Origin of the sequence: Streptomyces sp. NPDC005898, assembly GCF_040629635.1 — a bacterium.
Lineage (GTDB): Bacteria > Actinomycetota > Actinomycetes > Streptomycetales > Streptomycetaceae > Streptomyces.
Window position 1 is genome coordinate 285,232 of sequence record NZ_JBEXWC010000001.1, and the last position, 113,998, is coordinate 399,229.

The 113,998-nt window shown below is 71.8% G+C and carries 96 protein-coding genes, 1 tRNA gene and 2 pseudogenes (2 of these 99 running past the window's edge); 30 read left to right on the forward strand and 69 right to left on the reverse strand.

Going from position 1 to position 113,998, the window contains the following annotated elements; all coding sequences use genetic code 11:
- Window positions 1-92, forward strand: partial view of a trehalose-6-phosphate synthase gene (locus tag ABZ385_RS01040; protein WP_358908956.1) — the final stretch only. It extends 1,417 nt beyond the left edge of the window; the window shows 92 of its 1,509 coding nt (coding positions 1,418-1,509); the start codon falls outside the window, past its left edge; its stop codon occupies window positions 90-92.
- Here the strand turns inward: ABZ385_RS01040 and ABZ385_RS01045 are convergent.
- A complete protein-coding gene (locus tag ABZ385_RS01045) occupies window positions 35-4,219 on the reverse strand; it encodes a caspase family protein (protein ID WP_358577577.1) in 4,185 nt (1,394 codons plus the stop codon). The two genes, ABZ385_RS01040 and ABZ385_RS01045, sit on opposite strands and share 58 nt — an antisense overlap.
- A 200-nt stretch (window positions 4,220-4,419) precedes the next feature.
- Here ABZ385_RS01045 and ABZ385_RS01050 point away from each other — a divergent pair, with 200 nt between their 5' ends.
- Window positions 4,420-5,250, forward strand: a complete 831-nt coding sequence (locus ABZ385_RS01050; protein WP_358908958.1) for an NAD(P)-dependent oxidoreductase — start codon at window positions 4,420-4,422, stop codon at window positions 5,248-5,250.
- A 25-nt stretch (window positions 5,251-5,275) separates the two neighbouring features.
- Here the strand turns inward: ABZ385_RS01050 and ABZ385_RS01055 are convergent, their stop codons facing one another.
- Window positions 5,276-6,133 carry an NAD(P)-dependent oxidoreductase gene (locus ABZ385_RS01055; protein WP_358577573.1) on the reverse strand — a complete coding sequence of 286 codons (858 nt, stop codon included), beginning with the start codon at window positions 6,131-6,133 and terminating at the stop codon, window positions 5,276-5,278.
- 129 nt (window positions 6,134-6,262) lie between these two features.
- On the opposite strand from ABZ385_RS01055, the gene ABZ385_RS01060 reads away from it, so the two are divergent.
- Window positions 6,263-7,177 carry an antibiotic ABC transporter ATP-binding protein gene (locus ABZ385_RS01060; protein WP_358908960.1) on the forward strand — a complete coding sequence of 305 codons (915 nt, stop codon included), beginning with the start codon at window positions 6,263-6,265 and terminating at the stop codon, window positions 7,175-7,177.
- Window positions 7,178-7,251: 74 nt separating this feature from the next.
- On the opposite strand, the gene ABZ385_RS01065 is transcribed toward ABZ385_RS01060, so the two are convergent.
- The 4 genes from ABZ385_RS01065 to ABZ385_RS01080 form a co-directional block, all read right to left on the reverse strand.
- Entirely contained in the window at window positions 7,252-8,529 is a 1,278-nt protein-coding gene (locus tag ABZ385_RS01065; protein ID WP_358577569.1) for a hypothetical protein, read from the reverse strand.
- 207 nt (window positions 8,530-8,736) lie between these two features.
- On the reverse strand, window positions 8,737-9,399 hold the full coding sequence (locus ABZ385_RS01070) for a HEPN domain-containing protein (RefSeq protein ID WP_358577567.1): 663 nt from the start codon (window positions 9,397-9,399) through the stop codon (window positions 8,737-8,739).
- A gap of 223 nt (window positions 9,400-9,622) precedes the next feature.
- The gene (locus ABZ385_RS01075) at window positions 9,623-12,397 is read right to left on the reverse strand and encodes a tetratricopeptide repeat protein (protein WP_358908962.1); all 2,775 of its coding nucleotides are present in this window, start codon (window positions 12,395-12,397) and stop codon (window positions 9,623-9,625) included.
- A 527-nt stretch (window positions 12,398-12,924) separates the two neighbouring features.
- Window positions 12,925-12,998, reverse strand: a tRNA-Pro gene (locus ABZ385_RS01080).
- 154 nt (window positions 12,999-13,152) lie between these two features.
- On the opposite strand from ABZ385_RS01080, the gene ABZ385_RS01085 reads away from it, so the two are divergent.
- Window positions 13,153-13,869, forward strand: a complete 717-nt coding sequence (locus tag ABZ385_RS01085) for a transketolase (RefSeq protein ID WP_358696597.1) — start codon at window positions 13,153-13,155, stop codon at window positions 13,867-13,869.
- Window positions 13,870-13,953: 84 nt separating this feature from the next.
- On the forward strand, window positions 13,954-14,877 hold the full coding sequence (locus ABZ385_RS01090; protein ID WP_358908964.1) for a transketolase: 924 nt from the start codon (window positions 13,954-13,956) through the stop codon (window positions 14,875-14,877).
- A 36-nt stretch (window positions 14,878-14,913) separates the two neighbouring features.
- Here the strand turns inward: ABZ385_RS01090 and ABZ385_RS01095 are convergent, their stop codons facing one another.
- The 4 genes from ABZ385_RS01095 to ABZ385_RS01110 all read right to left on the reverse strand — a co-directional run bounded on the left by ABZ385_RS01095 (window position 14,914) and on the right by ABZ385_RS01110 (window position 17,531).
- Window positions 14,914-15,333: an MmcQ/YjbR family DNA-binding protein gene (locus tag ABZ385_RS01095; protein WP_358908966.1), complete on the reverse strand. Its 420-nt coding sequence runs from the start codon at window positions 15,331-15,333 to the stop codon at window positions 14,914-14,916.
- A gap of 79 nt (window positions 15,334-15,412) precedes the next feature.
- Window positions 15,413-15,937, reverse strand: a complete 525-nt coding sequence (locus tag ABZ385_RS01100; RefSeq protein WP_358908968.1) for a GNAT family N-acetyltransferase — start codon at window positions 15,935-15,937, stop codon at window positions 15,413-15,415.
- 14 nt (window positions 15,938-15,951) lie between these two features.
- Window positions 15,952-16,536 (reverse strand): XRE family transcriptional regulator, encoded by a 585-nt coding sequence (locus ABZ385_RS01105; protein WP_358696589.1) that lies wholly within the window; start codon window positions 16,534-16,536, stop codon window positions 15,952-15,954.
- Window positions 16,537-16,631: 95 nt separating this feature from the next.
- Window positions 16,632-17,531 carry a LysR family transcriptional regulator gene (locus ABZ385_RS01110; RefSeq protein ID WP_358908970.1) on the reverse strand — a complete coding sequence of 300 codons (900 nt, stop codon included), beginning with the start codon at window positions 17,529-17,531 and terminating at the stop codon, window positions 16,632-16,634.
- Window positions 17,532-17,798: 267 nt separating this feature from the next.
- On the opposite strand from ABZ385_RS01110, the pseudogene ABZ385_RS01115 reads away from it, so the two are divergent.
- Window positions 17,799-18,164: pseudogene (locus ABZ385_RS01115) on the forward strand (phosphotransferase); the annotation flags it as partial.
- A gap of 8 nt (window positions 18,165-18,172) precedes the next feature.
- Here ABZ385_RS01115 and ABZ385_RS01120 read toward each other — a convergent pair.
- Both ABZ385_RS01120 and tdh read right to left on the reverse strand, forming a co-directional pair.
- Window positions 18,173-19,369, reverse strand: a complete 1,197-nt coding sequence (locus tag ABZ385_RS01120) for a glycine C-acetyltransferase (protein ID WP_358577546.1) — start codon at window positions 19,367-19,369, stop codon at window positions 18,173-18,175.
- 32 nt (window positions 19,370-19,401) lie between these two features.
- The gene (gene tdh, locus ABZ385_RS01125) at window positions 19,402-20,430 is read right to left on the reverse strand and encodes an L-threonine 3-dehydrogenase (RefSeq protein ID WP_358696608.1); all 1,029 of its coding nucleotides are present in this window, start codon (window positions 20,428-20,430) and stop codon (window positions 19,402-19,404) included.
- Between the two features lie 440 nt (window positions 20,431-20,870).
- Between tdh and ABZ385_RS01130 the strand changes: the two genes are divergently transcribed.
- Window positions 20,871-23,363 carry a polysaccharide lyase 8 family protein gene (locus ABZ385_RS01130; protein ID WP_358908971.1) on the forward strand — a complete coding sequence of 831 codons (2,493 nt, stop codon included), beginning with the start codon at window positions 20,871-20,873 and terminating at the stop codon, window positions 23,361-23,363.
- Window positions 23,364-25,244, forward strand: coding sequence for a DUF2264 domain-containing protein (locus ABZ385_RS01135; protein ID WP_358908973.1), 1,881 nt, complete (start codon window positions 23,364-23,366; stop codon window positions 25,242-25,244).
- 6 nt (window positions 25,245-25,250) lie between these two features.
- Here the strand turns inward: ABZ385_RS01135 and ABZ385_RS01140 are convergent, their stop codons facing one another.
- From ABZ385_RS01140 to ABZ385_RS01175, 8 genes are all read right to left on the reverse strand, one after another.
- Window positions 25,251-25,778: a GAF domain-containing protein gene (locus tag ABZ385_RS01140; RefSeq protein ID WP_358908975.1), complete on the reverse strand. Its 528-nt coding sequence runs from the start codon at window positions 25,776-25,778 to the stop codon at window positions 25,251-25,253.
- On the reverse strand, window positions 25,775-26,386 hold the full coding sequence (locus ABZ385_RS01145; protein ID WP_358577536.1) for an ATP/GTP-binding protein: 612 nt from the start codon (window positions 26,384-26,386) through the stop codon (window positions 25,775-25,777). The genes ABZ385_RS01140 and ABZ385_RS01145 overlap by 4 nt, the downstream gene beginning before the upstream one ends.
- Window positions 26,364-26,735, reverse strand: coding sequence for a DUF742 domain-containing protein (locus tag ABZ385_RS01150; protein ID WP_358577533.1), 372 nt, complete (start codon window positions 26,733-26,735; stop codon window positions 26,364-26,366). The genes ABZ385_RS01145 and ABZ385_RS01150 overlap by 23 nt, the downstream gene beginning before the upstream one ends.
- A 2-nt stretch (window positions 26,736-26,737) precedes the next feature.
- Window positions 26,738-27,172: a roadblock/LC7 domain-containing protein gene (locus ABZ385_RS01155; RefSeq protein ID WP_358577531.1), complete on the reverse strand. Its 435-nt coding sequence runs from the start codon at window positions 27,170-27,172 to the stop codon at window positions 26,738-26,740.
- Window positions 27,173-27,243: 71 nt separating this feature from the next.
- Window positions 27,244-29,214, reverse strand: coding sequence for an ATP-binding protein (locus ABZ385_RS01160; protein WP_358908977.1), 1,971 nt, complete (start codon window positions 29,212-29,214; stop codon window positions 27,244-27,246).
- Between the two features lie 311 nt (window positions 29,215-29,525).
- Window positions 29,526-31,727: an NACHT domain-containing protein gene (locus ABZ385_RS01165; protein ID WP_358908979.1), complete on the reverse strand. Its 2,202-nt coding sequence runs from the start codon at window positions 31,725-31,727 to the stop codon at window positions 29,526-29,528.
- Between the two features lie 106 nt (window positions 31,728-31,833).
- Entirely contained in the window at window positions 31,834-32,283 is a 450-nt protein-coding gene (locus ABZ385_RS01170; RefSeq protein WP_358577525.1) for a DUF4383 domain-containing protein, read from the reverse strand.
- Between the two features lie 54 nt (window positions 32,284-32,337).
- On the reverse strand, window positions 32,338-32,505 hold the full coding sequence (locus ABZ385_RS01175; protein WP_358577523.1) for a hypothetical protein: 168 nt from the start codon (window positions 32,503-32,505) through the stop codon (window positions 32,338-32,340).
- 94 nt (window positions 32,506-32,599) lie between these two features.
- On the opposite strand from ABZ385_RS01175, the gene ABZ385_RS01180 reads away from it, so the two are divergent.
- Window positions 32,600-33,283: a cbb3-type cytochrome c oxidase subunit I gene (locus ABZ385_RS01180; protein WP_358908981.1), complete on the forward strand. Its 684-nt coding sequence runs from the start codon at window positions 32,600-32,602 to the stop codon at window positions 33,281-33,283.
- A gap of 159 nt (window positions 33,284-33,442) precedes the next feature.
- Here ABZ385_RS01180 and ABZ385_RS01185 read toward each other — a convergent pair whose 3' ends face one another.
- A complete protein-coding gene (locus ABZ385_RS01185; RefSeq protein WP_358908983.1) occupies window positions 33,443-33,670 on the reverse strand; it encodes a DUF5133 domain-containing protein in 228 nt (75 codons plus the stop codon).
- Between the two features lie 623 nt (window positions 33,671-34,293).
- Complete coding sequence (locus tag ABZ385_RS01190; RefSeq protein ID WP_358908985.1) at window positions 34,294-35,484, reverse strand: MBL fold metallo-hydrolase; 1,191 nt, start codon at window positions 35,482-35,484, stop codon at window positions 34,294-34,296.
- 201 nt (window positions 35,485-35,685) lie between these two features.
- Here ABZ385_RS01190 and ABZ385_RS01195 point away from each other — a divergent pair, with 201 nt between their 5' ends.
- The gene (locus ABZ385_RS01195; RefSeq protein ID WP_358908987.1) at window positions 35,686-36,282 is read left to right on the forward strand and encodes a carboxymuconolactone decarboxylase family protein; all 597 of its coding nucleotides are present in this window, start codon (window positions 35,686-35,688) and stop codon (window positions 36,280-36,282) included.
- A gap of 127 nt (window positions 36,283-36,409) precedes the next feature.
- Entirely contained in the window at window positions 36,410-36,982 is a 573-nt protein-coding gene (locus ABZ385_RS01200) for a TetR/AcrR family transcriptional regulator (RefSeq protein ID WP_358909297.1), read from the forward strand.
- Between the two features lie 192 nt (window positions 36,983-37,174).
- On the opposite strand, the gene ABZ385_RS01205 is transcribed toward ABZ385_RS01200, so the two are convergent.
- On the reverse strand, window positions 37,175-37,981 hold the full coding sequence (locus tag ABZ385_RS01205; protein ID WP_358908989.1) for an SGNH/GDSL hydrolase family protein: 807 nt from the start codon (window positions 37,979-37,981) through the stop codon (window positions 37,175-37,177).
- A 385-nt stretch (window positions 37,982-38,366) separates the two neighbouring features.
- Here ABZ385_RS01205 and ABZ385_RS01210 point away from each other — a divergent pair, with 385 nt between their 5' ends.
- Window positions 38,367-39,188 (forward strand): tyrosine-protein phosphatase, encoded by an 822-nt coding sequence (locus ABZ385_RS01210; protein WP_358577511.1) that lies wholly within the window; start codon window positions 38,367-38,369, stop codon window positions 39,186-39,188.
- Window positions 39,189-39,199: 11 nt separating this feature from the next.
- On the opposite strand, the gene ABZ385_RS01215 is transcribed toward ABZ385_RS01210, so the two are convergent.
- The 18 genes from ABZ385_RS01215 to ABZ385_RS01300 all read right to left on the reverse strand — a co-directional run bounded on the left by ABZ385_RS01215 (window position 39,200) and on the right by ABZ385_RS01300 (window position 59,139).
- Window positions 39,200-39,316 carry a DUF6126 family protein gene (locus tag ABZ385_RS01215; protein ID WP_358577691.1) on the reverse strand — a complete coding sequence of 39 codons (117 nt, stop codon included), beginning with the start codon at window positions 39,314-39,316 and terminating at the stop codon, window positions 39,200-39,202.
- Window positions 39,317-39,369: 53 nt separating this feature from the next.
- Window positions 39,370-40,014 (reverse strand): XRE family transcriptional regulator, encoded by a 645-nt coding sequence (locus ABZ385_RS01220; RefSeq protein WP_358908991.1) that lies wholly within the window; start codon window positions 40,012-40,014, stop codon window positions 39,370-39,372.
- A gap of 74 nt (window positions 40,015-40,088) precedes the next feature.
- Window positions 40,089-41,510 (reverse strand): aspartate aminotransferase family protein, encoded by a 1,422-nt coding sequence (locus ABZ385_RS01225; RefSeq protein ID WP_358908993.1) that lies wholly within the window; start codon window positions 41,508-41,510, stop codon window positions 40,089-40,091.
- Window positions 41,507-43,417, reverse strand: a complete 1,911-nt coding sequence (gene dxs / locus ABZ385_RS01230) for a 1-deoxy-D-xylulose-5-phosphate synthase (RefSeq protein WP_358908995.1) — start codon at window positions 43,415-43,417, stop codon at window positions 41,507-41,509. The genes ABZ385_RS01225 and dxs overlap by 4 nt, the downstream gene beginning before the upstream one ends.
- Window positions 43,418-43,443: 26 nt before the next feature.
- Window positions 43,444-44,466: an adenosyl-hopene transferase HpnH gene (gene hpnH / locus ABZ385_RS01235; RefSeq protein ID WP_358577501.1), complete on the reverse strand. Its 1,023-nt coding sequence runs from the start codon at window positions 44,464-44,466 to the stop codon at window positions 43,444-43,446.
- Window positions 44,467-44,471: 5 nt separating this feature from the next.
- The gene (locus ABZ385_RS01240; protein WP_358908997.1) at window positions 44,472-45,125 is read right to left on the reverse strand and encodes a 1-hydroxy-2-methyl-2-butenyl 4-diphosphate reductase; all 654 of its coding nucleotides are present in this window, start codon (window positions 45,123-45,125) and stop codon (window positions 44,472-44,474) included.
- Window positions 45,125-47,128, reverse strand: coding sequence for a squalene--hopene cyclase (gene shc, locus ABZ385_RS01245; protein WP_358908999.1), 2,004 nt, complete (start codon window positions 47,126-47,128; stop codon window positions 45,125-45,127). The genes ABZ385_RS01240 and shc overlap by 1 nt, the downstream gene beginning before the upstream one ends.
- Window positions 47,129-47,227: 99 nt before the next feature.
- On the reverse strand, window positions 47,228-48,358 hold the full coding sequence (locus ABZ385_RS01250) for a polyprenyl synthetase family protein (RefSeq protein WP_358577494.1): 1,131 nt from the start codon (window positions 48,356-48,358) through the stop codon (window positions 47,228-47,230).
- Complete coding sequence (hpnE, locus tag ABZ385_RS01255; protein WP_358577689.1) at window positions 48,355-49,764, reverse strand: hydroxysqualene dehydroxylase HpnE; 1,410 nt, start codon at window positions 49,762-49,764, stop codon at window positions 48,355-48,357. The genes ABZ385_RS01250 and hpnE overlap by 4 nt, the downstream gene beginning before the upstream one ends.
- Window positions 49,765-49,879: 115 nt before the next feature.
- Window positions 49,880-50,830, reverse strand: a complete 951-nt coding sequence (hpnD, locus tag ABZ385_RS01260) for a presqualene diphosphate synthase HpnD (RefSeq protein ID WP_358577492.1) — start codon at window positions 50,828-50,830, stop codon at window positions 49,880-49,882.
- Window positions 50,827-51,723 carry a squalene synthase HpnC gene (gene hpnC, locus ABZ385_RS01265; RefSeq protein WP_358577489.1) on the reverse strand — a complete coding sequence of 299 codons (897 nt, stop codon included), beginning with the start codon at window positions 51,721-51,723 and terminating at the stop codon, window positions 50,827-50,829. Before hpnC ends, hpnD begins: the two co-directional genes overlap by 4 nt.
- A 347-nt stretch (window positions 51,724-52,070) precedes the next feature.
- Window positions 52,071-52,880 (reverse strand): ABC transporter ATP-binding protein, encoded by an 810-nt coding sequence (locus ABZ385_RS01270; protein WP_358577487.1) that lies wholly within the window; start codon window positions 52,878-52,880, stop codon window positions 52,071-52,073.
- Window positions 52,873-53,811 (reverse strand): ABC transporter permease, encoded by a 939-nt coding sequence (locus ABZ385_RS01275; protein WP_358577485.1) that lies wholly within the window; start codon window positions 53,809-53,811, stop codon window positions 52,873-52,875. Before ABZ385_RS01275 ends, ABZ385_RS01270 begins: the two co-directional genes overlap by 8 nt.
- Before the next feature lie 95 nt (window positions 53,812-53,906).
- Entirely contained in the window at window positions 53,907-54,779 is an 873-nt protein-coding gene (locus ABZ385_RS01280; protein WP_358577687.1) for a glycosyltransferase, read from the reverse strand.
- Between the two features lie 17 nt (window positions 54,780-54,796).
- Entirely contained in the window at window positions 54,797-55,576 is a 780-nt protein-coding gene (locus tag ABZ385_RS01285; RefSeq protein ID WP_358577482.1) for a CDP-alcohol phosphatidyltransferase family protein, read from the reverse strand.
- Complete coding sequence (locus tag ABZ385_RS01290; RefSeq protein ID WP_358577480.1) at window positions 55,554-56,618, reverse strand: iron-containing alcohol dehydrogenase family protein; 1,065 nt, start codon at window positions 56,616-56,618, stop codon at window positions 55,554-55,556. The genes ABZ385_RS01285 and ABZ385_RS01290 overlap by 23 nt, the downstream gene beginning before the upstream one ends.
- Window positions 56,606-57,343, reverse strand: coding sequence for a phosphocholine cytidylyltransferase family protein (locus ABZ385_RS01295; protein WP_358577478.1), 738 nt, complete (start codon window positions 57,341-57,343; stop codon window positions 56,606-56,608). Before ABZ385_RS01295 ends, ABZ385_RS01290 begins: the two co-directional genes overlap by 13 nt.
- The gene (locus tag ABZ385_RS01300; RefSeq protein ID WP_358909299.1) at window positions 57,340-59,139 is read right to left on the reverse strand and encodes a DUF5941 domain-containing protein; all 1,800 of its coding nucleotides are present in this window, start codon (window positions 59,137-59,139) and stop codon (window positions 57,340-57,342) included. The genes ABZ385_RS01295 and ABZ385_RS01300 overlap by 4 nt, the downstream gene beginning before the upstream one ends.
- Before the next feature lie 290 nt (window positions 59,140-59,429).
- Between ABZ385_RS01300 and galE the strand changes: the two genes are divergently transcribed.
- The 3 genes from galE to idi all read left to right on the forward strand — a co-directional run bounded on the left by galE (window position 59,430) and on the right by idi (window position 62,276).
- Entirely contained in the window at window positions 59,430-60,413 is a 984-nt protein-coding gene (galE, locus tag ABZ385_RS01305; RefSeq protein WP_358587108.1) for a UDP-glucose 4-epimerase GalE, read from the forward strand.
- Between the two features lie 179 nt (window positions 60,414-60,592).
- Window positions 60,593-61,531 carry a cation diffusion facilitator family transporter gene (locus ABZ385_RS01310; protein ID WP_358909001.1) on the forward strand — a complete coding sequence of 313 codons (939 nt, stop codon included), beginning with the start codon at window positions 60,593-60,595 and terminating at the stop codon, window positions 61,529-61,531.
- 145 nt (window positions 61,532-61,676) lie between these two features.
- A complete protein-coding gene (idi, locus tag ABZ385_RS01315; protein WP_358587104.1) occupies window positions 61,677-62,276 on the forward strand; it encodes an isopentenyl-diphosphate Delta-isomerase in 600 nt (199 codons plus the stop codon).
- A gap of 44 nt (window positions 62,277-62,320) precedes the next feature.
- Here idi and ABZ385_RS01320 read toward each other — a convergent pair whose 3' ends face one another.
- The gene (locus ABZ385_RS01320; RefSeq protein WP_358587111.1) at window positions 62,321-62,800 is read right to left on the reverse strand and encodes an ATP-binding protein; all 480 of its coding nucleotides are present in this window, start codon (window positions 62,798-62,800) and stop codon (window positions 62,321-62,323) included.
- Between the two features lie 129 nt (window positions 62,801-62,929).
- Window positions 62,930-63,571 (reverse strand): DUF308 domain-containing protein, encoded by a 642-nt coding sequence (locus ABZ385_RS01325; protein WP_358587102.1) that lies wholly within the window; start codon window positions 63,569-63,571, stop codon window positions 62,930-62,932.
- A 71-nt stretch (window positions 63,572-63,642) separates the two neighbouring features.
- Between ABZ385_RS01325 and ABZ385_RS01330 the strand changes: the two genes are divergently transcribed.
- The 3 genes from ABZ385_RS01330 to ABZ385_RS01340 all read left to right on the forward strand — a co-directional run bounded on the left by ABZ385_RS01330 (window position 63,643) and on the right by ABZ385_RS01340 (window position 67,942).
- Entirely contained in the window at window positions 63,643-64,395 is a 753-nt protein-coding gene (locus ABZ385_RS01330) for an enoyl-CoA hydratase/isomerase family protein (RefSeq protein WP_358587100.1), read from the forward strand.
- Window positions 64,396-64,498: 103 nt separating this feature from the next.
- Window positions 64,499-65,389: a hypothetical protein gene (locus tag ABZ385_RS01335; protein WP_358909003.1), complete on the forward strand. Its 891-nt coding sequence runs from the start codon at window positions 64,499-64,501 to the stop codon at window positions 65,387-65,389.
- A 135-nt stretch (window positions 65,390-65,524) separates the two neighbouring features.
- The gene (locus ABZ385_RS01340; protein WP_358909004.1) at window positions 65,525-67,942 is read left to right on the forward strand and encodes a Tex family protein; all 2,418 of its coding nucleotides are present in this window, start codon (window positions 65,525-65,527) and stop codon (window positions 67,940-67,942) included.
- Between the two features lie 22 nt (window positions 67,943-67,964).
- On the opposite strand, the gene ABZ385_RS01345 is transcribed toward ABZ385_RS01340, so the two are convergent.
- The 4 genes from ABZ385_RS01345 to ABZ385_RS01360 form a co-directional block, all read right to left on the reverse strand.
- On the reverse strand, window positions 67,965-69,623 hold the full coding sequence (locus tag ABZ385_RS01345) for an ABC-F family ATP-binding cassette domain-containing protein (protein WP_358587094.1): 1,659 nt from the start codon (window positions 69,621-69,623) through the stop codon (window positions 67,965-67,967).
- Between the two features lie 321 nt (window positions 69,624-69,944).
- On the reverse strand, window positions 69,945-71,621 hold the full coding sequence (locus ABZ385_RS01350) for a BCCT family transporter (RefSeq protein WP_358587110.1): 1,677 nt from the start codon (window positions 71,619-71,621) through the stop codon (window positions 69,945-69,947).
- A gap of 135 nt (window positions 71,622-71,756) precedes the next feature.
- Window positions 71,757-73,037: a M14 family metallocarboxypeptidase gene (locus tag ABZ385_RS01355; RefSeq protein ID WP_358909006.1), complete on the reverse strand. Its 1,281-nt coding sequence runs from the start codon at window positions 73,035-73,037 to the stop codon at window positions 71,757-71,759.
- The gene (locus ABZ385_RS01360; RefSeq protein WP_358909008.1) at window positions 73,034-75,025 is read right to left on the reverse strand and encodes a Xaa-Pro dipeptidyl-peptidase; all 1,992 of its coding nucleotides are present in this window, start codon (window positions 75,023-75,025) and stop codon (window positions 73,034-73,036) included. Before ABZ385_RS01360 ends, ABZ385_RS01355 begins: the two co-directional genes overlap by 4 nt.
- 202 nt (window positions 75,026-75,227) lie before the next feature.
- On the opposite strand from ABZ385_RS01360, the gene ABZ385_RS01365 reads away from it, so the two are divergent.
- Window positions 75,228-76,748, forward strand: a complete 1,521-nt coding sequence (locus tag ABZ385_RS01365; protein ID WP_358909010.1) for a M1 family metallopeptidase — start codon at window positions 75,228-75,230, stop codon at window positions 76,746-76,748.
- Between the two features lie 72 nt (window positions 76,749-76,820).
- On the opposite strand, the gene ABZ385_RS01370 is transcribed toward ABZ385_RS01365, so the two are convergent.
- The 3 genes from ABZ385_RS01370 to ABZ385_RS01380 form a co-directional block, all read right to left on the reverse strand.
- Window positions 76,821-77,636: an alpha/beta fold hydrolase gene (locus tag ABZ385_RS01370; RefSeq protein ID WP_358909011.1), complete on the reverse strand. Its 816-nt coding sequence runs from the start codon at window positions 77,634-77,636 to the stop codon at window positions 76,821-76,823.
- 165 nt (window positions 77,637-77,801) lie between these two features.
- A complete protein-coding gene (locus ABZ385_RS01375) occupies window positions 77,802-79,280 on the reverse strand; it encodes an amino acid permease (protein WP_358587083.1) in 1,479 nt (492 codons plus the stop codon).
- A 161-nt stretch (window positions 79,281-79,441) separates the two neighbouring features.
- On the reverse strand, window positions 79,442-81,247 hold the full coding sequence (locus ABZ385_RS01380; protein ID WP_358909013.1) for an AMP-dependent synthetase/ligase: 1,806 nt from the start codon (window positions 81,245-81,247) through the stop codon (window positions 79,442-79,444).
- Window positions 81,248-81,432: 185 nt separating this feature from the next.
- Here ABZ385_RS01380 and ABZ385_RS01385 point away from each other — a divergent pair, with 185 nt between their 5' ends.
- Window positions 81,433-82,185, forward strand: a complete 753-nt coding sequence (locus ABZ385_RS01385; RefSeq protein WP_358698143.1) for a MerR family transcriptional regulator — start codon at window positions 81,433-81,435, stop codon at window positions 82,183-82,185.
- Window positions 82,186-82,225: 40 nt separating this feature from the next.
- On the opposite strand, the gene ABZ385_RS01390 is transcribed toward ABZ385_RS01385, so the two are convergent.
- The 4 genes from ABZ385_RS01390 to ABZ385_RS01405 form a co-directional block, all read right to left on the reverse strand.
- Complete coding sequence (locus ABZ385_RS01390) at window positions 82,226-84,397, reverse strand: 3-hydroxyacyl-CoA dehydrogenase NAD-binding domain-containing protein (protein WP_358909015.1); 2,172 nt, start codon at window positions 84,395-84,397, stop codon at window positions 82,226-82,228.
- Window positions 84,398-84,562: 165 nt separating this feature from the next.
- Entirely contained in the window at window positions 84,563-85,777 is a 1,215-nt protein-coding gene (locus ABZ385_RS01395) for an acetyl-CoA C-acetyltransferase (RefSeq protein ID WP_358909016.1), read from the reverse strand.
- Between the two features lie 36 nt (window positions 85,778-85,813).
- Complete coding sequence (locus tag ABZ385_RS01400; RefSeq protein ID WP_358590109.1) at window positions 85,814-86,956, reverse strand: acyl-CoA dehydrogenase family protein; 1,143 nt, start codon at window positions 86,954-86,956, stop codon at window positions 85,814-85,816.
- 61 nt (window positions 86,957-87,017) lie between these two features.
- Window positions 87,018-88,157, reverse strand: a complete 1,140-nt coding sequence (locus tag ABZ385_RS01405) for a CaiB/BaiF CoA-transferase family protein (protein ID WP_358909018.1) — start codon at window positions 88,155-88,157, stop codon at window positions 87,018-87,020.
- A 195-nt stretch (window positions 88,158-88,352) separates the two neighbouring features.
- On the opposite strand from ABZ385_RS01405, the gene ABZ385_RS01410 reads away from it, so the two are divergent.
- Window positions 88,353-89,600 (forward strand): saccharopine dehydrogenase NADP-binding domain-containing protein, encoded by a 1,248-nt coding sequence (locus ABZ385_RS01410; protein WP_358909020.1) that lies wholly within the window; start codon window positions 88,353-88,355, stop codon window positions 89,598-89,600.
- A 36-nt stretch (window positions 89,601-89,636) separates the two neighbouring features.
- On the opposite strand, the gene ABZ385_RS01415 is transcribed toward ABZ385_RS01410, so the two are convergent.
- Window positions 89,637-90,212: a CGNR zinc finger domain-containing protein gene (locus tag ABZ385_RS01415; protein ID WP_358909022.1), complete on the reverse strand. Its 576-nt coding sequence runs from the start codon at window positions 90,210-90,212 to the stop codon at window positions 89,637-89,639.
- Between the two features lie 103 nt (window positions 90,213-90,315).
- Between ABZ385_RS01415 and ABZ385_RS01420 the strand changes: the two genes are divergently transcribed.
- Window positions 90,316-91,491, forward strand: a complete 1,176-nt coding sequence (locus ABZ385_RS01420; protein WP_358909024.1) for an epoxide hydrolase — start codon at window positions 90,316-90,318, stop codon at window positions 91,489-91,491.
- On the opposite strand, the gene ABZ385_RS01425 is transcribed toward ABZ385_RS01420, so the two are convergent.
- The 5 genes from ABZ385_RS01425 to ABZ385_RS01445 all read right to left on the reverse strand — a co-directional run bounded on the left by ABZ385_RS01425 (window position 91,488) and on the right by ABZ385_RS01445 (window position 96,290).
- Window positions 91,488-91,946 (reverse strand): hypothetical protein, encoded by a 459-nt coding sequence (locus tag ABZ385_RS01425; protein WP_358589545.1) that lies wholly within the window; start codon window positions 91,944-91,946, stop codon window positions 91,488-91,490. The two genes, ABZ385_RS01420 and ABZ385_RS01425, sit on opposite strands and share 4 nt — an antisense overlap.
- 299 nt (window positions 91,947-92,245) lie before the next feature.
- Window positions 92,246-92,647, reverse strand: a complete 402-nt coding sequence (locus tag ABZ385_RS01430; RefSeq protein ID WP_358909025.1) for a hypothetical protein — start codon at window positions 92,645-92,647, stop codon at window positions 92,246-92,248.
- 215 nt (window positions 92,648-92,862) lie between these two features.
- Window positions 92,863-93,765, reverse strand: a complete 903-nt coding sequence (locus ABZ385_RS01435; RefSeq protein ID WP_358909027.1) for a GNAT family N-acetyltransferase — start codon at window positions 93,763-93,765, stop codon at window positions 92,863-92,865.
- Window positions 93,766-94,065: 300 nt separating this feature from the next.
- A complete protein-coding gene (locus tag ABZ385_RS01440; RefSeq protein ID WP_358589550.1) occupies window positions 94,066-95,520 on the reverse strand; it encodes a glyceraldehyde-3-phosphate dehydrogenase in 1,455 nt (484 codons plus the stop codon).
- Window positions 95,521-95,600: 80 nt separating this feature from the next.
- Complete coding sequence (locus ABZ385_RS01445; RefSeq protein WP_358589552.1) at window positions 95,601-96,290, reverse strand: endonuclease V; 690 nt, start codon at window positions 96,288-96,290, stop codon at window positions 95,601-95,603.
- A 122-nt stretch (window positions 96,291-96,412) separates the two neighbouring features.
- On the opposite strand from ABZ385_RS01445, the gene ABZ385_RS01450 reads away from it, so the two are divergent.
- Window positions 96,413-96,712: a YciI family protein gene (locus ABZ385_RS01450; protein ID WP_358589555.1), complete on the forward strand. Its 300-nt coding sequence runs from the start codon at window positions 96,413-96,415 to the stop codon at window positions 96,710-96,712.
- Window positions 96,713-96,750: 38 nt separating this feature from the next.
- Here ABZ385_RS01450 and ABZ385_RS01455 read toward each other — a convergent pair whose 3' ends face one another.
- Window positions 96,751-97,857, reverse strand: a complete 1,107-nt coding sequence (locus ABZ385_RS01455; protein WP_358909029.1) for an oxidoreductase — start codon at window positions 97,855-97,857, stop codon at window positions 96,751-96,753.
- Between the two features lie 213 nt (window positions 97,858-98,070).
- On the opposite strand from ABZ385_RS01455, the gene ABZ385_RS01460 reads away from it, so the two are divergent.
- A complete protein-coding gene (locus tag ABZ385_RS01460) occupies window positions 98,071-98,487 on the forward strand; it encodes an SsgA family sporulation/cell division regulator (protein WP_358584906.1) in 417 nt (138 codons plus the stop codon).
- Window positions 98,488-98,566: 79 nt separating this feature from the next.
- Here the strand turns inward: ABZ385_RS01460 and ABZ385_RS01465 are convergent, their stop codons facing one another.
- The 3 genes and pseudogenes from ABZ385_RS01465 to ABZ385_RS01475 form a co-directional block, all read right to left on the reverse strand.
- A complete protein-coding gene (locus ABZ385_RS01465) occupies window positions 98,567-99,400 on the reverse strand; it encodes an isocitrate lyase/phosphoenolpyruvate mutase family protein (RefSeq protein WP_358584908.1) in 834 nt (277 codons plus the stop codon).
- An 82-nt stretch (window positions 99,401-99,482) separates the two neighbouring features.
- Window positions 99,483-100,337, reverse strand: a complete 855-nt coding sequence (gene nadE / locus ABZ385_RS01470) for an ammonia-dependent NAD(+) synthetase (protein ID WP_358584910.1) — start codon at window positions 100,335-100,337, stop codon at window positions 99,483-99,485.
- A gap of 61 nt (window positions 100,338-100,398) precedes the next feature.
- A pseudogene (locus tag ABZ385_RS01475) lies at window positions 100,399-100,560 on the reverse strand (SMP-30/gluconolactonase/LRE family protein); the annotation flags it as partial.
- 401 nt (window positions 100,561-100,961) lie between these two features.
- Between ABZ385_RS01475 and ABZ385_RS01480 the strand changes: the two are divergent.
- The 4 genes from ABZ385_RS01480 to ABZ385_RS01495 all read left to right on the forward strand — a co-directional run bounded on the left by ABZ385_RS01480 (window position 100,962) and on the right by ABZ385_RS01495 (window position 106,908).
- Window positions 100,962-102,605, forward strand: a complete 1,644-nt coding sequence (locus ABZ385_RS01480; protein ID WP_358909031.1) for an ATP-binding cassette domain-containing protein — start codon at window positions 100,962-100,964, stop codon at window positions 102,603-102,605.
- A 10-nt stretch (window positions 102,606-102,615) separates the two neighbouring features.
- Window positions 102,616-104,964: an excinuclease ABC subunit UvrA gene (locus ABZ385_RS01485; protein WP_358909033.1), complete on the forward strand. Its 2,349-nt coding sequence runs from the start codon at window positions 102,616-102,618 to the stop codon at window positions 104,962-104,964.
- A gap of 36 nt (window positions 104,965-105,000) precedes the next feature.
- Window positions 105,001-105,777 carry a dimethylargininase gene (gene ddaH / locus ABZ385_RS01490; RefSeq protein WP_358909035.1) on the forward strand — a complete coding sequence of 259 codons (777 nt, stop codon included), beginning with the start codon at window positions 105,001-105,003 and terminating at the stop codon, window positions 105,775-105,777.
- Window positions 105,778-105,936: 159 nt separating this feature from the next.
- The gene (locus ABZ385_RS01495) at window positions 105,937-106,908 is read left to right on the forward strand and encodes an acyl-ACP desaturase (RefSeq protein WP_358698244.1); all 972 of its coding nucleotides are present in this window, start codon (window positions 105,937-105,939) and stop codon (window positions 106,906-106,908) included.
- A gap of 39 nt (window positions 106,909-106,947) precedes the next feature.
- Here ABZ385_RS01495 and ABZ385_RS01500 read toward each other — a convergent pair whose 3' ends face one another.
- Together ABZ385_RS01500 and ABZ385_RS01505 are read right to left on the reverse strand one after the other, a co-directional pair.
- Window positions 106,948-107,214: a WhiB family transcriptional regulator gene (locus tag ABZ385_RS01500; protein ID WP_358584919.1), complete on the reverse strand. Its 267-nt coding sequence runs from the start codon at window positions 107,212-107,214 to the stop codon at window positions 106,948-106,950.
- Window positions 107,215-107,310: 96 nt separating this feature from the next.
- Window positions 107,311-108,108 carry a VOC family protein gene (locus tag ABZ385_RS01505; protein WP_358700028.1) on the reverse strand — a complete coding sequence of 266 codons (798 nt, stop codon included), beginning with the start codon at window positions 108,106-108,108 and terminating at the stop codon, window positions 107,311-107,313.
- A 288-nt stretch (window positions 108,109-108,396) separates the two neighbouring features.
- On the opposite strand from ABZ385_RS01505, the gene ABZ385_RS01510 reads away from it, so the two are divergent.
- Window positions 108,397-109,638 carry a glycoside hydrolase family 64 protein gene (locus ABZ385_RS01510; protein WP_358909037.1) on the forward strand — a complete coding sequence of 414 codons (1,242 nt, stop codon included), beginning with the start codon at window positions 108,397-108,399 and terminating at the stop codon, window positions 109,636-109,638.
- 57 nt (window positions 109,639-109,695) lie between these two features.
- On the opposite strand, the gene ABZ385_RS01515 is transcribed toward ABZ385_RS01510, so the two are convergent.
- The 3 genes from ABZ385_RS01515 to ligD form a co-directional block, all read right to left on the reverse strand.
- The gene (locus tag ABZ385_RS01515) at window positions 109,696-110,727 is read right to left on the reverse strand and encodes a LacI family DNA-binding transcriptional regulator (protein WP_358584922.1); all 1,032 of its coding nucleotides are present in this window, start codon (window positions 110,725-110,727) and stop codon (window positions 109,696-109,698) included.
- A gap of 123 nt (window positions 110,728-110,850) precedes the next feature.
- Entirely contained in the window at window positions 110,851-112,011 is a 1,161-nt protein-coding gene (locus ABZ385_RS01520; RefSeq protein WP_358584924.1) for a serine hydrolase domain-containing protein, read from the reverse strand.
- Between the two features lie 118 nt (window positions 112,012-112,129).
- Complete coding sequence (gene ligD / locus ABZ385_RS01525; RefSeq protein ID WP_358584926.1) at window positions 112,130-113,170, reverse strand: non-homologous end-joining DNA ligase; 1,041 nt, start codon at window positions 113,168-113,170, stop codon at window positions 112,130-112,132.
- 73 nt (window positions 113,171-113,243) lie between these two features.
- Here ligD and ABZ385_RS01530 point away from each other — a divergent pair, with 73 nt between their 5' ends.
- Window positions 113,244-113,998, forward strand: partial view of an ATP-dependent DNA ligase gene (locus ABZ385_RS01530; RefSeq protein ID WP_358909039.1) — the 5' portion only. The gene runs 316 nt beyond the window's last position; 755 of the gene's 1,071 nt are visible here — the first part of the coding sequence; the start codon lies at window positions 113,244-113,246; the stop codon falls past the right edge of the window.

The window sequence follows — 113,998 nt, forward strand, 5'->3', positions numbered from 1 at the left end:
GCGGTGATCCGGTCCACTGGCTCGCGCGGCAGGTTCAGGAGCTGGAGCGGGTGACGGCCACACCTCCGGCAGGCGTGCCGTCGCCGCGGTAGTCGAAGACGCAGACCTCCCGGCCCGTCCCGATGACCAGCCGGTTGTCGGGTGCCGCCGCCAGGGACCAGCCCGGCGCGGTCAGCACGAAGCCCTCCTGGCGCTGACGGGTGTGCAGATCCCAGAACCGTACGACGCGGTCGTCCCCGACCGTCACCACGACCGTCCGGTTCCGCAGCCGCATACAGGCGATGGCGTTGGTCCCGGCCCCCGCGTCGCTGAGGCGCACCGGCCGCTTGCGGCCCTTCAGGTCCCACACGAACACCCCGCCGTCGTCGTCGACGCTGACCACGACCGGGCGCCCGTCCAGCGTGCCGCAGTCCAGGGCCCGCACCCAGCCCGTGTGACCGGTGAAAACAGCGGAGGCCCGGCCTGTCTCCAGGTCCCACAGCCGGATCGATCCGTCGAACGACCCGGTCAACGCGACCGGCCGGCCGTCCAAGGACGTGCACGCCACCGTGTTGATCCCGCCGGTGTGGCCGGTCAGGATGTCCCGTTCGGCAAGGGTGCGCAGGTCCCAGACCCGCAGCGTGCAGTCGTCGCTGGCGCTGACCGCCACGGGCTTGCCCCTGATCTGCGTGCAGGCCACGGAGCTGACCCAGTCGGTGTGCCCGGTCAGCACCGCGCGCTGTCGCCGGCTCGTCAGGTCCCACACCCTGACGGTCCCGTCGCTGGCCCCGCTGACGATCACGGGTGAGTCGTCGAGCCGGACGCAGGCCACCGCCCGGACGAACCCGGTGTGCCCCTCGATGACCGCGCGTCGGCGGCCGGACTCGATGTCCCAGGTGCGCACGGTCCGGTCGTCGCCACCGCTGACGGCGAGGACGTGACCGTCCGCGGTCACGGTGCCGACCGCGTTGACCCCGCCCGCGTGCCCCACCACATCGGCCTGGGTCTCCACCCGGGGGTCCCAGACGCAGATGGTGCCGTCGCTGGCACCGGTGACCACCGCGGTGCGCCCCTCGACCTCCACACCCGCCACGGCCCGCACCCAGTGGGTGTGCCCGATCAGCACGCTCAGCTCCACCTCCCGGCGCAGGTCCCAGATGTGGGCGTGGCCGCTGTCCGTGCCGCACACCACCACGCTCCGCCCGTCGAGCGTCATGCACGCCACCGCTCTGACCCAGCCCATGTCCCCGGAGAACAAGCACTTCTGCTCCAGGCTCCGCACGTCCCACACGCGTACGGTGCGGTCGTCGCCGCCGCTGATCAGCACGGGCACCCCGTCCAGCTCCGCGAACGCCACGGTGTTCACCTCACCGGAGTGCCCCTTCAGTTCCACCCGCCCCACCTGGCGGCGCGCCGCGCGGCCGGACTCCAGGTCCTCGGTCCCGGGCACGTCCCACAGCCGTACGCTGCCGTCGCTGCCGCCGCTGGCGACCCTCGGCCTGCCGTCGATCTCCGCGCAGGCGAGAGCCCGCACGGCCCCCGTGTGGCCGACCAGGAGCTGCTGCTCCCGCCCGCTCGCGAGGTCCCAGAGGCGGATGGTGCGGTCGTCGCCGCCGCTCACCAGCGTCAGGCCGCCACCGACGACGATGCCCGTCACGACACCCACCCGGCCCACGTGTCCGCTCAGCAGCGTGCGGGCGCTCTCGCTCCGCAGGTTCCACACCCGGACCGTGCCGTCGCTGCTGGCGCTGATCCCGAGCGGTTCGTCCTCGAACCGCAGGTGGGTCACGCAGTTCACCTCCGCCATGTGGCCGCGCAGCATGCCGTGGAGGTTGCCGTTGCTCAGGTTCCACAGCCGCAGCAGGCCGTCCGTGCCGGCCGTGACGACATGGGGCCGGCCGTCGAGTTCGAAGCAGTCTGCGCTCTTGACGCCGTGGGAGTGGTCGCCGAAGGACATCTGCAGCGCCGGATTGACCTGGGAACCGGTGGCCCACCGGACCTGCCAGGGCAGGCTCGCGCTCAGCTGCGCCGCCAGTTCCCGGGCCTGGTGGCTCGCGGCGTCGAAGGCGAGGATCTGCCGGCGGGTCAGGGGGTCGCACTGGCGGTGCAGCCTGAGCGAGGCACGGTAGACCGAGCGCACCGTGCGCGCCTGCTCGGTGCCGACCCGGCGCAGCGCCGGTGCCAGCGTCACCGGATCGGCGTGCACCAGGAACTCCGGGTCGCCCAGCAGCTCGTCCAGGGTGCCGGCGATCGCCGCGTGGCTGGCGACATGGCTGCGGATGTAGGGGTGGGCGTTGGTCCAGGCGCGGCGCGCGCCCGACTCGGGCACCTGGTCGAGCAGGGTCGTGGTGATCCGGCGGTGGGCCTCGGTGTCGCGGCGGGAGTCCCGCAGGAACTCCGCGAGTGTCTCGTGGTACAGCCGGAACACCGATCGATCGCCCACGCGCACCTCGACGATGTAGGCGCCGGCATGTCCCAGGAGCCAGTTGATGTCCTCGTCGGAGCAGCGCACGCCGGCCAGCACCGAGGCGAGCGGCGCCCACAGGTTGTCCCAGGGCAGGCCCTGTCCTTCGGCGTAGGCGAGCGGGGTGAGCAGCCGCCGCACCCGCCACTCGTTGGCGCCGAAGCGGGAGAGGTAGGCGGCGAAGACGTCCTTCACCTCGTTGGGGAGTCGGCGGTGCCAGTCGGCCTCGGCGGTGTCGACCTGTACCTGACGGTTGATCAACGCGCGCGCCGTCATGTTGGCGACGAGGAAGGACTGCCCGGCCCGGGCCGCGACGCCGCCCGCCACCGCGGCGGCCAGGGCGGTGTCGTCCCGGTAGGGGGAGGGACTGTCGGGGTCGTCCTCGGCCCGCAGCAGGGCCGTCACGTAGTCGGCCACGTCCTCGATGCCCGTGTACGCCGGCTGGTCCAGGTCGATGATCTCGACGGCGGTCCCCAGGGCCTCGATCGGGCCGCGCCGGGTGCCGACGATGAGCCGGACCTGCGCCATGGTGGACATCGGCCGCAGCAGGGCCCGCGCGATCAGGGTCGCCTCGGCCTGGTCCCCCACGGTGCCCGCCTCGTCCAAGGCGTCGAGGAGCACCGTGAACTGCGCGGACCGCTCCAGCAGGAAGCCGAGCAGGTCGTCCGGGGTGGCGGCCACGCAGCCCGCGGCCCGGCCCAGTTCGGCCACCACGTCGTCGAGGGTGCGGCGGCGCAGGTGGAGGTGGGTGGTGACGCACCCGGTCGGCGGAACGGTCCCGGGGGGCGTCCGCGCGTCGGGCGCCGACTTGTCCGAGAGGTGCAGGAGCCGCCCGAGCAGGGCGGACTTGCCCGAGCCCGGTCCGCCGGTGACGATGCGCGCGCGGCGGTCGTGGGAAGGGCGGGACAGCCAGCGGGCCAGCGCGGTGAGGGCGGCGACGCGGCCGGTGAAGTACGAGCCCACCTCGCCGACGTACTCCACGCCGCGGGCGCGGAGGTCGAAGTGGGTGGAGCGCTCGCGCCGCATCCTGGTGAGCGTCTCGACGTCCAACTCCTGGCCGAAGAGGCCGGGTACGAAGTTGCGGTTGGGGAAGAACGGCGGCACCCCGGCCGTGTCCACGGAGGTGCAGCTCGCGTGCTGGTACGGGTGGTGTTCGCGGAAGTGGTCGTTGATCCGCTCGGTGATCTCCGACAGGTCGATGTACTGCTGGTGGGCGCCTGCCCTCGGCTCGGCCAGTGTGCGGGCCAGCGCCCCGGTCAGGACGCCTTCGTCGGCCTCGTCCCGGGCGCGGGCGCCGGCCAGCAGCCACAGGTTGCCCGCTTCCGTCGTGCGCCGGGCCGCCAACTGGTTGGCCACCATGGCGATGTCGGTCGTTCCCGCCCCGGCGTAGCACGTGTCGAGGACGATGAGCACGCGAGCCCGGACCACGTCGTCGGCGAACAGCAGGGCCAGGTCGTCCGTTCTGACGGCGGTGGACACCAGGCGGTTCTCGACGCTGTCCGAGCAGAGCAGGTAGTGGCGTCCGCCGCCGGCGCGCACGCCGTGACCGGCGTAGTAGAGCACGATGATGTCGTCCGGCCGGCGGTCCGCCGAGCCCAGCCAGTCCTCCAGGCCGGACACCAGTTCCTTGGCGGTCGGATTCCGGCTGCGGTCCCGGAGCACCCGCTCGTAGCCGAAGGAGGCGAACAGACTCGCGACGAGTTCCACGTCACCGTCGACCCCCGGCAGGTCTTCGATCCCCTGGGCCGCATAAGTGCCGGTCCCGGCAGCGATCACGAATCGGCGGGGATTCCCGCAGTCGGCTCCCATTGGCTCGTTCGAGATCATTCGACCGCTTCCGCCCCCTCGGAACCTTGTCTCCGGTCGTACGATACGCCCCATGCAGGTGAATCGATAGCATTTCACCGCCTACGGGAAGAGACTGGGGCCCGGAGTCGGCACTGACGAGTGGGGCGTGGATGGGCGACGCGGTTGCGATGAAGACACCTTTGCCGTTCACCGAGGGCCGCCTCAAGGTGGTCGTCACGGGGGCGGCCGGGCGTATCGGCAGCGGATTCGCGGAATTCGCCGCCGATCGGTTCGAACTGCTCCTGCTGGACCGGCCCGGGACCGACCTCTCGGGACTCGCCGCGTACGGGCGTACGGCCCATTGCGACCTCGCGGACCTCCCCCGCCTCACCGAACTGTGCCGGGGCGCCGACTGCGTACTGCATCTCGCGGCGGATTCCAATACCGCAGCCGAGTGGGACAGCCTCCTCACCGCGAACATCGTGGGCACGTACCACCTGTTCACGGCCAGCAAGGCGGCTGGTTGCCCGAGGGTCGTCTTCGCCTCCTCGGTGCACGCCGTCTCCGGTTACGCGCCCGGCCGCCAGGTCGCGCCGGACGCGCCGGTGAACCCGGGGAATCTGTACGGGGTCTCCAAATGCTTCGGCGAGGCATTGGGACGCTATATGGCGGAGCGCCACGGAATGACGGTCGTGGCGGTACGGATCGGCGCCTTCCAGAATCCCGAGGCCGCGCGGGCCGCGGATTCCGAATGGATGATCGGAACGTTTGTCGCGGACCAGGATCTCCACTCTCTCCTGGAACGCGCCATCCGGGTCGAGGGAATTCGCTTCGGAATCTTCCACGCGGTCAGCGACAACTGGTTCAAGCGCCTGGACATCACCGCGACCCGCGAACTGCTGGGCTTCGAGCCCGCCTACGACTTCATGCGGCTCTCGCCGGCCTTCAAGGAGCTCTTCACCGATCTGCCTCACGGCCGTACCCCTTCCGGGACGGAGAGCGGCGCCAATCCGGACTGAGCGGGAAGGGGTGCGCGGCCCGGACTCAACCGGCGTACGCGTCCCGCCAGGAGCGAGCGGGACGCCGGCCGAGCAGCTCACGTGCTTTCGCGGAACACTGCAGCGACTCGAAGGCCCCCAACGGCCTGGTGGTGAGCTTGGCCCCCTCGCCGAGAGTTTCGAGCAGCTCGGCGGTGGGCCGGTCCGACAGAGTGTCGGGAGCCGCGATCATCAGGGCCGTCGCGCCCTCGACATCCGCCGTCAGCGCGAGCCGGCAGCTCATCGCGACGTCGTCGAGGTCCACGTAGCTCCACAGGTTCCACCGGCCGCGCTCGGGCCGGGCCCAGTACTCGGGCAGTGCCGCGTAGTCCGTCCGGTCCATGACGACCGAGAAGCGGAGTGCCACCAGGGTCATCGCATGGCAGTGGGCGAAGTGGTGCGCGAGGCCCTCACCGGTCGCCTTCGACAGGGCGTAGCTGGTCTCCGGGCGGACGGGGTGGTCCTCGTCCAGGGGCAGGTGGACGGGGCCGCCGATCCGGAAGGGCGGCCCGAGCACGGTCTCGCTGGAGGCCCACACCACGCGCTTGACGCCGTGCACCGCTGCCGCCTGGAACACGTTGTACGTGGAGGTCGTGTTCGCCGTGAAGGTCGCCCCCTCGGCCAGGTCGGAGTGCAGGGTGTGCGAGTCGGGCACGCCCGTGGCGGCGAGGTGGACCACCGCGTCCACGCCGTCCAGGGCGTCGACGGCCTGCCAGAGCTCGCGCAGATCCGCACGCCGGTAGCCGGGCTCCTGCGCCCGCATCGGCGCGACGTCGACCGGGACGGTTTCATGTCCGTGCGCGGCCAGCTCCGCCCCCACGGCCCGCCCGATCCGGCCCAGTCCCCCGGTCACCGCGACTCGCATGGCAACTCCCTTGTCAGCACCGGCATCTGACGTACCGCCACCCCGGCTGTGCGAGTGGCGGGGGGACTATAGTCGTTGTGCCGACCACCCCGGAAGGTGGCCGCTCCGGTGCCCGTCCGAGGAGGTCCCATGGCGCGGATCGTGGTGGTACACGGGATCGCCCAGCAGTTCAAGGGCCCCCGAACGCTCCACGCCGCGGTCGCGCCCGCCCTGCGCGACGGCGTGACGGCGGCTCTCGGCCCGGCCGGACCGGCGCTCGACGACCACGACATCGAATGCGCCTTCTACGGCGACGCTTTCGTCCGGCCCGGGACCCGGGCGACGGCGATTCCGGCGTACGACGAGACGGACGTGGAGGGCGACTACGAGGCGGAGCTGCTCCTGGAGTGGTGGCTGGCGGCGGCGCGGGCGTACCCGCAGGTGCGGGGCCCGGACGAGAAGTCCCGCGGCGTGGTCGGATACGCGGCGACCCGCCCCCTCACGCGCCCGCTGGTACGCCGCGCCCTCGACGCGCTGACGCACGCGCCCTACTTCGCGCGGGTCGCGGAACCGCTGCTCATCTTCGGGCTGAAGCAGGTCCGCCGGTACTTCGACGAGCCCGAGCTGCGGGAGCGGGTGCGGGCGGCGGTGGCCCGCGCCATCACGGCGGACACCCGGGTGCTGGTGGCGCACTCGCTGGGCAGCGTGGCGGCGTACGAGCTGTTGTGCGACGAGGCGTTGCGGAAGGCGCACCCCGAGTGGCGGATCTCCACGCTGATCACCCTCGGCTCGCCGCTCGGACTGCGCGGCCTGATCTTCGACCGCCTGTCGCCGGCTCCTCACCACGGCACAGGCGTCTGGCCCCCCGGAATCGAACGCTGGACGAACATCGCCGACGAGGGCGACATCGTCGCCCTCGTCAAGCAACTCGCCCCCCGCTTCGGCACGCAGGTCCAGGACCACGAGGTCCACAACGGCGTCGAGATGCACTCCGTGAGCCGCTACCTCACGGCCTCCACCACGGGCAGGGCCATCGCGGGAGCACTCACCGAAACCACTTCCTGACGCGGTCCAGAGCGCGGCCCGCATCAGGAAGTAGTCGGCGTCAGGAAGTGGTCCGCGACAGAGGGTGTGGGCCGTCAGACTCCGATCAGCTCGTAGGTACCCGTGCCGTCCTGCCGGCCGTTGGAGTACTGGCGCAGGAACTCCCCGTCGGCGTACCGGTCGTGGCCCATCATGGAGCCGGTGTGCTTGTTCTGCAGACCGACCTTCGAGCTGCCCGGCACGTCGCGGTAGACGTAGAACCGCTGGAGGTCGTCCTCCGCGCAGGGGACCGTCATCACGACCGCCCGGTCGATGGCCGCGTTCTGCGCGGGGATGCTCGCGCACCCGCCGTTGCCCCAGTTCCACAGGGACGCCTCGAGGACCCCGTCGCGCTCCGTCACGTTGCACAGGCGCCAGTGGTCCAGGTGGCCGCTGAAGATCGTCGAGGGCCGCAGCCGGACACCGTCGTCCGCCCGGAGCGGTGCGCCCCAGGACAGGGACTTGCCGGGTACGGCGATCTTGAAGGTGCCGCCCACGCAGTCCAGGGCGGCCCGCGCGCCGCGTCCGGCGGCCTTGGGCTGTTCGGCGGGCGTGCCGCCGGTGAGGGCCGGGCGCTGGACGAGACGGTCCCGCTTCTGCTTCGCCGTCGGCGCCACGGCGCCCGCCGGGCGCTCGGCCTTCGCGGCGGCCGAGCCGCAGTCGAGAAGGCCTTGCGCCTTGGCCATGATGCTGCCCGCGGGCACGCTGTCCTGGCAGCGCACGGCGCCTTCCTCGAGGGTGGTGAAGGTGGTGAAGCTGCCGCCGCCGGTCCCCTCGAACCACGTCAACGCCCAGCTTCCGTCGCCCTGTTGGACGCGGTTGCAGTTGAGGCTTCCGTACGTGCTGGTGACTTTCTTGGTGCCCTTGTAGACGCCGTAGTAGCCGGGCTTGCTGAAGTTCCACGTGACGGCGTTCGACACGGTGCTGGTGGAGGAGGAGTCGACCTTCACGCTCAGCCCCAGGCTCGCGCCGACCTTGCCGAGGGTCTCGACGGCGAAACCGCCCTCGGCGTTGCCGTTGAGGCCGACGGAGACGGAGATGGTCGTCTGGGTGCTGGTGGTGACGGTCTGGTTGCCGGTGGTGCCCTCGGTGACGTACCAGCCCTTGAAGTGGGTGATCGTCGGGGACACTTCGGTGGTCTTGATGTACGGGTGGCGGGTGCCGAGGTCGGCGGCCGTGCAGCTGTCGCCGGGCTGGGACGCGGTCGTGCCGGTGGGCGCGGCGGCAGCCGGTGAGGCGGCGAGGCTCATGGCGGTGACCGCGATGGCGGCCGCCGTGGCGGTCACCGCCGTAATTGATCTGCCTAACCGGCTGACGGGTCCTGTGGAACGCATCGTTGCCTGCTTCCCCCTGGTCGGGTGTGTCCGGTCGGGGGTGAATGTAGCGGCCACGGGGGGTGGTGGCGTGAGGGCCGAACTGGCCACGAACGATCACGGAGGGGCTTGTTCCGCCCCCGGGGTCACCGCACCGTGCGGCTGTCATAGCCACCGCTTGCGTGGCGCCGGCCGCAGTCTCACGAGACAGCCGCTCCCGCCCTGCGACTACGTCCAGAGAGGAACGCCGGTCGCCGTCTGCAGTTCTGCTCCGACGTAGGTTTCGGTCGTGTCGACCAGCCGCTGAATGTGAGCGTAGTAGGTCTCGACCTTGGGCTTGGTGGGTGCCGTCAGTGAAGAGCCGCGATGAGCGATATCTCCTCGGAGGGTGACCAGGGCGTCGAGCTTCTTCTCAGCCTTGGCTGGGCTCATTCCGGGCCAGGACCAATGATCCGGGACGTCCTCAATCCCTATGGCGTCGCCAAAGAGCATCTTGATGTTCCAGGTCTTCGGCGTATTCAGTCGCTGATTCCGCTCGGCCTGCAGGTTGGCCAGTCGTGTGCGGAGCAGCGTACGCCAGCCGCCGTCCGCAAGAGCCCAAGCAGCAAGCTGGTTCTTGGGGTCAAGCTCCTTGGACACCCGCTTGCGGAGCGGCTCGGGAAGTGCCTGCGCGTCTACCCCGTGTGTAACCAGGTGTTCCAGTCCCTCCGCAGCGAGGTCCTCGCAAAACGCCTCCCAGAAAGCAGAGAGCAGGACGATCGATGCCTTGTGGAGGGCGTCGACTTGCCACTTGCGGCCCGGCCCCTGGGGAGTGATGTCGGCGTGGATTTCGAGTAGACGGTCGATGTCCTTGCGGTTCGCGTCGAAGGCCAGGCGTGCCTTGCTGGGCATTGGGCTCCTCTGGAAGGTCGGGTTGAACAGGAGGTTAGCGGCGATGGCGGGGACAGCGTGAGCGGACGGGAGTGACAGTGGTACCTCGTCGTTGAGTTGCGGCATCTACGCAGCCTCCGGCGCCCCGGCAACCGCTCGCCCGGCGAAACCCCGGACCACCGTCACGCCCGCACGTTCCCCGTGACATACGGACCTGCGCCGTCCCACCGCCTCGAAGTGCGCCCTAGCTCACTCCCTGTCTGCGCAAACGGTCGGCCTCGGCGGTCCGCCCCTGCTCGGCGAGCAGGCCGGCGAGCACGTCCAGGACCTGTGTACCGCCTCCCATGGCGAGGTTCCGGCGCCACAGTTCTTCGATCTCGGCGATGCGGCCCGTCCGTGCGAGCAACTTCGTCAGGTGGTGACCGGCGTACCAGCGCGTGGCCGAGTCGCCGTGGTCCGCCAGGCGGCGCCAGATCGCCTCACTCTCGTCGGTGTTCCGGTGCGTTTCCAGGAAGGTGACGAGTTCCTCGTTCACCGCCAGATTGCCGGCTGCCGCGATCCTCCGCAGCAGCGCCTCCGCCTCGTCGATCCGCCCGCTCTCCACCAGGAGTTGGACGAGGCGACTACGGGAAGACCAGGCACTCTCGCCTCCGTTCAGAGCCGAGCGGAGCAGTACAGCCTCGGCCTCGTCCGAGCGCCCCTGCTTCAGCAGGAGACTGACCAGCCAGCCGGTGCCCTTGTCGTAGGTCGTGGAGACCTCTTCGAGGAGGCGCTCCTCCTCGGCGTCCTTGCCGTGCCGACCCAGCAGGAGGGACAGCGTCAGCAGGGTGTCGGGGTCGCCCTTGAGGGCGCTGGGGAGGAGCAGCTCGACCGCCTCGTCGACACGGCCCTGCTGTTCGAGCACCGTGGCCAGTCCCGAGGCCGATCCATGTTCCCCGGCACGGACTCCGGCGCGCCACAGTTCCTCCGCCTCGGCCGGCCGGCCCTGCCGCAGGAGGAGGTCGCTCAGCATCTCGCGCCCACTGGACGAGGTCTCGTCCCCGTCTCCGTGCCGGACGCTCTGGCGCCACACCCACTCGGCCTCGGCCGCCCGCCCCTCACTCTCCAGGCGTCTGGCCAGGATGCTGCGGGCGTAACGGTGACCGGCCATCGCGGACCTCCACAGCACCTCCTCCGCCTCCGCGGCGCGTTCGCCGATGTCGAGCATCATGACCAGCTGGTTGCGGCAGCCGAGGTCGCCGGCCCGGGCGCCTTCGCGCAGCGCCTGGTGGGCCTGGTCGCGCATCCGGTGGCTCTGCAGGAACTCGATGAACGGGAACCACTCGTGGTGGCCCGCGGCGACGGCCTGCCGCCAGGTGGTGAGAGCCTCGGCTGTCCTGCCGTGTCTGTCCAGGAAGGAAGCCAGGCTGCTGACCACGCTCATGTCTCCCCGTGCGAGGCCGTCGCGGAACACGCGTTCGGCTTCGGCCGGTCGGCCGCGCTGGTCGAGGAAGTTGCCCAGCCGGACGAGCTCCAGGTCGTCGCCGGCGGCGGCCGCCGCCCGCCGGACCCGCTCCTCGTCCTCGATCCTGCCCTGTCGCGCCATCAGATCGATGAGTGACGACCGGGCCTGCGGCATGTCTCCGGCCGCCGCGCGATAGATCTGCTCGGCCTGCCGGAAGAGGCCGCGGTCTTCCGCGGCCCGTCCCGTGCGCCACAGGTCCGCGCCGGTGAGGTGGTCGGCGTACGCCTGCCACACGCTGTCGGCGGGCACGCTCGCGCGCCGTGTCGCGGCACCGTGCTGCAAGAGGTAGTCGGCCACGGTGTATCCGGCGACCGTGCCCATCTCCCGTCCTGGGAGCGGGTTGAGGACCGAAGTCGCGCCATGCAGCTCCCTGGTCGCGTAAGCCGTGGCTCGCGCGAACCAGTCCTGCGGGGCCCTGGCGATCTCGGAGGGGGTGAGATACGCCGGGACCGCCGCCGTCAGCAAGGCGGTCGGCACGCCGCCCTCGACTCCGAGCCGACGTGCATCGACAGCTGCGGTGATGAGGGCACGGGCGTAGGGGTCGGACGCCTGTTCCCAGCGCAGCACCAGATGAGGGGCTGCGGCGAGGACCTGGGTCATGCCGTAGTCGGCCAAGGTCAGGGCGACGCGGATGCGCGGATCGTCCCGCGCCGCGGCGTCCGCCAGCTCCCGCTCCGCCGGAGTCAGCCGGTCCGCGAGGTCGATGACCTCCGCCTGCTTGAGCACTTCACGCTCGCGCCGGAACAGATCGTCCTCGCCTGCCCCCGGCTTCGCGGTGAACCGGAAGTAGTGGTCGGGCCAGAGCGTGCCGACCAGCACTGTCTCGGCCTCACCCGCCAGCAGGGCACGGATCGTCGCGGGTGTCAGCCCATCGCTGAGGTAGTTCTGGAACTCGTCGAGCCACACCACGGTTCGGGGAGCGGGCGCGGCCGCCAAGGCGGCCAGGGCGGTGGCGTCGGGCGGCTGGACGAGCCACCAGTCGGCCCGCTCTGCCCGGACCGCCTCCCACGCGCTGCGCGTCTTGCCCACGGACGACCCACCGACCAGCAGGACGAACCGTCCGGCGGCCAGCGCGGCCCGCAGGCGGGCGTCGATGTCGCGCGGCACGTAGACCGGGAGTTCGTCCGCCGCGGTCGCCGGACCGGTCACCTGGATCGCCGCGTGAACGCCGAGCGCGCGGGGCCGGGCGTCCCGTACCCGCAGAGCCCCGGAGGGCCGTCGGACCGGCACGGACCCGACCCGGCTCCACGCGGCCAGCCACCCCGAGACTTCCGTGGACGGCACTTCGCACACGGCGAGGAAGGTCAACAGCTTGTCGCGCGACGGCATCCGGCGACCGGTAACGATCTCACCGATCGTGCTCCTGGCCAGGGGCTCCCAGGCCGGTCCGCCGGGCTTCGGCCGCAACTTCCCGGCTGCCGCCGCCATGCGCTCGTACGACAGGCCCCTCTGCCGACGGAGCGCGTCGAGGCACGCCGCGAAGCCGGCGGGCCCGTCCGCCCGATCCGTGTCCACTCCCCCCACCGCGCCCCCTCACACGGCCGCCCGTACCGACCACTCAACATACGGACCGGGACCTGTCACCGTCACCGATTCCAAGGTTTCTCGGTCTGCCTCCGGCTTCCTCCGACTCCCGCCGAGACCGTGGCCGGAGGGCGCGCCCGCCCGCTGCACTGAAGCCACGCCACCGAACACGGGAGGAATCATGAGCGACTGGCTGGTCATCGTTCAGGCCGCAGGTAGTCTCTTCACTTTCGCCGCCACCCTGGTCGACTTCTTCGCGGCGCTGCACGGTCGCCGCAGTGATGTCGACCAGTGACCGGACAGGCGCTCACCCTCACGCCACCGTCAGCTGCTCGGCATGAGCATCTTCGGGATCGGGCCGCGAGGGCTTGCCCTTCCCGACGGCACGAACTGGATCTGGACCGTCCGGCGCCGTCCAGGTGCACGTCCTGCGCAAGATCGTCGGGCTGATCCCGAAAACGATCAAGGGGCCGTTTCAGATTGCTCTGAAGCGGCCCCTCATCTGCGACTCTCACGAGTCGGGACGACAGGATTTGAACCTGCGACCCCTTGACCCCCAGTCAAGTGCGCTACCAAGCTGCGCCACGTCCCGTTGCCCGTGTGACCTGGGGTTTCCCCCTGGCCGAACGCGCAGGAAAACAATACCGCACTCTCACTGGTGATCGCTCACCCCTTTCCGGGGGACGGCTTTCCGGCGGACGGTGATCCTTGACCTCAAGCGAGGTTGAGGTTGCACGCTTCCTCGCATGGTGACGAACACGACCACGACGACGCCCCCGGCACGCGCCTACGGATACGCCGATCTGCCCCACCTCATGGCGCTGATGACGGGCGACGAGAAGCACGGGCCCGCCGCGACATCGACGCTCGACGCCCTGTGGGTGCTCTACGACCGTGTGCTCCGCGTCACGCCGGAGCGGGCGGACGACCCCGGGCGGGACCGGTTCCTGCTGTCGAAGGGGCACGGGCCCATGGCCTACTACGCCGTCCTCGCCGCCAAGGGCTTCCTGCCCGTCGCGTGGCTGGAGGGCTTCGGCTCGTACGACTCCCCGCTCGGGCACCACCCCGACCGGCTGCTGGTGCCCGGCGCCGAGATCGGCAGCGGCTCGCTGGGGCACGGGCTGCCCGTCGCCGTGGGGACGGCGCTCGGGCTCAGGGCCCAGGGGCGCACCGGCCCCGCCGTGTGGACGCTCGTCGGTGACGCCGAGATGGACGAGGGCAGCAACCACGAGGCCATCGCCTTCGCGGGCCCGGCACGGCTCGACCGACTGCACGTCCTCGTGATCGACAACGCCTCCGCCAGCCACGCGCGGCCCGGCGGGCTCCAGGCCCGCTTCGAGGCCGCGGGGTGGTCCGCCGAGACGGTCGACGGGCGCGACCACGACGCCCTGTACGCGGCCTTCACCGCACCCCACCCGGGGCGGCCGCGCGTGGTCGTCGCCCGGGTCGAGCCCAAGGAGTAGGCGGTCGAGCCCCCGCACGACCCCCGGCAAGCGTGAGCCGCACCGCCCCTCCCCCTCCGTACATCTGGAAAGGAACGTTCCGCCATGGACACCATGCGTGACCGATTCGCCCCTGTCGTCTCCCGGCTGCTGGACGAGGATCTCCGCGTCGCCGTCGTCCTCGCCGAGATCGGCAAGGACGCCTTCGCGGAGACGATGCGCGAGCACCCCGACCGGGTGATCAACGTCGGCATCCGGGAGCAGCTGCTCGTGGGCGCGGGCGCGGGGCTCGCGCTCGCCGGGATGCGGCCCGTCGTGCACACCTTCGCCGCCTTCCTCGTGGAGCGGCCCTTCGAGCAGCTCAAACTCGATTTCGGGCACCAGGGCCTCGGAGGCGTCCTGGTGAGCGCCGGCGCGTCCTTCGACTGGCCCGCCGGCGGCTTCACGCACATGTCGCCCGGCGACGTGGCGCTGCTCGACACCCTCGCCGACTGGACCGTGCACGTGCCGGGCCACCCCGACGAGGCGGAGACGCTTCTGCGGCACGCCGTCGCGGCGGGCGACGACAAGGTGTACGTACGCCTGTCGGTGCAGTCCACCTCCCGGGCGCTGCCCGTGGACGGCGAACGTTTCCTCACCGTGCGCGAGGGGCGCGCGGGCGTGGTGATCGCCGTCGGGCCGCTGCTCGACCAGGTCCTCGCGGCGACGGAAGGGCTCGACGTGACCGTGTTGTACGCGACGACCGTGCGGCCCTTCGACGGGCGAGCGCTGCGCAGGGCCGTGGGAGGCGCGGAGGCGGCCGACGTGGTGATCGTCGAGCCGTACCTCGCCGGGACCTCGACCGGCGCCGCGAACGACGCGCTCGCCGATGTCCCGCACCGCGTGCTCGGTCTGGGCGTGGCCCGCCGTGAGCTGCGCCGCTACGGGCAGATCGAGGAGCATCTGGCCGCCCACGGCCTGGACGCGGGGTCGCTGCGCGAGCGGATCGGCGGCTTCCTGGGCGAGCGTGCCCGCGTACGTACGCCGTAGGGCCCGCGCCTCTCAGCTGCTGCGGGGTTGGTGCCCCTATGCCCTGGGGATGTCCTCGGGCATGTCCTCGGGTATGTCTTCGGGGGTGAGGACCCCCAACTCGGGGTGTTCCTCCAGGAGTCGGGGCGGCGCGGCCTGGCGCCAGGAGTCCGCCAGGATGTCGGTCAGCTCCTGGGCGTCAAGGGCCGCCAGGCGCACCCGCACCCATGCCGAGGACGCCTCGTGCGCGGCGACCCAGAACTTGTCGGGCTCGGCGAGGACCAGTTCGTCCCGCTCGATCTTCGGGCACCGCACCGCGATGGACGTCTCGTCGTCCGGGACCGTCAGGAACATCTTTCCGGCGACACGGAACGTGGGCATGCTCCAGGCGATCTTCTCCACCGTCTCCGGCAGGGCGAGGGCGATGCGGCGCACGTCGTCGGAGGTGACGCGGGCCCGGGATCTGGACTTCGACATGCCGGAACCGTAACCAACGCCACTGACAGTCGCCCGGGCCCGCCCCGGCGTGGCCGGGGTCTCGTGCGGGCCCGTTCGTTCAGGGGGCCGGGTTCTCGCCGAGGCGCTTGTAGAACAGGGTCGTCGCCCGGAGGGTGCCGGCCGGGTCCGTCGCGTAGTCGGGGATGGTCCCGGCCGAGGTCCAACCGGCCTTCACGTAGAGGGTTTCGGCGGGGCTGCCGGTCTCGGTGTCCAGGACCAGGAGGGTCACCCCCGCCCGCGCCGCCGCGTCCTCGGCGGCGGACAGCAGGGCGCGGGCGAGGCCTTGGCCCCGCGCGGACGGGTGAACCATCAGCTTGGCGATCTCGGCGCGGTGGCGGCCGTTGGGCTTGTCGGTGAACGCGACGGAGACCGTTCCGACGACCCGCTCGGCGTCGTGCGCGGCCCAGACGGCGAGGCGCCCCTCCTCGATCGCGGGAGCCAGCCCGCGCCACCACGCGGCCGCGCTCGCGCGGTCCAGGTCCGCGAGGAAACCGAGCGAGGCACCGCCCCGCACGGTGTCGGCCAAGAGGCGGCCCAGATCGTCCGCGCACTCCAGGAGCCGGGCGGCGTCGAGGCGCGCCAAGGACGTGGCGACGGTTATGACTTCACCACCACGAGGGCGTACCGCACCGCCTGCTCCCCCAGGCAGCGGAAGCGCGACGCGCCCCACAGCCGGTAGCGCAGGCAGTCACCGGTACCCAGGACGTGCGGTTCCCCTTGGACCGTCACTTCCAGGGACCCTTCCAGGACCCAGATGTGCTGCTCGAGACCGGGCACGGGCGGCCGGTCGTACGCGATGTCGGCGCCCGGCTGCAATCGGCCCTCGACCAGTTCGCCGCGCATCCCGATGTGCGGCGGCGAGACCTGCCAGCGCATGAACCCCGCGTCGTCGTCGGACCAGACGGCCTGGTCGACGGCGCGCACCAGCTGTGCGGGCTCTGCCTCCACCTCGCTCAGGAGCTGGGACATGGTCCGTTCGTAGACGGCGCAGAGGCGGTTCAGGAGGGCCGCGGTGGGGCTGATCTCCGCACGCTCGGCCCGGGAGAGGGTGGAGCGGCTGATGCCGCTCAGCTCGGCCAGCTCGCCCAGGGACCAGCCGCGTTCGGCGCGCAGCTCGGACAGTCGGGCGGCCAGGCGCGCGTCGACTCCTTCGTGTTCCATATTCGGCACGCTATCCCGCATGTGGGACCGGAACAAGGGTGATCTCGCTCTCCGAACCGCCGCCGTCCGCTCTACGGACCGCCGCCATCCGCACACCGGACCACCGTCGCCGGCTCTCAGCCCGCCGCCTCCCCGAGGGCCGTCAGGATCGGGCGGATGAGCGGGTGTCCCTCCGCCCCGCACCGCACCGCCGCGAACACCCGGCGGGTGGGCGCCGCGCCCTCCACCGGGCGGACCACGACACCCGAGACGTCCATGCCCCGCAGCGCCGAACGCGGTACGAGGGCCACGCCTGCGCCGGCCGACGCGAGCGCCACGACCGCGCGGAAGTCGTCCGACCAGTGCTCCGGCGTCGGCTGGAAACCGGCCTGCTCGCAGGCGAGGACGACCACGTCGTGGCACGGGTTGCCCGCGAAGGGGCCGATCCAGGCGTCCTTGGCCAGTTCGGCCAGCGGTACCCGTGCGGCGCCGGCCAGCCGGTGGCCGAGCGGGAGCACCGCGTCGAAGGGCTCCGCGTAGAGCGGGACCCGGGTCAGCCGGGGGTCGTCCGCCCCCGGCGCGCCCCGGTACTCGACGGCCACCGCGACATCGACCTGCCGGTCGAGGACCATCGGCAGGCTCGCGTCGCCCTCCGCGTCCTGGACCCGGACCCTGATGCCGGGCGCGGAGATGGCGAGGCGGGCCAGGGCGGGGGCGACGACCAGGCCGATGCCGGTGGCGAAGGAGGCGACGGTGACGGTGCCCGCCTCGCCGGAGCTGTACGCGGCCAGCTCGGCCTCGGCCCGCTCCAGCTGGGCCAGCACCGCGTTGGTGTGCGCCAGCAGGATCTCGCCGGCGGCCGTCAACCGTACGCCGCGCGCCGAGCGGTCGACCAGGCGGTGTCCCGTCTCCTGCTCCAGGGCGGTGAGCTGCTGGGAGACGGCGGACGGGGTGAGGTACAGGGCGGCCGCGGCGGCCGTGACCGTACGGTGGTCGGCCACCGCACGCAGGATGTGCAGCCGCCGTGCTTCGATCATGCGGCGATTCTCCCAAATCGGGAGCCCCCACCGCACCATCGGTCTCGCCGGGTGCCTGGCGGGACGCCCACGGGACGCCCTAAAGGGGCACGCGCTGTCACGCCGTACGGGCCCCCGTAGTCCCGGGATCTTCGGAAAACCGTTCGACAGGCGGGCCCTCGACGCACTGAGATGGCACCCCGACCACCGCCCACCGCACGGAGCGGACCGCCCAGGCCGACCGGGCTGACCGGGCCGACCGGGCCGACCGGGCCGACCGGGCCGACAGCAATCGCCGAGGTCGACGGGGTGTTCGACGCCGAGGCGATGACCGCGCTGTGGGACGCCGCCCTGGGCGTGCCCGGCTGGGACCGCCCCGCGGTCTGGTTCCACGGCGACTTTCACACCGGCAATCTGCTGACCGTCGGGGGCCGCCTCAGCGCGGTCATCGACTTCGGCGAACTCGGTTTCGGCGATCCGGCGTGCGACCTGACCATCGCCTTCACCCTGCTGTCCGCCGAGAGCCGGGCCGCCTTCCGGGCCGCGCTCGGCGTGGACGGCGCCACCTGGACCCGGGGCCGCGGCTGGGCGCTGGCCACCGGCCTGAACGCCTACACCTCGTACGCCGCGGTCGACGCGCGGGTCGCCGCGCGTGGGATCCGTCAGGCCCCGGCCCGCTCCCCCAGCTCCGCGCGCGCCGCCACGAACGCGTCCACCGCCCGGTTCACGTCCTGCGTGGAGTGCGCCGCCGAGAGCTGGACGCGGATGCGGGCCGCGCCCTGCGGAACCACCGGGTACGAGAAGCCGATCACGTACACGCCGCGCTCCAGGAGCAGCTCGGCCATGCGTCCCGCGACGGCCGCGTCCCCGATCATGACCGGGGCGATGGCGTGGTCGCCGGGCAGGATGTCGAAGCCCTCCTCGGTCATCCGCGAGCGGAACAGGGCGGTGTTGGCGGCGAGGCGCTCGCGCAGGTCGCCCGCCGTCTCCAGCAGGTCGAGGACCTTCAGGGAGGCCGCCGCGATCACCGGCGCCAGCGTGTTGGAGAAGAGGTACGGGCGCGAGCGCTGGCGCAGCAGCGCGACGATCTCGGCGCGGGCGGCGACGTAACCGCCGGAGGCGCCGCCGAGGGCCTTGCCCAGCGTGCCGGTGATGATGTCGACGCGGTCCATGACGCCGTGCAGCTCGGGGGTGCCGCGGCCGCCGGGGCCGACGAAGCCGACGGCGTGCGAGTCGTCCACCATGACCATCGCGTCGTACCGGTCGGCGAGGTCGCAGATCTCCGCGAGTGGGGCGACGTAGCCGTCCATGGAGAAGACGCCGTCGGTGACGATCAGCCGGCGGCGCGCCCCGGACGCCTCCTTGAGCTGCTGCTCCAGGTCGGCGAGGTCACGGTTCGCGTACCGGAAGCGGCGCGCCTTGGACAGGCGGATGCCGTCGATGATCGAGGCGTGGTTGAGCGCGTCGGAGATGACGGCGTCCTCGGGGCCGAGCAGGGTCTCGAAGACACCGCCGTTGGCGTCGAAGCAGGAGGAGTACAGGATCGTGTCCTCCTGGCCGAGGAAGGCGGACAGCCGCGCCTCCAGCTCCTTGTGGACCTCCTGCGTGCCGCAGATGAAGCGGACGGAGGCCATGCCGTAGCCCCAGCGGTCGAGGGCCTCGTGGGCGGCGGCCACGACCTCGGGGTGGTCGGCGAGGCCGAGGTAGTTGTTGGCGCAGAAGTTCAGGACCTCGCCCCCCGAGCTGACGGCGACCGTCGCGGACTGCGGGGTGCTGATGACCCGCTCGGGCTTGTGCAGCCCGGCGGCCCGGATCTCGTCGAGCGTGGCCTGGAGGTCTTCGCGTACGGAGTCGAACATGCGTGTATTCCTTCGGGGTGGGCCGGGGAGGGTCAGGAGGTCCAGTCGAGGATGACCTTGCCGCCGCGGCCGCTCGCCGCGTCGTCGAAGGCGGCCTCGAAGTCGCGGTGGCCGTAGCGGCCCGTGATGACGGGGGCCAGGTCGAGGCCGCCTTCGAGCAGTACGGACATCGCGTACCAGGTCTCGAACATCTCGCGGCCGTAGATGCCCTTGATGGTGATCATCGAGGTGACGATCCGCGCCCAGTCGACGGCGAACTCCTCCGACGGCAGGCCGAGCATCGCGATCTTGCCGCCGTGGGTCATGTTGGCGACCATGTCGCGCATCGCGCGCGGGTTGCCGGACATCTCCAGGCCGACGTCGAAGCCCTCGCGCAGCCCGAGCGCGCGCTGGCCGTCGGTGATCGTGGCCTCCGCCACGTTCAGGGCGAGGCTGACGCCGACCTTGCGGGCCAGTTCCAGGCGCTCCTCGCTGACGTCGGTGATCACGACGTTGCGGGCGCCGGCGTGGCGGGCGACCGCGGCCGCCATGAGGCCGATCGGCCCGGCCCCGGTGATCAGCACGTCCTCGCCGACCAGCGGGAAGGACAGGGCGGTGTGCACGGCGTTGCCGAAGGGGTCGAAGATCGCGGCCACATCGAGGTCGACGGGCACGCGGTGCACCCAGACGTTGCCGGCGGGCAGCGCGACGTACTCCGCGAAGGCGCCGTCCCGGCCGACGCCGAGGCCGACGGTGGCGCGGCACAGGTGACGCCGCCCGGCCAGGCAGTTGCGGCACTTGCCGCAGACCAGGTGTCCCTCGCCGCTGACCAGGTCGCCGACCTCGACGTCGGCGACATCGCGGCCGGTCTCCACGACCTCGCCGACGAACTCGTGCCCGACGACCAGGGGTGCGGTGATCGTCTGCCGCGCCCAGCCGTCCCAGGCCCGGATGTGCAGATCGGTGCCGCAGATCCCGGTGCGGAGCACCTTGATGAGGACGTCGCCGTGGCCGATGACCGGCTCCGGCACGTCCATCAGCCGGAGACCCGGCTCCGCTTTCTCCTTGACCAGCGCCTTCAACGCCACGGCTCCTGTCGTACATCGATGTTTCCCCCGACGGCACAGGAATCTTCCGTACCGGGGCGCCCGGGTCCATCGAGGATTTCTTAAGCGGCGCCGCAGGTTTCCTTCAGACCTGTGGGTCAGCGGGTCCGGTCACGCTCGAAACAGGCGGTCGGCTCGGTGTCCAGGGCGGGCACCTGTCGGCCGCGACCCGACGGGCTCATTTCTGGCCCCCGACGGCACCGCAGTAATCGCTTACAGGCTGAGTGAGACCGCCGCTTCCCCACAACACCCCGCCGCTCCATGGCTTCTGGGCAGAAAGGAACACAGAAAGACGCCGGACCCCTTGCGCCTCATAGCAACCGCTTACATGCTGTCGCGCAATCGCCGTCGCCCCCTGTGTCCCCCGCGCCCTTGACGCCCCTCCGCCCCGACACCTCCGGCCTCCGGGAGTCCGCATGCCCCTGCCCCTCTCCGGCCCCACCGGGCCCAGCCGTCGCACCCTGCTCGCGGCCGGGGCGGCGTCCGCCGTCGCGCCGTCGGCCGTGAGCGCCACGGCGTGGGCCGCCGACCGCGAAAGCGCCTACGACGCCCTCCTCGAACGCGCCGCGACCCAGCTCACCGGCGGCGCGTTCGACGCCGGCGATCCCGACTTCGCCGCGGCGCTCAAGGCCCTGGGCACCCAAGCGGCGACCTGGTGGCGGCAGTTGGACCGCTCGGCGGGCAGGACCGCGCTGTGGCCGGACCTCTCCCCCGCGTCGGAGCCCGGCAACTTCGGCCAGAGCCACACCCGTCTGCGCACCCTCGCCACGGCCTGGGCCACCCCCGGCACGTCCCTCAGCGCCCCGCCCGGCACCGCGTCCGGGGCCGGCACGGGCGCGGACGTCGCCGGGACGCTCCTCGACGCACTGCGTTTCCTGCACGCCACCGGCTACCACCCGGGCCGCCCGGAGACCGGCAACTGGTGGTTCTGGGAGATCGGGGCGCCGGGCGCCCTGATGGACACCTGCGTCCTGCTGCGCGAGCGGATGCCGGCGCAGGACCTGGCCGCCTACACGGCGACGGTCGCGCGGTTCTGCCCGGACCCCGACCGCCGCACCAGCACGCCCTCGCTCCCGGAGACCGGCGCCAACCGCGCCGACAAGGCCGTGATCGTGGCCCTGCGCGGTCTGCTCGCCCGGGACCCGGCCACGGTGGCGCTCGCGCGCGACGGCCTGTCCGACGTCCGGGACGGCGGCCGGAACAGCCTCTTCAGATACGTCACTTCGGGCGACGGCTTCTACGAGGACGGCTCGTTCGTCCAGCACGGCTCCGTCGCGTACACCGGCACGTACGGCAGTGTCCTGCTCGGCGCCGCCGGCCGGCTGATCGCGCTGCTCGCGGGCTCCGCGTGGGCGGTCGAGGACCCGCGTACGTCGGTGCTGTACGACGCGGTGGACCGGACGTTCGCACCGGTGATCTTCGACGGGCTGATGATGGACGCCCTACGCGGCCGTGCGGTGTCGCGGGAGAAGGCGCGGGACCACCACGACGGCGCGGCGGCCGTCTCCCACATCCTCCAACTGGCCACGGGCGCCCCCGAGACCTGTGCGCGGCGCTGGCGCTCGCTGGCCAAGGGGTGGATCCGCCGCAACACCACCACCCCCTATGCGGGGCTGGTCGGCATCCCCGCGCTGGCGCGCGCCAAGGCCGTCCTGGACGACCCGTCGATTCCCGCCGCCGAACGGCTCACCGGCCACCATGTGTTCGCCGACATGGACCGGGTGGTGCACCGGCGGCCGGCCTGGGCCCTGACGCTGTCGCTCTCCTCCCGGCGGATCGCCGCGTACGAGGCGGGCAACGGCGAGAACCTCCACGGCTGGTACACCGGCGACGGCATGACCTACCTGTACCACGGCGACGATCTCGGGCAGTTCGGTGACGGCTTCTGGGCGACCGTGGACCCGTACCGCCTGCCGGGCACGACCGTGGACACCCGCGCCCGCGCCGACATCGGCTCCGGAGCGGGCACCGGCACCTACCGCCCGAAGAACGCCGTGGCGGGCGGCGCGGCCCTGGACGGCCGCTACGGCGCCGCCGCCATGGAGCTGCTCGCCGACGGCAGCACCCTGCGCGCCCGCAAGGCGTGGTTCTGCCTGGACAATGTGGTCCTCGCGCTCGGCGCGGGCATCAGCGCGAGCGACGGCCGCACGATCGAGACGGTCGTCGAGAACCGCCGCCTCCACGGACAAAGCGACGAACTCCCCGCGCCCGGGACCGACGGGCCCACCGGGGCCCTGGCCGTGGACGGCCGCCCGCAGCCCGGCCACCCGGGCTGGTCCGCGCGGCTGGACGACGCGCGGTGGGCGCACCTGGCGGGCACCGGCGGCTACGTCTTCCCGGACTTCCCCGGCCGGGCCGACGCCCTCGGCCTGCGCGCGCTGCGCGAAGAACGCACCGGCAGATGGCGCGACATCAACACGGGGGCGGACACGGCGGGCGGCACGACGCCGCTCACACGGCGCTATCTCACGCTCTGGCTCGACCACGGTACCTCCCCCTCCGACGCCTCGTACGCCTACGTCCTGCTGCCCGGCGCGAGCCCCGCCGCGACCGAGGCCTGGGGGCGGGCCCGCCCGGTGCGGATCGTCGCCAACGACACGACCGCCCAGGCCGTCGAGGCACCCCGCGCCGGCCTGCTCGCCGCGCACTTCTGGCGGCCGGGCCGCGCCGCCGGGCTCGTCTCGTCCGGGCCGGGCACGGTCCTCGTCCGGCGCGGCGCGCAGAGCACGTCGGTGGCCGTCGCCGATCCTGGCCGCACGGAGACGACCCTCAGCGTGGAACTGCCCTTTCCCGTACGGAAGGTGCTCCGCGCGGACGACACCGTGACCCTCACCCCGGGGCGGCTCCCTGTCGTCACCGTCCGGGTCGGCGGCTCCCGGGGCCGCACGCACACCACGGAGGTCGTCTGAATGGCCGCGCCGCGCGGCTGGCTGCCGCCCGCCGACCGTGTCCTGTCCCCGCTGACCGGCTGGACGAGAGCGCACTGGGAGGCGCTCGCCGACCGGCAGTTGGAGGCGCTGGTGCCCTACGCGACGCCGGGCTTCGCGCAGTACCGCCTGCCGGGGCGCCAGAGCTGGTCGGGGGCGGTGTCGGACGGCCTCGAAGGCTACGCGCGCCCATTCCTGCTGGCCTCCTTCCGGATCGCCGGGGCGGGCGGCGAGGTGGACCCCCGTCTGACAGAACGCTACGCGCGGGGTCTGACAACGGGCACCGACCGGGCCGGCGCCGAGGCATGGCCGCAACTCACCGACCGCTCCCAGCAGATGGTCGAGGCCGCCGCCATCGCGATCGGACTGCACGAGACCCGCCCCTGGATCTGGGACAGGCTCGACGCCCGGGTCCAGGAGCGGGTCGTCGAGTGGTTCTCCGGGTTCATCGGGGCGAAGACCTGGGACAACAACTGGCGTCTCTTCCAGGTGGTGACCGAGCAGTTCCTCGCCTCGGTCGGCGCGCCCCACAGCCGGTCGGACATCGAGGGCGGGCTGGACCGCATCGAGGACTGGTACCGCGGCGACGGCTGGTACAGCGACGGCGACGGGCGCAACTTCGACCACTACATCGGCTGGGCCATGCACCTGTACCCGCTGCTGTGGGCCCGGATGGCCGGCGAGGACGACGGTGGCCGCGGCGCGCTCTACCGCGAGCGCCTCGCCCGGTTCCTCACCGTCCACCCGCACTTCTTCGGCGCCGACGGCGCCCCCGTCCATCAGGGCCGCTCCCTGACCTACCGCTTCGCGGCGGCCGTGCCCGTCTGGATGGGCGCCCTCGCGCGCTGCACGCCCCTGGCGCCCGGCCTGACCCGGCGGCTCGCCTCCGGCGCGGTGCGGCACTTCGTGAAGCGCGGCGTCCCCGACGAGCGGGGGCTGCTGCCGCTCGGCTGGTACGGCACGTTCCCGCCCGCCACCCAGCCCTACTCGGGCCCGGCGTCACCGTACTGGTCGAGCAAGGCCTTCCTCGGTCTGCTGCTGCCCGCCGACCACCCGGTGTGGACGGAGCGCGAACTGCCGCTCCCCGTCGAGGAGTGCGACCAGTACACGGCGCTCCCCCGGCCGGGCTGGCTCCTGCACGGCACCCGGCACGACGGCATCGTGCGGCTGATCAACCACGGCAGCGACCACAACCCCCTGGCGGGCCCCGCCCAGGACGACCCGCACTACGCCAAGTTCGGCTACTCCACGGCGAGCGCCCCCGAGACCGCCCCGCGCGCGTGGGAGCGCCGCGTCGACGGTCACCTCGCCCTGCTCGCCCCGGACGGCACGCCCTCGCGGCGCCTGCGCATCCACCCCTTGCGCTGCGCGGGACGGCTCGCCGCCTCCCACCACGACGCCCGCCCTCCGGGCCACGACGGCACGTTCCCCGTCGTGACGACGAGCGCTCTGCACGGCCCGTGGGAGATCCGCGCGCACCGGCTGCGGGCCCCGGCGGGCGCGACGGTCCGCGAGGGCGGCTACGCGGTCGCGGACGCGGCACGCCCGCACGCCGAATCCGGCCCCGGCTGGGCCCTCACCCGCACGGCGACGGGCCTCACCAGCGCCCTGGTGGCCCTGCACGGCTGGCAGGAGGAGACGGGCGTCGCCCGCGAGGTCGCGGCCAACGCCTACGGGCCGCACTCCGCGACGCCCTTCCTGACCTTCCCGGACCATCCGGGCGGGCACAGCGTCCATGTCACGCTGGTCGTCCTCGCACGGGACACGGTCGACGCGCGGGCACTGCGCGAGGGCGTCACCTGTGCCGTGGACGAGGACGGCGTACGGGTCCGGTTCCCCGACGGGACGGAGCTGGAGCTGTGAGCGGGGTCAGATGAAGCCGTCCTCCCGCCGGTGGATCTGCTCCACCAGTTCCGCCGCCATCGCCTTGATCGTGTCGAGCCCCGCCCGCCCCCAGCGGCGCGGTTCGACGTCGACCACACAGACCGTGCCGAGCACGATGCCCGTGCGGTCGACGAGGGGCGCGCCCAGGTAGGAGCGGATGCCGGTCTCGTCCACCACGGGGTTGCCCGCGAACCGCGGGAAGTCGCGGACGTCCTCCAGGACGAGGGCCTTGCGGCGCACCACCACGTGCGGGCAGTACCCGTGGTCGCGGGCCATGTAGCGGCCCACGGAGCTGCCCGGCGGGTGCAGGCCGGCGAAGAACTGGCGGTGCTCGTCGATGAAGTTGACCATCGCGTACGGTGCGCCGGTCAGCTCCGCGAGGCGGCCCGCGAAGTGGTCGAAGGCCGGCTCGACGCGGTCCCCGATGCCCAGTCCGCGCAGCCGCCGCACGCGCGCCGGGGCCTCCTTGTCGACGGGGGTGAGCAGCAGGTGGCCGGCCGGGTCGTACCTCACGTGTGGGCTCCGTAACTGGGCTCCGGCGCGTGGTTGAGGAGGTGTTTGACGAGGATGAGGAGCGTCTGGATGCCCGAGCTGGAGATCCGCGCGTCACAGCGGACGACGGGCACCCGCGGGTCGAGGTCGAGGGCGGACCGCACCTCCTCGGGCTCGTAGCGGTGGGCGCCGTCGAATTCGTTGATCGCGACGATGAAGCCCATGCCGCGCTGCTCGAAGAAGTCCACGGCCGCGAAGCAGTCCTCCAGGCGGCGGGTGTCCACGAGCACCACCGCGCCGAGGGCGCCCTCGGACAGTTCGTCCCACATGAACCAGAACCGCTCCTGGCCGGGCGTGCCGAACAGGTACAGCACGTGTTCGGGGTCGAGCGTGATGCGTCCGAAGTCCATGGCGACGGTCGTCGTGGTCTTGTTCTCCACGCCCGACAGGTCGTCGGTGGCCTCGCTGACCGTGGTGAGCAGTTCCTCCGTGCTCAGCGGAGCGATCTCGCTGACCGCGCCCACGAAGGTCGTCTTGCCCACCCCGAAACCGCCGGCCACCAGGATTTTCAGCGCGGTGGGAAAGGGGTCGGAGGTGGGGAAGGGGTCAGAGCTGTCGTCGTAATCCATCGAGCACTGCCTCCAACAGGGACCGGTCGGTCGGGTTGTGGTAGAAGTCCGGGGCCTTCGTGGTGAGGGCCCCGGAGTCGAGGAGATCGCAGAGGATCACTTTGGCCACGGCGGCGGGCAGCTTCAGCTGCGCCGCGATCTCGGCTACGGACGTCGGGGTGCCGCACAGGCCGAGGGCCGCGGAGTGCTCGGGCCCGAGGTAGCCGAGGGGGGTCGCCCCGGTGGCCATCACCTGGGAGAGCAGGTCGAGTTGGGTGGTCGGTCTGGTCCGTCCGTCGCTGACGGTGTAGGGACGCACGAGCCGTCCGGCGGCGTCGTCGAGCCAGGGCCCGTCGTGCGGGGCCGCCACGCTCAGCGCCTCATCGACGCGGGTTCCCCGGCGGGCTGCCGGGGCGCGGTGATCAGGTACGGGCGCACGCTCTTGACCAGCATCGCCATCTCGTAGCCGAGGATGGCGGCGTCCGCCTCGCGGCCCGCGAGGACGGCGAGACAGGTGCCGGAGCCGGCGGTGGAGACGAACAGGAGGGTGGAGTCCAGTTCCACGACGACCTGGCGGACGTCCCCGCCGTCGCCGAAGCGGATGCCGGCGCTGCGCCCCAGCGAGTAGAGGCCCGAGGCGAGGGCCGCCATGTGGTCGGCGCTGTCCGGGTCGAGGCCGTGCACCGACTTCACGAGGCCGTCGGAGGAGAGCAGGACGGCACTGCGGGTGTGCGGCACGCGCTGCACGAGGCCGCTCATCAGCCAGTCGAGATCGGATACATGGCCGGTCGGCGCATCGCTCGCCATGGTGGATCGACTCCTTGGGGTACGACGTACGAGGGTCAGCGGGTGCGGGGACGGTGGGGGGTGGCGGGGCGTCATGGTGTGGGCCGACCGCCTTGCTCGCGCCCGTCCCCGAGGAGGCCGCCGCCGCGTGGGGTGGGGTCGCGCGCGTCCTGCGCCTGGGCCAGGCCGATGCCGCGCTGGAACGCGGCCATGAGTCCGGGGTCGTGGCCGACGAGGTGCTCGCTGTCGGGGCGCGGCGCCGGGGCGTCCCGCAGTTGGGGGGCGAGGTGTTCCTGCGCCCGGCGCTTGGGGAGCTGGGGCCGGTCGACGCGGTCCGGCGCCGCGCCGCCCAGGGGCGTGAGCGGTGCCGCCGCGTGCTCGGCGGCGGCCTGCCGGTCCTCGGGCCGGATGCCGGGGACGGCGTCGGCGGGCGTCGGCCGGTCCTGGCGGGCGCCGCGCACGGGCAGGGGCGCGGGTACGAGGCCCTTTGCGCGGGCGGCACCCCCTACGCCGCCGCCCTGTCCTGGCCGTCCGTCTCCTACGGGGGGCACGTCTTGTACGGGGGGCACGTCTTGTACGGAGGGCACGTCCTGTACCGGCGATACACCTTGTACAGAAAGCACGTCTTGTACGGCTGCTACACCCGATACACCCTGAACTCCTTGTGTTCCGTGTACTTCTTGTACTCCTTGTAGGCCTGGAAGGGCCGACGCCGTCGGTGCCACGGCCGACCCGATCGGCGCGGTCGGCACATCGTGTTGTACGGGCGATACGTTCCGCCCGTCGCCCGAGGCGCCCCGCGCCGCTTCCTCGGCGGCCGGACGGCGGTGCACGTCGGCGACGGGCTCCGCCTGCGGCTCGGCGCCCAACAGGACCTGGGGCAGGATCAGTACGGCCTGCACACCGCCGTAGATGTTGCTCTGGAGGCGGACCGCGACGCCGTGCCTGCGGGCGAGGGCGGAGACGACGAAGAGGCCGATCCGCCCGTCCTGGAGCAGGCTCGCGACATTCACCTGGTCGGGGTCGGCGAGCAGGCGGTTCATCTTGTCCTGCTCGGCGAGGGGCATCCCGAGGCCCCGGTCCTCGACCTCGACGGCGAGCCCGGCGGTCACGAGATTGGCGCGCAGCAGGACTTGGGTGTGCGGGGCGGAGAACACGGTGGCGTTCTCGACGAGTTCCGCGAGCAGGTGGATGACGTCGGCGACGGCGTGCCCGCGCAGGGTGCCGTCGATGGGCGGCACCAGTTTGACGCGGGAGTACTGCTCGACCTCGGCGATGGCGGAGCGCATCACCTCCGTCATCGAGACGGGGTTGCTCCACTGGCGGCGCGACACGGCGCCGCCGAGCACGGCGAGGTTCTCCGCGTGCCTGCGGATGCGGGTCGCCAGGTGGTCCACATGGAAGAGGCCCTTGAGCAGTTCGGGGTCCTCCACCTCGTTCTCCAGCTCGTCGAGCAGGGAGATCTCGCGGTGCACCAGCGACTGCAGGCGCCGGGCGAGGTTGACGAAGACCTCGACCTTCTGCTCGCTGCCCGCGTGCCCGGAGAGCTGCGCGGCCTGCACGACGGCGTCGACGGCGACGCCCTGGGCGCGGGACAGCTCGTCCGCGAGCTGGTCGAACTCGTCCCCGCCGGGCCGGGGTCCGGACGGTGTGCCGCGCGCGGGCGGCTGATCGCCTCGGCGCAGCTGTTCCACGACGCCGCGCAGCTCGGACTGCCCGCGCGCGGCGGTGCGCCGCAGGGCGCCGAGCCGGTCATGCACGGACCTGGCGGCGCGGTCGGCCGCCACGGCGGCGATCACGATGCCGGTGAGGCCGACGAGGACCGCGGCGGTGAGCACCGCGAACAGGGCGGGCCCGGGCCGGGCGCCGGTGGACCTCAGGGTGAACAGCACGGCCGCGCAGGCGCTCAGCCCGACGGCGACGGCGGGCAGCACGGCGATCCGCAGGAGCTGGGGCCGTATGTGCGTCTCGGGCAGGGCCAGGGCGGCCCGGCTGCCGGGCCTGCCGTGCCGTCCGCCCTCACGGCGGTCTGCGCGGGCGGCCGGTGCGCGTAGGTGCGACATCTGCGTCCTCGGTACGTTGCGACGGGGCTTCGGCGGGTGGTCCGACTCCTCGTGGGTGCGGCATGTTTTCGGCAGCGCCGTGCCGGCCGGCAGGTCGCGATGGCATGCCTGCTCTCGTGATCGCTGCGTCGCCCGACGGCCACTCACGGTAGTCGGCGCGGCATCACGTGCGGTGGGCAGTTGACAAAGTCTGCGGGGGTGCGTCCCGCTCTGGTATGACGTCTCGTACAGGCGTCTGATTCACGCCGTACGCACGTTTCCGCCACAACTGCTCAGGCTGTCGACATCGAGCTTTTCGAACGTCGAAACGCTCATGAGCGGGGTGGTGGCACGGGGTGGGTGGCGAGGTGGTCCTGAAGTTCACGATGGCGGAACTGCCATGCCGTCCCGGACACGCGCAGGATGCCCAGTTCATAGCAGACGTCGAGGAAGCGCCCCAACCGCCACGGTAGCTTCCTGCGTATGTGCAGGAGGAGCGCGAAATACCGCAGGGCTGCCGAGCCGCCTGCGACAGGGAGACCAAAAATGAACGCCCCGATCATCAACCCGAAAAAGGACACCGTCAAAAAGGGAAGATCCCCAAAGCTGACTCCGTAAAGGGTGTTGAACGCGAGCAGACTTACGAGCCCGGAAAGGAATGTGGCCGCGACCGCTGTCACGGGTCCGAACACGATCGCAGCCGTGAGGTCCATGCGGATGAGGCGATGGGGAAGGACTCCCGCTTGCTCCTGTTTACTCATGAGCCCGCGTGCGAGACCGGCCGCGAGCCCTGTCGCGAGCCCGAACGCCAGGCCGACCACGAGGCTGTCCTGGAGCAGCCATGGGTCACTGGCCTCATTCGTCGCATAGAAGAAGCCGAAAATACTATAGAACAGGCCGAAGAAAACCAGGAACCCGATCGAGAAACCGACCGTGGAACCCAATGTAAGAGCGCGTCGGCCGGCCGGGGTACGAAGGCGACCAAAGTCGATCCGCCATGGCTTCGGCCATGCTGAACGGTAGAGCACCGCAAAACAGAGGAGGAACGCCCATGGCACTACCAACTCGAAAGAGTCACCCGCTACCAGAAGTCCGGCAAGACTGACCAGCAGGAGTGGCGCCGTCACGGCCAGAACACGTTCGGTCCACCGTGTCCGATGCTTCCCGCCCAAGGGCCACAGTTCGTGGAGGACCAGGTCGGTGCTGCTCAGCGCACGCCCTGCGACGCATCGGGGTGGGCCGTCTTGCGGGCCGCTGTTGTCATTGAGGTAACGGGCGAGGAAGGCCAAGTTGCGCCAGACGGTGTCGGCGGTGTGCGTGCCCGATGGCCGGGGGATGCCGTCCGATTCACGGTGGCGTGTGGCCACCGCAGCACCGATGTAGTGGTCCAGGAGGTACTCGTAAAGATGCCCGCCGGGGGCCAGCACGAGCAGATCGCCGGGATCACGCAGGTATCTCCCATCGACGGTGCGCTCCTCGAAGACAGTGGCGACGAGAGTCAGGCGCCAGGGTGTGTCCAGTACCTCGGCCAGCAGAGTGTGTGCCGGTTGAACGGTGCCGACCGGACCCGCCGTCACTGCGTCCAGGGCGGAGAGAATTGGCTGCCAGCGGGCTCGACCCCGCTCCGTGCCGGCCACGCGTTGCGACAAGTATCGATGGGCGCGGGAAGCGTCGACGCGGGCCACGGCAACGTGTGCCACGATCCGGGGCTCTGTTCCTGCTTCCACCAGGGCCTGATAGTGGGCGTGCCGACAGGTCACGACGACCGGACAGTGTTCGCCACCGTGCTCGAACCGTTCGATGCGGCGGAGGAAGGCGGCGGCGCGTGAGGTGTAGCCGGGGGCTGTGCCCGGGTCCATTTCGTCCAGACCGTCGATGACCGGCAGAACGAGGTTGGCGTCCACCAGACGGGCGGCTTCGCGGCGGGGAAGACGATAAATATCGGTCAGGTGTGTCCGCAGCCAGTCCCGTATGCCGCTGCCGGGCCAGGAGGCCGCGGTCAGTCGTACCGGCACCGGCTCCTGCGGGGAGCGTTCCTTGGCCAAGCCCAGTATCAAGGACAGGGCGAGCACGGTTTTTCCGGTTCCCGCGTCACCGCCCATCCGCCCGTCCCGGCCCTCGGACGGTGTACCGGTGAAAACCATCCGCCCGGGCCGCAGGCTGCGGTAGTACTCGGCGATCCCCTCCAGCGTTCCGTCGGCGCGCGAACTGCTCATCCCTGTGGCCGTGACCGTGAAAGCGAGGTCGATCCGCCCGTCCGGCGCGGCAGGCCCACTGCCCAGCAACTGCCGGTACTGCACGCCCTCCACCCGCGCCACCAGTCCGGCGAGTTCGTCCGCGATCACCGAGGCCGTGCGCTGGTTGTGCAGGGCCTGGATTCCCGCCCACGCTCCCCATCCCCCGAGGACCACACCCACCAGGCTGGGCAGGAGAGCCAGGACCCCTGCCGGGTCGGGCTTCTCCCCCTTCGTCTGCGGCAGCGTGTCCACCGTCCACCACAGGCCGACCAAGCACACCCCAACGCTGAACACCACTGCCGAGACTCCCCCGGCACGCCTTCGATGCACCATGAGCACATCATGGCTCAAGGGACCATCACGAGACCCTGCATCACCGGTACTGAAGGCCGCCGCCCGGTACCTACCTGGCCGCGGCGCTACGACGGGTGAGCAGCGCGCCCAGTGCGATCATTCCGATGCCGAGGACGAAGTGCAGCCAGTCGTCGGCGTTGTTGAGCGGTACGAAGTTGGCGCTGCTGTGGTGGTCGATGAGTAGGCCGTAGAGCCACAGCACCAGATAGACGGCTCCTCCGGCCAGCAGGAATGTCCGGGCTCCGGAGACGGTCCGGGCCAGAGCCAGACCCGCGACGCCGAAGGCCAGGTGCACCAGGTTGTGCAGGATGGAGACCTGGAAAACGCCCAGCAATTCCGCGCCCGAGTCGTGGGACGCGAACTTCATGGTGTCGTAATCCGTGGTGATTCCCGGAATGAAGCCCAGCACTCCTACCAGCAGGAACACCGCTCCGACGAGCAGGGCCGCCTGCTGGACCGGGCTACGGGAACCCCGTGTGGCGCGTGTACGTGCGGTCATGACGGTGACCTTCCTTCTCAACAGCCTTCGCGACCGGCGCCCACTGACGAGCTATCAGTTCCCTTCCACGGACTCGCGGTCTTCCTCGTCCGTGTCTTCGCCTTCCGCCTGTGAGGGAGTGGTACGGGGCGGCTCAGGGGCGTCGGACGTCGGCTGCTCGCCATTCGACGCGGTGTCCTGCTCTCGCTCGCCCTCGGCCTGTGACGGTGTCTGCTCGCTCATGTTGCCTCCGTGCCGGATGTGTCGGTGTCAGGCCCGTGCAGGTACCCCGTCCCGGCCCCTTCACCCTCCAAAAGCACAGCACCGATCGGGCTCGATGGCGACCGGAGCGGGGATCACCGCAAGAAACTGCGGAAGCGGAACACGTTCGTCTCGCCACCCTCCTCGTCCTCAGCAGCTTCCTCACGCCACAGGGCGTCGCCGACTTCGGCTGACGGCCTACACGCCGCTGAGCGGCGGTGAGCGCACCCCGTACATCGGGGGCGATCTGTGGATCATGGGCCTGGCTCTGGCCGGGTTCGGCACCATCCTCGGCGCGGTCGACTTCATCACCACGATCATCTGCATGCGCGCGCCGGGCATGACCATGTTCCGGATGCCGATCTTCACCTGGAACGTGCTGCTCACGTCGGTCCTGGTGCCGCTCGCCTTCCCCGTCCTGGCGGCGGCGCTGCTCGTCCTGGAGGCCGACCGGCGTTTCGACGCACTGGTGTCAACCCGGAGAACAACGGGGCCATTCTCTGGCGGCACGTGTTCTGGTTCTTCGGGCACCCCGAGGCCCCGCAAACCGATCTTCGGATACATGGGACTCGTCGGCGCCACCATCGCGATCACCGGCCTGTCCGTGACGGTATGGGCGCACCACATGTTCGCGACCGGCGCGGCACTGCTGCCGTTCTTCGCGTTCATGACCTATCTGATCGCCGTACCCACCGGCGTGAAGTTCTTCCCCGTGTTACCGCGTCGCCGGCACCACCCCGGTCATGCACGCCAGGCGTAAGGGAAGCACCCGAAGGGCACAGCCGAGCGGGGAAGTCCTCGATGGCCCGGTACTGCCAGGGCGCCCCGGGCAACGCCCGCAGGGGTCGACGCACGGGGTGGGAGCGAGCTCATCCGCCCACCGACATGGGCCCCTCGGCAGGCTGGCCGCATGCCGCGTTCAGGCAGTCAGGAGCGAGTCGTCCTCCACGCGAGCGCCCGGCAGGCTGTGGCGGGCCGCGACAAGGGCCGCCTCGATGTCGCGCGTACCGGTCGATACACACAGGGTGTAGGCGACGTCCTCCATGCGCTGGCGCGCCTCGGCGCTGCCGTCTTCGGCGTGCAGGGCCCGCAGGGTCTCGTACTGCTCGACCAGATCCTTCAGCACTACCGGGTGCGCCATCAGCATGGGAAGCTCTCCTTCACCGGATCCAGGTGGGTACTACATCCATCGTTTGCCCCACGCCTGGACCGCCATGCCGACATATTTTCGGTCATCATCGGAGGGCGCAGCGCGGTCGGTGGACAGGGCTTGTCGGCGCCGATGGTCACCGCTTCGCCCCGTGCGAGTCGCCCTCCCCCGCCCGGCAGGTGGCCGAATCCATACGGGCAGCGGCCCAGGACTGCACGATGATCTCGCGGTCGGTGCGCTGCGGCGATGTGGTGCGTCGTCGGCACGCCTTGGCGGGATTCAGCTCATCGAGCTGCCGGTGAGTTGATGGATTCCTCCCGGCAGCTGCCATCGCAGAGTCGGCGCATTCCGGGAGGCGTGACGGGAACCTGGGCCCGTGAAGTCGTACTGCACAACTCCGGGCACCTCCGGCCCGGCCGGTCCGGCCACCGGGCCGCTGTAGAGGGTGATCGGCTCCCTTGACGCGTTGAAGGCGTACACCGGTGACAGGGATGTCTCAGTGTTGAGATCGCTTGATGCGGCAGACATGCGCCGCACCGCAGACGCTGCCACCGACACCGGCCGAGCCGGAGGACGCTTCAGCGTCCCGACCATCTCGCCGAGCTCGTCCCCGACCGACGTCACCGCTCGCCCGCGAGGTCGAGATCACCCCTGCTCGTCTCGGCCGCACCCTGAGCACCTCGGGGACCGCGCCAGGGACGGGCGATCGGGCCGGACACCGCCCGCCACCACGCCTCCCCCGGCAAGTTCCCCGTCGGCTCGAACGGCTCACCCGGCTGCGGGAACGCCACCGCCTGGCCGGCCTCCTCGGCCGCGTCCCTCGTCCACTCCCCCGGCTCCGCCCACGCGTGCAGCGCCAGGTTGAACGTGCCCCAGTGGATCGGCAGCATCACGCCGCTCGCCCGGCCGCCCTGGAGATCCAGGTGGGTCCGCATGCCCTCTTCGGGGGTCATGTGGATGTCCGGCCAGAAATCGGAGTAGGCACCGATCTGGATCATCGTGACGTCGAACGGCCCGTGCTCGGCGCCGATCTCGCGGAAGCCCGGGAAGTAACCGGTGTCCCCGCTGTGGAAGACGCGGTGCTCGGGCCCGGCGACCACCCAGGACGCCCACAGCGTGTGCTGCTGGTTGCGCAGGCCCCTGCCGCAGAAGTGCCGCGCCGGCGTCGCCGTCAGGGTCAGCCCCGCGACCTGCGTCGACTCCTGCCAGTCCAGCTCGCGGAGCCGGTCGGCGGGGACGCCCCAGCGCTCCAGGTGGGCGCCGACGCCGAGCGGCACCACGAACACCGTGCCGGTACCGGCCAGCGCCTTGATGGTGGGCATGTCCAGATGGTCGTAGTGGTCGTGCGAGATGACCACGGCGTCGACCGGCCCGAGGGCCGCGAGCGGCACCGGCACGGGGTGCAGCCGCTTGGGCCCGGCGAAGGAGAACGGCGAGCACCGCTGGCCCCACACCGGGTCGAAGAGCACGCGCCGCCCGTCGAGCTCGGCGAGGACGCTGGAATGCCCCATCCAGGTGATGCGCAGTCCGTCGGCCGGCGGCTTCGCGAGGTCCGCGAGGGTCGTGGCGTGCACGGGGATCGTCCCGGCGGGGCCCCGGCGCGCGCGCTCCTCCTTGCGGAAGTAGACCTTCGCGAATTCCTTCCTCGAACCCGAGGGCCTGATGCGCGCCCCCACGGGGTTGCGGAAGGACCCGTCGGCCACGGAGAAGTTCGGCGACCTGCGGATCCGCGCCAGCCGCGCGCCCGCCGGATCCGTGCCGAAGGCGGGGGTCCGCAGGGTGCGGAGCCCGGGAATCAGGGACCGGGACACGGGACCTCCAGAAAGGGGGGACTGGCCTCCCATTATGTCCACCGACCGTGATGCCACATTCCGCAGGGCCGACGTGCGGCACCCGGCGGCCGCGATGTCACATTCCGCGGGCCGTGATCCGTCCTGTCAGTACTCCGGTGAACGGCACCGGAGGACGACGTCCGGCGAGCACCGCCGGCGGACGACATCGGAGGTGGCCCCATGGCCCGCATCTCGCTCACCCCGCGCCGCACCCTCTTCTTCCGCCTCATGGAGTGGTACTCCGAGCGCACCTACGGCAAGGTCCTCGACCCCGGCAGGGCCCTGGCCCACCACCCGCGCGCACTGTGGACCTACCTCCGCTTCGAGCAGGGCGTGGCCAAGTGGAACAAGCTGGACGCCGGCCTCAAGGAGCTCGCCGTACTGGCGTCGGCCGCCTCGATCGGCTGCGCGTGGTGCATGGACTTCGGCTACTGGGAATCGCACCGGCGGGGCATGGCCCCCCGGAAGCTGCGGGACGTCCCGGCCTGGCGGGACAGTGAGGCGTACACCCCGCTGGAGCGCGACGTCATGGAGTACGCGGAGGCGATGACCGCGAACCCGCCGACCGTCGGGGACGAACTCGCCGAGCGCCTGCGCACCCGCCTCGGTGAGCCCGCCTTCGTCGAACTGACCGCCATGATCGCCGTGGAGAACTACCGCTCCCGCTTCAACTCCGCCCTCGGCCTGACCAGCCAGGGCTTCCAGGACTCCTGCGACCTGCGGGACCAGCGGGACCTGCGGGACTTGCGGGACCAGCCGGACACGGCGGCCCGGTGAGGCCGCGGCCGGGCGCCGCGCGCGCCGCTCGGCGCCGGCCGGCTCCTTCGGGGGGCGTACGCCGGGCGTGGGTAGGGTGCTCGGCGTGAAAGGCGTGCGGTTGAAGGTGTCGGAGCGGCGGGCGGAGATGCTGGCCGCCACCGTCGAGCAGATCGAGGCGCGGGGCGTGGCCGCCGTGCGGATCGCCGATGTCGCGGCGGCCCTCGGGGTGAGCAACGCGCTGGTGCTCTACCACTTCTCGTCCAAGGAGAAGCTCGTCGCCGCCGCCTTCGAGCACGCCGCCCGGCGCGATCTGATCCGGCTCCGCAAGCTCCTGGGCCGCCGCACGTCGGCGGTCCGCCGGCTGCGCGCGGCCGTACGGTGGTACGCGCCGACCGGGCAGGCCAAGGGCTGGCGGCTGTGGATCGAGGGCTGGTCGGCGGCCCTGCGCGAGCCGACGCTACGCGCGGTGACCGGCGAGCTGGACCGGCAGTGGAAGGCGGCGCTGGCCGAGGTCATCGCGGAGGGCGCCGCCCGGGGCGAGTTCCGGTGCGCGGACCCCATGGGAGCGGCGCTGCGCCTCACCGCCCTCCTCGACGGGCTCGCCGTGCAGATGACGGCCTACGAGGGGGCGGTCCCCCGCGCCCGGGCCCGCGGCTGGGCGGACGAGGCACTCGCCCGCGAACTGGGCTTGAACCGCGAGGAATTGACCGCCGCGTAGCCCGACACCAACTCTGGCGCCCACCTCGCGGGGCGCCGGGGCGCGGGGCGCCGCGCAACCGGCGCCCGCGCCCGCCGCGACATAACGCCGGGCGCCGGCGACAGCAGAGCGCCGAGCCAGAGCGCCAGGCCGACGAGGCGCCAATTCCCGGAACGGTCGGCGTGTGCGCCGCAGAAACCCGGCGGCGGGGCGTTACAGCGGCAGCAGGTCCGGGCGCTTGGCCAGTACGCGGTCGCCCGAACTCTCGCCCCGGATGCGTCGGCCGATCCACGGCACCAGGTACTCCCGCGCCCAGTGCACGTCGTCGCGCCGCAGATCCAGCGTGCCGCGCGGCGGCAGCGGCGGCCACGCCTGGTCGGGGTCCGCGGGCACCTCCAGGCCGAGGACCTGGCCGGCGCGCAGGGCCACGCGCGTGTGCCCCTCGGCCGAGAGGTGCAGCCGGTCGCCGTCCCACGCGCGACGGTCCTGGACGGTCTTGAGGGACCACAGGTCGAGCACGGGGCAGCCGTAGCGGTCCGCGATCGCCCGGACATGCATGTTGTACGTGGCGATCTTGCCGCGCAGATGCTTGAGGACCGCGACGCCACGCGTGTCGAACCCGGTGGTCACCATGACCGTGCCGACGGCGGACGTCAGGTCGGCGACGGCCCGCTCGAAGCGCTCCGCCAGCTCGTCGGGGTCGGCGCCGGGGCGGATGATGTCGTTGCCGCCCGCGCAGAAGGACACGAGGTCGGGGGCCAGCTCCTTGGCCCGCGGCACCTGGTCGGCGACGATCTGGTCGAGCAGCTTGCCGCGCACGGCGAGGTTGGCATAGCGGAAGGTGTGCTCGGGTACCCGGTCGGCCAGCAGGACGGCGAGGCGGTCGGCCCACCCGACGAACGTACCGTCGGGGCCCGGGTCACCCACGCCTTCGGTGAAGCTGTCGCCGACCGCTGCGTAGGAGCTGAATACACCGTTGTTGATGGGGTGATTGATGAAGGTTGTCGACTCTGCGCTCACGGAGTCATATCTTTCACCTCCCTAAGTGTCCTACGCCACCGTAGGGAGGGGTTGACGGAGGGTGAGATAACCCACCGGTCAAGATTCATTCAAAGGCGGAATAAGCACCACTCCCCCTCGACGGTCCTGACGCCGCCCCCGTCGCACGCGTAGCGCCTGCTCCCCCGCCGCACCCGGCGCAGCGGGCACACGCCGGCGTTCCTCGGACCCCGAGGCGGCGCGTCCGGACCCCGCGCAAGTACGCCCGCCGACGCGCGTCTTCGTCGGCCGGCGGCCCCTCGGGCAACCGTCCGCACAGGGGGTGATCGGCCAGGAGACGGTGTCGTATCGTCGAAGGCGCATCCACCGGCGAGCCGCGCCGGCAGCCGAGCCCCGAGGAGAGCCCGTGACGCAGCAGGTCCCGCCGCCAGAGCTGTCAGAGCCCGAGCTGTCGGAGCCCCAGCTCGCCGGAGTGCGCAACTTCCGCGACGTCGGCGGACTGCCCACCGCGGACGGCCGCCGCGTCCGCCCCGGAGTGCTCTTCCGCAGCGGCCACCTGGCGCACGCCACCGAGGCCGACGCCGTGTTCCTCGGCTCGCTGGGCCTGCACACGATCTTCGACTTCCGCAACGCCGCCGACCAGCGCCTCGAAGGCCCGGACATCGCCCTTCCCGGCGTGCGGAACGTGAACCTGCCGCTGACCGACCCGGCCGACGGCGCCGAGTTCTGGAAGATGGTCCGCGACGGCGACCTCGACCAGCTGCGCTCGATCCTGTCCGACGGGAAGGGTGCCGAGCGGATGTCGGCCTCGTACCGCACGATCATCAAGGACCGCACGGCCGAGCACAGCCGGGTGCTGCACGCGCTCGCCGAAGACAGCGTGCCCGCGCTGATGCACTGCGCCGCGGGCAAGGACCGCGCGGGTCTGTCGATAGCCGTGACGCTGCTGGCCGTCGGCGTCGAGCGCGACGCCATCGAGGCGGACTACCTGGAGTCGAACGCGGCCCACCGCCGCTACAAGGTGCGCCGCACCAGCGACTCCCCGAACGCGATGTCGCCCGAGGTCATGGAGCTGCTCAACCCGCTCTTCGACGCCCGCGCCGAGTATCTGGCGGCGGCCTTCGAGACGATCGAGCAGACCTGGGGCGGCACCGACGCCTACCTCTCCGAGGGCCTCGGGGTGAGCGCCGGGACCCGCGAGCGGCTGCGCGAGCGCCTTCTCGACTGAGGCGGCCCGCGCTACTGGTTCTGGGCGCCCAGCTCGAACAGCAGATAGACGAAGGCCGCGAAGATGTGGCCGACCGCCACATAGATGATCAGCCGGATCCAGAGCGCCCGCGGGAACTTCTCCTCCATCGTGTTCTCTGCGGGCCGCTCCGGTCGGGCGGGTCCCTGCGGCTCGGGTTCGGTCATGTCGGTTCTCCCTGGGTGGGGCCGCCGAGGCACAGCGCGGTGGCGGGGCTCTGCAACAAGGTGTGGACGAAGAGGAGGTCGGCGCCGCTTCTGTCGGCGGCCGCGATCCGGTGCGGGGTCAGCGAGTCGAAGTGCGCGCTGTCGCCCGGCGCGAGGGTGTGCGCGGCGTCGCCGAGGCGCAGCCGCAGCCGCCCCTTGAGGACGTGCAACCACTCCTCCCCGGGGTGGACGCGCACGATGTCGCCCTGCGCCCCGTACGGCACGTGCACGCGCAGGGCCTGCATGCCGCGGCCCGGGGCGCCCGCCGGCCAGTACGTCCAGCCGCCCGCCGCGGTGGGCTCCATGTCCGCGGCGCGGACGACCGCGTCCCGGTCGGCGACCGTCTCGCCGAGCAGCTCGGAGACCGTCGTACCGTAGACGCGTGCGAGCGCGAGCAGCATCGGCAGCGAGGGCTGGCGCTGTCCGGTCTCCAGGCGGGACAGGTGAGCGGGCGAGAGCCCGGCGGTGCGGGCGGCGGCCTCCAGGGTGAGGGAGGCCCGGCGGCGCAGCTCGCGCAGCTGGGGCGCGACGGCGGGCAGCGGGTCTGCGGTCGCCGCCTCGGGCGGCTCGGGCGGCGGCTCGTCGGCCTCGGCGGGGCTCATACGCCGATTCAGCCAGAAGCTTGCCCCTGAGGCAACTTTCTTGCCTCAGGGGCAAAAAGCCGCCCGCCGGGGGTTCAGCGGTGGGTGACCGCCTGCTTCACCAGCGTCCTGCCGAAGTCCCACATCAGTCCGCCCCCGCTGTGCGCCTCGTCCATGACGGCGGTGAAGGCCGTGACGAAGCGCTCGACCTCGCGCTCCCCCACCGTCAGCGGCGGGATCAGCTTGATGACCTCCAGGTGGTCGCCGGAGACCTGGGTGAGGATGCGGTGCTTCTGCAGCAGCGGTACGACGACCATCTGCGCGAAGAGGCCCTTGCGGGCCGCCTGGAGCATCGACCAACGCCCGCGCAGCTTCAGTGACTTGGGCCGCCCGAACTCGATGCCGACCATCAGGCCGCGGCCGCGCACCTCGCTCAGCAGCTCGTAGCGGTCCACGAGCGCGGCGAGCCGGGACTTGAGCAGCTCACCCGTCACCCGGGCGTTCTCGACGATCTTCTCGTCGTCCATGACGGCGAGGACGGCGAGGCCCGCCGCCATGGCCTGCGCGTTGGAGCCGAAGCTCGCGGAGTGGACGAGGACCCGGTCCATGGACGAGTAGACCTTCTTGAAGATCCAGTCCTTGCCGAGGGTGGCGCCGACCGGCACATAGCCGCCGGACAGCGCCTTGGCGACGCAGACCAGGTCCGGCTCGACACCCGGCTCGTGCTGGTAGGCGTAGAAGTCGCCGGTCCTGCCGAGCCCGGTCTGCACCTCGTCGGCGATCAGCAGCGCCTTGTGGCGGTGCAGCAGCTCCTGGGCGGCTCGCAGATAGCCGGGCGGCGTCTCGTGCACGCCCTTGCCCTGGATCGGCTCCACGATGAGCCCGGCGACGTCCCCCTTCCGCAACTCCGCGGCGAGGGCGTCGAGGTCGCCGAGCGGCACGGCTGTGTCGGGCAGCAGCGGCGCGAAGCCGTCCCGGAAGCCGCTCTCGCCGTTGACGGAGAGCGACCCGGTGGTCAGCCCGTGGAAGGCGTGCGCGCAGTAGAGGATCCTCGGCCTGCCCGTCGCGTACCGGGCGAACTTCAGCGCGGTCTCCACGGCCTCCGTGCCGCTGTTGCCGAAGAACACCCGGTCCAGGTGCGGGCTGTACGACAGCAGGCGCTCGGCGAGCAGGCCGGGCAGCGGCTGGCAGTCGAAGCGGGTGAGGTCGGCGAGGGAGGCGTCCAGGACGTCGTGCAGGGCCTTGCGGACGACGGGGTGGTGCCGGCCGAGGCCCATCACGCCGAAGCCCGCCAGCATGTCGAGGTAGTCGTCGCCCTGCGCGTCCCAGAAGTACGCGCCCTCGCCCCGCTCGTAGACCTTGTCGAAGCCGATGGTGCGCAGCATGCGCGGCAGTTGGTGGTTGAGGTGCCGGGCGTGCAGTTCGTACCGCTCGGCGCCCCGCTCGGCGAGGAGCCGGCCGAGGTCGAACTCCTTGGCCCCGCCGGGCCCCGCGCCGGGGTCGAGGTCCTTGGTCATGCGCTGTGCTCCTTGCCCGAACCCTGTTCGCCCGCGCCGTCCTTGGCCGCGAGCGTGGCGCTGATCCGGCCCGCGATCTCGACGGGCGTCAGACCGATGTCCGCGAGAACCTCACCGCGTTTGGCGTGCTCCAGGAACTGCTCGGGGATGCCGAACCTCCGTACCGGTACGTCGACTTCGGCGTCCCCGAGCGCGAGCGCGACGGCGGAGCCGACACCGGCGGCGCGGCTGTTGTCCTCGACGACGGCGACGACGCGGTGCCGCGCGGCGAGCCCGGGCAGTGCGGCGTCGACCGGTTTCACCCAGCGCGGGTCCACGACGGTGCAGCGCAGGCCGCGCGCCCGGAGCAGTTCGGCGGCCCGCAGACACACGGGTGCCATCACCCCGACCGCGACGAACAGGACGTCGGGGTCCGCTTCCCGGTGGAGCACGTCCATGCCGCCGATCCGGTCCAAAGCGGGGATCGCGGGGCCCACCGACTCCTTGGGGAAGCGGATGAGCGTCGGTGCGTCGTCGACCGCGACGGCCTCCCGCAGCTGCGCCCGCAGCTGGTCGGCGTCGCGTGGCGCGGCGATCCGCAGGCCGGGCACGACCTGGAGGATGGACAGGTCCCACATGCCGTTGTGCGAGGCGCCGTCCACGCCGGTGACCCCGGCGCGGTCGAGGACGAACGTCACTGCGCAGCGGTGCAGCGCGACGTCCATGAGGAGTTGGTCGAAGGCGCGGTTGAGGAAGGTGGCGTAGACGGCGACGACGGGGTGGAGGCCGCCGGTGGCCAGTCCCGCGGCCGAGACGACGGCGTGCTGTTCGGCGATGCCGACGTCCCAGACCCGGTCGGGGTGGGCGGCGGCGAACGCGGTCAGGCCGACCGGCCCCAGCATGGCGGCGGTGACGGCGACGACGTCCTCGCGCTCGGAGCCGATGCGGACGATCTCGTCGCCGAACACCGATGTCCACGTCGGCCCGCCGGCGGGCGTCAGGGGTTCGCAGGTGAGCGGGTCCATGACGCCGACGGTGTGGAAGCGCTCGGCCTCGTCGGCCAGCGCGGGTGCGCAGCCGCGCCCCTTCTCGGTGAGGCAGTGGACGAGGACGGGGCCGTGGAAGCGCTTCGCGCGGCGGAGCGCCGATTCGACGGCCCCCGTGTCGTGCCCGTCGATCGGCCCGACGTACTTGAGCCCGAGGTCCTCGAACATGCCCTGCGGCGCGAAGGCGTCCTTGAAGCCCTTCTTGGCGCCGTGCAGGGACCCGTAGAGCGGCTGTCCGACGACGGGGGTGCGCTGGAGCACGTCCTTGCCCCAGGCGAGGAACCGTTCGTAGCCGTCCGTGGTGCGCAGGGTCGCCAGGTGGTCGGCGAGGCCTCCGATGGTCGGGGCGTAGGAGCGTTCGTTGTCGTTGACGACGATGATCAGGGGCCGGTCCTTGGCGGCGGCGATGTTGTTCAGCGCCTCCCAGGCCATGCCGCCGGTGAGCGCGCCGTCGCCGATGACGGCGACCACATGGCCCTCCTCTCCGCGTGCCTGGCGTGCCTTGGCGAGCCCGTCGGCCCAGCCGAGCGCGGTCGAGGCGTGGCTGTTCTCGACGATGTCGTGCTCGGACTCCTCGCGGGAGGGGTAGCCGGAGAGGCCGCCCTTGGAGCGCAGTTTGGAGAAGTCCTGCCGCCCGGTGAGCAGCTTGTGGACGTAGCTCTGGTGGCCGGTGTCCCACACGATGCGGTCGACGGGCGAGTCGAAGACCCGGTGGAGGGCGAGGGAGAGTTCCACCACCCCCAGGTTGGGCCCGAGGTGACCGCCCGTCCTGGCGACGGCCTGCACCAGGAACCGGCGGATCTCCTCGGACAGTTCACCGAGTTCGGGCTCGGTCAGCGCCTTCAGCTCGCGCGGCCCCCGGATGGTTTCGAGAAGGGTCATGCTCGGGCCCCCTTGGTGGTTGTCCGTCAGCCGCGGCTTCCGGCGACTGTCTCGCGGGCGGCGCGCAGGGACTCCTTGAGGGAGCCCATGGTGGCCAGGACGGCGGTGGGTTCGTAGCCGCAGTGGGCCATGCAGTTGGCGCAGCGCGGGTCCTTGCCCCGGCCGTACTTGCTCCAGTCGGTCTCCTCGATGAGCTGGCGGTACGTGGGGACGTAGCCGTCACTCATCAGGTAGCAGGGGCGCTGCCAGCCGAAGAGCGAGTAGTTGGGGATCGCCCAGGCGGTGCAGGGGAAGTCCGCCTTGCCCTCCAGGAAGTCCAGGAAGAGCGGGGAGTGGTTCAGCCGCCAGCGCCGCCGGTTGCCGCCGGCGAAGGCCTTCTTGAACAGCTCGCGGGTCTGCTCGACGCCGAGGAAGTGCTCTTGGTCAGGCGCCTTCTCATAGGCGTAGGCGGGCGACAGCATCATTTCGTCGACCTTGAGGTCGTCGTTGAGGAAGTTCAGGACCTCGATGATGGTCTGCGGGGTGTCCGTGTTGAAGAACGTCGAATTGGTGGTGACCCGGAAGCCGCGCTTCTTGGCCTCCTTGATGGCCGCCACCGCCTCGTCGAACACGCCCTCCTTCGCGACGGACTCGTCGTGCCGCTCCCGCATGCCGTCGATGTGCACGGCGAACGCGAAGTACGGCGAGGGCTGGAACTTGTCCAACTTCTTGCGCAGCAGCATGGCGTTGGTGCACAGGAAGACGTACTTCTTCCTCGCCACCAACTGCCGGACGATCTCATCGATCTGAGGATGCATCAGTGGCTCGCCGCCGGCGATGGAGACCATCGGCGCCCCGGATTCGAGCACGGCGCCCACGGCCTGCGCCACCGGCATGCGCTGTTTGAGCACGCCGGCCGGGTGCTGGATCTTTCCGCAGCCCTCACAGGCGAGATTGCAGGCGTAGAGCGGTTCCAACTCGACGATCAACGGGAACTTCTCACGCTTGCGGAGCTTTTGTTCAAAGAGATACGTAGCGACCTTGATGGACTGGCGCAGCGGCATGGCCATCTGGCTCACCTCCGGGGGAGCAAAGAAGAACGGTGCCATTCGAAGAAAGCGGGAAGCACGGCACGAAGAACGCGGAACGCTGATATTCCACCGCGCACCGTGCCGATGCGGACCAGTTCGTACTGCGGGGCGTCCACGACCACCCGGACGGCGGCAACGGGCCGCCGGCCGGCGCGCACGGCGCGGCGCAGCGTCGCGGCGGACTCCATGTCCACGGCGATCGCGCCGGTGGCCAGCAGGGCGCCGCGCTCGGCGCCCCGCACGACGTGGTCGGAGCCGGTGAGCGGGCCGGTGTGGACGGTGCGGCCGGGCAGCGTCCGCACCAGCTCCTCCACCAGCACTCCGGTGTCCGTGCACGGGGTGCTGCCGCCCTCGTCCCTGGTCTCCTCGGCGACGACGAGGTCACCGGGGTGCATCCCGGGGGCCAGTCCCGCGCAGAAGCCGGTGGCCACGACGGACGCGCCGCGCAGGGGCACGGTGCCGAGCGCCCGGCCGACGGCGCGCTCGGCGTTGACCGGACCCATGCCGGTGCGCAGGACGGTCATGGCCGCCGGGGCGCCGTCGCGGTCGCCCGTGCGCAGGGCGAGGCGCTCGATGCCGAGCGCGCAGGCGATCAGCAGCGGGGCGGGGCCCGGCCGGGCGGCCGGGGCCTCGGTCATCAGCCGGCCTTGGCGGGGCGGCCGGGGCCGCCCGCGAACGGCTCGCCGTTGACGTACCTGCCCAGCGCGGTGAGGGGGAACACCTGGCGGTAGAGGTGGTAGTTGATGGAGAAGTCCCAGGGGAAGCCGGTGCCGGTGAAGTACGGCTCGTCCCACGACCCGTCCTCGGCCTGCGTGCCGACGAGCCAGTCGACGCCCCGCCGCACGGACGGGGTCTCGCGCTCGCCCGCCGAGAGCAGGGCGAGCAGCGCCCAGGCGGTCTGCGAGGCGCTCGACGTGCCGTGTCCGGCGAAGCCCCGGTCGCGGTAGGAGCGCAGGTCCTCGCCCCAGCCGCCGTCGTCGTTCTGCACCGACTCCAGCCAGCGCACGGCCCGGCGGATCGCGCCGTGCGAGGCGGGCAGGCCGGCCGTGATCAGCGCGGGCACCACCGACCCCGTGCCGTACACGTAGTTGACGCCCCAGCGGCCGAACCAGGCCCCGTCGGGCTCCTGTTCGGCCAGGAGCCAGTCGATGGCGCGCCGGGTGCGCGGGTCGTGGGACATGCCCTCGACGGCGAGCATCTCCACGACGTGCCCGGTGACGTCGGCGGACGGCGGGTCGATGACCTCGCCGAAGTCGCAGAACGGCAGCCGGTTGGGGAAGGGGCTGGTGTTGTCGACGTCGAAGGCGGCCCAGGCACCGTTCCTCGACTGCATGCCGAGGGTCCAGCGCACCCCGCGCTCGATGGCGTTCTCCACGCGCTCCTTGTCGGGGTGCGCGACCCGGCGCAGCGCCAGAGCGACCTCGGCGGTGTCGTCGATGTCGGGGTAGTTGTCGTTGTGGAACTCGAACGCCCAGCCGCCGGGGGTGAGTTCGGGTCTGCGCACCGACCAGTCGCCGGGCCGCACCACCTGCTCGCCCAGCATCCAGTCGGCCGCCTTGATCAACTGGGGGTGGTCGGCGGGCAGTCCGGCGTCGGCGAGCGCGATGGTGGCGAGGCAGGTGTCCCACACGGGCGACTGGCAGGCCTCGATCATCCGCGCGCCGTCCTCGCGCCACACCGCGAACCGGTCGAGCGAGGCGAGCCCGGCCTTCAGGACCGGGTGGTCTAGGTCGTAGCCGAGCAGGTGCAGGGCGATGACCGAGTAGACGGCGGGCGGCTGGATCCCGCCCCAGCAGCCGTCGTTCTCCTGGCGCTCGATGATCCAGCGGGCCGCGCTGTTCATCGCGGCCCTGCGCAGCCGGCGTGGCGCGACCTTGTGGTAGACGTGCAGCGCCTTGTCCAGGCGTTGGAAGACGCCGTCCCAACTCCCCACCGGGGCGAGGGCCTTGGCGGGGTTCGGGTCGCTCGCGTCGGTGTGCAGCTCGTCGAGCGCGAAGGGGGCGGGGCGCACGGGCCGCTTCGCGGAGACGACGGTGAGAGGCACTATGGTCTGCCGGGCCCAGCAGCCGAAGTCGTAGATGTTGAGCGGGAGCCACTTGGGGAAGTAGATGAGTTCCGGCGGGAGTTCGGGCAGGTCGTCCCACTTCCACCAGCCGAACAGCGCGAGCCAGATGCGGGTGAAGACGCGGCTCGCCGCGATGCCGCCGCGCTCGCGGATCCACGCGGAGGCCCGCGCCATGTGCGGATCGTCGGGCCGGTCACCGGCCAGCCGCAGCGCGACGTAGGCCTCGATGGTGGCGGACAGTTCGCCGGGGCCGCCGAAGAACGTGGCCCAGGTGCCGTCGCCGCGCTGTTCGCCGCGGATGAAGAGCGCCGCGGCGCGTGTGGTGCGCTCGTCCCTGATGCCGAGGAACTGCCGCAGGAGCAGGTCCTCGGCGTCCATGGTCACATTGGTTTCCAGGTCGCCCTTCCACCAGCCCGCGGCGTCCTGCCGGGAGAGCAGGAAGTCGACCGAGCGCTGTATGGCGCGCGCGGCGGCCTCCCGTGCTCCCGCTGTCGCGTCACTCGCGTGGACGGGTGGGCCGGCCGAGGCCACGCGGGGCGTCACCGCTCCGGTGCTTCCGTCGGTCGTCGCTGTCATGGCTTCCCCTTCGTGCAGTCGTTTCCTCTGCTGTGGGTCCGCCGTCGGCCGACGCGAAGCGCCGGCCGGCGACTGCGAGTCATATACGGGCGATGGTGATCATCTCTTTCGTACGACGACGAAGTCGGCGAGCGCGACGAACTGCGCCCGTACCCGGTCGGGCATCTGGACGGTGTCCAGTGCCTCGATGGCGATGGTGTGCTGGCGCCGGGCCTCCTCGGCGGTCCAGGCGCGCCCGCCGGCCTCTTCGATCAGGGCGGCGCGCGCGGCGAACTCCTCCTCGGAGAAGCTCTCGAAGTCACTGCTCTTGGCGTCGGCGGCGAGCAGTTCGCCGAGGCGCTCGGAGGCGGGGCCGCCCGCGGCGAGCGCGGCGACGACGGGCAGGGACTTCTTGCGCTGGCGCAGATCGCTCCACGTCTGCTTCCCGGTGGCCTCCGGGTCGCCCCAGATGCCGAGCAGGTCGTCGACGGCCTGGAAGGCGAGGCCGAGGTGGTAGCCGTACTTCTCCAGGACGTCGGCGGTGTGGTCGTCGGCACCGCCGAGGACGGCGCCGATGGAGGCGGCGCAGGCGAGCAGGGCGCCGGTCTTGTTGCCCTCCATCTCCAGGCACTCCTCGACGGTGACCCGCTCGCGGTGCTCGTAGGAGATGTCCTGCGCCTGGCCGTCGATGAGGGCGCGGGTGGCGGTGGTGAGGCGGCGCGTGGCGCGGCCCGCCTCGACGGTGCCGATCTCCAGCAGGATCTCGTTGGCGAGCGCGAAGAGGGCGTCGCCGACGAGGATGGCCTGCGCGGGGCCGTGCACCTTCCACACGGTGTCGCGGTGGCGGCGCTGCTCGTCGCCGTCCATCAGGTCGTCGTGCAGCAGCGAGAAGTTGTGCACGAGTTCGACGGCGACCGCGCCGGGGACGCCGACCTCGGGGGCGGCGCCCGCGGCCTCGGCCGAGAGCAGGGCGAGCGCGGGGCGCACGGCCTTGCCGCCGTCGCCGTCGGACGGGTTGCCCGCGGCGTCGATCCACCCGAAGTGGTAGGCGGCGACGGTGTCCATGGGCGGCGCGAGGCGGTCCACGGCGGCCCGCAGCACCGGGGTGGCCAGCGCCCTTCCGCGCTCGAGCAGTGAGGTCACGTCCACCGTGTCGGCAGCCGTTTCGGCCGAGGGCACAGTCGGCACAGTTTCTCCTCTTGTTCCGGTGCTGTTTCTCTGGGGACCTGACCCCAGAAGGTCGAGCTTCACGCCGTCGCCTCCTCATATGCGAAGAGGTGATCACGAGGGCGGTCGAGGGTGGAGAGGGCGGCGCTCGCCGCGCCGATGCCGCTGCGCACGGCGCTCTCCATGGTCGCGGGCCAGCCGGTGGCCGTCCACGCGCCCGCGAGGTAGAGGCCGCGGGCCTTGGTGCGGGCCCCGGGCCTGAGCCGGCCGACGCCGGGGGTGGGGGCGAAGGTCGCCGTGCGCTCGCGGGTGACGAAGAAGTCCCGCACCTCGGCGCCGTGCGCGGCGGGCAGCAGCCGCTCCAGCTCGGGCAGATAGCGTTCGCGCAGCGCGGCGACGGGCGCGTCGATCTCGTCCTGGGCGGCGGACTGCGACAGCGCGAGGTACTGCCCGTCGGTGAGACCGGACGCCTCGGTCCGGTCGAAGACCCACTGGACGGGTGTGCCGAGCGCGGCGAAGAAGGGCTGTTTCAGCACCTTCCTGTCGTACACGACGTGGACGTTGAGGATCGGCGCGTCGTCGATGTCGAGGAGCCGGTCGGGCTGGTCGAGGGCGCCGTCGGGCAGCAGGTCGTGCGCCTCGTGCTGGGGCACGGCGAGCACGACGGTGTCCGCCTCGACGGCCTCGCCGGGCAGCTCCACGCGCCAACCGCCATCGCCCGTACGGGTGACGGCGGTGACGCGGGTCCTCAGTTCGGTGCGCACCCCGGCGGCGTCGAGCGCCTTGCGGGCGAGCTTGTCGTGCAGGTCGCCGAGGGGCACCCGGGACCAGCCGATGTCGGCGGCGCCCGGGTCGGAGAGCAGCCCGGTCTTGAACACCATCGCGGCGAGGCCGAGCGAGGCGTCGCCCGCGACGGCGTTGAGCGTGGCGACGCCCACGAGGTCCCACAGGGCCTCGATGGCGCGCGGCGACTGGCCGTGGGCGGCCAGCCAGCTGCCGAAGTCCTGGCCGTCGAGGACGGGGTCGGCCGGGTCGAGCCCCTTGAGGGCGAGCGCCGCGCGCCCCACCTTGGCCCGCTCGGCGAGCGAGAGGTGCGGATACGTGGCGAGGCTGGCCGCCAGATGGAGCGGCACGGGCAGCTCGGCGCGGCGCAGCCGCCCGAGGCGGTTGCGGTCGGCGTCGAGCACGGGCACGTCGAGACGTTCCTGCACGGGGGCCAGGTGCGCGCCCCCGACGCGGTCGAGGAACCACCGGTAGGCCGTGCAGCAGCGCAGATAGACGTGCTGGCCGTTGTCGACGGTCAGCTCGCCGCGCCGGAAGGAGAACGCGAGGCCGCCGAGGCGTGGGCGTCCTTCGAGCAGGGTCACGCGCAGCCCGGCGTCGGCCAGCGAGAGCGCGGCGGTGATGCCGGCGAGGCCGCCGCCGATCACTACGGCGGCCGCCCCACCAGGGCGGCCCGCGCTGTCCGCACTCGGCCCGTCGGGCCGCATGTCCTCGCTGTTCACACGCTCTCCGTTTCGGCTGTCGCAGTCTGGGACGCGACCTTGGAGCGCGGGGTTGCCCACCGATCGGTTCGGGCCGCCCCGGGGCCGCCGCGCACGCGCTTCACACGCGCCTCCTGACGGCCCGGCGGGAGACGTTGCGCGCGTCGAGGCCGGACAGGCCGCGCACGGCGACGTACGCCTTCTCGTGGCCCGGCAGCGAGACGCGGCCGCGCAGGACGGCCTCGGGCTCGCGCTCGATGCGGTCCAGCAGGCGGCGGTAGATGCCGGCCATGGCGGCGACGCAGGCGCCGCTGCGCCGGTCCAGCATGGGGAGCAGCCGGTAGCCCTCGGCGAACAGGGCGCGGGCGCGGCGCACCTCGAAGTGGACGAGGCCGGCGAAGTCGGACCCGGGGGGCGGCACGGCGCCCGAGAAGCCCGCGGCGCAGCCGAACTTCGCGAGGTCCTCGGCGGGCAGGTAGGTCCGTCCGTCCTCCGCGTCCTCGCGAACGTCCCTGAGGATGTTGGTCAGTTGGAGTGCGAGACCGAGCGTGTCGGCATACTCCGGCGCGCGCTCGGCATCGAGCGCCCCCTGTTCGGTGCCGAACACGCCGAGGGAGAGCCGGCCGATCGCCCCGGCGACACAGCGGCAGTAGGCCTTCAGGTCCTCCCAGGTCTCGTACGTCTCACCGCGTACGTCCATCTGGACGCCGTCGATGAGTTCGTCCAGGCCCTCCAGCGGGATGGGGAAGTGCGCCGCGGCGTGGGCGAGGGCGACGGCCACCGGGTCGGTGTCGTCCTCCCGCACGCGACCCGCGCGGACGCGCTCGACGAGCTGCCGGGTCTCGTCCAGCCGGTCCGCCTTGACGCCTGGGGCCAGCGCGCCGTCGCCGATGTCGTCCACGCGCCGCGAGAGGGCGTAGAGGGCGGACATGGCGCGCCGCTTGGGGGTCGGCAGCAGCCTGATGCCGTAGGCGAAGTTGCGCGCCTGCTGTCCGGTGACGGTCTCGCAGTAGCCGTACGCGGCGAGTACCGGCGCGGACAGCTGCGGATCTGACTCCACGGCCCGGCTCACCCCTTCCCTCGCAGAACCGCCCCGGCCTCGCGCAGCAGGCGGGGCCCGGTGGGCTTGGGCGGGCCGGGAAGCACGTCGTACCCGGCGTCGGCGATCGCGCGGACCGCCGCCCTCCCCCCGGCCACGAACCCGGCCAGCAGCAGCTTCAGCCTGCCGTGGACGCTACCCACCAGGGGGGTGCCTTCATTCAGGAGGTGACGGGCGCGTTCCGCTTCGTATGCGACCAGTGCGCGCGCCGATGCGCCTGCTGTGGGTGCGGCCAGGTCGGCCTCGCTGACGTGGAAGCGCAACATGTCCTCGATGGGCAGGTAGATGCGGTCGCGCCGCAGGTCCTCGGCGACGTCCTGGAGGTGTTCGACGATCTGCAGACCGGTGCAGACGGCGTCCGACAGGCGCAGCCGCTCGGGGGTGGCGGTGCCGGTGATGGCGAGGACGAGGCGGCCGACGGGGTTCGCGGACAGTGCGCAGTACGCCACGAGGTCGTCGTACGTCTCGTAGCGCGTGACGTGCTGGTCCTGGCGGTTGGCCGCGATCAGGCCGAGGAAGGGGTCGACGGTCACGGCGCCGCGGTCGGCGGCGGGCCGCAGCGCCCCCACCAGCGGGTGGCCGGCCTCGCCGCCGCCGAAGAGCGTGTGCAGGTCTGCCTCGACCGCGTCGAGCAGGCGCAGCGGGTCGGCGTCCGCCGGGTCGAGGCCCAGGTGGCGGGCGTGCGCCGCCTCGGGCGCCAGGTCGCTGTCGCCGATGTCGTCGATGAGCCGCACGACGCCGTAGACGGCCATGAGGTCCTCGCGCCAGGCCCGGGGCAGGAAGAAGGGGGCCACGGGGAAGTTCTCGGCCGCGGCCTTGTCCAGGACGGCGGATGCATCGCGGAGCCGGAGATCGTCCGTAGCCATTGCCGTCACATCTCCCGTTCTACACTGCCGACCCAATACATCCCATTTCGGACACGCCGCCCAGCCCCGCCCGAGATGGACCACGCCCCCGGCCGGGGAACCGCGCGATATCGCCCCACTTGCGGCGAATCAGCACCGGTACAGCTTACGTTGTACAACCCCACACGTACCGTCGGGGTGTTCGGCACATCACAACAACACACCGATTGGTGTCAACCTTCCGTGTACGGCGGCGAGTTGACGTGCCGCGAGGGGCTCGCGGGGCCCGGGGACACGGCAGGGCCCCGCGGGGAAGATCCCTGCGGGGCCCTGCCGCCGGACGGGTGGTCCACGGTGGCGCGAACGGGTTACTTGCCCGTGAACTTCTCGTACTCCTTGATGACCTCGTCGGTCGGTCCGTCCATGCGCAGCTCGCCGCGCTCCAGCCACAGCACGCGGTCGCAGGTGTCACGGATGGACTTGTTGTTGTGGCTGACGAGGAAGACCGTACCGGCCTCCTTGCGCAGCTCCCGGATGCGGGCCTCGGAGCGCTTTTGGAACTTGCGGTCGCCGGTCGCCAGGGCCTCGTCGATCATCAGGACGTCGTGGTCCTTGGCCGCCGCGATGGAGAACCGCAGGCGGGCCGCCATGCCGGAGGAGTAGGTGCGCATCGGCAGGGTGATGAAGTCGCCCTTCTCGTTGATCCCGGAGAAGTCGACGATGTCCTGGTAGCGCTCCTTGATCTGCTCGCGGGACATGCCCATCGCGAGGCCGCCGAGGATGACGTTGCGCTCGCCCGTCAGGTCGTTCATCAGGGCCGCGTTGACGCCGAGCAGCGAGGGCTGGCCGTCGGTGTAGACCTTGCCCTGCTCGGCGGGCAGCAGGCCCGCGATGGCGCGCAGCAGGGTCGACTTGCCCGAGCCGTTCGAACCGATCAGGCCGATGGCCTCGCCGCGGTAGGCGGTGAAGCTGACGCCGCGCACCGCGTGCACCTTGCGTACGCCGCGCTCCTCGCCTCGCCGGAGGATGCGGCTCAGCGCGGAGGTGGCACTGCCCTTGCCCGTCCGCGCGCCGTTGACGCGGTAGACGATGTGCAGCTCGTCGGCGATGACGGTGGGGATGTGCCCCTTGCCTGCGTTCTTGCCGAGGCTGACCTCGGCGCTCTTGTCATCAGCCACGGCCGTACCGCTCCTCAGCCTTCCAGAAGTACACGAACCCGCCGGCGGCGAGCAGGACGGCCCAGCCCAGCGCGACGGCCCAGACGTGCGGCGGCAGGTTCTCCGACCCGTAGCCGTCGATGAGCGCGAACCGCATGAGGTCCATGTAGATGGCGGCCGGATTCCACTGGAGCACGTCCGCGATCCAGGCCGGATGTTTCTCCAGCATGACGGGGATGGAGAACATCACGCCGGACGCGTACATCCACGTACGCATCACGAAGGGCATCAGCTGGGCGAGGTCGGGGGTCTTGCTGCCCAGCCTCGCCATGATCATCGCGAGGCCGGTGTTGAAGAGGAACTGCAGCACCAGGACCGGCACGATCAAGAGCCAGGACAGCTTCGGGTAGCTGCCGAAGCCGATCATGATGATGAACAGCACGATCATCGAGAACAGCAGTTGCTGGAGCTGCTGGAGCGAGAAGGAGATCGGCAGCGAGGCACGCGGGAAGTGCAGCGCGCGCACCAGGCCGAGGTTGCCCGCGATCGCCCGGACGCCCGCCATCACCGAGGACTGCGTGAAGGTGAAGACGAAGACGCCGGTGACCAGGAACGGGACGTAGACCTCGCGGGGCATGCCCCGGTCGGCGCCCAGGATCAGGCCGAAGATCAGGAAGTAGACGAGCGCGTTGAGGAGCGGCGTCGCCACCTGCCACAGCTGACCCAGCTTGGCCTGGCTGTACTGGGCGGTGAGCTTTGCCTGGGAGAAGGCGAGGATGAAGTGACGCCGTCCCCAGAGCTGGCGGACGTACTCGAAAAGTCCGGGCCGGGCGCCGCTGACGGTCAGACCGTACTGGGCGGCGAGCTCGGCCCGGGAGAGCCCGTCATCGGGCGGCGGTGTCGACGGGGACGCTGTCACCGCGACTCCGCCGTCATGCGTTGTCTCACTCACGAGTGGAAACTTTCGTCTTCAGATGCGCAGCCGGTCGGGCGTAGGCCTGGGCCAGGGACCGGGGTATGGCCCAGATGCTCTCAGATCCGAGCTTGTCAGATGACAGGAGGTCGGCCCAGTCGCGTCAGCCGCCACACCGTACGCCACTTCATGGGAGAGCGCGGTCCGCACGGTGTGCTCCAGCCCTCCTTGAACCCGCCGAACCAGGCCTTCAGCGCGGGTCCCGAGGGCCGCCGGGCGAGGGTGAGCAGCATCCAGACGCCGAGGTAGACGGGGACCAGCGGCGCGGGGAGGTTGCGGCGGGCCAGCCAGACGCGGTTGCGGGCGACCATCCGGTGGTAGACCGCGTGCCGGGAGGGCGCGGTCGTGGGGTGCAGGAGCACCATGTCGGACCGGTAGTCGATCATCCAGCCGGCGTCCAGGGCGCGCCAGGCGAGGTCGGTCTCCTCGTGGGCGTAGAAGAACTCGCCGGGGAGCGGGCCGACCTCGGCGATGACCTTCGTGCGGACGGCGTTGGCGCCGCCGAGGAAGGTCGTCACGCGCGAGGAGCGCATCGGGTCGGAGGCCCGCAGCCGCGGCACGTGGCGCCGCTGGGTCTCACCGGTGTCCGGGTCGGCGATGCGGAAGCTGATGATGCCGAGCCGCGGGTCGGCGGCGAAGGCCTCGCGGCACAGCCGCGCCGTGTCCGTGTGGGCGAGCAGGCCGTCGTCGTCCAGGAAGAGCAGGACGTCGACGTCGGTGCCGCCGGGCCCGAAGGCCTCGATGCCGACGTTGCGGCCGCCGGGGATGCCGAGGTTCTCGGGCAGTTCGACCGTGCGGACGCCGTCGGGCACGTCCGGCACCGGGGCGCCGTTGCCGACCACGACCACCTCGACCGGGTCGCCGTCCTGCTTGGCGACCGAGTCGAGGAGGGCGCGCAGCTCCTGCGGCCGGTTGCCCATCGTGATGATGACGGCGCCGACCTTCAGCTCTTGTGCCGGGGTGTTCACTTCAACCTGCTCGATACGAGGATGGACACGAGGTGGAGCAGGGTCTGGAGCATCGCGATGCCCGCGAGGACCGCGACGCCGACGCGCGAGAAGAACAGGTCGCCCCGGACCTGGTCCACGATCGCGAGGGCCAGGATCAGCAAGGACGCCTCGACGCCGAGGATCAGCCGGTGGAACTTCAGCGCGGCGGCCGCCCTGCGGGCCAGCGCCATGCCGGAGGAGCGCGGCTCGGACGCCGACTCCTTGACCGGCTCCTTGCCCGTCTGGTGGCGGGCGACGCCGACGAGGTCGGTCTCGGCCTTGATCAGGATCGCGCCGAGGGCGGCCAGGGTGCCGAGGAAGGCCCACAGCCAGTCGATGCGCCCCGAACCCCACAGGTCGGCGGCGCGCAGCCCGAAGCCGACCAGGACCGCGGCGTCGCACAGGTAGGCGGCGACCCGGTCGAGGTAGACGCCGGCCATCGAGTACTGCTTCTTCCAGCGGGCGATCTCGCCGTCGACGCAGTCGAGCAGCAGGTAGAGCTGGACCGCGAGCACGCCGAGCACGGCGCCCGTGATCCCCGGCACCAGCAGGGCCGGGGCGGCGAGGGCGCCGGCGACGGTCATCACGTAGGTCAGCTGGTTGGGCGTGACCCGCGTGTTCACCAGGTGCCGGTCGATGCGCAGGGACACCTCGCGCATGTAGAGCCGGCCGGCCCAGTGTTCGCCGCTGCGCCGGTCCTTCACCCCCGGGGGGTGAACGACCGGGCGGAGCTCAGCTACCGATGGTTTTTGCATAGTCGGCGTATGCGTCCCTGATCTGGTCGGTGGACAGGTCGAGGTGTTCCAGGATGGTGTAGCGGCCCGGGCGGGTCTGCGGAGCGAACTCCACGACCTTCACGAACTCCGCCACGGTGAAGCCGATCTCCTCCGGCAGCACAGGCAGGCCGTGGCGGCGCAGCACCGAGGCCATGTACGCCGACTCCTCGCGGGCACCGCGCAGGTGCATCGCGAAGGCCGCGCCGAGGCCGCACTGCTCGCCGTGGCTGGCGGCGCGCTTGGGGTAGAGGAGGTCGAAGGCGTGGTTGATCTCGTGGCAGGCGCCGGACGCCGGGCGGGAGTCGCCCGAGACGGACATCGCGATGCCGGTGAGGACCAGGCCTTCGGCGAGGACCTGGAGGAAGGCGTCGTCGCCGACCCCGCCGGGGTGGCGCAGGACGGCCTCGCCCGCTTGGCGGGCCATGGCGGCCGCCAGGCCGTCTATGTCCTCGCCGCGCTCCCGGGCGGCCAGCTCCCAGTCCGCGATCGCGGAGATGTTGGACAGGGCGTCGCCGATGCCGGAGCGGACGAAGCGGACGGGCGCCTCCCGGATCACATCGAGGTCGATGACGACCGCGATGGGGTTCGGCACGCCGTACGAGCCGCGGCCCGCGTCGTTGTCGAGGGTCGCGACGGGCGAGCACAGGCCGTCGTGCGACAGGTTCGTCGCGACGGCGACCAGCGGCAGACCGACGCGCGCCGCGGCGAACTTGGCGCAGTCGATGATCTTGCCGCCGCCGAGGCCCACGACCGCGTCGTAGCGGCCCTTCTTCATGGCGTCGGCGAGCTTGATGGCGTCATCGAGGGTGCCGCCGCCCACCTCGAACCACTCCGCGCCGGGCAGCGACGGCATGAGGCGGTCGCGCAGGACCGCACCGGAGCCACCGCTGATGGCGATGGCGAGCTTGCCGGTCGACGAGCAGATCCGCTGGTCGGCGAGGACACCGGCCAGGTCGTTGAGCGCCCCCGGCCGGATGTCGACGACGACCGGCGAGGGGATGAGCCTCGTCAGTACTGGCACGCGATCTCCCGGCCCTTGGTGAGGTCGTCGTGGTTGTCGATCTCGACCCACTTGACGTCACCGATCGGGGCCACGTCCACCTTGAAGCCGCGGTTGACCAGCTCCTGGTAGCCGTCCTCGTAGTAGAGGTCGGGGTCGCGCTCGAAGGTGGTCTTCAGGGCGTCGGCCAGCTCGTCGGCGGCGGAGCCCTCGATGAGGGTGACGCCGATGTACTCGCCGGTGGCCTCGGAGGGGTCCATCAGCTTGGTGATGCGCTGGACGCCCTTGGCGTCGTCGACGATGACCTTCATCTCCTCGTCGGCGAGCTGCTTCACCGTGTCGAGGGCGAGGATGATCTTCTGGCCGTTGCCGCGGGCGGCGAGCAGCGTCTTCTCGACGGAGACGGGGTGCACGGTGTCGCCGTTGGCGAGGATCACGTCGTGCTTGATGGCGTCACGGCCGCACCACAGGGAGTAGGCGTTGTTCCACTCCTCGGCCTTGTCGTTGTCGATCAGGGTGAGCTTGAGGCCGTACTTCGCCTCCAGGGCCGCCTTGCGCTCGTAGACGGCCTCCTTCTTGTAGCCGACGATGATCGCGACCTCGGTCAGGCCGATCTCGGCGAAGTTGCCGAGCGTCAGGTCGAGGATGGTGGTGTCGCCGTCGACGGGCACCAGGGCCTTGGGCAGGGTGTCCGTGTAAGGGCGAAGACGCCGTCCGGCGCCGGCCGCCAGCACGAGGCCGATCATGCGGGTTCTCCTTCATCGTGTACGGCGGGTGCGCCCTGTTTCTCTGCGGCGACCCAGAAGCGGATGCTCTCGACGAGCACCACGAGTGCCACGGCCACGGCGAGTGCCGTGAGCGCGACGGGGAAATCTGCGGCGGGCAGCACAGCCGCCGCCAGCGCGACCACGAGGGTCCTGCCCTCCTGGCCGCCGATCGCGCGCACCAGCCAGGCCGGCGGCGCGCCGGTGCCGCCCTTGATGCGGTACACCGTGTCGTAGTGATGGTAGGCGACCGCGGCCACCAGTCCGAAAGCCGCCGGAAGCGCCCCATTCACGTCCGCCTTGGCCGCCAGGACAAGGATCGTGCCGTATTCGGCGGCGCGGAAGAACGGCGGGACGAGCCAGTCGAGGGCGGCCTTGAGGGGCCGCGCGAGCGCCAGACCGGACAGGGCGATGTAGATCACCGCGCCGACGACCACCCACGGGCTGCCGTACGTCGTGAAGGCGGCCGGGCCCACGAGCGCCGCTCCCCCGAGGAAGGCGAGCGCGGGGGCGGGCCGCAGCCAGGCGGGGAGCTCGAGCGCGGCGAACGCCGAGGCCTGGGGCCCGTTGTCGGCGAGGTCGGCGAGCGCCGTCGCGGCACGGTCGGTACGGGTGGCCTTGCGGGTCAGCGAGCGCAGGACGCGGCCGGCGGTGGTGTAGCAGGCGGCGAGCGCGCAGCCGATGAGCAGCACGACGAGGGTGATGCGCGGGGTGGTGAGCGCGGTGAGCACGGCGATCATCGCCCAGCGCTCACCGATGGGCAGCACGATCATCCGGCGCACCCAGACCGTCCACCCGACGCTGTCGAGCTTGTCGGAGAGGGCCGCGGTGGGGCTGGTGTTGGCCGTCGCGTCGTGGTTCGCCTCGTTGAAGGAGAAGTCCACGACGTGCCGGCAGGTCTGGAGCACCATCGCGCCGAGCGCGAGCGCCCATACGTCGTCACCGCCGCGGGCGGCGCCGAGCGCGAGGCCCGCGTAGTAGGCGTACTCCTTGGCGCGGTCGAACGTGGCGTCGAGCCAGGCGCCGAGCGTCGAGTACCGCAGGGAGTAGCGGGCGAGCTGCCCGTCGGTGCAGTCCAGGACGAAGGAGAGGATCAGCAGCAGGCCGGCGGCGACGAAGCCGCCGCGCGTCCCGGTCGCCGCGCAGCCCGCCGCGATCAGGGCGGTGAGCAGCGAGGCGGTGGTGACCTGGTTCGGGGTCAGGCCGCGGCGTGCGCACCAGCGGGCGAGGTAGCGGGAGTACGGGCTGATGGCGTACGTCGTGAAGAAGCCGTCCCGCGACTTGACCGCGGTGCGCAGGCGCACGGCCTCGTCGTCGACGGCGGCGACGGCCTGCCGGGCCTCGTTGCGGGTCTGGGGGTCGGTGGGCACGGTGGCGACGAGGGTGCCGAGTTCGGGCCGGTGCACGTCCGTCGCCTCGGCCGCCATGGCGGCGGCGAGGGAGTCCGGGAGCACCTCCGAGGCCGGGACGCCGCCGGTGGTGGCGCTCGTGCGCAGCGCGTGCGTCAGGGCCCTTCGGGCCTGTGGCCCGGCGGTGACGGCGCCGGGCACCGCCGCGGCGGTGAAGCGGGGGTCGGTGAGACCGAGGCGCAGCGCGTGGACGTGTCCGACGAAGCGGGCGTCGACGACGGCGACCCGCTGGTCACCCGGGACGGCGGCGAGCAGCATCTCGGCGTCCGCAGCGTCGGAGGCGACCCGCACGTCGAAGCAGAGGGACCGCAGATCGCCTTCGAGCGGCGACCCGGGGACCGGCTGACCGGTGACGATGGCGGTCGACAGACGAACTCACTCCTTGATTCCCGGCACGGCTGGCGCCGGGCACGTGCGTAAGGGGGGCGCCCCTGGCCTGGGCGGCCGGGCGGCACGTCGGCAGAGGCTATCGGATGATGGGAAGCGGGCGTTCACCACCCGTTCACGCCCCGATAAGGGCGGCCTGCCAGGGCCTGGGCCCGCACGATCATCATGGTGGATGGGGGCCCGCCCCTCCAAACCGCGCCCGTCCGGTGCCCGGCTTGCCCGCATAGGGCTCGCTTAGGGACGGGTGGCCCGGCCCCTTAGGGTGGGCGCCCATGACATGGCTGATCACCGGCGGAGCCGGATATATCGGGGCACACGTGGCGCGGGTCATGACCGGCGCCGGCGAGGACGTCGTCGTACTGGACGACATCTCCTCGGGGGTGCCGCAGCGGCTCCCCGCGGGTCTGCCCCTCATCAAGGGCTCCTCGCTGGACGGCGATCTGCTGCGCCGCGTCCTCGCCGAGCACGCCGTGACGGGGGTGGTCCACCTCGCGGCCCGCAAGCAGGTCGGGGAGTCGGTGGAGCAGCCGCTGCGCTACTACCGGGAGAACGTGGGCGGCCTGGTGACGCTGCTCGACGCGGTGGCCGAGGCGGGGGTGCGGCGGTTCGTGTTCTCCTCGTCGGCGGCGGTGTACGGCAACCCGCCGGACGTGGAGCTGATCGGCGAGGACACCCCCTGCGCCCCGGTCAGCCCCTACGGCGAGACGAAGCTCGCCGGGGAGTGGCTGGTGCGCGCGGCCGGGCGGGCGCACGGCATCGCGACGGTGTGCCTGCGCTACTTCAACGTGGCGGGCGCCGCCGCCCCCGAGCTGGCGGACACCGGTGTCTTCAACGTGATCCCGATGGTCTTCGACCGTCTCACCCGCGACGAGGCGCCCCGCGTCTTCGGTGACACCCACCCCACTCCCGACGGCACCTGCGTACGCGACTACGTCCACGTCTCCGATCTCGCCGAGGCCCACCTGGCGGCGGCCCGGCGGCTTACTGAGGGGGCCAAGGGCGATCTGACGGTGAACATCGGCCGCGGCGAGGGTGTTTCCGTACGGGAACTGATCGACCTGATCGGTGAGGTGAGCGGCGACCGGCGGCCGGCGCTCGTCGAGCCGGCGCGTGCCGGTGACGCGCCGCGGGCCGTGGCCGACGCGCGGCTGGCCGCGCGGGAGCTGGGCTGGACGGCCCGGCTCGGGGTGCGGGAGATGGTCGAGTCGGCGTGGGCGGGATGGTGTCTGCACCACCCCGGAGCGCGCCGCGCCTGATCGTCGCGGAGCCCTGACCTGCACCCCTTCCCTTGACGGCAATCGTTGCCATTTTCGCAGGTCAGGGCAGATGACAACGGTGTTCAGTGCCGCGTTGCCAGATACCCCCCACCCGTAGTTGACTGTGGTCGCGCGACGACCGGACAGCAGACCGAGGACCGATGCGGGAGGCGGGCTCCATGGGGGCTGGGCACGATCACGGACATACGCACGGCGCACCGACGACGGGTACGGCGGCCCATGCCTACAAGGGGCGGCTGCGGGCGGCGCTCGCCATCACCGTCACGGTGATGTGCGCCCAGATCGTCGGTGGCCTCATGGCGGATTCGCTCGCGCTCATCGCGGACGCGACGCATATGGCGACCGACGCCCTGGGCCTCGGCATGGCTCTGCTCGCCATTTACTTCGCGAACAGAGCGCCCACGCAGAACCGCACCTTCGGTTACGCCCGCGCCGAGATACTCGCCGCGCTCGCCAACTGCCTGCTGCTGCTCGGCGTGGGCGGCTACGTGCTGTACGAGGCGGTCGAGCGGTTCATCACCCCGGCCCAGACGCAGGGCTCCCTGACCGTCTTCTTCGGCGCCTTCGGCCTGGTCGCGAACATGGTCTCGCTGGCGCTGCTGATGCGCGGCCAGAAGGACAGCCTCAATGTGCGCGGCGCCTTCCTGGAGGTGGTGGCGGACACCCTCGGCTCGGTCACGGTCATCGTCTCGGCGACCGTGATCATGCTCACCGGTTGGCAGGCGGCGGACCCGATCGCCTCGCTCGTCATCGGCGTCATGATCGTCCCGCGTACGGTGAAGCTCTTGAAGGAGACCTTGAACGTCCTGCTGGAGTCGGCGCCCCCGGGCGTCGACATGGCCGAGGTGCGGGCCCACATCCTCGACCTGCCCGGCGTCGAGGACGTCCACGACCTGCACGCCTGGACGATCACCTCGGGCATGCCCGTGCTCAGCGCACATGTCGTCGTCGGCTCCGACACCCTGGACTCGATCGGCCACGAGAAGATGCTGCACGAGTTGCAGGGCTGCCTGGGCGACCACTTCGACGTGGAGCACTGCACGTTCCAGCTGGAGCCGAGCGGCCACGCGGAGCACGAGCTGAAGCTCTGCCACTGACCGGGGCGGGCGGCTCGTGCCGACGAGCGCGTCCGCCCGCATGTCCCGGCGTGCATCCGCGCGCCGGGACATGCGGGTCCTGGAGTGCCTGGAGTGTCCAACGGGTACGGCAGACTTGAGGCTCGAACCGAAGCGAAGGATGAGTATGCCGATCACACCTGCCACCGCGGCGAACACCTCGTCGAACGGGAACGGCACCGGAGAAGAGATCTTGCTCGAACTCGTCGACGAGGACGGCAGGACGATCGGCACAGCGGAGAAACTCTCCGCGCACCAGGCGCCCGGGCAGCTGCACCGGGCGTTCTCCGTTTTCCTCTTCGACGAACAGGGCCGGCTGCTGATCCAGCAGCGCGCGTCCGGCAAGTACCACTCCCCCGGCGTCTGGTCGAACACCTGCTGCGGCCACCCCTACCCGGGCGAGGCGCCGTTCGCCGCGGCCGCCCGGCGCACGTACGAGGAGCTGGGTGTCTCGCCGTCGCTGCTCGCCGAGGCGGGCACCGTGCGCTACAACCACCCGGACCCGGCGTCGGGCCTGGTGGAGCAGGAGTACAACCACCTCTTCGTGGGGATGGTGCAGTCACCGCTGCGCCCGGACCCCTCCGAGGTCGGCCGGACCGCGTTCGTGACGGCCGAGGAGCTGACGGCCCGGCACGAGGAGGCGCCGTTCTCCGCGTGGTTCATGACGGTGCTCGACGCGGCACGGCCCGCGATCAAGGAGCTGACCGGGGCCGCCACCGGCTGGTAGCCGCCCGGCCCGTCCGCGTCCGCCGCCGGGCGGGACGGGCCTCGTCAGCGGCCGTGGCCGGGCTTCAGGGGCAGCGCCGCCCAGATGACCTTGCCCCCGCTCGCGGTGTGCTCCACGTCGCAGGCGCCGCCCGCCTCCTCGGTGATCTCGCGGACGATGAGCAGCCCCCGGCCGCCCGTCTGCCCGTGGTCGGCCACCAGCGCCGTCGGCCGGTAGGGATGGTCGTCCTCGACGGAGACCCGCACCCATTCGGCGCCGACCGCGACCTCGACCGCGAGCATCGGCGAGAGCAGGGCCGCGTGCCGCACCGCGTTCGTGACCAGCTCCGAGACGATGAGCAGCAGGCCCTGGATGAGGTCGTCCGAGGCCGGTACGCCCTGCCGGGCCAGCAGGTCGCGCACCGCGTGCCGCGCCTGGGGGACGGACGCGTCGACGGCGGGGGCGGTGAAGCGCCACACCCCTTCGTACGGCACCTGCCCGTCCCCGCCGGGGAGTGGGCCGGGGCCCCTCCCGTCGTTCTCCATCGTCCGGTCGCCGCCCTCGCGCTCGATTGTCACCACATGTCGAGTGTTGGGAACGTACAGCTCTGGACCGCGCTACTGACCAGAAGTCAGCGATTAATGACGGGATTTGATCGAAGGCGTATGACAGCGTCAGTTGTACGACTGATTCTGTCCTCCTTGTTCGCGCTTCCCGGTTTCTTCAGGTTGTACGAGACTCACGATGCGGCGGCCGCCGATGCCGGTGGCGATCAGTCCCAGACCGTCGAAGAGCAGTGCCAGGGAGAAGAAGCAACCGATGACGTACTGACTGCTGCTCGGCCACTCGGCGAGCACCAGGATGCCGATGAGCAGACCGAAGGCCCCTTGCAGCAGGGTCAGGGCGAACTGGGGGCCGCGCACCACGAGGCTGCCGACCAGGCGGAACACCCCGCCGGTCAGGAAGAGGAGCGCCGCGAACATGGTCAGCGCCTCCGCCGCCACGTCGGGCCTGCGGATGATCACGACACCGGCGGCGAGGTTCAGCGCGGCGACCACGACGCCCAGCCAGAAGAAGCTGCTGCCCCGCGACTGGACGGCGTGCAGCAGGCCGACGATGCCGCCGACCAGCAGGAGCCAGCCGAACAGGAGCATGGAGGTCAGGGTGGCGACGCCGGTGTAGACGAGGCCGACGATCCCGGCGACGGCCAGGATCACCCCCAGCAGCGCGAGCCAGCCGAAGCCGCGGCTGACCCGGGCGCCCTGGGCCCCGGCGCTGCCGGGCCGCGCGGATGTGGTGCCCCTACGTCGGAACATCAGGGTCTCCCTCTCGCTCGGCGACCCCCTTCTTGATCTTACGTTCGAGGGGTGCGGATAGCATCCGGCGCATGGAGCCGCAGCTGAGGCACACCGTCACCGACGGCGTCGCCACCGTCGTCATCGCTCACCCGGCCAAGCGCAACGCCATGACCGCGGACATGTGGCGCCAGGTGCCGCAGCTCCTGTCGGGGCTCAGCGCCGACCCGGGCGTGCGGGTGCTCGTGCTGACCGGTGAGGGCGCCACCTTCTGCGCGGGCGCCGACATCTCCTCGCTGCGCGGGTCGGCCGAGGGGGCGCAGGAGCTGGCGGTGCGGGCCGAGGAGGCGCTCGCGGCCTTCCCCAAGCCGACGCTCGCCGCGGTGCGGGGCTTCTGTGTGGGCGGTGGGTGCCAGCTGGCGGGGGCGTGCGATCTGCGGTTCGCGGACGAGGGCGCCTCGTTCGGGGTCACGCCCGCGAAGCTCGGCATCGTCTACCCCTCCTCGTCCACCCGGCGCCTGGTCTCGCTGGTGGGGCCGGCCACCGCCAAGTACCTGCTCTTCTCGGGCGAGTTGATCGGCGCGGAGCGGGCCCTGCGGACCGGTCTCGTCGACGAGGTGCTGCCCGCCGGCGGCCTGGACGCGCGGGTCGCCGAGTTCGCCCGCGTCCTCGCCACGCGCTCCCAGCTGACGCAGGCGGCGGCCAAGGAGTTCGCCGCGGGACGCATGGACCGGGATGCCCACTGGACGGAGCAGGCGCGCCTCGGCGGCGACACGGCCGAGGGCGTCGCCGCCTTCCTGGAGCGCAGGCAGCCCCGCTTCACGTGGAGCGCCCCGGCCGGGTGAGCCAGGAGCCCCCTAGGGGTGCCGGGCCTGGTCACAGGTGGTGGGAGGTCGTGGGGACGGAAGGTTTCCCCCTCACATACCAACCAGTAGGTAACCTGTTGCCATGACCTCTACGACGCCCTCGTCCCCGGCCCTCGCGCTCCACCCGCGCGCCGGGCGCCGCTGCCACACCGTGCTGAACGCCACGCACTCGTCGCACTACTTCTCGCCGGACGTCACGCGGGAGCTGGCGGGGCTCGGGATCACCCACTCCGCCGCCGTGAACTTCGCGGTGCGCGCGGCGGCGCTCGGGGCCGTCGGCGCGGGCACGGTCGCCGCCACCTTCTACAACTACAAGTACGAGCTGGTCGCGGCGCACGTGCCGAGGATCTGGGACACCGCCTCCCCCGCGGACGTCCTCGCGGCCCGGCTGCGCGGTGTCGACGCGACCCTGCGCAGGCTGCTCGGCGACGACGCGGTCGCCTCGCCGGAGATGGCGGAAGCCGCCCGTCTGGCGCTGCGCGCCACCGAGGCCTGCTCCCGCGCCGCGCGGCCCCTGTACTCCGCGCACGCCGACCTGCCGGTGCCCGAGGAGCCGCACCTCGCGTACTGGCACGCGGCGACGCTGCTGCGCGAGCACCGCGGCGACGGGCACCTGACCGTGCTGCTCGGCGCCGGTCTCGACGGCCTGGAGGCGATGGTGACCCACACCGCCACCGGCAAGGGCACCGCCCCCAAGTGGGTCCTGGCCACCCGCGGCTGGAACCGGCAGGAGTGGGACGCGGCCGTGGAGCGGCTGCGCGGGCGCGGACTGCTGGACGGCGAGGGGGAGTTGACCGAGGCGGGCGTGGCGCTGCGCCGGGAGGTCGAGGCCGAGACGGACCGCCTGGACCGGGCGCCCTATGAGCACCTGGGCGTGGCGGGCGTCGAGCGGCTGACGGAGCTGGGCACCGCGTTCATCGGCACGGCGCTGGAGGCCGGCGCGTTCCCGGCGGATCTGGTCGGCAAGGGCTGAGACCGGGCTGGGACCGCGCTGGGACCGGCAGGGGTTTGCCGGTCTCAAGGGTCGGGCCCGCCGGGTCCGACCCCCGTCGTCGGTGCCACCTGCCACAATTGCCCGGCAACCCCAGCGAGAAGGCGGTACCGGAACGTGGCAGCTTTGAAGACGTCCACTCCCTCGTCCATCGAAGGCAGGATCGCCGAGGAGCTCGGCGTACGGGAGCGGCAGGTGAAGGCCGCCGTCGACCTGCTCGACGGCGGTTCGACGGTGCCCTTCATCGCGCGCTACCGCAAGGAAGCGACCGAGATGCTCGACGACGCGCAGCTGCGCGCGCTCGAGGAGCGGCTGCGCTATCTGCGCGAACTGGAGGACCGGCGCGCGGCGATCCTCGACTCGGTCCGTGAGCAGGGCAAGCTCACCGCCGACCTGGAGGCACGCATCCGCGAGGCCGACACCAAGGCGCGCCTGGAGGACATCTACCTGCCGTTCAAGCCGAAGCGGCGCACCAAGGCGCAGATCGCCCGGGAGGCGGGCCTGGAGCCGCTGGCCGACGGGCTGCTCGCGGACCCGGCCGTGGAGCCGAAGGCGGCCGCCGCCGCGTTCGTGGACGCCGGCAAGGGCGTGGCCGACCCGCAGGCCGCCCTCGACGGAGCGCGCGCGATCCTCGCCGAGCGGTTCGCGGAGGACGCCGACCTCATCGGTGAGCTGCGGGAGCGCATGTGGGGGCGCGGCCGGCTCGTCGCCAAGGTCCGGGAGGGCAAGGAGGAGGCGGGCGCCAAGTTCGCCGACTACTTCGACTTCGCGGAGCCCTTCAAGGAGCTGCCCTCGCACCGTGTGCTCGCCATGCTGCGCGGCGAGAAGGAGGAGGTCCTCGATCTCGTCCTGGAGCCCGAGGAGCCCGTGGCGGGCCCTTCCTCGTACGAGGGGATGATCGCCCGGCGCTTCGGCGTCGCCGACCGGGGCCGCCCCGGCGACAAGTGGCTCCAGGACACCGTGCGCTGGTCCTGGCGGACCCGCATCCTCGTCCACCTCGGCATCGACCTGCGGCTGCGACTGCGTACGGCCGCCGAGGACGAGGCGGTGCGGGTCTTCGCGGCCAACCTGCGCGACCTGCTGCTCGCGGCGCCCGCGGGCACGCGCGCGACGCTGGGCCTCGACCCCGGGTTCCGTACGGGTGTGAAGGTCGCCGTCGTGGACGCCACCGGCAAGGTCGTCGCGACCGACACGATCCACCCGCACGTCCCGGCGAACAAGTGGGACCAGTCGCTGGCGACGCTCGCCGGGCTCGCCAGGAAGCACGCGGTCGACCTGATCGCCGTCGGCAACGGCACGGCCTCGCGCGAGACCGACAAGCTGGCCGCCGAACTCATCGAGAAGCACCCGGAGTTGAACCTCACCAAGGTGATGGTCTCCGAGGCCGGCGCCTCGGTGTACTCCGCCTCGGCGTTCGCCTCGCAGGAGCTGCCGGACCTCGACGTGTCGATCCGCGGCGCGGTCTCCATCGCGCGGCGGCTCCAGGACCCGCTCGCGGAGCTGGTGAAGATCGACCCGAAGTCGATCGGCGTCGGCCAGTACCAGCACGACCTGTCGGAGGTGAAGCTGTCGCGTTCGCTGGACGCCGTCGTGGAGGACTGCGTGAACGGCGTCGGCGTGGACGTGAACACCGCCTCCGCCCCGCTGCTCGCCCGGGTCTCCGGCATCGGCGCGGGCCTCGCGGAGAACATCGTGGCGCACCGCGACGCGAACGGCCCCTTCAAGAGCCGCAAGGCCCTCAAGGACGTGCCACGCCTCGGCCCGAAGGCGTACGAGCAGTGCGCGGGCTTCCTGCGCATCCGTGGCGGCGACGACCCGCTGGACGCCTCCAGCGTGCACCCGGAGGCGTATCCGGTGGTGCGCAAGATGGCGAAGTCGGCGGGCGCGCAGGTCTCCTCGCTGATCGGCGACACGGCGACGCTGCGGTCGCTGCGGCCGGACGACTTCGTGGACGAGGTCTTCGGTCTGCCCACGGTCACCGACATCCTGAGGGAGCTGGAGAAGCCCGGGCGCGACCCGCGTCCCGCCTTCAGGACGGCGACCTTCAAGGACGGCGTGGAGAAGATCTCCGACCTGGCCCCGGGGATGATCCTCGAAGGCGTCGTGACGAACGTGGCCGCGTTCGGTGCCTTCGTGGACGTGGGGGTGCACCAGGACGGTCTGGTGCACGTCTCGGCGATGTCCGAGACCTTCGTGAAGGACCCGCGGGACGTGGTCAAGCCCGGCGACATCGTCAGGGTGAAGGTCATGGACGTCGACATCCCGCGCAAGCGGATCTCGCTGACGCTCCGCCTCGACGACGAGGCGGCCCCCTCGGGCGAGGCGGGCGCGGAGCGGCCCAAGCGCGGCGGGCGCCCGCCGCAGCAGCGGCGCCAGGGACGGGGCGGTCAGGGAGGTCAGGGGCAGGGCGGCCAGGGGCAGGGCGGTCAGGGCCGGCGCGGGCAGAAGCCGCAGCGGCAGGGCCCGCCGCCCGCCAACGACGCGATGGCCGAGGCGCTGCGGCGGGCCGGTCTGGTCGATCCGAAGCGGGGCTGACGAGGGGGCGGCGGGGCGGAGGTCAGAGCGACAGCTCGGTCACTTCGCCCTCCGCCACCTCCAGGCGGCGCGTCACGCTGACCGCGTCCAGCATCCTGCGGTCGTGCGTGACCAGCAGCAGCGTGCCCTCGTAGGACTCCAGGGCCGCCTCCAGCTGCTCGATCGCGGGCAGGTCGAGGTGGTTCGTCGGCTCGTCCAGGACCAGGAGGTTGACGCCCCTGCCCTGGAGCAGTGCGAGGGCCGCGCGGGTGCGCTCGCCGGGTGAGAGCGTCGCCGCGGGGCGCAGCACATGCTCCGCCTTCAGGCCGAACTTGGCCAGGAGCGTGCGGACTTCGGCGGGTTCGGTGTCCGGTACCGCCGCGCAGAACGCGTCGAGCAGGGACTCCTCGCCGTGGAAGAGGGCGCGGGCCTGGTCCACCTCGCCGACGAGGACGCCCGAGCCGAGGGTCGCGTGGCCCGCGTCCACCGGGACGCGTCCCAGGAGGGCGCCGAGCAGCGTCGACTTGCCCGAGCCGTTCGCGCCGGTGATCGCGACGCGGTCGGCCCAGTCGATCTGGAGCGTGACGGGCCCGAGGGTGAAGTCGCCCCGGCGCACCCGCGCCTCGCGCAGGCTCGCCACGACCGCGCCCGAGCGGGGCGCCGCCGCGATCTCCATGCGCAGCTCCCACTCCTTGCGGGGCTCCTCGACGACGTCCAGGCGCTCGATCATGCGCTGCGTCTGGCGGGCCTTGGCGGCCTGCTTCTCGCTGGCGTCGGCGCGGAAGTTGCGGCCGATCTTGTCGTTGTCGCCGCCGCCCGCCTTGGCCGCCTTGCGGCGGGCGTTCTTGACGCCCTTGTCGGCCCAGGAGCGCTGCATCTGGGCGCGGCCCTGGAGCGCCGCCTTCTTGTCCGCGTACTCGTCGTAGTCGTCGCGGGCGTGCTTGCGGGCCACCTCGCGCTCCTCCAGGTACGCGTCGTAGCCGCCGCCGTAGAGGTTGATCTGCTGCTGGACCAGGTCGAGTTCGAGGACCTTGGTGACCGTGCGGCTGAGGAACTCGCGGTCGTGGCTGACCACGACCGTGCCGGCGCGCAGGCCCCTGACGAAGCTCTCCAGGCGCTCCAGCCCCGCCAGGTCGAGGTCGTTGGTGGGCTCGTCCAGGAGGAAGACGTCGTAGCGGGACAGGAGGAGGGAGGCGAGGCCGGCGCGGGCCGCCTGGCCTCCGGAGAGGGAGGTCATCTCCTGGTCAAGGCCGACGGTCAGGCCCAGGTCCTCGGTGACCTCCTCGGCGCGCTCGTCCAGGTCGGCGCCGCCGAGGGCCAGCCAGCGCTCCAGGCTGTCCGCGTAGGCGTCGTCGGCTCCCGGGGCGCCGTCGACCAGGGCCTGGGTGGCCTCGTCCAGGAGGCGCTGGGCCTCGGCGACGCCGGTGCGGCGGGCCAGGAACGCGCGGATCGACTCGCCGGGGCGGCGGTCCGGCTCCTGGGGCAGGTGGCCGACGGAGGCGGACGGGGGCGAAAGCCGCAGCTCGCCTCCCTCGGGGGTGTCCAGGCCCGCGAGCAGCCGCAGGAGGGTGGACTTGCCGGCGCCGTTGGCACCGACGAGTCCGATGACGTCGCCGGGGGCGACGACCAGGTCCAGGGCGGCGAAGAGGGTGCGGTCGCCGTGGGCGGCGGTGAGGTCTTTGGCGACGAGGGTTGCGGTCATCAGGGGGTCATCCTACGGGCGGGCCGGCGCGGCCCCGCAGGGTGCCGGTCGGTCCAGCGGACGGCGGTGGGGCGACCAGGACGCCGGTGCCAGGGCGAGAGGCGCGTACCGGGCAGACATGCGGCGAGTATCCCCACCTGAGGGGGATGCGAGCACGGCATGGCCCCGTTCCGTCGGCCGGGGCGGTGGCGCCGTGCCCCGGGCCGCCCGGGACGCGGATCGCTGCGTACGCGTGGTCGGGGGCGTACCCGCGCCGAGGGCGCCGGACGCCGGTGAGGGCCCGGGGCGGCACGTCCGATGTGTGCCGCTCCCGGGGCCGGGTCAGCGGGTGCGGGCCGGGTCGTCGTCGTCCGCCAGGTCCTCGCCGTCGTTCTGGGCGGGGCCGATGCGGATCTCGAACTCGCCGTCGTACTGCTCGTGGCCCGCGATCACGGCCTTCTCGACGGCTTCCGTGCCGTGCTCCCCGCGCACGATCAGCGGGTCGTGGCGCAGGTCCTTCATGAGGGAGACGCACATGCCGATCATCACGAGCGTGAAGGGCGCGGCGACCAGGATCGTGAGGTTGCGCAGGCCGGTGAGCGCATCGTCCGAGCCGTCGCCGATGAGCAGCATGATCGCCGCCACGGCACCGGTCACGATGCCCCAGAAGATCACGACGAACCGGCCGGGTTCGAGCGCTCCCCGCTGGGAGAGCGTGCCCATGACGATCGACGCGGCGTCGGCGCCCGACACGAAGAAGATGCCCACGAGGAGCATCACGAGAAGGCTGGTGACGGTCGCGATCGGGTACTCGTGGAGCAGCCCGAAGAGCTGCGCCTCCGGTGTCGTCTCGCCCTTGAGGCCGCCCCGGTCCGCGACGGTCATGGCGCTGCCGCCGAAGACCGCGAACCAGATGAGGCTGACCGTGCTCGGCACGAGGATGACGCCGCCGACGAACTGACGGATCGTACGGCCGCGGCTGATGCGGGCGATGAACATGCCGACGAAGGGCGTCCAGGAGATCCACCAGGCCCAGTAGAAGACCGTCCAGCCGCTCAGCCAGTCCGCGACGCCCTTGCCGCTGGAGGCCTCGGTGCGGCCGATCAGCTGGGGCAGGTCGTCGAGGTAGGCGCCGAGGGACGTCGGCAGCATGTCGAGCATGATGACGGTCGGGCCCGCGATGAAGACGAACACCACGAGCAGCAGCGCGAGCACCATGTTGATGTTGGACAGCCACTGGACGCCCTTCTCCACACCGGAGACGGCGGACGCCACGAAGGCCAGGGTCAGCACGCCGATGATCACGACGAGCAGTCCGGTCCCGGCGTCGTCCATCCAGTCCAGCACCTCGATGCCGCTGCCGATCTGCAGGGCGCCGAGGCCGAGGGAGGCGGCCGAGCCGAAGAGGGTGGCGAAGATGGCCAGGATGTCGATGACCCGGCCCCAGGTGCCGTGGGCGTGCTTCTTGCCGATGAGCGGTTCGAAGACGGCGCTGATGGTCTGGCGGCGGTTGCGCCGGAACGTGCTGTAGGCGATGGCGAGGCCCACCACCGCGTAGATGGCCCAGGGGTGGAGCGTCCAGTGGAAGAGGGTCGTGGCCATGGAGGTCTCCATCGCCGCGGCCGAGTCGGCCGGGTCGGTGCCCGGCGGCGGTGCGGTGAAGTGGGCCAGGGGCTCGCTCACCCCGTAGAACATCAGGCCGATGCCCATGCCGGCGCTGAACATCATGGCGACCCAGGAGACGGTGCGGAACTCCGGTTCCTCGCCCTCCTTGCCGAGGGTGATCTTCCCGTACCGGCTGACGGCGAGCCAGAGCGCGAAGACCACGAACCCGGTGGCGGTCAGCATGAAGAACCAGCCGCCGTTGTGCATCAGGCCGTCGAGCATGTCCGTGGTGACGTTCTTGAGCGAGTCCGTCGCCACCGCGCCCCAGACCACGAACGCGAGGGTGAGCACGGCGGTCACGCCGAACACCACCCGGTCCGTGTGCGGGGACCGGCCGCCAGGGGCGGGCGCCATGATCTCCTCGGACCCTCCCCCGTCGTCCGCTTGTCGCTGATCCTGCGTCACAGGTGACACCTTTCAAGGGGGTCGAATGAGTCAGAACTTTGTTCTCCGATACCCCCTACCACATGTGACGGGCGTCTCAGGCGCTCAACAGTCCATGTCGGGCCGAGCTGTGACCATGTGATACGGCGCACGCTCGTCGAGCAGGAGCGGCACGAGGGCCCGCGCCGACTGCCGCAGCGGGACGTGGGCGCCGGACTTGCGGCGCTCCACCGTCACGCCGTGCAGGGCCAGTTCGTCCTTGATGTCGGCGTACTGTCCGGCGTCCAGGCGGTAGCCGCAGGGCGGGTCCTGGATGACCTCGGACGGTTCGGCGGGGTCGTTGTCGGCGCCGCCGAGGTAGACCGGGCCGCGGTCGCGCAGCCCCTCGGCGCGGGCGGCGTCGGTGGCGCGCTCCAGACGGCCGCGCCGCTCGTCGGAGAAGGCGAAGAGGCCTTCCAGGGCGGCGGTTTGGGACTTCACGCGGCGGCGGTTGTTCAGCGCCGCGTCGTTCTTCTCCGCCTCCGTGAGGGGGTCGACGCGGCTCTCGATGAGCAGGCCCGCCGCGTGCTTGATGCCGGAGATGTTGCGCAGGATGCGTTCTTGTCCGTCGCCCGCCGTCTGCTTGACGGGATCCCCGGTGACGGGGTCGGTCCAGATGCCGTAGGTGCCGATGGTGTGTCCGGCGGCCTCGGCGGCCGGTCGTACGTACGCCTTCGACAGGGTCCGGGCCTCTTCGTGCACCGCCTCGTCGGTGTTGAGGTTGCGCGGCCAGAGGTCGAAGAGGTCCTTGTCGTAGTACTTGGGGGTGGCGCCGTACTCGTGCAGGTCGTAGATGACGTCGGGCCGGTGGTCGCGGATGACGGCGGCCAGGGCGCGGCCCTCGGCGGTCTTCAGGGCGATGTGGTCGCGGTTGATGTCGACGCCGTCGGCGTTGCCGCGGGTGTCGGCGGCGCGGCCGTCCGGGTTGGCCGTGGGCACGAACAGGAGCGTGGTGCGGGCCAGGAAGCGCCGGGTCCTGTCGTCCTTCGCGTGGGCGAGGTCGCGGATGGTCGACAGGCAGGCCTCGCGGCCCGCGGGTTCGTCGCCGTGCTGGCTGCAGATCAGCAGGACGACGCTCTTCGCGGGGCGTTCACCGACACGGACCAGCTGGAGGGGGCGGCCCTGCCCGGTGGTGCCTATGCGGGAGACGCGGACCCGCTTGCTCGCCTTGTCCACGGCGGCCAGGAGCCGTTGCTCCTCGGGCTGGGTGGTCCAGCGGGCGCCGTCGCTCTCCTCGAACCCGGTGCGCGGCGGCTTCGGGGTCGCCTGGGCGGGGGCCGTCAGGAGCGGGGCGGCGAGGGCGACGGTGGCGCAGGACAGCGCCAGGGTGCGGATGCGCGGTGTCATGAAGTACTGCCTCCCGGGAGCGGGTTGAGCGGACGCGGCGGGGCCACGCCGTCGAGACGGGGTGCGCGGGGGGTGGCGGACGCGGCGGTGGTGAACGCCTTCGCGCCGCCCACCAGCGGCAGCTCGGCGAAGGTGCGGGCCAGGTCGAGGGTGAGCGTCGGGGTGTCCGCGGGGCGTTCGATGAGGCCCTTGTCGGTGCCCGCGACGATCAGGGCGAGGCGGTGGCCCTCGGGTACGACGTGGTCGCTCGCGGCGAGGTCGAGGGTGATGGTGTGGGGCCTGCCCGGGGTGAGCGGGCGGCCGTGCCGGGCGTCCGCCCAGTTGCCGAGGTCGGCCCAGCCGCGGCTGAAGATCGTGTAGTCGACGTCGGCGGTCTTCGCCCTCGTCTCCTTGAAGCAGGAACTGTCGCCGGTGGTGCTCGCGCCCCAGCAGGTGCGTGCGGGGAGCGTGGTGATGCCCTCCGCCACGTCGGCGTAGTCCCGGATGGTGGCGGGGCCGAGGTCGACCAGGACCGCGGAGAGGTGGGCGGTGCGGGCCGTCGGGATGGCGGTGACGGTCACCTTCGATGAGCCGGACAGGCGCAGGTCACGGCTCAGCGGCCGGCTGACGAACCCGGCCTTCGCGGGCGTGGAGACGTGGATCCGCTCGGCCCAGTCGGTCTCGCTCAGCCCCGGGTCGTCGGTGAAGGTCTCCGTGCCCCTGCCGGGGCGCGGGCCGAGCGTGCCGACGCCGGGCGCGGCGCCCTTCGCGGGGCGCAGCGTGGCGGTGTCGGTGCCGCGCGGGGGCCACACGCGGTCGGTGGTCCAGTGGTCGGGGGTCCGTTCGATGTCGGCCATCGGTTCGCGGTCGACGCCGTTGTCGCGGCCGAGGAGTTCGTGGTCGAACCAGCGGTGCAGGGTGCGCACCCAGTGGGCCCTGCGGAAGTCGAAGGGGTCGACGTGGCCGGCCTGGCTGAGCCAGACCTTGCGGTCCACGCCGTTCTCGGCGAGCGCGTCCCACCACTGGCCGAAGTGCTTGGTGCGCACGTTCAGGTCCTGCATGCCGTGCACGGCGAAGACGCTGGCCCGTACGTTGTCCGCGTCGGGGACGTGGTCGCGCTCGTCCCACAGGCGGGTCCAGTCGCCGCTGCGGGGCGCTCCGTCGATCAGCCGCTGGTGGGCGGCGGCGCAGCGGGCGCCGGCCTCGGGGCTCTCCACGGCCCGCGCGAGGCCGTCGGGGCCGCTGCCGTAGAGCGGGGCCCCCTTGGCGAAGTAGTAGTCGTACCAGGAGGAGATGGCGCCGATGGGCACGATCGTCTTCAGGCCCTTGACGCCGGTGGCGGCGACGGCGTTCGCGATGGTGCCGTCGTAGCTCTTGCCGATCATGCCCGTTCTGCCGTTGGTCCACGTGGCGCGGGCGCGTTTCTCGCCGGTGCGGTTCGTGTAGCCGCGGGCGCGGCCGTTGAGCCAGTCGACGACCGCCTTGGCCGACTGGACGTCGGAGCGGCCGCCGATGTCGACACAGCCGTCGGAGCGGTTCGTGCCGGTGAGGTCGACGGCGACATAGCCGTAGCCGCGGGGCACGAAGTAGTTGTCGTAGTAGAGCGGGAAGCGGACGGGGTCGCCGTTCTCGTCGTACGTCTTCTTCTGGCCCTCGTTGCCGCGGCCGCAGCAGGCGTAGTACGGGCTGGCATCCATGATCACCGGTATGCGGTGGCCGGTGCGGTCGAGTTCACGGGGGCGGACGATGTCGACGGCGACGCGGTCGGTCCGGCCGTTCGCGTCGCCGTCGATCCCGGTGTCGACCCACACGGACTCGCGTATCGCGTTCTCGTACGAGTACACGGGCCTGCTCTCGCCCGCGCGGCGGGGTGCCTCGCCGGGTGCGCGCGGGGCGCCGGCGGCCGACTGCGCCGCGACCGGGGACATCAGTGTGGCCAGCAGGGCGGCCAGGGCCGCCGTCAGCAGCGTTCTCCACAGGAGGCGGGTGCGTCGCGCGCGTATCGGCATGGCGCGGAAGGTACACCGGTGAACTCCGGTGCGACAGAGGGCCGTACGCGCCGTGTCAGGTTCGTGGGGTATAGCGGCACATGTCGGCCGAATGGCGATCGTGTGACAGCAGGGGCCATGGACATGACCTGTGCGGGGCGGGCTGAATAGGGTCGTCGGACAAGACGAACCGATCTTGAGCCCCTACGACTTGGAGCTTGACGTGCACCGCAGACTCATTGCCCCGGGCGCGCTCGCGGCCTCTCTCCTGCTGGCGATCCCGGCATCGGCCGCCGACTTCACCCCCGGGGCGCCGGGCATCGGCGATCCCTATTACCCGGCGAGCGGCAACGGCGGATACGACGTCTCCCACTACGACCTGAGGCTGAAGTACCAGCCCGTGACCGACCTCCTGGAGGGCACGGCCACGATCAACGCCCGCACCACCCAGAACCTCTCCCGCTTCAACCTCGACCTCGGCCTCCAGGTCTCCGAGGTGCGGGTCAACGGCAAGAAGGCGAGGTTCCAGAGGACCGGCGACCAGGAGTTGGAGATCACCCCGCCCGCGGGTCTCGCCAAGGGCACGCAGATCACCGTGGTCGTGCGGTACGCGGGCAAGCCCTCCGAGTTGAAGATCCACGGGTACACGGCCTGGCACCGCACACCGGACGGCGGCGTCGCGGCGCAGGAGCCGGAGGCCGCCGCGTGGTGGTTCCCCTCCAACGACCACCCGCTGGACAAGGCGACGTACGACGTGTCGGTGTCCGTGCCCGACGGCAGCCAGGCGATATCCAACGGCGTGCTGCAGTCGCAGAGTTCGAAGCTCGGCTGGACCCGCTTCAACTGGCGCTCCAACAAGCCGCAGGCGAGCTATCTGGCCACGCTCGCGGTCGGCAGGTTCGACATCACGACCGACAAGACCGAGAGCGGGCTGCCGGTCCTCAACGCCTACAGCAAGGACCTCGGCGACAACGCGGGCGCGGCGCGGGCCAGCATCGAGCGCACGACCGAGGTCGCGGAGTGGCTGGAGACGGTCTTCGGCGCGTACCCCTTCAACGCGCTCGGCGGCTACGTGCCGAACGTGAAGAGCAGCTACGCCCTGGAGACCCAGACGCGGCCGTTCTACAGCCCCGCGGCGTTCGCGAACGGCTCCAACGCGTCCATCGTCGTCCATGAGCTGGCCCACCAGTGGTACGGCGACAGCGTCTCCGTGCACCACTGGAAGGACATCTGGGTCAACGAGGGCTTCGCCCGCTACAGCCAGTGGCTGTGGTCGGAGAAGGAGGGCGAGGGCACGGCGCAGGAGCTCGCGGACTACGCGTACGCGCTGCGGCCCGCCGACGACCCGTTCTGGACGGTCAAGCCGGGCGATCCGGGCCCGGACAACCAGTTCCACGGCGCGGTCTACGACCGGGGGGCGCTCGCCCTGCAGGCGCTGCGGAACGAGATCGGCGACGAGTCGTTCTTCGCCGTCCTCAAGGGCTGGCCGCAGCAGTACAAGTACGGCAACGCCAAGGTCGGCGACTTCGTGAAGTACGCGGAGAAGGTCTCGGGCAAGCCACTCGCGGACCTGTTCGACACCTGGCTCTACCAGCCGTCGCGGCCGGACGCCCCCGCCGCGCGGGAGGCCGGGCTCGCCCGGTCCTCGGCCACGCCCGCCCGGCCGAAGTCGTGGAAGCAGATCGCCGCCACGAACGGCGTGCACGACCACGGACCCGACCACGGGCGTGGCCCCGGCCACTGACGGTCACGCGGTGAGCCGCGCTTGCCGGTCAGGGTGACCGGCAGGCGCGGTACCGAGCTGGCCGGCGGGGTCTCAGCGTGCCGCCTCGCACGCCGCGAGGATGGCGTCCGCGACCGCCGACGGCTCGCGCAGGGTCGGGAAGTGGTCGCTGTGGGCGAGGCGTACGAGGCGGCAGTCCGGGATGCGTTCGGCCATCGCCTCGTTGGTGCGGACCACCTCGGGCCGGTCGTGCTCCCCGATGACGAGGACGCACGGCACGTCGATCTCGCCGAGGCGGTCGAGGACGGGCGGGTCGGGGACGTGGTACGGGTGGCAGGCGAGCCACGCCGGGACCACCGACCTCACGTGCGCCTCGGCCCGCGCGTCGGCGCCCGTGCCGGCGGCGCCGGAGGTGCGCAGCGTCAGCGCCACGATGCCGTCGATGTCGCCCGCCCGCGCCAGCCGGCCGACCTCGGCCGTGAAGTCGCGCGTCAGAAGGTCCTCGGCGCCCGTGACGCCCGGGACCACCAGGGCGAGGCCCGCCACCCGGGCCGGGTCGCCGACGGCGAGGCTGAGGGCCGCGGCACCGCCCATGCTGGACCCGGCGAGGACCGCGCGGGCCACGCCGAAGTGGTCGAGGACCGCGGTCAGGTCCGCCACCGGGGAGAACGGGGCACTCGGCGCCGGGGACCTGCCGTAGCCGCGCGCGTCGTAGCGGATCACCCGATGGCGCTCCGTGAGGCGTGGCAGGACCGGGTCCCAGATCCGGGAGTCACCGACTCCCGGATGGAGAAGGACCAGGGGCGGGCCGCCGTCGTCCGTGCCCCCGGGCCCGCCCGAGTCGTGGGCCCAGACCTCGCCGTCCTTGACCGGGATCGTTGCGTCCTTGACCGGGATCATCGCGTCCATGCCCCGAGTCTGCGACGGGGGGCCGCGAAGCCGCCGGGGAAAGGCCCGCGCGGCACCCGATCGGGTGGCTCCCCCGTCCGGCCGGCCGCATACAGCGCGGTGGCGCCACCCGGGGGAGCCGAGTGCTCCGGGGTGACGCCACCGTGAGAGGGCGGAAAGCCGCTGCTACCGCTCCGAGTCCTGCTGGGGCGCCGTGAGGCTCTGCGCCTCGCGCTCCACCCGGCGCCGGACGCCGAACCAGCCGACGACCAGGGCCGCGCCCACGATCGGGATGAGGAACAGCGTCTTGCGGCCCACCTCGGCGTCCTTCCACATCAGGCAGAGGACGGCGAGCAGGAACGCGATCGTCACGTACTCGGTGATGCCGCTGCCGGGCAGCCGGAACGTCGGCCGGGTGATCACGCCCTCCTTCGCGCGGCGCACGAAGGCCAGGTGACAGACCATGATCATGATCCAGGTGCCGATGATGCCGAGCGAGGCGACGTTCAGGACGATCTCGAAGGCCTGGTCCGGGACGATCCGGTTCAGGCCGACGCCGAGCACGCCGATGGAGGCGGTGAGCAGGATGCCGCCGTAGGGCACCTGGTTGCGGTTCATCTTCGCCGTGAACCTGGGCGCGGAGCCCGACATCGCCATCGAGCGCAGGATGCGGCCGGTGGAGTACAGGCCGGAGTTCAGCGAGCTCATTGCGGCGGTGAGGACCACGAAGTTCATGACGTCGCCGGCGGCCGGTACGCCGATCTTGGACAGCACCGTCACGAACGGGCTCTGGTCGGCCGAGTACAGCGTGCCGGGCAGCAGCAGCGCGAGCAGCACCACGGAGCCGACGTAGAAGACGCCGACGCGCCACATGATCGAGTTCACCGCGCGCGGGACGATCTTCTGCGGGTCCTTGGTCTCACCGGCCGCGACGCCGACCAGCTCCAGCGAGGCGTACGCGAAGACGACGCCCTGCATCACGATCACGACCGGCATCATGCCGTTCGGCAGGAAGCCGCCGTGGTCGGTGATCATGCTCAGACCGGGCTTCCCGCCACCGACCTCGTGCTGGCTGGCCAGCAGGAAGATACCGATGATCATGAAGGCCGTCAGCGCGGCGACCTTGATGATCGAGAACCAGAACTCCATCTCGCCGAAGTACTTCACCGAGATGAGGTTCACGCAGAGCACCACCGCGAGCGCGATCAGCGCGAGCACCCACTGCGGTATGTCGGTGAAGAAGCTCCAGTAGTGCGTGTACAGGGCGATCGCCGTGATGTCGGCGATGCACGTGGTCGACCAGTTGAGGAAGTACATCCAACCGGCGAAGTACGCGCCCTTCTCGCCGAGGAACTCACGCGCGTAACTCACGAACGAGCCCGACGAGGGACGGTAGAGCACCATCTCGCCGAGGGCGCGCACCACGAAGAACGCGAAGACACCGCACACGAGGTACGCGAGGGCGAGCGCGGGGCCCGCCGAGTGGAGGCGGCCGCCCGCCCCGAGAAAGAGCCCTGTGCCGATCGCGCCGCCGATGGCGATCATGTTGACGTGACGGGCCTTGAGGTCCTTGCTGTAACCGGCGTCGCCCGCGTCCGCGGGGGCCTGGGACGCGTCTGTGCGGGACACGTCCACGGCGGCCGTGTCTACGGCTTCCTTGCTCACGTGGGGGATCTACTCTCTGGTGCCCGGAGGGAACTCCGGGGTCCGGATGGTGCTCCGGCCCGCGACACCCCTGACGCGCGCGGACCGACGGGACACCTTCCCTCACGCATTGCCGCGCACGCGGTGGCGCACGTCACATAGCGGGACTTCTCACATGCTGGTCAGGGGGTGTACAAGGCGTCGATCACCTGCTGGTACTTCTCCCGGACGACGCGCCGGCGCAGCTTCAGGGACGGGGTCAGCTCGCCGCTCGCGGGCCCCCACTCCCCGGCGAGGAGGCGGTACCGCTTGATCTGCTCGGTGCGGTTCAGGCGGGCGTTGGCCGATTCGACGGCACGGCCGACCTCCTCCCGCACGGCCGGATGGGCCACGAGGTCGCCCTCGACGCCGCGGGCGGCGGCCCAGGCGGGGGCCACCTCCGCGTCCAGGACGAGCAGCGCCACCAGGTAGGAGCGGCCGTCGCCGTGCACGAAGGCCTGGCCGATCAGCGGGTGCTCCTTGAGCGCGTTCTCCACGAGGGCGGGCGAGACGTTCTTGCCCGTGGAGGTGACGATCATTTCCTTCTTGCGGTCGGTGAGCCAGAGGAAACCGTCCGCGTCGACGCGGCCGACGTCGCCGGTCGCGAACCAGCCGTCCGCGTCGCGGGCCCGGTCGACGCCGCCGTCGGGCCGCAGGTAGCCGTCGCACACCGTCGCGCCCCGCACCAGGATCTCGCCGTCCTCGGCGGTGCGGATCTCCAGGCCGTCGAGGGGACGGCCCACCGAGCCGAGGCGGAACGCGGCGGGGGTGTTGGTGGTGACCACGCCGGAGGTCTCGGTGAGCCCCCACGCGTCCATGATCACCAGTCCGAAGCCGGCCCAGAAGCGGGTGACGTCCGGCGGCATCGGCGCCGAGGCGCTCGCCGTCCACACCAGCCGGTCGAACCCGGCGAGCGCCAGGAGCGGGTCGAGCACCTCGGCCTTCGCCCGCTGGTACGCGGCACGCAACGCCGCCGGTGGCTCCTCGCCGCGCTCCTGGCAGGCGACGTGCGCGCGGGCCGTCTCGTTCGCCGCCTCGATGGCGCGGCGCCGCTCCTCGGGCAGCCCGGCGAGCGCCGCCCGCACGGACGCGGCGAGCTTCTCCCAGACGCGGGGCACGCCGAAGAACTGGAAGGGGTGCAGCTCGCGGGCGGTGGCGGCCACCTCGGCGGGGTCGGCGCAGAGGTGGACGTGCGCGGCGCGCAGCACGGGGAGGTAGATGCTGAGCAGGCGCTCCGCGATGTGCGCGAACGGCAGATAGGAGAGGTGCCCGACGTGTTCGGGGAAGTCGACGACCTTGTCCAGGGCGATGCCGCCGAGGAACACGTTGCGGTGGGTGAGGCGCACGCCCTTGGGGTCGCCGGTGGTGCCCGAGGTGTAGACGACGGTGAGCGCGTCGGTCGGGCGGGTGCGGCGCCAGGCCTCCTCGAAGGCGTCGGGGTCGAGGAGGCGGCCGCCGGTGGCGTGCAGGGAGCCGTAGGTGCGGTGCTCGCCGGCCTCGGCGGCCTCCACCACCACGAGGCGCTCCAGCGGGGAGTCGGCGTCGGCCAGCAGGGGCTCCCAGCGGGGTAACTCGCGGGCGCCCTCGATGATCGCGAGGCGGGCGCGGCTGTGCCGGACGATGTGCGCGATCTGCTCGGGGGCGGAGGTGCCGTACACGGTGACGGGGACGGCGCCCAGGTGCGTCAGGGCGAGGTCGCTCAGCCAGTGCTCGGGGCGGTTGCCCATCATCATCAGGACGTGCTCGCCGCGCTCGACGCCGAGCGCGGCGCAGCCGGCGGTGAGGACGGCGACCTCGCGCCGTGCCGCGCGCCAGGTGAGCGTCGACCAGGTGGCGCCCGTGCGCCAGGAGAGGGCCGGCATCGCGCCGTGGTCCTCGGCGTTGCGCAGCAGCAGGGCGGGGAGCGTGAGGCCGGCGGGGGCTTCGGGGAGTCGCGGGATCGTGGTCATGACCGCCTCCAGGTGCCATCGGCAGGGCGTGTGCGGACGCGTGACGTGGGCGGGGCCGGGCGTGCGGCGGAGCAGCAACTGGCCCGGAGGGTTTCACAACACTGGTGTGCCAGCAATACTGTTGGACCGGATCGGCGCGGGGGCCACCCCTGGGGGCCGAGGGGACGTGGGGAGGGAGGCGGGCCATGACGACGGACACCGGGCGCGCGCCGGCGCACGCCGAGGAGCCGACGTTCACGGTGGACGAGCTGGCCGCCCGCGCGGGCGTCACCGTCCGCACGATCCGCTTCTACGGCACCAGGGGCCTGCTGCCGCCGCCGGTGATCGGCCCGCGCCGCGTCGGGCACTACGGGCAGGACCATCTGTCCCGGCTGGCGCTGATCGAGGAGTTGCAGCACCAGGGCATGACGCTCGCCGCGATCGAGCGGTATCTGGAGCAGTTGCCCGCGGACCTGAGCGCACATGACCTGGCCATCCACCGCGCCCTGGTGGCGAGCTGGGCCCCCGAGTCGGCCGAGGACGTCTCGCGCGCCGAGCTGGAGCGCAGGGCGGGCCGGCCGCTGTCCGGCGCGGACCTGGACCGCCTCGCCGCGATGGACGTCATCGCGTACGGGGAGGACTCCGGCACCTACCGCGTGGACCCGGGCCTGTTGCGGCTCGGGGTGCAGCTGCTCGGGGTGCCGATCGCGCACGAGACGATCCTGGCCGCCCGCACGGTCCTTTTGGAGCACACGCGCGAGGCCGCGCACGAGCTGACGCGCCTCTTCCGCGAGGAGGTCTGGGACCCCTACCGGGAGCGGGAGGCCGATCCCGACCATGTGGCGGCGATGAAGTCGCTGTCCGCCCATATGCAGCCGATGGTCGTGCAGGCCCTGGTGACGGCGTTCCAGCGGTCGCTGAGGGAAGAGCTGAGGGAGGCGTTCCGCGCCGAGCGCTGAACGCCTCCCCCTGCTCTTCGCCGCAGCTCCGCCGAAGGGCTCAGGCGTCGCTGAACTTCTCGCCGCGTTCCGCCTTCTCGACCAGCAGCGCGGGCGGCGTGAACCGCTCCCCGTAGCGCTCGGCGAGTTCCCGCGCGCGGGCCACGAAGCCGGGCAGGCCGCCTTCGTAGCCGTTGATGTACTGGAGCACGCCGCCCGTCCAGCCGGGGAAGCCGATGCCGAGGATGGAGCCGATGTTGGCGTCGGCGACCGACGTCAGGACGCCCTCCTCCAGGAGGCGCACGGTGTCGAGCGCCTCGGAGAAGAGCATGCGCTCCCGCATGTCCTCGAACGGGATCTCGTGGCCGGGCTTGGTGAAGTGCTCGCGCAGGCCCGGCCAGAGCTTGCCGCGCTTGCCGTCCACGTAGTCGTAGAAGCCCGCTCCCCCGCTCCTGCCGGGCCGCCCGAACTCGTCCACCATGCGGTCGATGACGGTGTCCGAGGGGTGGCCCGCCCAGGTGCCGCCCGCTTCCTCGACGGCCCTCCTCGCCTCGTCGCGGATCTTGCGGGGCAGGGTGAGGGTCAGCTCGTCCATCAGGGACAGGACCTTGGCCGGGTAGCCCGCCTGCGCGGCCGCCTGCTCGACGGAGGCGGGCTCGATGCCCTCGGCGACCATCGCGACGCCTTCGGTGATGAAGTGCCCGATGACACGAGAGGTGAAGAAGCCGCGGGAGTCGTTGACGACGATGGGCGTCTTGTTGATCTGGCGCACGAGGTCGAAGGCGCGGGCCAGCGCCTCGTCACCGGTCCGCTCGCCCTTGATGATCTCGACGAGCGGCATCTTGTCGACGGGCGAGAAGAAGTGCAGGCCGATGAAGTCGGCGGGGCGCGTGACGCCCTCGGCCAGCGTGGTGATGGGCAGGGTGGAGGTGTTGGAGCAGAGCAGCGCGTCCGGCTCCACGACGTCCTGGATCTCCTGGAACACCTTGTGCTTGAGCGAGGTGTCCTCGAAGACGGCCTCGATCACGGCGTCGCAGCCGGCGAGGGCCCCCGCGTCGGCGGTGGGCGTGATGCGGGCGAGCAGCGCGTCCGCCTTCTCCTGGGTGGTACGTCCGCGCTCGACCGCCTTGGCGCAGAGCTTCTCGGAGTAGGCCTTGCCCCTCTGGGCGGCCTCCGCCGAGACGTCCTTGAGGACGACCTCGATGCCCGCGCGGGCACAGGAGTACGCGATGCCCGCGCCCATCATGCCGGCGCCGAGCACGGCGGCCTTGCGGACGGTCCTCGGCTCGATGCCCTTGGGGCGGTTCGCGCCGGAGTTGACGGCCTGGAGGTCGAAGAAGAACGCCTGGATCATGTTCTTGGCGATCTGGCCGGTGACCAGCTCGGTGAAGTACCGGGCCTCGATGGTCAGCGCGGTCTCGAAGTCGACCTGGGAGCCCTCGACGGCCGCGGCGAGGATGTTGCGCGGGGCCGGGTAGGGGGCGCCCGCCGTCTGCTTCTTGAGGTTGGCCGGGAACGCGGGCAGGTTCGCCGCGAACTTCGGGTGGGCGGGGGTGCCGCCCGGGATGCGGTAGCCGGGCTTGTCCCAGGGCTGCTGCGACTCGGGGTTGGCGTCGATGAAGGCCCGCGCCTTGGCCATCATCTCTTCGTCGGTGGCCGCCACTTCGTGGACGAGGCCGTTCTCCAGGGCGCGCCTCGGGTTGTACTGCGTGCCCTGGAGCAGCACCTTCAGGAGCGCGTCCGTGATGCCCATCAGGCGTACGGTCCTGGTGACGCCGCCGCCCGCGGGCAGCAGGCCGAGGGTGACCTCGGGCAGGCCGATCCTGGAGCCGGGGGCCTCCAGGGCGACGCGGTGGTGGGCGGCGAGGGCGATCTCGTAACCACCGCCGAGGGCGGCGCCGTTGATGGCGGCGACGACCGGCTTGCCGAGGGTCTCGATGCGGCGCAGCGAGCGCTTGATGGCGTTGCCCGTCTCGAACGCCTGCCGGGCGTTCTCCGGGCCGACCTTGATCATGTCCTTGAGGTCGCCGCCCGCGAAGAACGTCTTCTTGGCGGACGTGTAGATGATGCCGCGGATGGCGTCCTTCTCGGCCTCGGCGCGGTCGGCGACGGCCGCGATGGAGTCCTTGAACGCCTGGTTCATGGTGTTCGCGGACTGCTCGGGGTCGTCCAGCACGAGGGTGACGACACCGGTGTCGTCCTGTTCCCAGCGGATGGTCGTGCGCTCGGTCATGTCTGTGTCTCCGTGAGGTCAGAGGGGGCTCTTGGGGGCGGGTTCGGGGAGGGCCGGGGAGGGGAGGCGCGGCGAAGCCGCTGCCTCAGGGGCGCGGGGAACCGCGCGAGCGACCACGACGTGTCCGCGGTCGGCGACGCACCCGAACCCCTGCGGCGCTCAGCCCTACAGCCGCTCGACGATCGTCGCGATACCCATCCCGCCCCCGACGCACAGCGTGGCCAGCCCGTACCGGAGGTCCCGCCGCTCCAGCTCGTCCACGAGCATGCCGAGGATCATCGCGCCGGTCGCGCCCAGCGGATGCCCCAGCGCGATCGCGCCGCCGTTGACGTTGACCTTGTCCAGGGAGATCCCCATGTCCTTGACGAAGCGCAGCACGACCGCCGCGAACGCCTCGTTGATCTCCACGAGATCGATGTCGTCGATGGTCAGCCCCGCCTTGGCGAGGGCCTTCCGCGTCGCCGGCGCCGGCCCCGTCAGCATGATCAGCGGCTCGGATCCGGAGACGGCCGCGGAGACGATCCGCGCCCGCGGTGTGATCCCGTACCGCTCGCCGACCTCCTTGGTGCCGACGGCGACCAGCGAGGCGCCGTCCACGATGCCGGAGGAGTTGCCCGCGTGGTGGACGTGGTCGATCTCCTCGATCCAGTGGTACTTCTGCAGCGCGACGGCGTCGAAGCCGCCCAGGTCGCCGATGTCCTTGAAGGACGGCTTGAGGCCGGCGAGGGAGTCGGCGGTGGTGCCGGGGCGCATGTGCTCGTCGTGGTCGAGGACGACCAGGCCGTTGCGGTCCTTGACGGGGACGACGGACCGCGCGAAACGGCCGTCCTTCCAGGCCGCGGCGGCCCGCTCCTGGGAGAGCGCCGCGTACTCGTCGACGTCGCGCCGCGAGAAGCCCTCGACGGTGGCGATGAGGTCGGCGCCGATGCCCTGCGGCGCGAAGCCCGTCTCGAAGTTGGTCATCGGGTCGTTGAACCAGGCGCCGCCGTCGGAGGCCATCGGCACCCGCGACATCGACTCGACGCCGCCCGCGAGGACGAGGTCCTCCCAGCCCGAACGCACCTTCATCGCGGCGAGGTTGACCGCCTCCAGGCCCGAGGCGCAGAAGCGGTTCTCCTGGACGCCGGCGACCGTGTCGGGCAGTCCGGCGGCGATGGCGGCGATCCGCGCGATGTCGGAGCCCTGGTCGCCGACGGGCCCGACCACGCCGAGGACGATGTCGTCGATGGCCGCCGGGTCAAGGCCGGGGAACCGGGCCCGGATCTCGTGGATCAGGCCGACGACGAGGTCGATCGGCTTGGTGCCGTGCAGGGCGCCACTGGCCTTGCCGCGTCCGCGCGGGGTGCGGATCGCGTCGTACACGTACGCTTCGGTGGTCACGCGTGAGCCTTTCGGGGGTGTCCGGGGGAGGGCGGTTCAGCCGAGGACGGAACGGCCGATGATCTCCTTCATGATCTCGGTCGTGCCGCCGTAGATGGTCTGGATGCGTCCGTCGGTGAAGGCCTTCGCGACGCGGTACTCGCTCATGTAGCCGTAGCCGCCGTGCAGTTGCAGGCAGCGGTCGGCGACGCGCTTTTGCAGCTCGGTGGCCCACCACTTCGCCATCGACGCGTGGACGGCGTCGAGTTCCCCGTTCGCGTGGTCGACGACGCACCGGTCGAGGAAGGCGCGGGTGACGGCGCACTCGGTGGCCATCTCCGCGATCTCGAAGCGGATGTGCTGGAGCTTGGCCAGCGGCCGGCCGAAGGCCTCGCGCTCCTTGACGTACGCGGTGGTGATCTCCAGGAGGTGTTCGGCGGCGGCGATCCCCGCGACGGCGATGCCCATGCGCTCCTGGGCGAGGTTCGTCATGAGGTGCGCGAAGGCGCCGTTCAGCTCGCCGAGGAGGTTCTCCTTCGGGACGCGTACGCCGTCGAAGAACAGCTCGGCGGTGTCCTGGGCCTTCTGGCCGATCTTGTCGAGGTTGCGGCCCCGCTCGAAGCCCGCCGCGCCGCGCTCCACCACCAGCAGGGACAGGCCGTGGGCGCCGCCCTCCGGGGAGGTCTTGGCGACGACGACGACGAGGTCGGCGAGGATGCCGTTGGAGATGAACGTCTTGGAGCCGTTGAGCACCCAGTGGTCGCCGCGGTCCTCGGCGCTGGTGCGGATGCCCTGGAGGTCGGAGCCCGCGCCGGGCTCGGTCATCGCGATGGCCGTGATCGTCTCACCGGTGCAGAAGCCGGGCAGCCAGCGGCGCTTTTGCTCCTCGGTGGCCAGGGAGGTCAGATAGGGGCCGACGATGTCGTTGTGCAGGCCGATCGCGAGTCCGGCGGCGCCCGCGCGCGTGAACTCCTCGGCGAGGACCGCGGAGTAGCGGAAGTCGGTGTTCCCGCCGCCGCCGTACTCCTCGGGGACGGCGAGCCCGAGCAGCCCCTGCCGGCCGGCGGCCAGCCACGCCGCACGGGAGACGATGCCGTCCTTCTCCCACTGCTCGTAGTGCGGGAGCACCTCCTTGGCGAGGAAGGTGCGCACGGTCTCGCGGAACGCGTCGTGCTCGGCGGAGAAGATCTGCCGTTTCATCGGTACGTGGCCTCCTGGAGCCCTGTGCGGGCCGGCCCTCGGTGGCCGGCGGTCGCGGTCGTCATGGCGTCTTCGGCGCTGCGAGGGCCGGTACGTCCCAGTCGCGGGCGACCTCGGCGGTGTCGGCGCCCGGCCGCGCGGGGCCGGTGCGCACGCGCGTGGGCGTCGCGGAGAAGCGGGGCGCGGGGGCGGGCTGGGTGATGCCGCCGTGGTCGGTGAAGGTGCCGCGCGCGGCGAGGTGCGGGTGCGCGGGAGCCTCGCGCAGGGACAGCACGGGCGCCACACAGGCGTCGGAGCCCTCGAAGACAGCGGTCCAGTCCTCGCGCGTACGTTCCTTGAAGCGCGCGGCGACGGCCTCGCGCAGCTCGTCCCAGCGGGCCAGGTCCTTGCGGGCGGGGGCCGCCTCGGCGAGGCCGAGCAGCGCGATGAACTCGTCGTAGAACCGCTGCTCCAGAGGGCCCACGGCCATGTGTCCGCCGTCGGAGGTCTCGTAGGTGCCGTAGAAGGGGCAGCCGCCGTCGAGGAGGTTGGCGCCGCGCCGGTCCTGCCAGCCGCCGGCCGCGAGCATGCCGTGGATCATCGTGGAGAGGTGCGCGGCCCCGTCGACGATCGCGGCGTCCACGACCTGCCCCGTGCCGTGGGCGCGGGCGTGGGTGAGCGCGGCGAGGACGCCGACGACGAGGTAGAGCGAGCCGCCGGCGTAGTCGCCGAGCAGGTTCGCGGGAATCGCGGGTGGCTCCCCCGCCTTGCCGATCATGCCGAGGGTGCCGGTGATCGCGATGTAGGCGATGTCGTGCCCGGCGCTCCGGGCGAGCGGCCCGTCCTGGCCCCAGCCCGTCATGCGGCCGTAGACGAGCGCCGGGTTCCGCGCGTGGCAGGCCTCGGGGCCGACGCCGAGGCGCTCGGCCACGCCGGGCCGGTAGCCCTCGATGAGGACGTCGGCGCGCTCGACCAGGTCGAGGACCCGTCCCGGGCCGCCGGCCGCCTTCAGGTCGATGAGCACGGAGCGTTTGTTGCGGTTGGTGACGTCGTACGCCGGGTCGATCGCGAGGCCGCCGCCGTCCGGGCGGTCCACGCGCACGACGTCGGCGCCGAGGTCCGCCAGGAGCATGGCCGCGAACGGGCCGGGCCCGATGCCCGCCAGCTCCACCACGCGCACCCCGGCGAGCGGCCCGTCAAAGCCCTTGCCCGGCACTGCCATTGAGCCCCCAGCGCTATGACACAACTGATGTAACACCAGTGATGCTAAGAACGTGTTCCACTGTGCACAAGCCCTTGACGAGCAAGCGCTTAGCCAATCTTGGCCCCACGAGGGCCGGGGGCGCGGGCGCCACCCCCTGGGGACGCGCGCTAGCCTCGGCCACCCAACTGCCCCTGCGTACGGCGAAGAGGTGTCATGACCGGTCAGCACGGCGAGAACGGCGGGAGCAAGGCGGCGGACGGCGCGGAGGGCCCGCCGAGCGGTGCGAAGGACGATCGCGCGTACGACATCGTGCTCTTCGGCGCGACCGGCTTCGTCGGGGTGCTCACCGCGGAGTACCTCGCCAGGCACGCGCCCGAGGGGCTGCGGTGGGCGATCGCGGGGCGCGACACGGGCAAGCTGGAGCGGCTGCGCGAGCGGCTGGCCTCGATCGTCCCGGCGCGCGCGGGGCTTCCGCTGGTGCGCGCCGATGTGGCGGACCCCGCCTCCCTGCGAGAGCTGGCCGCTCGGGCGCGCGTGGTCGCCACGACCGTCGGCCCCTACCTGACGTACGGGCAGGAGCTGGTCGCCGCGTGCGCGGACGCGGGCACGGACTATGTGGACCTCACGGGTGAGCCCGAGTTCGTGGACGTGATGTACGCGCGGCACGACGCCCGCGCCCGGGAGACGGGCGCGCGGCTCGTGCACTCCTGCGGCTTCGACTCGGTCCCGCACGACCTGGGGGCGTACTTCACGGTGGGGCAGCTGCCGGAGGGGGTGCCGCTGCGCGTCGACGGGTTCGTGCGGACGAACGGGCGCTTCTCCGGCGGCACCTTCGCGTCGGCGCTCAATCAGTTCGCCCGGGGGCCGCAGATGATGGCCGCCGCCAAGGAGCGGCGGCGCCTCGAGCCGCGCCCGGCGGACCGCAAGGCGTACGCCCCGCCGAGCGCTCCGCGGTACGCGGGGGAGGTCGGCGCGTGGGCGCTGCCGCTGCCGACGATCGACCCGCGGGTGGTGCAGCGCTCGGCGCGGGCCCTGGAGCGGTACGGGCCCGACTTCCGCTACCGCCACTACGCCGCCGTGCGGACGCTGCCGATGGCACTCGGCGGCACGGTCGCCGTCGGCGGCCTGGCCGTCGCCGCGCAGCTGCCGCCCGCCCGGCGGTGGCTCTCGGACCGGCTCAAGCCCGGTGACGGGCCCCGGCAGGAGGCGCGGGACAAGGCGTGGTTCTCGGTGCGGTTCGTCGGCGAGGGCGGCGGCAAGCGGGTCTTCACCGAGGTCGCGGGCGGTGATCCGGGGTACGACGAGACGGCGAAGATGCTGGGCGAGTCGGCGCTGTGCCTCGCGCTGGACACCCTGCCGCCGGTCGCCGGGCAGCTCACCACGGCCGTGGCGATGGGCGACGCGCTGCTCGCGCGACTGCGGGCCGCGGGGCTCACCTTCCGGGTGGCCTCGGTGCGCTAGCCTCCCGCGAAAGTCCTGGTCATGCTCCCGAGGCCCTCATCGAGGGCCTCGGGAGTTCTTGCGTTGACCGGCGTTGAAGCGCGCCTTCTTCTGGCGATTCCCACAGGTATTCATGTCGCACCATTTACGGGTACGGCTCCGACTGGTGTCGAAGAAGGCGGCCCGGCAGGTCGGCGATGCGCACAAGGCCAGTCTTCCGTCTCGTGCGCCGGCGATGACGCTGATCGCGTCGGCGGCGATCACGCCGAGGGCGTCCGCCACGCAGGAGGCCGAGCCGAGCAGCCAGCGCCGCTCACCCTCGGGCGTCAGGACGGCCGCGGCCCGGCCTTGGGCGCTGCGGTCATTGATGACCTGGACAGCGGGGGCGGGGAGAGGCTCCTGGAGCGCGCGCGCCGTCGCAGCGGCGTGGATCGACTCCCTCAGTTCCCGGGCGAGGTCGAGCTGCGCGGGGGTGCAGGACGGCACGGCGAGACCGCTCACCGTCAGCCAGTCGACGAGTCGGTGCGGCGTGGGAATGCGCTCCACCGCGTTGCCGTGACGCTCCGACAGGGTCCCCGTGAAGCTGGTCGCCAGCACGTCACCGAGGCGGAAGTCAGGGAACTCAGCAGGCATGGAACCACCTTAGCCGGTTGCGCGTCGACTGGACGGCGCGATAGAACCGTCTTAGCCGGTTCACACCTGTTCGTGGCCGGCTCCGCGACGGCCAGGAGGTCTCATGTCCCGTCCGACCAATGACGTCCACGCATGCGAAGTCCGTGCCACTGATGCCGAGCTCGACGATCTGCGCGCACGACTGGCCTCGGCGCGACTGCCGGAGCCCGAGACCGTCCGCCGCGCCGCGCCCGGTCCTCACCGATGGGAACAGGGCGTTCCGCTCGCCGACCTCGTGGACGTCGTGAACTACTGGCGCACCGGGTACGACTGGCGGGCATTCGAGGCGCGCCTTGACCGGATCGGCCAGTTCCGCACGGTCGTCGACGGTCTGGGAATCCACTTCCTGCACCGCCGGTCGACGCGCGCGGACGCCACTCCCCTGCTCCTGACGCACGGCTGGCCGGGCAGCGTCGCCGAGTTCGTCGATGTCGTGGACGAGCTGGCGGAGCCAAAGGACGTGGACGCGCCGGCGTTCCACGTCGTGGTCCCGTCACTGCCCGGCTTCGGTCACAGCGACAAGCCGGCCACCACCGGGTGGGGGACCGAGAAGATCGCGGCCGCGTGGGTGGAACTGATGGGCAGGCTCGGCTACGACACGTTCGCGGCCCACGGCGGCGACTGGGGAGGTGTGATCACCACGATCCTCGGCGGCAGGTTTCCGGAGCGGGTCCTCGGCATCCATACGACGCTGGCGCAGGCGCCGCCCGGGTTGTCGACGGACGGGCTGACCGCGGGCGAGCGCGAATGGACCGAGGAGACCCGCGATTTCTGGCACCACCACACGGCGTACGCGAAGCAGCAGGCGACCCGGCCGCAGACCATCGGCTACTCGCTCGTCGACTCGCCGGTCGGGCTTCTCGCGTGGATCCTCGACAAGTTCGCCGAGTGGTCGGACACCGAGGACAGCCCGTTCGAGACGATTTCCCTGGACCGGCTTCTCGACAACGTCACCCTGTACTGGCTGACACGGACCGGCGCGTCGGCGGCCCGGATCTACTACGAGAGCCACGACTCGCTCGACCCGGAGCTTCGGGTGGACGTCCCGTCGGCGATCACGACGTATCCCCGCGACATCGAGAAGTATCCGCGTGCGTGGGCCGAGGAGCGCTTCCGCCAGATCGTCCGATGGAGGTCGCCCGCAACCGGGGGGCATTTCCCGTCGCTTGAGGTCCCCGAGTATTTCGTCGAGGACCTGCGGGACGGCCTGGCGGCGGTGCTGGCCGCTCGTCGGTCCTAGCGGGAACGGTTGTACACCTGCGCGGGGGTGGTGCCGTCCCTGTCGTCGCGCCGGAGCCTGTCCTCGCCCATCAGGGTCAGCGTCGACGGTCCGCCGGGCGTGCACGCCGAGGGCGGTTTGCCGGACGTCACCGTCGAGCTGCTCAACCTGACGACGCCAGAGGTGACGGAGTCCAGTCTCGCTGCGAACACACAGCGGTATGCGCCGCCCCCCTCCTTTGTCCCGACTGCCGTCAGGGTCATCACCGTCTCGTCCACGTGTCCCTGCCGGATCACCATCTTCCGGGTGTGGAGCCCCTCCCCGTTCTCGACGGTCGTCTCCCAGGTACCGAGGTACTCCTTCGGCAGAACGCCCGCCGGCTGGTGAACCGGTGGCTGCTCCGCCACGCTCAAGCCCCCCTCGTGGTGCACGTAGGCGCCCAAGGCAACGGCCGTGACGGCGGCAGCCGCGGCCAAGACCAGTCCACGGTGGGGCCGTTCCCTGACCGGGGGCCGTCCCGGCGCCGCACCCAGAGTCACCAACGGGGACGGCGCGGACCGTGTGCTGCGACCCGCGCTCTCCCCTCCCACCTTCCGCGCCGCCGCCTCGGCCGTCGCGTCTGCGGGCAGGCGGTGCGCACGGATGCCGATGATCGCCGCGGCGGCCCTGCGCGTCAGCGTGAGGCCCTGCGCGAGGGGCAGGGCGCGAGCGTGGCTCGGGCGCCGGTCGACTCCGATCGCGGCCGCGGCCGCGCGACGGAGCAGCGTGGGCCGGGTCATTCCGTGCCGCTCCGGCCCGCGGCCGGACGCCGGGAGACAGGCCGCTCGGCCGGCGGCCCGGTCACCGGTGGTGGAGCGTCCTGCGGCGGGGGGACCTGCGGCGGGGCGCCCTGCGGTGCTTCGGGGGCGCCGATGAGGACTCCCGCCAGCCGGGTGTGCTTGAGCTGGACGAGGATCAAGGGCGCCGACGCCCCGACGGCGAACGTCGCGAAGCCGCCGTCGATCTGCCCCCAGGCCGCCATGAGCAGGGCCACCCCGGCTCCCATCACCATGTGCACCACGGCTGCGATGCTCTGGCCCGCGACATCGTAGTAAGCGCTGAAGGCAGGAGGCGGTCCCTCGGTCTCGGGCTGCTCGGAGAGGCGGAACTCCTGCCGTCGCAGGAGCCATTCGGTCATGCAGTCATAGGCGTGCACGACTCCACGCACCGCTCCGCCCGCCGCCCCGATCAGAAGCAGACTCGCCGTGTCCACGTGCCCCCAGTCCGTGCAGAGAGACTCAGACGGTCGACACAGAAGGCTACGGCCCACCCTCCGACAAGAGAAGCCCACCCATGCCGACAAGGGGCCCGGCCTTCCCCCGGACCGGACCCCTCGGCGTGTGCTGTGCCTCGCTAGGCCGCTTGGCCCGTCGTCGGGTGGAAGTTGATGCGTTCCCTGACGACGGGGAAGCCGGCCTTGGTGAAGTTCGCGGCCATGGGGAAGTTGCCCTGGTCCGTCGCTCCGGTGACGAACTCCGCACCCTGCTCGACGAGCAGGTGGGTGCACTCCGCGAGGAGGTCGTAGGCGTAGCCGTGACCGCGCTGTTCCGGGACGACGCCGATGAAGCCGACGGTCGGGCCGGAGGGGTTGTGGGCCGGGATGTGGATGCCGGCCAGGTCGCCCTCCGGCGTGTGCGCGGTCTGCCACCACTCCCGTGGGGAGGGGCACCAGTGGAAGAAGTCGAGTTCCTCCTGGGCCGCCTGGTCGAGGCCGCCCTCTTCGATGGCCCTGAGCGCGTGGGCGTCCAGGGTGACGGAGTGGATGCGGCGCAACGCGTCGAAGAACACGGCGTCGTCGGGTTCGGCGCTGAAGCGCAGGCGTCCGGGCCGCTCGGGCAGACCTCGTTCCGGGGTCCAGCGGTACAGGAAGCGCTCCACCAGGAGTTCGTACCCCGCGGCCCGTGCGGCGGCGAAGCGCGCCTCGGCGGCGGCCCGCAGGTCGGTCTTCTCCCGCCAGCCGCCCGGCAGGTTGATCTCGAGTTCGACCTGCCGGGGAGCGGAGCGCAGGAGCTCGGCCCCCGCCTCCTCCTCGCCCTCGGCCACGTCGAACCAGTTGATGTTCATGGGCTGCGCGTCGTCGGGCCCGCCCCACCACGCGCCGCGTGCGACGACCACGCCGTCGCGCAGGGCGACGCGCTTCCAGTCGGGGCGGAACCGGGTACGCCGGTGGCCCTCACGGGCGCCCAGGGGGTCGGGGAGTGCGTCGAAGAGATGAGCGTCGCTCGCGGTGAGCGCGCGGATGACCACTTCGGTCATGGATTCCTCCGGGATACAGGCTGCTTGGAGCGCTCCCGGTCAGAACTCACGAACCACGCCGGGACAGCGGAAAGAGGGAGCGCTGGAAAGGTGTGAACCGCACGGCACTCGCCTCCTTCCATCCGTCTCAGGGCGTGGAACCACACCCTAAGCGCTCCCCCGCGGACCCGTCCACGGATTTCCTCGCGCCCCGACCCGCGAACCGGGTCTGGCATGTGTGGGCGCGGCGACACGGGCTGAAGCCCACCGCGCCTCCGCCGCCACGAGCGGCGACGGAGGCGCGGGGCCATGGCCTCGGGATCAGGCGACCGGCACGGGATATGTCGGGTACTCCACCCCGGACACGTGCTGGACGACCCGGATGACCTGGCAGGAGTAGCCGAACTCGTTGTCGTACCAGAGGTAGAGGATCGCGCTGTCGCCGTCGACCTTGGTGGCGCCCGCGTCGACGATCGAGGCGTGGCGCGAGCCGATGAAGTCGTTCGAGACCGCGTCGGGAGCGCTGGTGAAGTCGATCTGGCGCTTGAGCGGCGAGGTCAGCGAGACGTTGCGGAGGTAGTCCAGGACCTCCTCGCGGGTGGCCTCGCGGCCGAGCGTGAGGCTGAGGATCGCGATCGAGACGTCCGGCACCGGGACCCGGATCGAGCTGCCGGTGATCGGCGCCTTCAGGTCCGGCAGCGCCTTGGCGACGGCGGAGGCCGCACCGGTCTCGGTGATCACCATGTTGAGCGGCGCCGAGCGGCCGCGGCGGTCGGCCTTGTGGTAGTTGTCCAGGAGGTTCTGGTCGTTGGTGAAGGAGTGGATGGTCTCCACGTGGCCGCGCAGCACGCCGTACTCGTCGGCCATCGCCTTCAGCGGCGGGACGATCGCGTTGGTGGTGCAGGAGGCGCAGGACAGGATCCGCTCGTCCGGCTTGATCGTGTCGTGGTTGACGCCGTGCACGATGTTGGGCACGTCGCCCTTGCCCGGGGCGGTCAGGACGACCTTGTCGACACCGGGGCGCAGGTGCTTGGAGAGGCCCTCGCGGTCACGCCACTTGCCGGTGTTGTCGATGAGGATGGCGTTCTTGATGCCGTACGCGGTGTAGTCGACCTCGGTGGGGTCGTTCGCGTAGATCACCTTGATCTCGTTGCCATTGGCGATGATCTTGCTGTTCGCCTCGTCGACGGTGATGGTGCCCTGGAACTGGCCGTGGATGGAGTCGCGGCGCAGCAGCGAGGCCCGCTTCACGATGTCCTCGGCGGCCCGCTCCCCTCCCCCGCGCACGACGATGGCGCGCAGCCGCAGGCCGTTGCCGGAGCCGGCCTTCTCGATGAGCAGGCGGGCGACGAGGCGGCCGATGCGGCCGAAGCCGTAGAGGACGACGTCGCGGCCCTCGCGGCACTCGATCTTGTTCTCGCCGGTGGCGCCGGCGACCGCCTCCGCGGTGAACTCGGCCACCGACAGGCCGCGGTCGTCGCTCTTGTACGTCGCGGCGAGCATGCCGATGTCGATCTGGGACGGGCCGAGGTCCAGCGCGGTGAGAGCCTGCAGGAAGGGCAGCGTCTGGGTGACCGACAGCTCCTCGCCGGCGATCTGCCGGGCGAAGCGGTGGGTCTTGAGGATGCTGACCACCGACTTGTTCACCAGGGAGCGGCTGTGCAGCAGGACCGTCACGTCCCGCTCGCGGTGCAGCTTCCCGATGATCGGGATCATCGACTCCGCGATCTCCTCGCGGTTCTTCCAGTTGGTGAACGAGTCGTCGTTGACAGTCACAGGTTTCTCTTTCGAGCTAGGCGGCGCTCATATGCTAACCCGCTCGTCTTTTGATCGTTCACCCGGTCGCTCCACCGCTTTCACCTGGCCGTTTCCCGCAAAGCGGCCCGGCAGAGCGCGTCCGCGCGGCGGGTGGTCTCCGGCAGCCGATACCGGGGCGTGAGCCGCAGGGCGTGGGCGCACGCCCCGGCCTGCGTCACCCGGTGACCGGCCGAGACGAACACCGGCTTCACGCCCTCCCGGGTGCGCAGCGCCCGGCCCACCTCCTCCGTCCCGTCCAGCAGCGGTGAGCTGCTGCCCCGGGGCGCGGCCGGAGCCTCGTACGAGAAGGTGAAGGGGTTCTTCGCGACGCCCATCGTCGCCAGTCCCGTCAGGACGCCGAGGTGGCTCGCGAGGCCGAAGCGGCGCGGGTGGGCGACGCCGTAGCCGTCGCAGACGACGAGGCCGGGGTCGACCGTGAGCCGGGAGAGGGCGGCGAGCACGGCCGGGATCTCCCGGAAGGCCAGCAGGCCCGGCACGTAGGGGAAGGCCACGGTGCCGACCGCCGTCGCCTCCTCGACCACGTCGAGCGTCGCCGCGTCCAGCACGACCACGGCGGCCGCGACGACGTCCCGCTCGTCGTCGTAGGCGACGTCCACCCCGCTCACGTGTCCGGTGCCGGGCGGCGGGCCCTGTTCGTCGAGGACCACGCGGGCGCGCAACTCGTCCTGGACGGCGCGCGCCGCCGCCTCGTCGGAGGGCCAGTCGGCGGGAAGTGAGTAACTGATCATGATGCGCGTCAGCCTAGGGCGTGTGGTGAACGTCCCGTCTGCCTGGCGACGCCTGGCACGCGCCCTAGTGGGGCGCCGTTCCGGGCCGACCGGAGCCGCACGACGGGGGTAGCCTCGCGATCATGTTCATTCTCGAATTGACCTACACCGCGCCCCTGTCCGCCGTCGACGAGCAGCTGGCCGCCCATGTGGCGTGGCTCGACGAGCAGTACGCGGCGGGGACGTTCATCGCCTCCGGGCGCAAGAATCCGCGCGACGGCGGTGTGATCATCGCTGTGGCGGAGGACCGCGCGCGGATCGAGGAGATCACCGCCGCGGACCCCTTCGTCGTGGCCGGGGTGTGCGCGTACCGGATCACCGAGTTCTACGCGACCAAGACGGCCCCGGAGTTGGCCTCGTACCGCGAGCAACTGCCCGCGTAGCCGCGTCCGGGGCGGCCCCGTCAGCGCTCCGGGCGGGTTCAGCGCTCCAGGCGGGCGACACGCCCCTTCTCGCCGGACGCCCAGCAGCCCCCGTCCCGGGCGCAGTCCACGGTGTCGAACGACCCGGGGTCGACCGTGCGCCAGGTCCGCCCGCCGTCCGAGGTGAGGTCCGTGCCCGTGGGGCCGACCGCGAGGGCGGTGGTGCGGCTGTGCGGCAGCCAGGCCACGCCCGAGCGGTAGGCGGGCGGCGGCCGCCCGGCCGGGGTCCAGGTGCGGCCGCCGTCGCGGGTGTGCGCCGCCGCCTTCGGCGAGGCCTGGTCGGGGCGGTAGTCGCCGCCGACCGCGATGCCGTGCGTACGGTCGCGGAAGGCGAGCCCGAAGACACCGCGGGCCGGGTCGCCGGCGGGGATCGGCGCGTCGGTGGCCCGCCAGGTCAGGCCCCGGTCCGCGGAGTGCAGGACGCGCGCGCGGGCCGCGCCGCCGGTGGCCAGCCACACGTCGCGCGGCCCGGCGGCCACCAGGCACTGGCCGCTCGCCGCGAACGCCGCCTCGCCCTCCTGCGCCCGGGGCATGCCCGTGTTCGGCAGCACCTTCCAGGAGCGGCCGCCGTCGGCGGTGGACAGGACGCGGTACCTGCCGTCGACCGGGTCGCTCAGCGCCAGGCCGTGGCGGGGGTCGAAGAAGGTCACGCAGTCGTAGAAGGCCTTGGGGTCGGTGTTGCGGAAGGACTCCGTCCAGGTCGCGCCGCCGTCGTCGGTCCGCAGCACCCTGGACGCCTCGCCCTCGCCGATGGCGAGGACGACCGCCCGCCGGGCGTCGAAGGCCTCGACGTCCCGGAGTTCGAGCGCGGCGCCGCCCGGTGGGGAGACATCGCGCCAGGTCCTGCCGCCGTCCGACGTGCGCAGTACGGTCCCCTTCGAGCCGGCCACCCAGGCCGTGTCCCGGCTGACGGCGGCGAGGCCCCGGAAGCGGGCGTCGGTGCCGCTGTCCTTGAGCTGCCAGCTCGGGGCCCCTTTGGGCGTCTGCCCCGGGCCGTCCGGCCGGGCGGTGGCGGGCGAGGCGAGGACACCCGCGGCGAGCGCCGCCGCGCACACCGCCGTCGGCACCGCGCGCCTCATCGACTTCGACTTCCCCATGGGCCTCATGGCGGGCGAAGCTAGCCGACGCGCCGCGGCTCGTCCAGATGGCCTGAAGGCGTCCCCCGCGGGACGGGCGGCGGGAACCGCGGGCGCTCCCACGGTGTCGCGGTGACAGAGGTCACTCGGTCTCACCCTCCTCGCGTGTGCACGGAACCCGTCTTTCCGTCGTCTATCCAAGTGCCGACCCCAGTCGTCCAGCAGTCAGTGAGGGAGCAGGCGTTGTCCACCGTCATCGAGCAAGCCGTAGAGGCCCGCCTGGTCGCCACCGCGCCGCGGATGCCGACCATTCCCGCGACACTCCACTACGACCGGCGGGACCCCTTCGCCGTGCGGATGAGCTTTCCCGCTCCCGCGACCCTGGAGGGCGTCGAGGTCTACTGGACCTTCGCCCGCGAGCTGCTCACCGACGGCGTGGAGCGCGCGGTCGGCCACGGCGACGTGCGGGTGCGCCCGTACGGCTTCGACCGCACGGTCCTGGAGTTCCACGCGCCCGAGGGCACGGCGATCGTCCACATCCGCACCGGGGAGCTGCGTCACTTCCTGCGCCGTACGACGACGCTGGTGCCGGTCGGCCAGGAGCACCGGCACGTCGATCTGGACCAGGACCTCGCGGAGCTGATGCGGGACGCGTGCTGAGGGAGGGACACGCGCCGGTCTCCCTCAGCCGGCAGCCCCGGCCCGTACTCCCTCGGGCCTGCCCCTCCCCCACGCCCGCTCAGCCGCCGAGCAGCGTGTTCAGCTCCCCGTAGTCGAGGCCGCCCTCCAGCGGTCCGTACGTCCCCTTCGCCAGCAGTTCCAGCGCGGCTTCCCGTACGACGGCGTGCGCGGCCTGGGCGATGCGCGCGCCGGTGCTGACGCGCGCGACCCCGAGCGCGGCGAGCTCCGCGACGGACGGCGCCCCTGGCCCGGCCGTCACGTTGAGCGGGCCCCCGACGCCCGCGACCAGCGCCGCGAGCGTGTCGGGGCCCGCGACGCCCGGCACGAAGATCCCGTCGGCCCCCGCCGCCAGATAGGCGGCGGCCCGCTCCAGGGTGAGCGCGAGCCGGTCCGCCTCCTGGCCCACCGCGCGCAGATAGGTGTCCACGCGCGCGTTGATGAACAGCGGGACCCCCGCCGCGTCCGCCGTCTTGCGGGCCGTCTCGATCCGCGCCGCCTGGTCGGCCGGCGCGCGCAGCGGCGCGTCGCCCTCGTACGCCGCGTCCTCGATGTTCACGCCCACGGCGCCCGCCGCGAGGACCCCGCGCACCGTCTCGGCGACGCCCGCCGCGTCCGTGGCGTAGCCGCTCTCGATGTCGGCGCTCACGGGCACGCCCACCGCCGCGGCGATCGTGGCCACGGCCCCCAGGGCGCGGTCCCTGCCCAGCCTGTCACCGTCCGCGGAGCCGAGGTCCCAGGCGACGCCCGCGCTGGTGGTGGCGATCGCCCGGGCGCCCGCCGCCTCGATGACCCGGGCGCTCGCGGCGTCCCAGGCGTTGGGCAGCACGAGGGGGCGGCCCGCGGTGTGCAGGGCGCGGAAGGCGAGGGCGGCTTCACGAAGGTGCGTCGTCATGCGGCGTACTCAACCAGCGGCCCTGACCGGTGTCCGGCGGAAATCCGACATCATCGTGACGTGCCGGGGGTGTCCCCGCGGTTCAGGGCGCGATCGGGAGTTCCCGCTTGTGCGCCGTCAGCCGGTAGCGCTGGATGATCTTGGCTGCGACGGTCTCGTCGACCGGCTCGCCCTCCAGGAAGGCGTCGATGTCGTGGTAGGTGACGCCGAGCGCCTCCTCGTCGGACAGACCCGGGTTCAACGACTCCAGGTCGGCCGTCGGGACCTTGTTCACCAGGGCGTCCGGTGCGCCCAGCTCCCGTGCCAGGGCGCGGACCCGCCGCTTGGTGAGGCCGGTGAGCGGGACGACGTCCGCGGCGCCGTCGCCGAACTTGGTGAAGAAGCCGGAGGCCGCCTCGGCCGCCTGGTCGGTGCCCACCACCAGGCCCTCGTGCGCCCCCGCCACCGCGTACTGGGCGATCATGCGCTGGCGGGCCTTGATGTTGCCGAGGACGAAGTCCTGGTGGTGGGCGTCCCGGAAGAGGGCGCCGCCCGTCACCACGGCCTCCAGGGCGGCGTCGGAGGCGGGCTTCACGTCGACGGTGAGGATCTTGTCCGGCCGGATGAAGTCCAGCGCCACCTGGGCGTCGTGCTCGTCGGCCTGGGCGCCGTAGGGCAGCCGCATGGCGAAGAACGTCGCCTCCTGCCCCGAGTCGGCGCGGACCCGCTCGACCGCGAGCTGACACAGCCGCCCCGCGGTCGTGGAGTCCACGCCGCCGCTGATGCCGAGCACCAGGGAGCGCAGGCCGTTGGAGGTCAGCTGGTCGGCCAGGAAGGCCACGCGGCGCTCGATCTCCTGCCGCACGGCGAAGTCCGCGCTCACCTGGAGGGCCCGGGCGATCTCCTGCTGCGCGGAGGCGGTCTCCTGCCGCGGGGAAAGGGACGCACGGTCGGTCATGGTCGCTCCTGCTGTCGTTCCTGCTCTTGTTTCCGGTCGGGAGGAGAAGGGTTCCCCCGCGTCAGCACCGTACGCGCGGCAGCCCGGTGACCGCTGTCACCAGCGAGTACAGCGAGGTCGACGCGGTGATGAACAGCCGGTTGTTCTTGGGGCCGCCGAAGGCGATGTCCGAGACGGGCTCGGGGATGTTCAGCCGGCCGATGAGCGTTCCGTCCGGGAGCCAGGACGTGCTGCGCAGGCTGTACGCCATCGACGGCGTGAGCGGCACGCAGGTCACCGTGTCGCTGGAGACCTTCTTCGAGCGCCCGGTGCCGCCGGTGCCCCCGTCCCGCCGGCTTCGCGCTGACGCGGGGCGGCGATAAAGCGTTGACAGGGGCCCGCAGGGGCTCCTAACGTGTGCAGCGGTTCTGTTGCCGTCGATAGGAGTAGGACGTTGCTCGTCTGAGGTCATGAGACACCGCGTCACGCAGCCTTCGCTGCCGTGTACGCCGTGTGCGACCTCGGCATACGAGCCGTCCCGTCCCCCCGGCACAGGCCTTTTCCGTTCTTCGGCCTCCCTTCCCGCCGCGGTGTCTCGAACGCGTTGCCCTTGACCGCGCTCCACCACGCAACCGCGAGGCCCGTATGTCTTCTTCCCCCACCTCTCTCAGCTGCTCGTCGCTCACCTTCGCCTGGGCCGACGGGACCAGCGTCTTCGAAGGCCTCCAGGTGGCCTTCGGCCCCGGCCGCACCGGGCTCATCGGCGCCAACGGCTCCGGTAAGTCAACGCTGTTGAAGCTGCTGGCCGGCGAGCTGACCCCCACCGACGGCACCGTCAAGGCCCTCGGCGAGGTCGGTCACCTGCCGCAGAACGTCACCCTCGACACCGCGCTGCGCGTCGACGAGGTGCTCGGCATCGCCGCGACGCGCGCCGCCCTGCACGCCATCGAAGCGGGTGACGCGAGCGAGGAACACTTCACGGCCGTCGGTGACGACTGGGACGTGGAGGAGCGGGCCCGCGCCACCCTCGACCAGCTCGGGCTCGGCCACATCGGCCTCGACCGCACCACGGGCGAGGTCTCGGGCGGCGAGTCGGTGCTGCTGCGCCTGGCCGCGCTGCTGCTGCGCCGCCCCGATGTCCTGCTGCTGGACGAGCCGACCAACAACCTTGACCTGCACGCCCGTCGGCGCCTTTATGCGGCCGTCGAGGCCTGGTCCGGGATCCTGGTGGTGGTCAGCCACGACCGCGAACTCCTCGAACTGGTCGACCAGATCGCCGATCTGCGCGACGGCACGGTCAGTTGGTACGGGGGCGGCTTCAGCGCGTACGAAGCGGCCCTCGCCGGCGAACAGGAGGCGGCGGAGCGCATGGTGCGCGTCGCCGAGTCGGACCTGCGCAAGCAGAAGCGCGATCTGGCCGACGCCCAGGTGAAGTTGGCCCGCCGCAAGCGCTACGGGCAGAAGATCCAGGAGAGCAGGAGCCAGCCGAAGATCCTGATGGGCGCCCGCAAGCGCGCCGCCCAGGAGTCGGCGGGCAAGCATCGCGTCATGCACGAGGAGAAGCTCGCCGAGGCCAAGGAGCGTCTCGACGAGGCCGTGGAGGCGGTGCGGGACGACGACGAGATCCGCGTCGACCTGCCGCACACCCTGGTGCACCCGGGCCGCACGGTCCTCACCCTGAGCGGCCTGGAACTGCGCTACGGAGCCCGGGTCCAGGGCGAGTTCGAACTGCGCGGGCCCGAGCGGATCGCGCTGATCGGCCGCAACGGCGCGGGCAAGACGACACTGCTGCGCACCGTCGCCGGCGAGCTGGAAGCGGTCGCCGGCGAGGCGCGGGCGCATGTCCCGATGCGCTTCCTGCCGCAACGCCTCGACGTTCTCGACGACGACCTCACCGTCGCCGAGAACGTGGCCGCGTACGCCCCCGAGGCGACCAGGAACCGCGTCCGGGCACGGCTGGCCCGGTTCCTGTTCAAGGGCGCCAAGGCCGACCAGCGGGCGGCTACCCTCTCCGGCGGCGAGCGGTTTCGCGCGGCGCTCGCGGCACTGCTGCTGGCCGAGCCGGCACCGCAGCTGCTCATGCTCGACGAGCCGACGAACAACCTCGACATGGCGAGCGTGCGGCAGCTCTCGACGGCTCTGGAGTCGTACGAGGGCGCACTGATCGTGGCCAGTCACGACCTGGCGTTCCTGGAGTCCATCGGCATCACCCGGTGGCTCCTGCTGGACGGGGAGCTGACGGAAATCACCCAGGAAAAGAAGACAGAAGCTGTCGGGTATTTTGACTAGCTTCGCGTGTATGCACCAGCACACACGGCACGACACCCCCCAGGACAGGCAGCCGGGCGCCCACGGGCACATCACTCTCTCGGGAGCCCGGGAGAACAACCTCAAGGAGGTGGATCTGCGCATCCCCAAGGGCCGCCTCACGGTCTTCACGGGGGTGTCGGGGTCCGGGAAGTCGTCGGTCGTCTTCGACACGATCGCGGTCGAGTCCCAGCGGCAGCTGAACGAGACCTTCACGTGGTTCGTCCGCAACCGGCTGCCGAAGTACGAGCGGCCGCACGCGGACGCCATCGAGGACCTCTCGCCCGCGATCGTCGTCGACCAGAGGCCGATCGGCGGCAACTCCCGCTCCACCGTGGGCACGATCACGGACGTCTACTCCGTGATCAGGGTGCTCTTCTCCCGGTACGGCACGCCGAGCGCGGGCCCGGCGACGGCGTACTCCTTCAACGACCCGTCGGGCATGTGCCCCGCGTGCGACGGGCTCGGCCGCACCGTGCGGCCCGACTACGACCGCATCATCGACCCCGCCAGGTCCCTGGCGGACGGCGCGATCCTCTTCCCGCCGTTCGCCGCCGGGACCTGGCAGGGCCAGACCTACACCAACACCCCCGACCTGGACACGCACAAACCGGTCGGCGAATTCACCGACGCCGAGCGGGAGTTCCTGCTGCGCGGCGGACGAGGGGCGGGCGGACGGAAGAAGGTCAGCGTCGACAACACCGGCGGCGCCCGGGACATCGACTACGAGGGCCTGGCCGACCGCTTCGAGCGGCTCTACCTCCACCGGGACCTCTCCTCCCTCGCCCAGAGGACCCGGGACATGGTGCGGGGCTTCCTCCACGAGGGCCCCTGCCCGGCCTGCCGGGGCGCCCGGCTCAACCCCGCCGCGCTCGCCACCCGGATCAACGGCCTCGGCATCGCGGACTGCGTCCGCATGGAGGTCACCGACCTCGTCCGGGAGCTGCGGCGCGTCCATGACCCGGTGGCCGGCCCCGTCGCCGCGGCGGCCGTCGCGGCCCTGGAGCGGATCGAGGCGATCGGCCTCGGCTATCTCAGCCTGGACCGCGAGACGTCGACCCTCTCCGGCGGCGAGGGGCAGCGGCTGAAGATGGTGCGCCACCTCGGCTCCAGCCTCACCGGCATGACGTACATCTTCGACGAACCGAGCGTCGGCCTGCACCCGCGCGACGTGGGGCGCCTCAACGACCTGCTGCTGCGGCTGCGCGACAAGGGCAACACCGTACTGGTGGTCGAGCACGACCCGGACGTGATCGCGGTCGCCGACCACGTGGTCGACATGGGTCCGGCGGCCGGCACCCACGGCGGCCTGGTCGTCTTCGAGGGCACGCCCGACGAGCTGCGCGGGGCGGACACCCTCACCGGCCGCCACCTGCGCCGCGTCAGGGGCGTCAAGGACAAGCCGCGCGAGGCGACCGGCGGCCACTGGATCAGGGGCGCCGATCTGCACAACCTCAAGAACGTCAGCGTGCGGATGCCGACCGGGGTGCTCACCGCGGTCACCGGCGTCGCCGGATCCGGCAAGAGCACGCTCGTGTCGAAGGCGTTCACCGGCGCCCACCCGGACGCCGTGGTCGTCGACCAGTCCTCCATCGGCATCTCGGGCCGCTCGACCCCGGCGACCTACCTCGGGATCATGGACACCGTACGGGGGCTCTTCGCGCGGGAGACGGGCGCGAAGGCCGGCCTGTTCAGCTTCAACTCCCATGGCGCGTGCGAACTTTGCCGGGGGCGCGGGGTCATCTACAGCGATCTCGCGTTCATGGACCCGGTGACCACGACCTGCGAGGCGTGCGAGGGCCGCCGCTTCAAGGAGGAGGTGCTGCGCCTGACCGTCGACGGCCGCTCCGTCGTGGACGTCCTGGAGATGACCGCCGAGCGGGCGCTCGACTTCTTCGCGCGCTTCGAGGACCAAGCGGTACGCCGGCGCCTCGGCGCCCTGCGGGACGTCGGGCTCACCTACCTCACGCTCGGCCAGCCGCTCAGCACCCTGTCCGGCGGCGAGCGCCAGCGCATCAAGCTGGCCACGCAGCTGCACCGCACCGGCACCACGTACGTCCTGGACGAACCGACCACCGGTCTGCACATGGCCGACGTGGACGGACTCCTCGCGCTGCTGGACCGGCTCGTCGACGCCGGGAACACCGTCGTCGTGGTCGAGCACAACCTCGACGTCGTCAAGCACGCGGACTGGGTGATCGACCTCGGCCCCGACGGCGGCAAGCACGGCGGGCGGGTCGTCTTCGAGGGCACCCCGGCGGCGCTGCTGCGGGCACGCGGGTCGTTCACGGCGGATCACCTCCGAGCCGCTCTGGGCCCGCAGGGGGAGCGCGCTGCATGATGTGCGGCAATGCCCCGCCCCCAAGAGGAGTACCCCGTGCACACCAAGAAGGCCCTGATCCGCCGCCCCGGCCCGCGCCTCGCCGAAGGACTGCTCACCCACCTGGAGCGCACCCCGGTCGACGTGGAGCTGGCCCTTCGGCAGTGGGAGGGCTACGTCGCGGCACTGCACGCCCACGGCTGGCAGACGCTGGAGGTGGCGCCCGCCGACGACTGCCCCGACGCCGTGTTCGTGGAGGACGCGGTGGTGGTGTTCCGGAACGTGGCGCTGATCGCCCGGCCGGGGGCCGAGGCCCGGCGGGGCGAGACCGCCGGCGTGGAGGAGGCCGTGGTCCGGCTCGGCTGCTCGGTGAACCGGGTCCGCGAGCCGGGCACGCTCGACGGCGGCGACGTCCTCAAGATCGGCGACACGATCTACGTGGGGCGGGGCGGCCGGACCAACGCGGAGGGGGTGCGGCAGTTGCGGGCCGTCTTCGAACCGCTCGGCGCCCGCGTGGTGGCCGTCCCGGTCGCCAAGGTCCTGCACCTGAAGTCGGCGGTGACGGCCCTGCCCGACGGGACGGTGATCGGGTACGAGCCGCTGGTCGACAGCCCCTCGCTCTTCGCGCCCTTCCTGCCGGTGCCGGAGGAGGCGGGCGCGCACGTCGTGCTGCTCGGGGGTGGGAAGCTGCTGATGGCGGCGAGCGCGCCGAAGAGCGCGGAGCTTTTCGCGGATCTCGGCTTTGACCCGGTTCTGGTGGACATCAGCGAATTCGAGAAGCTCGAAGGCTGTGTGACGTGCCTCTCAGTTCGACTCCGCGAACTGTACGGCTGAGCCGCGAGGGGACCTGAGTTACGGGGGAGGCACACGCGGGGGGCGGTTTCGCGGCCTCTTTACGGAGGGTTTAACCTACGGCAACGTAACCTACGACACCGTAGGTAGTGCACCGCTCGCACTGCCCGTAAGCAATCCCCGCCCCCGTATGGAGCACACGTGACGATCACCTCTCCCCACCTCGCCGGCTCGGACAACTGGACCGATGCCCGGCTCCTCCACGCGCTGGAGGAAGTGGTCGAGCAGGAACTGAACCGCCACCTGAAGGTGGCCAAGGACTGGATGCCGCACGAGTACGTGCCGTTCTCCGACGCCCGCAACTTCCCCGGCCTCTTCGAGGACGGCGAGGCGTGGGAGAAGAGCCAGTCCCCCGTCACCGACATCGGGCGCATCGCCCTGGTGGTCAACCTGCTCACCGAGGACAACCTCCCCAGCTACCACCACGAGATCGCCTCCCTCTTCGGCCGGGACGGCGCCTGGGGCACCTGGGTGCACCGCTGGACGGCCGAGGAGGGCCGGCACGGCATCGTGATGCGCGACTACCTCCTCGCCTCGCGCGCCGTCGACCCGGACCAGCTGGAGCGGTTCCGGATGTCGCACATGAGCGAGGGCTTCGAGTCGGACAACCGCCACTCGATGCTGCACTCGGTCGCCTACGTGGCGTTCCAGGAGCTGGCGACCCGCATCTCGCACCGCAACACCGGCCACCAGTCCGGTGACCCGGTCTGCGACCGCATGCTGGCGCGCATCGCCACCGACGAGAACCTCCACATGGTGTTCTACCGGAACCTCCTGAAGGCCGCCTTCGAGCTGGCCCCCGACCTGACGATGCAGGCCGTGCGGGACGTGGTGGTCGACTTCCGCATGCCGGGCCACGGCATTCCCGGCTTCGAGCGGGCCGCCGCCCAGATGGCCATCGGCGAGGTCTACAACCTTCGCATCCACCACGACGACGTGCTCCAGCCCGTGCTGCGCCACCTGAAGGTCCTGGAGATCGACGGCCTCGGCCCCCAGGGCCTGAAGGCCCAGGAGGAGCTGGGCTTCTTCATGGGCGGGCTCGACGCGGAGGCGTCCAAGTTCGACGAGCGGCTCGCGGCGCGCAAGGCGCGCATGGCGGCGCGGGGCGCCTGACGCCCCGCACGCGCGGTGGCGTGCGCCGGACCGGCCGCGTCACCGCGCCCCGGTCCGCGCCCCGGCCGGCACGCGTCTGAGGGCGAACCGCTCCTTCTCGGAGAGGCCGCCCCAGACGCCGAACCGCTCGTCGTTGGCGAGGGCGTACTCCAGGCAGGCCGGGCGCATCTCGCACATCCGGCAGATGTCCTTCGCCTCCCGCACCGAGCTGCCCGGCTCGGGGAAGAAGAAGTCCGCTCCGGTCTGCGCGCACAGCGCCTGCTCCTGCCAGGCGAGCTCGGGCTGGGCCATCGTGTCGATCTGCATGGGCACGATGGTGCCCCGGCGCGCGAAACAAGCGATCAACGAACGATCAACGCGCCGCCGGCCCGGCGTTTCCCACCACTCTGGTGCCCCGCTCGGCTACGACGCCATCGGCTCGCCGGGAGGGGCCGGCTGGAGCACCGCGAACCGCGCGCCCGCCGGATCCGCGAACTTGGCGAAGCGGCCCACGCCCGCCATCTCCACCGTGTCCATGCGCACCGTGCCGCCCTCCCGCCGGACCTTGGCGACCGCGCCGTCGCAGTCGTCCACCTGGAAATACGGCAGCCAGTACGCCTCGGACTCGGCGGGGTCGTCGTCGAGGGACGCGATGCCGCCGAACATGTCGTCCGGCGTGCCGTCGGCGGGGTGCACCATCGTGTACGTGCCCGCGGGGGACTCCATCGCGGTGGTCTGCCAGCCGAACACCGAGCCGTAGAACGACGTGGCCGCGGAGGTGTCCGGGGTGTACAGCTCCGTCCAGACGAGACCGCCCGGTTCGTTCAGCACGTCGAGCCCCTTGATCTGCCCCTGCTGCCAGACCGAGAAGGGCACACCCGCCGGGTCGGTGAAGCCCGCCATGCGGCCGAGGTCGAGGACGTCCACGACGCCGTGGAGCGTGCTGCCGCCGGCCTGCTCGACCTGCTTGACCGTGGCGTCCGCGTCCGGCGTGCGGAAGTACAGCGTCCAGGCCGGTGCGGCCTCCTCCGCGGGCATCGCCATGGCGCCGGCGGCGGTCCCGCCGGAGAGCCGGAACTGGCTGTAACCCCCCACTTCCTCGCCGCCCCGCTGGAGCTCCCAGCCGAACAACTCGCGGTAGAAGGCGCTGACGCCGTCCAGGTCGGGGGCGCACATGTCCACCCAGACCGGGGCGCCCGCGGCAAATCGGGAACTGAGCATGATCGACTCCTTCGTCGGATCTCTCCGTCGTCTCTTCCGAGTCTGGCACCCCCCACTGACAACGCGCCTGTTGTCATTTCCTGGAAGCACGACCCATTTGAGAGCGCTCTCAGTCATAACTCTTGACGCCGCAACCACCCACCACGACAGTGGTGCACCACCCCCCTTCGGCAGTGGCGCATCGGCCCCTACGACAGGGCGCACCGTCTACCACGGCAGTGATGCGCCACCCCCACGCACACGGTTCGAGCACCTCCCCGTAGCCCCCCACCGCGCAGGAGACCTTCCGTGATCTCGCGTCGTACGTTCCTGACCACCACCGCCGCCGGCGTCGCGGGCGCCCTCATCCATCCCGGCCGGGCGGGCGCTCTCGGCCCGCGTGCCGAGGCGGTCGGCAAGGCCGCGCCCGCGACCTGCGAACTCGCCCTGCGGAACAAGTCGCTCCCCGGGCGCGTGCACGCCTATGTCACCGGCCACGAGCAGGGCACCGGCCGCTGGGTGCTGCTCCGGCCCGACGGCGGCGTGTACCGCCCCGACTCGCCGTCCGCGCCGCAGACCCCGCTGTCCGTCGACTGCGCCATCCCTCTCGGCGCCGCCGGTTCGGCGCCCAGAGTGCTGACGCTGCCGCAGATGTACGGCGCCCGCGTCTACTTCGTGCGCGACGCCAAGCTGGACTTCTTCCTCAACCCCGGGCCCGCACTGGTCGAGCCCGCCTTCGCGACCCCCGCGGACCCCAACTACGGCCGCACCTGGTCGTTCTGCGAGTTCACCTTCAACCCCCAGCAGTTGTACGCCAACATCAGCTATGTCGACCTCGTCACGGCGCTGCCCATCGGTCTGACCCTCCAGGGCGATGCCACCCACACCGTCGCCCCGCTCCCCGACGGGGCCGTCGACAGGATCGCCGCCGACCTCACGGCGCAGGCGGCGAGGGACGGGCAGCCGTGGGACGACCTGGTCATCCGGGGGGCCGGCGGCGGCGTCCTGCGGGTGATCTCACCGCAGAACCTCATGGCGCCCTACTTCGACCGGCCCGACCAAATGCCCTTCCGCGACGTGTGGAACGCCTACATCGACCGGGTGTGGGACAAGTACCGCTCCACGGACCTGAGGATCGACCTCCAGGGCGGCCGCGGCGTGTTCACCGGGCGCGTCAGCGGCGACGTACTGACGTTCAACGGCGGCCACTCCTTCGCCAGGCCGACCTCGAAGGACATCTTCACCTGCAATCACGGCCCCTTCGCCAACAATCCGGGCGACCCGGACGACAAGAAGGGCCTCCTCGCGCGGCTCGCGGCCGGGTTCAACCGCAGCATCATGCTGACCCACCCCACGCAGCCGGGCGGCGCGACCGCCGCCGACTACTACCGGGGCGAGGTGACCAACCACTGGGCACGGGTGGTGCACGCCAACTCCCCCATCGGCTACGCCTTTCCCTACGACGACGTGCGGCCCGACGGGCAGCCGGACGTCTCGGGTGCCGCGCACGACGGCAATCCTCGGCGGTTCACGGTGAGCGTGGGATCCTGACCGACCGCATGCCCCCTGTGTGGTCCTGCCCGGTGTGGTTCGCCCCGGTACAGTCCCTCAGGCCGAGGCCCTGCGCACCAGCGCGGTCGGCAGGACCACACCGGAGGCCTCGGCGGCCGGGCCCTCCCCTTCCCTGCCGCGCAGCAGCATCCGCGCCATCAACCGGCCCATGCCCTCGATGTCCTGACGGACCGTCGTCAGCGGCGGCTCGGTCTGTTCGGCCACCGGCAGCATGTCGTCGAAGCCGACCACCGCGACGTCGTCCGGCACCCTGCGGCCCCGCTCCCGCAGCACCCGCAGGGCGCCGGACGCGGACAGGTCGTTGGCCGCGAAGACCGCGTCCAGCTCCGGTACCCGGTCCAGCAGTTCGCGCATGGCGCGCTCTCCTCCGGCGGGTGTGAAGTCCCCCTCGGCGATCAGCCGTGGGTCCGCCTCGCCGAGGACGTCCCGGTAGCCGTCGAGCCGGTCGACCGCGGAGGTCTGGTCGAGGGGGCCGGTGATGTGCGCGACGCGGCGGCGGCCGAGGCCCACCAGGTGCCGCACCGCCTCGCGCGCGCCACCGCGGTTGTCGCTGTCCACGTACGAGGTGCTCGGCTCGCCCGGTGCCGGCTGGGGCCAGCCGGGGCGCCCGCCGAACACGGTCGGCACCCCGGCGCGCCGGATGATGCCGGGCAGCGGGTCGTCGAGGTGCAGCGAGAAGGCGAGGGCGCCGTCGACGTGCCCGCCCGCGAGATAGCGGCCGACTCGTTCGTGGTCGTCACGTCCCTCGGTGAGCAGCAGCACGAGCTGGACGTCATGTTCCGTCAGTTCCTTGCTGATGCCGCGTAGTTGGAGGGCGAAGAACGGATCGGCGAAGACCCGTGTCTCCGGTTCGGCGATCACCACGGCGACGGCGTCGTGGCGCCGGGTGACCAGGCTGCGGGCGGCGCGGTTGGGGACGTAGCCGAGTTCGGCGACCGCGTGCCGCACCTTCTCGGCGAGCCTCTCCCGCACTCCCGGGTCGCCGTTGACGACACGGGACACGGTGGCCCTGGAGACCCCGGCACGGGCGGCCACGGCCTCCAGGGTGGGACGCGGTTCCTCGGTCACCTTCGCTCACTCCTCCCTGACGGTGTCAGGGAGCATCCTCGCGCACGGACCCGGCCCGCTCCCCGGCGAGGGGGTCGCCGCCCCGCGCGCCCGGACTGGTGCCGGATGCCGGCCCGCCGGCGTTCAGGTGGCGCTCCGGCGGCAGAACTCCGCGCCGAGCAAGTCGGTGAAGACTCCGATGGGATCGTCCCAACCACCCTCGCACCAGTCACCGTTGACGTTGGCGGTGACCGTCTTCGCGCCGTCGCGAGCCCCGTAGGCGTAGGACCACGATCCGAAGAGCGCGCCCCCCATGCCCCAGACCGTTTCCCCGCACGGCAGTCGCACCGAGGAGACGCCGAGGCCGTAGGCGGCGTCGGGTATCCAGTCGCGGGTGGGCACGGTGGTGAACATGTCGCGTTGCTGGTCCGCCGGCAGGATCCGGCCGCCCAGCAGGGCGCCGAAGAAGCGGTTGAGGTCCCCGGCGGTGGAGATCATGCCGCCGGCCGCCCAGAACATGGACGAGTCGAACTCGGTCGCGTCGTGGACCGGCGCGCCGGGGTCGGTCCGGAACAGCTTCGTGTAGTGCCGGGAGTGCGGCCCGTGGATCGTGGGGTCGCCGCCGCGCGGCAGGTACGTCCCCGCCAGACCGAGTGGGCGGGAGATCCGCTCGGTGATCTCCTCGGCGAGCGCGCGGCCGGTGACCCGTTCGATGACCAGGCCGGCGAGGACGTAGTTGGTGTTGGAGTACGCCCAGCCCGACCCCGGCGGGAACGCGGCCGGACGGGACATGGCGATCTGCGTCAGCGTCTCGGGCGGGTGTGTCTCGTGACGGTTCAGGGCTTCTTGGTCATCGGTGTAGTTGAAGATCCCGCTGGTGTGGTTGAGCAGCATCCTGATGCTCACCCGGGCACCGTCGTGGTGCGGGCCATGGACCACGCCGGGCAGCCACTCCTCCACGGTGTCGTCCAGACTCAGCCTGCCTTCGGCCGCCAGTCGCAGCACGACGGTGGCCACGAACGTCTTGCTGATGCTGCCGATGCGGAACCGGTCCTGCCGCGAACGCTCGCGGCCGGTTCCGGTGTCGGCCACTCCCGCCGTCCCGAACCACTGCTGGTCGCCGTCGCGGACCTCGGCGAGAATGCCGGGCAGGCCGCCTCGGGTCACGGCCTGCCCGAGTAATCGCCGGATCGTCTCGTGTCCCTCGGCCCCTGAAGCGGGCGCGGACCCCGATATAGCGCCCCCCGCTTCGTCCGGTTCGGTGCCGGGTCGACCGCTGTCCGTGTGGGCGGTGTGTTCGTGCATGCGGGCCTCCTCGTCGCGAGTAACCCGCAATGTAGCCGCCCGGCCCCGCGCCGCAGCACGTTTCGCCGGCCCACCGTCTCGCTCCAGGCGCTGCCTCCTCGCGCTGCCCGACCGGGGTCTACTCCCCGGGCTCGTCCCGCTTGGCGCGGCTCGGCTGTACGCGCTTGGGCTCGCCCGGCATCTTCGGGTACTCCGGTGGGTAGGGCAGGTCGCCGAGCGCGTGGTCCCGTTCGTCCTTGTCGGCGAGGTCCAGCAGGGCCCGGAGGGAGTAGGCCCGCTCCTCCATGCGGGCGTGGACGTCGCCGGCCTTCGCGAAGCGTTCGGGCATGGTGGCGATGTCGAAGTCCTCGGGCGTCGCGTCGTCCACCTCGTCCCAGCGCAGCGGCGCGGAGACCGGGGCGTGCGGGCGGGCGCGGATCGAGTAGGCGGAGGCGATGGTGCGGTCCCTGGCCGTCTGGTTGTAGTCGACGAAGATCCGGGGGCCGCGCTCCTCCTTCCACCACGCCGTGGTCACCTGATCCGGCATCCGGCGCTCCAGCTCCCGCCCGCAGGCGATCGCCGCGCGCCGCACCTGGGTGAAGGTCCAGCGCGGCTCGATGGGCACGAACACGTGCATGCCGCGCCCGCCGGACGTCTTGGGCCAGCCGACCAATCCGCCGAACTCATCCATTACGGCGCGCAGTTCGTGGGCGGCGCGCACCGCGTCGGCGTAGTCGGTGCCGGGTTGCGGGTCGAGGTCGATGCGCAGTTCGTCGGGGTGGTCGAGGTCGTCGCGCCGGACCGGCCAGGGGTGGAAGGTGAGGGTGTTGTACTGCGCAGCCCAAATGACGGCGGCCACCTCCGTGGGGCACATCTCGTCGGCGGTGCGGCCGCTGGGGAAGGTGATGGTGGCGGTGGGGATCCAGTCGGGATGGTTCTTCGGGGCCCGCTTCTGGTAGAAGAACTCGCCGGCCGCCCCGTCCGGGTAGCGCTGGAGGGTGGTGGGCCGGTTCCGGAGCGCGCGCAGGATGCCGGGGCCGACGGCGACGAGGTACCGGGCGACGTCCAGCTTGGTGAAGCCCCGCTCGGGGAAGACCACCCGGTCGGGGCTGGACAGGCGTACTGTCCGCTCCCCCGTGTCGATCTCGACGGCCGCGCTCTTGCCCTTGGCTTCACCCATGGAGCCACGCTAAACGGCAGGGACATTCGCCGCACACCGGGCGGTATGGAGCGGATCGCCGCAGAATCGGAGCATGGACCTGCCGGTGATGCCCCCCGTGAAGCCCATGCTCGCCAAGCCCGTGGCGAAGATCCCGCCCGGGATGCAGTACGAGGCCAAGTGGGACGGATTTCGCGCGATCGTCTTCCGGGACGGGGGCGACATCGAGATCGGCAGCCGTACGGGCAAGCCCCTCACCCGTTACTTCCCCGAGCTGGTCGCGGCGCTGCGGGAGCGGCTGCCGGGGCGTTGCGTGCTCGACGGGGAGATCGTCATCGCCCGGGACGGGCATCTGGACTTCGACGCGCTCACCGAGCGCATCCATCCGGCGGCCTCGCGCGTGGCGACGCTGGCCGAGCGCACCCCCGCCTCCTTCGTCGCCTTCGACCTGCTGGCCCTCGCGGAGGAGTCCCTGCTCGCCACTCCCCTGGCCGAACGCCGCGAACGCCTGGTCACGGCCCTGTCCGGGGTGAGCGCGCCCGTCCATCTGGCGCCGGCGACCACGGACACGGAGGTGGCGCTGCGCTGGTTCGAGCAGTACGAGGGCGCGGGTCTCGACGGTGTCGTCGCCAAGCCGCTCGATCTGCTCTACCGCCAGGACGAGCGCGTCATGTTCAAGGTCAAGCACGAGCGCACCGCGGACTGCGTGGTCGCCGGCTACCGCTTCCACAAGAGCGGCCCCGTCGTCGGCTCGCTGCTCCTCGGCCTGTACGACGATGCCGGCTCCCTGCAGCACGTCGGCGTCGCGGCGGCGTTCACCATGAAGCGGCGCGCGGAACTCGTCGAGGA

Excerpts from the sequence above, each read along its gene's own strand:
- ABZ385_RS01050 (WP_358908958.1), top strand. The coding sequence starts at position 4,420 with ATGAAGACACCTTTGCCGTTCACCGAGGGCCGCCTCAAGGTGGTCGTC.
- ABZ385_RS01055 (WP_358577573.1), bottom strand. The coding sequence starts at position 6,133 with ATGCGAGTCGCGGTGACCGGGGGACTGGGCCGGATCGGGCGGGCCGTG.
- ABZ385_RS01060 (WP_358908960.1), top strand. The coding sequence starts at position 6,263 with ATGGCGCGGATCGTGGTGGTACACGGGATCGCCCAGCAGTTCAAGGGC.
- ABZ385_RS01065 (WP_358577569.1), bottom strand. The coding sequence starts at position 8,529 with ATGCGTTCCACAGGACCCGTCAGCCGGTTAGGCAGATCAATTACGGCG.
- ABZ385_RS01070 (WP_358577567.1), bottom strand. The coding sequence starts at position 9,399 with ATGCCCAGCAAGGCACGCCTGGCCTTCGACGCGAACCGCAAGGACATC.
- ABZ385_RS01085 (WP_358696597.1), top strand. The coding sequence starts at position 13,153 with ATGGTGACGAACACGACCACGACGACGCCCCCGGCACGCGCCTACGGA.
- ABZ385_RS01090 (WP_358908964.1), top strand. The coding sequence starts at position 13,954 with ATGGACACCATGCGTGACCGATTCGCCCCTGTCGTCTCCCGGCTGCTG.
- ABZ385_RS01095 (WP_358908966.1), bottom strand. The coding sequence starts at position 15,333 with ATGTCGAAGTCCAGATCCCGGGCCCGCGTCACCTCCGACGACGTGCGC.
- ABZ385_RS01105 (WP_358696589.1), bottom strand. The coding sequence starts at position 16,536 with ATGCGGGATAGCGTGCCGAATATGGAACACGAAGGAGTCGACGCGCGC.
- ABZ385_RS01110 (WP_358908970.1), bottom strand. The coding sequence starts at position 17,531 with ATGATCGAAGCACGGCGGCTGCACATCCTGCGTGCGGTGGCCGACCAC.
- ABZ385_RS01120 (WP_358577546.1), bottom strand. The coding sequence starts at position 19,369 with ATGTTCGACTCCGTACGCGAAGACCTCCAGGCCACGCTCGACGAGATC.
- ABZ385_RS01130 (WP_358908971.1), top strand. The coding sequence starts at position 20,871 with ATGCCCCTGCCCCTCTCCGGCCCCACCGGGCCCAGCCGTCGCACCCTG.
- ABZ385_RS01135 (WP_358908973.1), top strand. The coding sequence starts at position 23,364 with ATGGCCGCGCCGCGCGGCTGGCTGCCGCCCGCCGACCGTGTCCTGTCC.
- ABZ385_RS01145 (WP_358577536.1), bottom strand. The coding sequence starts at position 26,386 with ATGGATTACGACGACAGCTCTGACCCCTTCCCCACCTCCGACCCCTTT.
- ABZ385_RS01155 (WP_358577531.1), bottom strand. The coding sequence starts at position 27,172 with ATGGCGAGCGATGCGCCGACCGGCCATGTATCCGATCTCGACTGGCTG.
- ABZ385_RS01160 (WP_358908977.1), bottom strand. The coding sequence starts at position 29,214 with ATGTCGCACCTACGCGCACCGGCCGCCCGCGCAGACCGCCGTGAGGGC.
- ABZ385_RS01170 (WP_358577525.1), bottom strand. The coding sequence starts at position 32,283 with ATGACCGCACGTACACGCGCCACACGGGGTTCCCGTAGCCCGGTCCAG.
- ABZ385_RS01175 (WP_358577523.1), bottom strand. The coding sequence starts at position 32,505 with ATGAGCGAGCAGACACCGTCACAGGCCGAGGGCGAGCGAGAGCAGGAC.
- ABZ385_RS01180 (WP_358908981.1), top strand. The coding sequence starts at position 32,600 with ATGGCGACCGGAGCGGGGATCACCGCAAGAAACTGCGGAAGCGGAACA.
- ABZ385_RS01185 (WP_358908983.1), bottom strand. The coding sequence starts at position 33,670 with ATGCTGATGGCGCACCCGGTAGTGCTGAAGGATCTGGTCGAGCAGTAC.
- ABZ385_RS01195 (WP_358908987.1), top strand. The coding sequence starts at position 35,686 with ATGGCCCGCATCTCGCTCACCCCGCGCCGCACCCTCTTCTTCCGCCTC.
- ABZ385_RS01200 (WP_358909297.1), top strand. The coding sequence starts at position 36,410 with ATGCTGGCCGCCACCGTCGAGCAGATCGAGGCGCGGGGCGTGGCCGCC.
- ABZ385_RS01215 (WP_358577691.1), bottom strand. The coding sequence starts at position 39,316 with ATGGAGGAGAAGTTCCCGCGGGCGCTCTGGATCCGGCTGATCATCTAT.
- ABZ385_RS01220 (WP_358908991.1), bottom strand. The coding sequence starts at position 40,014 with ATGAGCCCCGCCGAGGCCGACGAGCCGCCGCCCGAGCCGCCCGAGGCG.
- ABZ385_RS01225 (WP_358908993.1), bottom strand. The coding sequence starts at position 41,510 with ATGACCAAGGACCTCGACCCCGGCGCGGGGCCCGGCGGGGCCAAGGAG.
- dxs (WP_358908995.1), bottom strand. The coding sequence starts at position 43,417 with ATGACCCTTCTCGAAACCATCCGGGGGCCGCGCGAGCTGAAGGCGCTG.
- hpnH (WP_358577501.1), bottom strand. The coding sequence starts at position 44,466 with ATGGCCATGCCGCTGCGCCAGTCCATCAAGGTCGCTACGTATCTCTTT.
- ABZ385_RS01240 (WP_358908997.1), bottom strand. The coding sequence starts at position 45,125 with ATGACCGAGGCCCCGGCCGCCCGGCCGGGCCCCGCCCCGCTGCTGATC.
- shc (WP_358908999.1), bottom strand. The coding sequence starts at position 47,128 with ATGACAGCGACGACCGACGGAAGCACCGGAGCGGTGACGCCCCGCGTG.
- hpnE (WP_358577689.1), bottom strand. The coding sequence starts at position 49,764 with ATGCGGCCCGACGGGCCGAGTGCGGACAGCGCGGGCCGCCCTGGTGGG.
- hpnC (WP_358577489.1), bottom strand. The coding sequence starts at position 51,723 with ATGGCTACGGACGATCTCCGGCTCCGCGATGCATCCGCCGTCCTGGAC.
- ABZ385_RS01285 (WP_358577482.1), bottom strand. The coding sequence starts at position 55,576 with ATGCAAAAACCATCGGTAGCTGAGCTCCGCCCGGTCGTTCACCCCCCG.
- ABZ385_RS01295 (WP_358577478.1), bottom strand. The coding sequence starts at position 57,343 with ATGATCGGCCTCGTGCTGGCGGCCGGCGCCGGACGGCGTCTTCGCCCT.
- galE (WP_358587108.1), top strand. The coding sequence starts at position 59,430 with ATGACATGGCTGATCACCGGCGGAGCCGGATATATCGGGGCACACGTG.
- ABZ385_RS01310 (WP_358909001.1), top strand. The coding sequence starts at position 60,593 with ATGGGGGCTGGGCACGATCACGGACATACGCACGGCGCACCGACGACG.
- idi (WP_358587104.1), top strand. The coding sequence starts at position 61,677 with ATGCCGATCACACCTGCCACCGCGGCGAACACCTCGTCGAACGGGAAC.
- ABZ385_RS01320 (WP_358587111.1), bottom strand. The coding sequence starts at position 62,800 with ATGGAGAACGACGGGAGGGGCCCCGGCCCACTCCCCGGCGGGGACGGG.
- ABZ385_RS01325 (WP_358587102.1), bottom strand. The coding sequence starts at position 63,571 with ATGTTCCGACGTAGGGGCACCACATCCGCGCGGCCCGGCAGCGCCGGG.
- ABZ385_RS01330 (WP_358587100.1), top strand. The coding sequence starts at position 63,643 with ATGGAGCCGCAGCTGAGGCACACCGTCACCGACGGCGTCGCCACCGTC.
- ABZ385_RS01335 (WP_358909003.1), top strand. The coding sequence starts at position 64,499 with ATGACCTCTACGACGCCCTCGTCCCCGGCCCTCGCGCTCCACCCGCGC.
- ABZ385_RS01345 (WP_358587094.1), bottom strand. The coding sequence starts at position 69,623 with ATGACCGCAACCCTCGTCGCCAAAGACCTCACCGCCGCCCACGGCGAC.
- ABZ385_RS01350 (WP_358587110.1), bottom strand. The coding sequence starts at position 71,621 with ATGGCGCCCGCCCCTGGCGGCCGGTCCCCGCACACGGACCGGGTGGTG.
- ABZ385_RS01355 (WP_358909006.1), bottom strand. The coding sequence starts at position 73,037 with ATGACACCGCGCATCCGCACCCTGGCGCTGTCCTGCGCCACCGTCGCC.
- ABZ385_RS01360 (WP_358909008.1), bottom strand. The coding sequence starts at position 75,025 with ATGCCGATACGCGCGCGACGCACCCGCCTCCTGTGGAGAACGCTGCTG.
- ABZ385_RS01370 (WP_358909011.1), bottom strand. The coding sequence starts at position 77,636 with ATGGACGCGATGATCCCGGTCAAGGACGCAACGATCCCGGTCAAGGAC.
- ABZ385_RS01380 (WP_358909013.1), bottom strand. The coding sequence starts at position 81,247 with ATGACCACGATCCCGCGACTCCCCGAAGCCCCCGCCGGCCTCACGCTC.
- ABZ385_RS01385 (WP_358698143.1), top strand. The coding sequence starts at position 81,433 with ATGACGACGGACACCGGGCGCGCGCCGGCGCACGCCGAGGAGCCGACG.
- ABZ385_RS01390 (WP_358909015.1), bottom strand. The coding sequence starts at position 84,397 with ATGACCGAGCGCACGACCATCCGCTGGGAACAGGACGACACCGGTGTC.
- ABZ385_RS01400 (WP_358590109.1), bottom strand. The coding sequence starts at position 86,956 with ATGAAACGGCAGATCTTCTCCGCCGAGCACGACGCGTTCCGCGAGACC.
- ABZ385_RS01405 (WP_358909018.1), bottom strand. The coding sequence starts at position 88,157 with ATGGCAGTGCCGGGCAAGGGCTTTGACGGGCCGCTCGCCGGGGTGCGC.
- ABZ385_RS01410 (WP_358909020.1), top strand. The coding sequence starts at position 88,353 with ATGACCGGTCAGCACGGCGAGAACGGCGGGAGCAAGGCGGCGGACGGC.
- ABZ385_RS01415 (WP_358909022.1), bottom strand. The coding sequence starts at position 90,212 with ATGCCTGCTGAGTTCCCTGACTTCCGCCTCGGTGACGTGCTGGCGACC.
- ABZ385_RS01420 (WP_358909024.1), top strand. The coding sequence starts at position 90,316 with ATGTCCCGTCCGACCAATGACGTCCACGCATGCGAAGTCCGTGCCACT.
- ABZ385_RS01430 (WP_358909025.1), bottom strand. The coding sequence starts at position 92,647 with ATGACCGAATGGCTCCTGCGACGGCAGGAGTTCCGCCTCTCCGAGCAG.
- ABZ385_RS01435 (WP_358909027.1), bottom strand. The coding sequence starts at position 93,765 with ATGACCGAAGTGGTCATCCGCGCGCTCACCGCGAGCGACGCTCATCTC.
- ABZ385_RS01445 (WP_358589552.1), bottom strand. The coding sequence starts at position 96,290 with ATGATCAGTTACTCACTTCCCGCCGACTGGCCCTCCGACGAGGCGGCG.
- ABZ385_RS01450 (WP_358589555.1), top strand. The coding sequence starts at position 96,413 with ATGTTCATTCTCGAATTGACCTACACCGCGCCCCTGTCCGCCGTCGAC.
- ABZ385_RS01455 (WP_358909029.1), bottom strand. The coding sequence starts at position 97,857 with ATGAGGCCCATGGGGAAGTCGAAGTCGATGAGGCGCGCGGTGCCGACG.
- ABZ385_RS01465 (WP_358584908.1), bottom strand. The coding sequence starts at position 99,400 with ATGACGACGCACCTTCGTGAAGCCGCCCTCGCCTTCCGCGCCCTGCAC.
- nadE (WP_358584910.1), bottom strand. The coding sequence starts at position 100,337 with ATGACCGACCGTGCGTCCCTTTCCCCGCGGCAGGAGACCGCCTCCGCG.
- ABZ385_RS01480 (WP_358909031.1), top strand. The coding sequence starts at position 100,962 with ATGTCTTCTTCCCCCACCTCTCTCAGCTGCTCGTCGCTCACCTTCGCC.
- ABZ385_RS01485 (WP_358909033.1), top strand. The coding sequence starts at position 102,616 with ATGCACCAGCACACACGGCACGACACCCCCCAGGACAGGCAGCCGGGC.
- ABZ385_RS01500 (WP_358584919.1), bottom strand. The coding sequence starts at position 107,214 with ATGCAGATCGACACGATGGCCCAGCCCGAGCTCGCCTGGCAGGAGCAG.
- ABZ385_RS01505 (WP_358700028.1), bottom strand. The coding sequence starts at position 108,108 with ATGCTCAGTTCCCGATTTGCCGCGGGCGCCCCGGTCTGGGTGGACATG.
- ABZ385_RS01520 (WP_358584924.1), bottom strand. The coding sequence starts at position 112,011 with ATGCACGAACACACCGCCCACACGGACAGCGGTCGACCCGGCACCGAA.
- ligD (WP_358584926.1), bottom strand. The coding sequence starts at position 113,170 with ATGGGTGAAGCCAAGGGCAAGAGCGCGGCCGTCGAGATCGACACGGGG.